The sequence below is a fragment of the Psychrobacter sp. MF31 genome (assembly GCF_012847335.1).
Taxonomy (GTDB): domain Bacteria; phylum Pseudomonadota; class Gammaproteobacteria; order Pseudomonadales; family Moraxellaceae; genus Psychrobacter.
On the sequence record NZ_JABBDX010000001.1, the window covers coordinates 230686 to 346028 of the forward strand.

Annotated in this window: 107 protein-coding genes, 1 other RNA gene and 2 pseudogenes (2 of these 110 only partly in view); 59 read left to right on the forward strand and 51 right to left on the reverse strand. The window is 44.6% G+C overall.

The genetic code is table 11. From position 1 onward, the window contains the following. The 3 genes in view from trpC to HF322_RS00980 are tightly spaced (at most 44 nt apart) and all read right to left on the reverse strand, a layout consistent with a single transcriptional unit that may run on beyond the window. Nucleotides 1-32 carry the 5' portion of an indole-3-glycerol phosphate synthase TrpC gene (gene trpC / locus HF322_RS00970; protein WP_169391526.1) on the reverse strand. The gene continues 829 nt to the left of window position 1, outside the view, so the window shows 32 of its 861 coding nt (coding positions 1-32); its start codon is at nt 30-32; the stop codon falls past the left edge of the window. Nucleotides 33-67: 35 nt separating this feature from the next. Further along, a complete protein-coding gene (trpD, locus tag HF322_RS00975) occupies nt 68-1180 on the reverse strand; it encodes an anthranilate phosphoribosyltransferase (RefSeq protein WP_169391527.1) in 1113 nt (370 codons plus the stop codon). A gap of 44 nt (nt 1181-1224) precedes the next feature. After that, a complete protein-coding gene (locus HF322_RS00980; protein WP_169391528.1) occupies nt 1225-1848 on the reverse strand; it encodes an aminodeoxychorismate/anthranilate synthase component II in 624 nt (207 codons plus the stop codon). 413 nt (nt 1849-2261) lie between these two features. Here HF322_RS00980 and glnA point away from each other — a divergent pair, with 413 nt between their 5' ends. Both glnA and HF322_RS00990 read left to right on the forward strand, forming a co-directional pair. Then, on the forward strand, nt 2262-3671 hold the full coding sequence (gene glnA / locus HF322_RS00985) for a type I glutamate--ammonia ligase (protein WP_169391529.1): 1410 nt from the start codon (nt 2262-2264) through the stop codon (nt 3669-3671). A 153-nt stretch (nt 3672-3824) separates the two neighbouring features. Continuing rightward, nucleotides 3825-4634, forward strand: a complete 810-nt coding sequence (locus tag HF322_RS00990) for a DUF4124 domain-containing protein (RefSeq protein WP_169391530.1) — start codon at nt 3825-3827, stop codon at nt 4632-4634. Between the two features lie 63 nt (nt 4635-4697). On the opposite strand, the gene HF322_RS00995 is transcribed toward HF322_RS00990, so the two are convergent. Continuing rightward, nucleotides 4698-5414 carry an SIMPL domain-containing protein gene (locus HF322_RS00995; RefSeq protein ID WP_169391531.1) on the reverse strand — a complete coding sequence of 239 codons (717 nt, stop codon included), beginning with the start codon at nt 5412-5414 and terminating at the stop codon, nt 4698-4700. Between the two features lie 176 nt (nt 5415-5590). On the opposite strand from HF322_RS00995, the gene ffs reads away from it, so the two are divergent. The 8 genes from ffs to HF322_RS01035 all read left to right on the forward strand — a co-directional run bounded on the left by ffs (nt 5591) and on the right by HF322_RS01035 (nt 14518). Beyond that, an RNA gene (ffs, locus tag HF322_RS01000) (signal recognition particle sRNA small type) lies at nt 5591-5687 on the forward strand. Between the two features lie 319 nt (nt 5688-6006). After that, nucleotides 6007-6825: a hypothetical protein gene (locus HF322_RS01005; protein WP_169391532.1), complete on the forward strand. Its 819-nt coding sequence runs from the start codon at nt 6007-6009 to the stop codon at nt 6823-6825. Nucleotides 6826-6877: 52 nt separating this feature from the next. Next, nucleotides 6878-7984: a 3-phosphoserine/phosphohydroxythreonine transaminase gene (serC, locus tag HF322_RS01010; protein ID WP_169391533.1), complete on the forward strand. Its 1107-nt coding sequence runs from the start codon at nt 6878-6880 to the stop codon at nt 7982-7984. Nucleotides 7985-8027: 43 nt separating this feature from the next. After that, nucleotides 8028-9821 carry an extracellular solute-binding protein gene (locus HF322_RS01015; RefSeq protein ID WP_223193142.1) on the forward strand — a complete coding sequence of 598 codons (1794 nt, stop codon included), beginning with the start codon at nt 8028-8030 and terminating at the stop codon, nt 9819-9821. Between the two features lie 97 nt (nt 9822-9918). Then, nucleotides 9919-10698 carry a hydroxyacylglutathione hydrolase gene (gene gloB / locus HF322_RS01020; RefSeq protein ID WP_169391535.1) on the forward strand — a complete coding sequence of 260 codons (780 nt, stop codon included), beginning with the start codon at nt 9919-9921 and terminating at the stop codon, nt 10696-10698. 75 nt (nt 10699-10773) lie between these two features. Next, nucleotides 10774-11832 (forward strand): microcin C ABC transporter permease YejB, encoded by a 1059-nt coding sequence (locus HF322_RS01025; protein ID WP_169391536.1) that lies wholly within the window; start codon nt 10774-10776, stop codon nt 11830-11832. 2 nt (nt 11833-11834) lie between these two features. Next, on the forward strand, nt 11835-12893 hold the full coding sequence (locus HF322_RS01030; protein WP_169391537.1) for an ABC transporter permease: 1059 nt from the start codon (nt 11835-11837) through the stop codon (nt 12891-12893). After that, nucleotides 12890-14518 (forward strand): ABC transporter ATP-binding protein, encoded by a 1629-nt coding sequence (locus tag HF322_RS01035; protein WP_169391538.1) that lies wholly within the window; start codon nt 12890-12892, stop codon nt 14516-14518. Before HF322_RS01030 ends, HF322_RS01035 begins: the two co-directional genes overlap by 4 nt. Before the next feature lie 8 nt (nt 14519-14526). On the opposite strand, the gene HF322_RS01040 is transcribed toward HF322_RS01035, so the two are convergent. Beyond that, complete coding sequence (locus HF322_RS01040) at nt 14527-15138, reverse strand: DedA family protein (RefSeq protein ID WP_188211202.1); 612 nt, start codon at nt 15136-15138, stop codon at nt 14527-14529. A 220-nt stretch (nt 15139-15358) separates the two neighbouring features. On the opposite strand from HF322_RS01040, the gene HF322_RS01045 reads away from it, so the two are divergent. Then, complete coding sequence (locus HF322_RS01045) at nt 15359-15883, forward strand: TIGR00645 family protein (RefSeq protein WP_169391539.1); 525 nt, start codon at nt 15359-15361, stop codon at nt 15881-15883. 83 nt (nt 15884-15966) lie between these two features. Here HF322_RS01045 and HF322_RS01050 read toward each other — a convergent pair whose 3' ends face one another. Then, a complete protein-coding gene (locus tag HF322_RS01050) occupies nt 15967-16788 on the reverse strand; it encodes an MBL fold metallo-hydrolase (protein WP_219848136.1) in 822 nt (273 codons plus the stop codon). A 135-nt stretch (nt 16789-16923) separates the two neighbouring features. Further along, complete coding sequence (folE, locus tag HF322_RS01055; protein WP_169391540.1) at nt 16924-17520, reverse strand: GTP cyclohydrolase I FolE; 597 nt, start codon at nt 17518-17520, stop codon at nt 16924-16926. Between the two features lie 330 nt (nt 17521-17850). Between folE and HF322_RS01060 the strand changes: the two genes are divergently transcribed. From HF322_RS01060 to HF322_RS01075, 4 genes and pseudogenes are all read left to right on the forward strand, one after another. Beyond that, nucleotides 17851-18651: an enoyl-ACP reductase gene (locus HF322_RS01060; protein ID WP_169391541.1), complete on the forward strand. Its 801-nt coding sequence runs from the start codon at nt 17851-17853 to the stop codon at nt 18649-18651. Nucleotides 18652-18777: 126 nt separating this feature from the next. Continuing rightward, nucleotides 18778-19098: pseudogene (locus HF322_RS01065) on the forward strand (DUF1275 family protein); the annotation flags it as partial. A gap of 114 nt (nt 19099-19212) precedes the next feature. After that, nucleotides 19213-20316, forward strand: coding sequence for an RNA-guided endonuclease TnpB family protein (locus HF322_RS01070; RefSeq protein WP_169391542.1), 1104 nt, complete (start codon nt 19213-19215; stop codon nt 20314-20316). Nucleotides 20317-20351: 35 nt separating this feature from the next. Further along, a pseudogene (locus HF322_RS01075) lies at nt 20352-20720 on the forward strand (YoaK family protein); the annotation flags it as partial. 22 nt (nt 20721-20742) lie between these two features. On the opposite strand, the gene HF322_RS01080 reads toward HF322_RS01075, so the two are convergent. Continuing rightward, nucleotides 20743-20925, reverse strand: coding sequence for a hypothetical protein (locus tag HF322_RS01080; protein WP_169391543.1), 183 nt, complete (start codon nt 20923-20925; stop codon nt 20743-20745). A gap of 350 nt (nt 20926-21275) precedes the next feature. Between HF322_RS01080 and HF322_RS01085 the strand changes: the two genes are divergently transcribed. Beyond that, nucleotides 21276-22694 carry a DASS family sodium-coupled anion symporter gene (locus tag HF322_RS01085; protein WP_169391544.1) on the forward strand — a complete coding sequence of 473 codons (1419 nt, stop codon included), beginning with the start codon at nt 21276-21278 and terminating at the stop codon, nt 22692-22694. 73 nt (nt 22695-22767) lie between these two features. On the opposite strand, the gene HF322_RS01090 is transcribed toward HF322_RS01085, so the two are convergent. After that, nucleotides 22768-23946, reverse strand: coding sequence for a cupin domain-containing protein (locus tag HF322_RS01090; protein ID WP_169391545.1), 1179 nt, complete (start codon nt 23944-23946; stop codon nt 22768-22770). A gap of 171 nt (nt 23947-24117) precedes the next feature. Between HF322_RS01090 and HF322_RS01095 the strand changes: the two genes are divergently transcribed. Both HF322_RS01095 and HF322_RS01100 read left to right on the forward strand, forming a co-directional pair. Further along, nucleotides 24118-24312 carry an NF038104 family lipoprotein gene (locus tag HF322_RS01095; RefSeq protein WP_169391546.1) on the forward strand — a complete coding sequence of 65 codons (195 nt, stop codon included), beginning with the start codon at nt 24118-24120 and terminating at the stop codon, nt 24310-24312. Nucleotides 24313-24535: 223 nt separating this feature from the next. Continuing rightward, nucleotides 24536-25651 (forward strand): WavE lipopolysaccharide synthesis family protein, encoded by a 1116-nt coding sequence (locus tag HF322_RS01100; RefSeq protein WP_169391547.1) that lies wholly within the window; start codon nt 24536-24538, stop codon nt 25649-25651. Between the two features lie 94 nt (nt 25652-25745). Here HF322_RS01100 and HF322_RS01105 read toward each other — a convergent pair whose 3' ends face one another. From HF322_RS01105 to purB, 4 genes are all read right to left on the reverse strand, one after another. Beyond that, nucleotides 25746-26492, reverse strand: coding sequence for a glycosyltransferase family 2 protein (locus HF322_RS01105; protein ID WP_169391548.1), 747 nt, complete (start codon nt 26490-26492; stop codon nt 25746-25748). A 48-nt stretch (nt 26493-26540) separates the two neighbouring features. After that, nucleotides 26541-28196, reverse strand: coding sequence for a hypothetical protein (locus HF322_RS01110; protein ID WP_169391549.1), 1656 nt, complete (start codon nt 28194-28196; stop codon nt 26541-26543). Then, the gene (locus HF322_RS01115; protein ID WP_169391550.1) at nt 28193-28564 is read right to left on the reverse strand and encodes a capsular biosynthesis protein; all 372 of its coding nucleotides are present in this window, start codon (nt 28562-28564) and stop codon (nt 28193-28195) included. Before HF322_RS01115 ends, HF322_RS01110 begins: the two co-directional genes overlap by 4 nt. Before the next feature lie 289 nt (nt 28565-28853). Continuing rightward, nucleotides 28854-30245, reverse strand: coding sequence for an adenylosuccinate lyase (gene purB, locus HF322_RS01120; protein WP_169391946.1), 1392 nt, complete (start codon nt 30243-30245; stop codon nt 28854-28856). A gap of 295 nt (nt 30246-30540) precedes the next feature. On the opposite strand from purB, the gene HF322_RS01125 reads away from it, so the two are divergent. Next, nucleotides 30541-30876 (forward strand): hypothetical protein, encoded by a 336-nt coding sequence (locus HF322_RS01125; RefSeq protein WP_169391551.1) that lies wholly within the window; start codon nt 30541-30543, stop codon nt 30874-30876. 14 nt (nt 30877-30890) lie between these two features. Continuing rightward, nucleotides 30891-31655 (forward strand): hypothetical protein, encoded by a 765-nt coding sequence (locus HF322_RS01130; RefSeq protein ID WP_169391552.1) that lies wholly within the window; start codon nt 30891-30893, stop codon nt 31653-31655. Nucleotides 31656-31661: 6 nt separating this feature from the next. On the opposite strand, the gene mnmA is transcribed toward HF322_RS01130, so the two are convergent. Continuing rightward, nucleotides 31662-32774, reverse strand: a complete 1113-nt coding sequence (mnmA, locus tag HF322_RS01135) for a tRNA 2-thiouridine(34) synthase MnmA (protein ID WP_375138516.1) — start codon at nt 32772-32774, stop codon at nt 31662-31664. Nucleotides 32775-33030: 256 nt separating this feature from the next. Between mnmA and ispF the strand changes: the two genes are divergently transcribed. From ispF to HF322_RS01165, 6 genes are all read left to right on the forward strand, one after another. Further along, the gene (gene ispF, locus HF322_RS01140; protein ID WP_169391554.1) at nt 33031-33531 is read left to right on the forward strand and encodes a 2-C-methyl-D-erythritol 2,4-cyclodiphosphate synthase; all 501 of its coding nucleotides are present in this window, start codon (nt 33031-33033) and stop codon (nt 33529-33531) included. Between the two features lie 36 nt (nt 33532-33567). Further along, nucleotides 33568-33906, forward strand: a complete 339-nt coding sequence (gene grxD, locus HF322_RS01145) for a Grx4 family monothiol glutaredoxin (RefSeq protein ID WP_169391555.1) — start codon at nt 33568-33570, stop codon at nt 33904-33906. Nucleotides 33907-34058: 152 nt separating this feature from the next. Further along, on the forward strand, nt 34059-34535 hold the full coding sequence (locus tag HF322_RS01150; RefSeq protein ID WP_169391556.1) for a hypothetical protein: 477 nt from the start codon (nt 34059-34061) through the stop codon (nt 34533-34535). Between the two features lie 143 nt (nt 34536-34678). After that, a complete protein-coding gene (mnmG, locus tag HF322_RS01155) occupies nt 34679-36574 on the forward strand; it encodes a tRNA uridine-5-carboxymethylaminomethyl(34) synthesis enzyme MnmG (protein ID WP_169391557.1) in 1896 nt (631 codons plus the stop codon). A gap of 122 nt (nt 36575-36696) precedes the next feature. Beyond that, nucleotides 36697-36894, forward strand: a complete 198-nt coding sequence (locus HF322_RS01160; RefSeq protein ID WP_169391558.1) for a ChaB family protein — start codon at nt 36697-36699, stop codon at nt 36892-36894. Between the two features lie 102 nt (nt 36895-36996). Then, nucleotides 36997-37956: an AEC family transporter gene (locus HF322_RS01165; protein WP_169391559.1), complete on the forward strand. Its 960-nt coding sequence runs from the start codon at nt 36997-36999 to the stop codon at nt 37954-37956. Between the two features lie 58 nt (nt 37957-38014). Here the strand turns inward: HF322_RS01165 and HF322_RS01170 are convergent, their stop codons facing one another. Both HF322_RS01170 and HF322_RS01175 read right to left on the reverse strand, forming a co-directional pair. Continuing rightward, entirely contained in the window at nt 38015-39235 is a 1221-nt protein-coding gene (locus tag HF322_RS01170; protein ID WP_169391560.1) for an HmuY family protein, read from the reverse strand. A gap of 130 nt (nt 39236-39365) precedes the next feature. After that, nucleotides 39366-41474 (reverse strand): TonB-dependent siderophore receptor, encoded by a 2109-nt coding sequence (locus tag HF322_RS01175; RefSeq protein ID WP_169391561.1) that lies wholly within the window; start codon nt 41472-41474, stop codon nt 39366-39368. Between the two features lie 235 nt (nt 41475-41709). On the opposite strand from HF322_RS01175, the gene HF322_RS01180 reads away from it, so the two are divergent. From HF322_RS01180 to HF322_RS01200, 5 genes are all read left to right on the forward strand, one after another. Beyond that, nucleotides 41710-42828 (forward strand): ChuX/HutX family heme-like substrate-binding protein, encoded by a 1119-nt coding sequence (locus HF322_RS01180; RefSeq protein ID WP_169391562.1) that lies wholly within the window; start codon nt 41710-41712, stop codon nt 42826-42828. Nucleotides 42829-42935: 107 nt separating this feature from the next. Next, nucleotides 42936-43751: a hemin ABC transporter substrate-binding protein gene (locus tag HF322_RS01185; RefSeq protein ID WP_223193116.1), complete on the forward strand. Its 816-nt coding sequence runs from the start codon at nt 42936-42938 to the stop codon at nt 43749-43751. Between the two features lie 51 nt (nt 43752-43802). Further along, nucleotides 43803-44798, forward strand: a complete 996-nt coding sequence (locus HF322_RS01190; RefSeq protein WP_223193117.1) for an iron ABC transporter permease — start codon at nt 43803-43805, stop codon at nt 44796-44798. Between the two features lie 25 nt (nt 44799-44823). Further along, on the forward strand, nt 44824-45606 hold the full coding sequence (locus HF322_RS01195) for an ABC transporter ATP-binding protein (RefSeq protein WP_169391563.1): 783 nt from the start codon (nt 44824-44826) through the stop codon (nt 45604-45606). 96 nt (nt 45607-45702) lie between these two features. Further along, nucleotides 45703-46713 (forward strand): ornithine cyclodeaminase family protein, encoded by a 1011-nt coding sequence (locus tag HF322_RS01200; RefSeq protein ID WP_169391564.1) that lies wholly within the window; start codon nt 45703-45705, stop codon nt 46711-46713. 144 nt (nt 46714-46857) lie between these two features. Here the strand turns inward: HF322_RS01200 and HF322_RS01205 are convergent, their stop codons facing one another. The 3 genes from HF322_RS01205 to HF322_RS01215 form a co-directional block, all read right to left on the reverse strand. Beyond that, a complete protein-coding gene (locus tag HF322_RS01205; protein WP_169391565.1) occupies nt 46858-47025 on the reverse strand; it encodes a hypothetical protein in 168 nt (55 codons plus the stop codon). A gap of 60 nt (nt 47026-47085) precedes the next feature. Continuing rightward, entirely contained in the window at nt 47086-48099 is a 1014-nt protein-coding gene (locus HF322_RS01210) for an LLM class flavin-dependent oxidoreductase (RefSeq protein ID WP_169391566.1), read from the reverse strand. Between the two features lie 177 nt (nt 48100-48276). Then, nucleotides 48277-49209, reverse strand: a complete 933-nt coding sequence (locus HF322_RS01215; protein ID WP_169391567.1) for a LysR substrate-binding domain-containing protein — start codon at nt 49207-49209, stop codon at nt 48277-48279. A gap of 739 nt (nt 49210-49948) precedes the next feature. On the opposite strand from HF322_RS01215, the gene HF322_RS01220 reads away from it, so the two are divergent. The 5 genes from HF322_RS01220 to HF322_RS01240 all read left to right on the forward strand — a co-directional run bounded on the left by HF322_RS01220 (nt 49949) and on the right by HF322_RS01240 (nt 55978). Then, entirely contained in the window at nt 49949-51571 is a 1623-nt protein-coding gene (locus HF322_RS01220) for an MFS transporter (protein WP_169391568.1), read from the forward strand. An 18-nt stretch (nt 51572-51589) separates the two neighbouring features. After that, a complete protein-coding gene (gene prmC, locus HF322_RS01225; protein WP_169391569.1) occupies nt 51590-52480 on the forward strand; it encodes a peptide chain release factor N(5)-glutamine methyltransferase in 891 nt (296 codons plus the stop codon). A 12-nt stretch (nt 52481-52492) separates the two neighbouring features. After that, entirely contained in the window at nt 52493-53272 is a 780-nt protein-coding gene (locus tag HF322_RS01230; RefSeq protein ID WP_169391570.1) for a HesA/MoeB/ThiF family protein, read from the forward strand. Nucleotides 53273-53329: 57 nt separating this feature from the next. Beyond that, nucleotides 53330-54670 (forward strand): AarF/ABC1/UbiB kinase family protein, encoded by a 1341-nt coding sequence (locus tag HF322_RS01235; protein ID WP_169391571.1) that lies wholly within the window; start codon nt 53330-53332, stop codon nt 54668-54670. 75 nt (nt 54671-54745) lie between these two features. Beyond that, the gene (locus tag HF322_RS01240; RefSeq protein ID WP_169391572.1) at nt 54746-55978 is read left to right on the forward strand and encodes a YbfB/YjiJ family MFS transporter; all 1233 of its coding nucleotides are present in this window, start codon (nt 54746-54748) and stop codon (nt 55976-55978) included. On the opposite strand, the gene HF322_RS01245 is transcribed toward HF322_RS01240, so the two are convergent. Then, a complete protein-coding gene (locus HF322_RS01245; RefSeq protein WP_169391573.1) occupies nt 55975-56463 on the reverse strand; it encodes an Lrp/AsnC family transcriptional regulator in 489 nt (162 codons plus the stop codon). The two genes, HF322_RS01240 and HF322_RS01245, sit on opposite strands and share 4 nt — an antisense overlap. Before the next feature lie 176 nt (nt 56464-56639). Here HF322_RS01245 and leuA point away from each other — a divergent pair, with 176 nt between their 5' ends. Then, the gene (gene leuA / locus HF322_RS01250; protein ID WP_169391574.1) at nt 56640-58409 is read left to right on the forward strand and encodes a 2-isopropylmalate synthase; all 1770 of its coding nucleotides are present in this window, start codon (nt 56640-56642) and stop codon (nt 58407-58409) included. 209 nt (nt 58410-58618) lie between these two features. Continuing rightward, a complete protein-coding gene (locus HF322_RS01255) occupies nt 58619-59167 on the forward strand; it encodes a hypothetical protein (protein WP_169391575.1) in 549 nt (182 codons plus the stop codon). Between the two features lie 65 nt (nt 59168-59232). Here the strand turns inward: HF322_RS01255 and accC are convergent, their stop codons facing one another. The 4 genes from accC to HF322_RS01275 form a co-directional block, all read right to left on the reverse strand. Continuing rightward, nucleotides 59233-60600 (reverse strand): acetyl-CoA carboxylase biotin carboxylase subunit, encoded by a 1368-nt coding sequence (gene accC / locus HF322_RS01260; RefSeq protein ID WP_169391576.1) that lies wholly within the window; start codon nt 60598-60600, stop codon nt 59233-59235. Between the two features lie 84 nt (nt 60601-60684). Then, complete coding sequence (gene accB, locus HF322_RS01265; protein ID WP_169391577.1) at nt 60685-61119, reverse strand: acetyl-CoA carboxylase biotin carboxyl carrier protein; 435 nt, start codon at nt 61117-61119, stop codon at nt 60685-60687. 305 nt (nt 61120-61424) lie between these two features. Beyond that, a complete protein-coding gene (locus tag HF322_RS01270) occupies nt 61425-62789 on the reverse strand; it encodes an MATE family efflux transporter (protein ID WP_169391578.1) in 1365 nt (454 codons plus the stop codon). 197 nt (nt 62790-62986) lie between these two features. Continuing rightward, nucleotides 62987-63472: an EVE domain-containing protein gene (locus tag HF322_RS01275; RefSeq protein WP_169391579.1), complete on the reverse strand. Its 486-nt coding sequence runs from the start codon at nt 63470-63472 to the stop codon at nt 62987-62989. A 154-nt stretch (nt 63473-63626) separates the two neighbouring features. On the opposite strand from HF322_RS01275, the gene hemW reads away from it, so the two are divergent. Beyond that, nucleotides 63627-64871 carry a radical SAM family heme chaperone HemW gene (hemW, locus tag HF322_RS01280; protein ID WP_169391580.1) on the forward strand — a complete coding sequence of 415 codons (1245 nt, stop codon included), beginning with the start codon at nt 63627-63629 and terminating at the stop codon, nt 64869-64871. Nucleotides 64872-64945: 74 nt separating this feature from the next. Here the strand turns inward: hemW and HF322_RS01285 are convergent, their stop codons facing one another. Further along, nucleotides 64946-65086: an entericidin A/B family lipoprotein gene (locus HF322_RS01285; protein ID WP_169391581.1), complete on the reverse strand. Its 141-nt coding sequence runs from the start codon at nt 65084-65086 to the stop codon at nt 64946-64948. Nucleotides 65087-65362: 276 nt separating this feature from the next. Between HF322_RS01285 and HF322_RS01290 the strand changes: the two genes are divergently transcribed. Continuing rightward, nucleotides 65363-65902: a tRNA (cytidine(34)-2'-O)-methyltransferase gene (locus HF322_RS01290; RefSeq protein WP_169391582.1), complete on the forward strand. Its 540-nt coding sequence runs from the start codon at nt 65363-65365 to the stop codon at nt 65900-65902. A 7-nt stretch (nt 65903-65909) separates the two neighbouring features. Here HF322_RS01290 and HF322_RS01295 read toward each other — a convergent pair whose 3' ends face one another. The 4 genes from HF322_RS01295 to HF322_RS01310 all read right to left on the reverse strand — a co-directional run bounded on the left by HF322_RS01295 (nt 65910) and on the right by HF322_RS01310 (nt 67420). Beyond that, nucleotides 65910-66242, reverse strand: a complete 333-nt coding sequence (locus HF322_RS01295; RefSeq protein WP_169391583.1) for a TusE/DsrC/DsvC family sulfur relay protein — start codon at nt 66240-66242, stop codon at nt 65910-65912. Next, nucleotides 66239-66565 (reverse strand): hypothetical protein, encoded by a 327-nt coding sequence (locus HF322_RS01300; protein ID WP_169391584.1) that lies wholly within the window; start codon nt 66563-66565, stop codon nt 66239-66241. Before HF322_RS01300 ends, HF322_RS01295 begins: the two co-directional genes overlap by 4 nt. Before the next feature lie 64 nt (nt 66566-66629). After that, nucleotides 66630-66953, reverse strand: coding sequence for a hypothetical protein (locus HF322_RS01305; protein ID WP_169391585.1), 324 nt, complete (start codon nt 66951-66953; stop codon nt 66630-66632). A gap of 38 nt (nt 66954-66991) precedes the next feature. Further along, nucleotides 66992-67420, reverse strand: a complete 429-nt coding sequence (locus HF322_RS01310) for a DsrE family protein (RefSeq protein WP_188211203.1) — start codon at nt 67418-67420, stop codon at nt 66992-66994. Nucleotides 67421-67537: 117 nt separating this feature from the next. Between HF322_RS01310 and glnE the strand changes: the two genes are divergently transcribed. The 3 genes from glnE (at nt 67538) to HF322_RS01325 (ending at nt 72409) form a co-directional block, all read left to right on the forward strand. Continuing rightward, nucleotides 67538-70402, forward strand: a complete 2865-nt coding sequence (gene glnE / locus HF322_RS01315) for a bifunctional [glutamate--ammonia ligase]-adenylyl-L-tyrosine phosphorylase/[glutamate--ammonia-ligase] adenylyltransferase (RefSeq protein ID WP_169391586.1) — start codon at nt 67538-67540, stop codon at nt 70400-70402. Nucleotides 70403-70562: 160 nt separating this feature from the next. Continuing rightward, complete coding sequence (locus HF322_RS01320) at nt 70563-71492, forward strand: branched-chain amino acid transaminase (RefSeq protein ID WP_169391587.1); 930 nt, start codon at nt 70563-70565, stop codon at nt 71490-71492. 425 nt (nt 71493-71917) lie between these two features. Next, complete coding sequence (locus tag HF322_RS01325; RefSeq protein WP_169391588.1) at nt 71918-72409, forward strand: hypothetical protein; 492 nt, start codon at nt 71918-71920, stop codon at nt 72407-72409. Nucleotides 72410-72476: 67 nt separating this feature from the next. Here HF322_RS01325 and HF322_RS01330 read toward each other — a convergent pair whose 3' ends face one another. From HF322_RS01330 to aspS, 10 genes are all read right to left on the reverse strand, one after another. Beyond that, the gene (locus HF322_RS01330) at nt 72477-73463 is read right to left on the reverse strand and encodes a ChbG/HpnK family deacetylase (protein WP_169391589.1); all 987 of its coding nucleotides are present in this window, start codon (nt 73461-73463) and stop codon (nt 72477-72479) included. Beyond that, on the reverse strand, nt 73456-73995 hold the full coding sequence (locus tag HF322_RS01335) for a GtrA family protein (protein WP_169391590.1): 540 nt from the start codon (nt 73993-73995) through the stop codon (nt 73456-73458). Before HF322_RS01335 ends, HF322_RS01330 begins: the two co-directional genes overlap by 8 nt. A gap of 13 nt (nt 73996-74008) precedes the next feature. Then, nucleotides 74009-75067, reverse strand: coding sequence for a glycosyltransferase family 2 protein (locus HF322_RS01340; RefSeq protein ID WP_169391591.1), 1059 nt, complete (start codon nt 75065-75067; stop codon nt 74009-74011). A gap of 71 nt (nt 75068-75138) precedes the next feature. After that, on the reverse strand, nt 75139-76695 hold the full coding sequence (locus HF322_RS01345) for a glycosyltransferase family 39 protein (protein WP_169391592.1): 1557 nt from the start codon (nt 76693-76695) through the stop codon (nt 75139-75141). 77 nt (nt 76696-76772) lie between these two features. Next, nucleotides 76773-78377 (reverse strand): phosphoethanolamine transferase, encoded by a 1605-nt coding sequence (locus HF322_RS01350; protein WP_169391593.1) that lies wholly within the window; start codon nt 78375-78377, stop codon nt 76773-76775. Nucleotides 78378-78426: 49 nt separating this feature from the next. Beyond that, nucleotides 78427-79278, reverse strand: coding sequence for a glycosyltransferase family 25 protein (locus tag HF322_RS01355; protein WP_169391594.1), 852 nt, complete (start codon nt 79276-79278; stop codon nt 78427-78429). Next, the gene (locus HF322_RS01360) at nt 79278-80027 is read right to left on the reverse strand and encodes a hypothetical protein (RefSeq protein WP_169391595.1); all 750 of its coding nucleotides are present in this window, start codon (nt 80025-80027) and stop codon (nt 79278-79280) included. Before HF322_RS01360 ends, HF322_RS01355 begins: the two co-directional genes overlap by 1 nt. A gap of 294 nt (nt 80028-80321) precedes the next feature. Next, complete coding sequence (locus HF322_RS01365; protein ID WP_169391596.1) at nt 80322-81098, reverse strand: glycosyltransferase; 777 nt, start codon at nt 81096-81098, stop codon at nt 80322-80324. A gap of 110 nt (nt 81099-81208) precedes the next feature. Beyond that, complete coding sequence (locus HF322_RS01370) at nt 81209-82117, reverse strand: lysophospholipid acyltransferase family protein (RefSeq protein ID WP_169391597.1); 909 nt, start codon at nt 82115-82117, stop codon at nt 81209-81211. A gap of 72 nt (nt 82118-82189) precedes the next feature. Next, entirely contained in the window at nt 82190-84028 is a 1839-nt protein-coding gene (gene aspS, locus HF322_RS01375; protein ID WP_169391950.1) for an aspartate--tRNA ligase, read from the reverse strand. Nucleotides 84029-84360: 332 nt separating this feature from the next. On the opposite strand from aspS, the gene sohB reads away from it, so the two are divergent. The 4 genes from sohB to HF322_RS01395 all read left to right on the forward strand — a co-directional run bounded on the left by sohB (nt 84361) and on the right by HF322_RS01395 (nt 88316). Beyond that, nucleotides 84361-85371, forward strand: coding sequence for a protease SohB (sohB, locus tag HF322_RS01380; RefSeq protein ID WP_375138517.1), 1011 nt, complete (start codon nt 84361-84363; stop codon nt 85369-85371). 194 nt (nt 85372-85565) lie between these two features. Next, the gene (locus HF322_RS01385; RefSeq protein ID WP_169391599.1) at nt 85566-86672 is read left to right on the forward strand and encodes an RNA-guided endonuclease TnpB family protein; all 1107 of its coding nucleotides are present in this window, start codon (nt 85566-85568) and stop codon (nt 86670-86672) included. 98 nt (nt 86673-86770) lie between these two features. Continuing rightward, nucleotides 86771-87382, forward strand: coding sequence for a DUF1543 domain-containing protein (locus HF322_RS01390; RefSeq protein WP_169391600.1), 612 nt, complete (start codon nt 86771-86773; stop codon nt 87380-87382). 136 nt (nt 87383-87518) lie between these two features. Beyond that, a complete protein-coding gene (locus HF322_RS01395) occupies nt 87519-88316 on the forward strand; it encodes an SDR family oxidoreductase (RefSeq protein ID WP_223193143.1) in 798 nt (265 codons plus the stop codon). 83 nt (nt 88317-88399) lie between these two features. Here the strand turns inward: HF322_RS01395 and HF322_RS01400 are convergent, their stop codons facing one another. Then, nucleotides 88400-90076, reverse strand: a complete 1677-nt coding sequence (locus HF322_RS01400) for an AMP-binding protein (RefSeq protein ID WP_169391602.1) — start codon at nt 90074-90076, stop codon at nt 88400-88402. Between the two features lie 384 nt (nt 90077-90460). Continuing rightward, nucleotides 90461-90982, reverse strand: coding sequence for a thioesterase family protein (locus tag HF322_RS01405; RefSeq protein WP_169391603.1), 522 nt, complete (start codon nt 90980-90982; stop codon nt 90461-90463). A 126-nt stretch (nt 90983-91108) separates the two neighbouring features. Here HF322_RS01405 and xthA point away from each other — a divergent pair, with 126 nt between their 5' ends. From xthA to HF322_RS01420, 3 genes are all read left to right on the forward strand, one after another. After that, nucleotides 91109-91930 carry an exodeoxyribonuclease III gene (gene xthA, locus HF322_RS01410; protein WP_169391604.1) on the forward strand — a complete coding sequence of 274 codons (822 nt, stop codon included), beginning with the start codon at nt 91109-91111 and terminating at the stop codon, nt 91928-91930. Nucleotides 91931-91984: 54 nt separating this feature from the next. Next, entirely contained in the window at nt 91985-93214 is a 1230-nt protein-coding gene (argJ, locus tag HF322_RS01415) for a bifunctional glutamate N-acetyltransferase/amino-acid acetyltransferase ArgJ (RefSeq protein ID WP_169391605.1), read from the forward strand. Nucleotides 93215-93474: 260 nt separating this feature from the next. Beyond that, nucleotides 93475-93873: a DUF4377 domain-containing protein gene (locus tag HF322_RS01420; RefSeq protein WP_169391606.1), complete on the forward strand. Its 399-nt coding sequence runs from the start codon at nt 93475-93477 to the stop codon at nt 93871-93873. 106 nt (nt 93874-93979) lie between these two features. Here the strand turns inward: HF322_RS01420 and HF322_RS01425 are convergent, their stop codons facing one another. Then, nucleotides 93980-95413 carry an L-serine ammonia-lyase gene (locus tag HF322_RS01425; protein ID WP_169391607.1) on the reverse strand — a complete coding sequence of 478 codons (1434 nt, stop codon included), beginning with the start codon at nt 95411-95413 and terminating at the stop codon, nt 93980-93982. A gap of 368 nt (nt 95414-95781) precedes the next feature. On the opposite strand from HF322_RS01425, the gene HF322_RS01430 reads away from it, so the two are divergent. Both HF322_RS01430 and HF322_RS01435 read left to right on the forward strand, forming a co-directional pair. Beyond that, the gene (locus HF322_RS01430) at nt 95782-97170 is read left to right on the forward strand and encodes a solute carrier family 23 protein (RefSeq protein ID WP_223193118.1); all 1389 of its coding nucleotides are present in this window, start codon (nt 95782-95784) and stop codon (nt 97168-97170) included. Between the two features lie 217 nt (nt 97171-97387). After that, on the forward strand, nt 97388-98329 hold the full coding sequence (locus HF322_RS01435; protein ID WP_223193119.1) for a WG repeat-containing protein: 942 nt from the start codon (nt 97388-97390) through the stop codon (nt 98327-98329). 68 nt (nt 98330-98397) lie between these two features. On the opposite strand, the gene HF322_RS01440 is transcribed toward HF322_RS01435, so the two are convergent. Next, nucleotides 98398-99414 carry an alpha/beta fold hydrolase gene (locus HF322_RS01440; RefSeq protein ID WP_169391608.1) on the reverse strand — a complete coding sequence of 339 codons (1017 nt, stop codon included), beginning with the start codon at nt 99412-99414 and terminating at the stop codon, nt 98398-98400. 13 nt (nt 99415-99427) lie between these two features. After that, nucleotides 99428-99592, reverse strand: a complete 165-nt coding sequence (locus HF322_RS01445; protein ID WP_169391609.1) for a rubredoxin — start codon at nt 99590-99592, stop codon at nt 99428-99430. 356 nt (nt 99593-99948) lie between these two features. Between HF322_RS01445 and HF322_RS01450 the strand changes: the two genes are divergently transcribed. Continuing rightward, the gene (locus HF322_RS01450) at nt 99949-100515 is read left to right on the forward strand and encodes an adenine phosphoribosyltransferase (RefSeq protein ID WP_169391610.1); all 567 of its coding nucleotides are present in this window, start codon (nt 99949-99951) and stop codon (nt 100513-100515) included. A gap of 94 nt (nt 100516-100609) precedes the next feature. On the opposite strand, the gene HF322_RS01455 is transcribed toward HF322_RS01450, so the two are convergent. Then, entirely contained in the window at nt 100610-101551 is a 942-nt protein-coding gene (locus tag HF322_RS01455) for a transaldolase (RefSeq protein WP_169391611.1), read from the reverse strand. Nucleotides 101552-101860: 309 nt separating this feature from the next. Here HF322_RS01455 and pheA point away from each other — a divergent pair, with 309 nt between their 5' ends. The 6 genes from pheA (at nt 101861) to HF322_RS01485 (ending at nt 108836) form a co-directional block, all read left to right on the forward strand. Next, complete coding sequence (pheA, locus tag HF322_RS01460; protein ID WP_169391612.1) at nt 101861-103054, forward strand: prephenate dehydratase; 1194 nt, start codon at nt 101861-101863, stop codon at nt 103052-103054. 88 nt (nt 103055-103142) lie between these two features. After that, the gene (hisC, locus tag HF322_RS01465; RefSeq protein ID WP_169391613.1) at nt 103143-104255 is read left to right on the forward strand and encodes a histidinol-phosphate transaminase; all 1113 of its coding nucleotides are present in this window, start codon (nt 103143-103145) and stop codon (nt 104253-104255) included. A gap of 68 nt (nt 104256-104323) precedes the next feature. Then, nucleotides 104324-106666 carry a bifunctional prephenate dehydrogenase/3-phosphoshikimate 1-carboxyvinyltransferase gene (locus HF322_RS01470; protein WP_169391614.1) on the forward strand — a complete coding sequence of 781 codons (2343 nt, stop codon included), beginning with the start codon at nt 104324-104326 and terminating at the stop codon, nt 106664-106666. Between the two features lie 229 nt (nt 106667-106895). Next, entirely contained in the window at nt 106896-107846 is a 951-nt protein-coding gene (gene rarD, locus HF322_RS01475; protein WP_169391615.1) for an EamA family transporter RarD, read from the forward strand. A gap of 32 nt (nt 107847-107878) precedes the next feature. Continuing rightward, on the forward strand, nt 107879-108346 hold the full coding sequence (folB, locus tag HF322_RS01480) for a dihydroneopterin aldolase (RefSeq protein WP_169391616.1): 468 nt from the start codon (nt 107879-107881) through the stop codon (nt 108344-108346). Next, complete coding sequence (locus HF322_RS01485; RefSeq protein WP_169391617.1) at nt 108330-108836, forward strand: 2-amino-4-hydroxy-6-hydroxymethyldihydropteridine diphosphokinase; 507 nt, start codon at nt 108330-108332, stop codon at nt 108834-108836. Before folB ends, HF322_RS01485 begins: the two co-directional genes overlap by 17 nt. A 21-nt stretch (nt 108837-108857) precedes the next feature. On the opposite strand, the gene HF322_RS01490 is transcribed toward HF322_RS01485, so the two are convergent. The 6 genes from HF322_RS01490 to dnaE all read right to left on the reverse strand — a co-directional run. Further along, complete coding sequence (locus tag HF322_RS01490) at nt 108858-109307, reverse strand: PACE efflux transporter (RefSeq protein WP_169391618.1); 450 nt, start codon at nt 109305-109307, stop codon at nt 108858-108860. A gap of 169 nt (nt 109308-109476) precedes the next feature. Further along, nucleotides 109477-110385 carry a serine O-acetyltransferase gene (cysE, locus tag HF322_RS01495; RefSeq protein WP_169391619.1) on the reverse strand — a complete coding sequence of 303 codons (909 nt, stop codon included), beginning with the start codon at nt 110383-110385 and terminating at the stop codon, nt 109477-109479. Between the two features lie 212 nt (nt 110386-110597). Continuing rightward, the gene (locus HF322_RS01500) at nt 110598-111041 is read right to left on the reverse strand and encodes a YtoQ family protein (RefSeq protein WP_169391620.1); all 444 of its coding nucleotides are present in this window, start codon (nt 111039-111041) and stop codon (nt 110598-110600) included. A 96-nt stretch (nt 111042-111137) separates the two neighbouring features. After that, nucleotides 111138-111944 carry an RNA methyltransferase gene (locus HF322_RS01505; RefSeq protein WP_169391621.1) on the reverse strand — a complete coding sequence of 269 codons (807 nt, stop codon included), beginning with the start codon at nt 111942-111944 and terminating at the stop codon, nt 111138-111140. Nucleotides 111945-111946: 2 nt separating this feature from the next. Continuing rightward, a complete protein-coding gene (locus HF322_RS01510) occupies nt 111947-112330 on the reverse strand; it encodes an Hpt domain-containing protein (protein WP_169391622.1) in 384 nt (127 codons plus the stop codon). Nucleotides 112331-112396: 66 nt separating this feature from the next. Beyond that, nucleotides 112397-115343, reverse strand: partial view of a DNA polymerase III subunit alpha gene (dnaE, locus tag HF322_RS01515; protein WP_169391623.1) — the 3' portion only. It continues 734 nt past the right edge of the window; 2947 of the gene's 3681 nt are visible here — the last part of the coding sequence; its start codon lies off the right edge, out of view — the gene reads right to left on this strand; the stop codon is at nt 112397-112399.

Below are 115343 nucleotides of genomic sequence, written 5' to 3' on the forward strand. Positions count from 1 at the left end.
ATTTCCGGATTTGTTGATGCGGTGATGGTCATAATCTTTCCAAAAAATACATTTAAACAAGCAAAATTTAGGCAGAAGCGGCAAGCTTTTGAGAATAGTCGGCAAGCACTTGCATCTTGGCGAGCGCTGAGCCGTCATTGATAACGCTTTGGGCTTTTTTAACGCCATCGGCATAGCTTGATGCAATTCCTGCGGTATAAATTGCCGCGCCGGCATTAAGCGCAATCATATCACGAGCTTTTAAGATACTTTTATCATCTGTTGAATTGCCGGACAGCGCCGATGAAATGAGCTTTAAGCTGTCCTCAGGGGATGCAACATCAAGACCCACTAAAGCTTGCGAGTCGATTCCAGCGTGCTCGGGCAGCAAATCGTAAACGCTAATTTCGCCGTCTTTTAATTCGGCAACGGTGGTGGCGGTGGCAAGGCTGATTTCATCCAAGCCGTCTTTAGCACCAACGACCATCACATGACGCGCCCCTAAGTTTTGCATGACTTTGGCTAAAGGCTCGCAAAGCTGAGCGGTAAATACCCCAATAACTAAGTTTGGAACGCCAGCAGGGTTGGTTAAAGGTCCTAAAATGTTAAAAATCGTTCGCGCTTTAAGCTCGCGCCGAACGGGATTGGCGTAACGCATGGCGCTGTGGTGATTGGGTGCAAATAAAAAGCCAATGCCTTGATTTTCAATGCAATCAAGCGTTTGCTTTGGGGTTAAGGCTAAGCTGATTCCCGCTTTTTCAAGCAAGTCTGAACTTCCAGATTTGGTCGAAACGCCGCGATTGCCATGTTTGGCAACTTGAGCGCCGGCGGCTGCCGCAACGAGCGCTGATGCGGTGGACACGTTAAATAAGTTGGCGCCATCGCCGCCTGTACCGACAATATCGACCAAATTCGCGCAATCTTTTGGAGCGATATTGTCCGCCAAATCGCGCATGGCGGTAGCCGCAGCGGTAATCTCCTCAATCGATTCGCCTTTCATGCGAAGTCCGGTCAAAATCGCACCCATCATGGCTTCGCTGCATCTGCCATGCATGATAATTAGCATGACTTCATGCATCTCATTAAAGGTCAAATCAATATGCTGAAAAATGCGTTCAAGGGCGGTGGTCAAAATTTTATGAACGTCATCATCGCTCAAAGCTGCGATATCAGTCGCTTTTTTTGTTGGAATATTAGTCATAAGGGTTCACTTAGTTTTTATTTTTAAATTTAAAACGTAATGGCTCAGCCCACTTGCGGCAAGTTGTCAGAGCTTAACACTGCCAAATCGTGCGCCGCCAAAAAATTGTTTAATAGCTGATAGCCTGCTTCACTTAAAATCGATTCAGGATGAAACTGAACGCTTTCAATATCGAGTGTTTTGTGGCGAAATCCCATGATTTCCTCGATGCTGCCATCCGTGTTTTGCGTCCAAGCAGTGACCTCAAAGCAGTCGGGCAAGGTGTTTTTATCGACGACCAATGAGTGATAACGCGTGACCTCAACGGGGTTTGGCAGATCAGTAAAGACGCCTTGATGGTTATGATAAACCTTGGACAATCGACCGTGCATCACAAGCCCGGCTTTAATCACATCACCGCCAAAAGCTTGACCGATGGCTTGATGACCCAGACAAATCCCCAAAATGGGAATGATGCCTTGAAGCTGATTGATGACTTCAAGCGAAATCCCCGCGCGATCGGGGTCGCAAGGTCCAGGACCGATGACAATCACGTCAGGAGCAAGCGCTTTAATGTCCGCAATCGTTGCCTGATCGTTACGCCAAACGGTGATGTCCTGCTTTAATTCACCAAAATACTGTACAATATTGTACGTAAAGCTGTCGTAATTATCGATCATCAAAATCATAAGCTTGTCAACCTGATTGAAACATTGAAAGCGGCAAAAGCCGGTTGGTGGTGGGCTAAAATTAATAGTTAAGGTTTTTTTGAGTTCAAAGGATTCATTTAATAGTTTGAGTCAGTAGCTAGGATATCTTACCATTATTTTGGCAAGCTGCCATGGTAAGCTTGATTATAGCCAAAACTAGGGCGCAAAATCCAACCGCAATTGCAAAGTTTGCCCAAAGATTAACCGCTTATTTATTGCAAACCATCATCGCAATCATAAATTTTTGAAAAGTTCGCTTAACCACTCAAGCAATCTTAATCAGAAATTGTTAAAATAGCCAAAGCTTTTAAGGTTGCAATGATTTAATCGCTTGTATTGTGCTGACAACCATCTGCCACCGGCTACCACGACCATCACGAGGAATCTTTTTTATGTCGAATAAATTATTAGAGCTTATTGAATCGTCAAACGCCAAATGGGTGGATTTTCGCTTTACCGACACCCGCGGCAAAGAGCATCACATCAGCTTTCCGGCAGCAAGCATTGATGATGAGGTGATCGAAGACGGCAAAATGTTCGATGGCTCATCAATCGCTGGCTGGAAAGGCGTTGAGGCGTCCGACATGATTTTGCGACCTGATCCTGAAACGGCGTTTATTGACCCGTTTTTTGATGCCGTGACGGTGGTGGTCACTTGTGACATCATTGAGCCATCAACCTTGCAAGGCTATGAGCGCGATCCACGCTCGATTGCGCGCCGAGCTGAAGAGTATTTAAAATCAACGGGCATTGGCGATACCGCATTTTTTGGTCCTGAACCTGAGTTTTTTGTGTTCGACGAGGTCAAATGGTCGATCGCCATGTCAGGGGTCAGCCATGCGATTATCGCTGAAGAAGCGGCTTGGTCGAGCAATAACAGCTACGAGTGGGGCAATATGGGTCACCGTCCGCGCGTTAAAGGCGGCTATATGCCTGTGCCACCAATTGACAGCAGCCAAGATATGCGCTCGGTCATGTGTGAGCGCTTAGAAGAAATTGTCGGCGAGGGCAGCATCGAAGTTCATCACCATGAAGTAGCTCCTTGTCAGCTTGAAATTGGTGTCGCGTTTAACACCTTGGTTAAAAAAGCCGATGAAGTTCAACAGCTTAAATACGTCGTTCACAACGTTGCTCATCAGTTTGGCAAAACGGCAACCTTTATGCCAAAGCCAGTCGTTGGCGATAACGGCTCTGGCATGCACGTTCATATGTCGATTTCAAAAGACGGTCAAAACATCTTTTCAGGCGATGAATATGCTGGTCTTTCGGAAACGGCGCTATATTTTATCGGCGGGATCATCAAGCATGCCCGCGCGCTCAACGCCATCACCAACCCATCGACCAACAGCTATAAGCGCCTTGTGCCGCATTATGAAGCGCCGATTAAGCTTGCGTATTCAGCGTCGAACCGCTCAGCGTCAATTCGTATTCCTCACGTGTCAAGCCCCAAAGCCGTCCGCGTTGAAGCCCGATTCCCTGATCCTGCGGCAAACCCATACTTGACTTTTGCCGCGCTATTAATGGCAGGGCTTGACGGGATTCAAAACAAAATCCACCCCGGGGAAGCTGCCGACAAAAACCTTTACGATTTGCCTCCTGAAGAAGGCGCGCAAATCCCAACGGTTGCTGAAAATCTTGAAGTTGCCTTGCAAGCGCTTAAAGACGACCATGAGTTTTTATTAAAAGGTGATGTGTTTACCAAAGACATGCTTGAAGCCTTTATCGCGCTTAAAGAAGAAGAAGTGCTGCGCTTGAACATCACCGTTCATCCGGTCGAGTTTGATATGTATTACAGCTGCTAATCTTTATTTTTTTAAAGTTTAAAAACCAGTTAGGGGTTGCCTTAGCTGGTTTTTTATTGAGCGCTGATTTTAAAATAGCCTGTTTTTTAGAAAAATATACCGCATAATAAGCTTGATAACGTTAAACAAATTTTTAAAATTTGGAAAAGTATAATGAAAAAATTTGCAAAATGGCGCGCTTATAAAAGCGTTGGGGCAGTGGTAGTGCTGGCAAGTTTTAGCATGATCGCAATGGCAACGCCCATTTATAAAGTCGTTGATGACAGCGGTCGCATCACTTTTACCGACAACCCGCAGCATTATGAAAATCAAGCCGGAAAAACGATTACCCCTGTTGCCGTTTCTGAAAGTACGGCGCTATTAAATAATCGCACCGCAAACAATCAAGCTGTAAGCCAACCTGCGCCGCCTCAGCAAACAAATCATCAAAACAGTTCGCAAAGTACGGCAGCAAACAATGCTCAAACCAGTAACGAAAACAGCAGCAAAACCAAACCGCAACTGCCAAGCCCCAGTTATCAGCTAACCATGACCGAGCCTTCAGCTGAACGCGCTTATCGTCGCCCTGCACAAAATATCGTGGTCAATTTGCAAGTCAAGCCTGCGCTTAAATCAAGCGATAGTGTCACCATTTATATCGATGGCGCAGCGATTGCTCAAGGCTTAAGTGCAAACGTTCCTACCGTCGATTTAATGCCAGGGCAGCATACCATCAGCGCAGCGATTACCAACAAATCAGGTCAAACAATCTCCCAAGTCTCGCAGACGGTTTATGTCATCCAAAACACGACCGTTTTGCAAAATAATAAAAAAATTGCGGCGCAGCTGCAAGCTTATGAGCGGCTATCGTTGCCACAAAAAATACTGCTTAAACTCCGTCAGGACAACATCAACCAAGCCGAAGCCGCTAAAAAACGTCAAACCGCGCCTAATGATCCCTTTGGCGCGTTGATTGGAAAGTAAATGGGCAATAAAAAAGGCAACCTAAATTTAGATTGCCTTTGGTTTAACATCTGTTCTAAATACTTATTTGGTCAGCTCAATCGTACCATTTGCGGTAACCGAAATGGTGCTATTTCCCGACTCAAAGTTTTGGCTTGGAACCGAAGCATCCGCCGATTCTGCTTTCATGCTCATGGTTCTAAATACTGGAACCGGATATTGATTTCCCGTATTTAAATTGACATTGACCACGCGGTAGCCACGAGCATCCCAAGCGCGGGTTAAGTTTTTCGCTTGGTTTTGAAAGGCGCGCGAGGCTTCGGTCATTAAGCGCTGCTCGATTGTTGCTTTTTTAGCGTTAGAGACGCCAAAGTTTAGACTATCCATCACCATGATTGATTGCAAATCAGCAATCAGCTGGCTGGTCGCAGTAAAATCGGTGCTCTTAATATCGATATTGGCTTGACCGGTCCAGCCAATGATTTTATCATTTTTATCATAGCGTGGGTAAGTGCTTTGCTGACCGGTGCTGACGGTCACGCTTGGATAGCGCTTGGCAATATTAAGAGCACTGTTAACCGCCGTATTTAACTGGGTGGCAAGCGATTTGGCATCGGGAGCTTGCGCCTTTTTATAAAGGCTTGCGCGAACTTCGTCGTTGGCAACTTCTTCTTTAACTTCACTTTGAAAAGTGACTTGGTCGTAACCTGTAGGGGCTGCTTGAGCATTCATAGCTGCAGCGGTAAGTAGTCCTGCTGAACTCATAGCAATAATACTCCTAGCAGTAAGAAACTTTCTCATCATAGTATCCTCAATAATAAAAATTGCAATAGTCTGAAGGCTAAAATAGCAAATTTTGATAAATATTCTATGATGATTTTGTCAATAATAGGGCATAATTAACCAAATTTTGGCAATAAAAGCGCAATAAGGCTTGAATTTGTGCTTAGTTCTTGTATAATCATCCTCGGTGGCTCCATTGGTAGCCTCGCAACATTGTTCTATGAACCCCGCCAGGACCGGAAGGTAGCAACGGTAATAGTTTTAATGTGTGCCGAGGATGTGCTGATGGAGTCGCTTTTTTTTGCCTAAAATTTGACCACGCTAAACTTTTAATTGCTACTCGCTATTTGGCGAGTTTTTTATTTGCCAAATCAATTTAGCGGCTACTGCAATGACTTTTCTTAATTTGTTGATCCTCGTTTTTCCAAAAATCTACCAAAATCGCTTATAATAGCTATTCAAACTGGTTTGGTATTTTGGACAAATTAATGCTCAATCAAGTCATGACTTAAGATGATTTTGATTACCTAGCACGTCGCTAGATAAAAAAGCTTAAGCAGTTTGAGTAATTAAAATTTGAAATTTAGGGGATTAATTTTGGGCGGCAACAATGAGTGACACAAAAGATATTGCCAAAGCCCAAGCTAATTTGGTAGAGGGTAACCAAGATCGGCAATTATTGCAGCGCTTAAGACAACAGCAGCAGCGACAAATTTTGGCGATGATGGGAATTAGCGCTTGGGTTCGACCGACCACAGCAACAGTAACTATCAGTAGTATTGTGGCAGATGATGGCAATAATGATGCGATCTTAGCCTTACCAACGTCCCAAAGCCCAGTCGTCAGTAGCCATCAAATTCCTCAGTCTACTGATATAGCGATTACTGAACCACCAATTTCTTATTCAAATGATGAGATCGTTAATTCAGATTTGACCATCAATGCGCCTGCGGATGATGAGTTAAGTCACGATTTTTTTGATGAAAAAATTTTTGAAAACGAAGCTTTTGATGGCGAATTAGAGAAAGGTCAATCATCGATCATTACTGAGCCGAAGGAGCTGACCCTTGCGCCGTTTGCGCTAGAGGGAGCAAGGTTTCAAGATTGGGTGTTGATTGTGGATGTCAGTAAATTGTCAAAAGAGGGTGAGCAGCTTTGGCGCAATATTACTACCGCCTTGACCTTATCATGTACGCCTTTTTCTTTTCCCATTTGTTCAGGAATGACGACGCAAACGCTTGCCAATGCCAGTTTTGCAGGTTACATTTTTAACCTTGGTCGCGAGGACATTCACATTGGGGCGCTGACTGAATTGCCTGAGGGCGTTTTGCACCCAAATATTCGCCCGCTACCCACATTAGATGCTATGCTAGAAGATGCAAGCTTAAAACGTGACTTTTGGCAACAAATTTCAACCCGTTCATTATGATTTTGACTGACCCATTGACCCATAAAGATGCCATCGATAAAGGATAATGCTCATGAGTAATAATAACCCAAAGCGCCTTGCCAATTTTTGTGCAGGTCCTGCCACCATGCCGACCGACGTTCTTGCTCGCGCTCAAGCGGAATTACTTGATTGGGAAGGTCGCGGGCTGTCGGTGATGGAAGTGAGCCACCGCAGCGCGGATTATATTGCCATGACCCAAAATGCCGAAGCCAAATTGCGCCGATTGATGGGTATTCCTGAAAATTATAAAGTGCTGTTTTTACAAGGTGGTGCGAGTTTGCAATTTTCTGCCATTCCGCTGAACTTATTGAATGGCAAGACGGCAGATTATTTAACGACCGGAACGTGGTCAAAAAAAGCCGTGAAAGAAGCTGAGCGCTATGCCAAATTGGGACTTGGTACAGTGAATCAAGTAGCAAGCGGCGAGAGCACGAAATTTACCGACGTTCCTGATCAAAGTGAGTGGAAACTGAGCGACAATGCGGCTTATTTTCATTACTGCGCGAATGAAACCATTCATGGCTTACAAATCTTTGAGCCGCCCAAGGTTGATGCGCCTATCATTGCCGATATGTCGTCTTGCATTTTGTCGCAGCCGATTGACGTCACCAAATTTGCTATGATTTACGCGGGCGCGCAAAAAAATATCGGTCCTGCTGGCTTGACCATTGTTATCATCCGCGAGGACTTGTTTGGTAATGTTAGCGAGTGGTGCCCGATGCTGCTCAACTACGAGCACCAAGCCGAAAAAGAATCGATGTCAAATACCCCTGCCACCTATTCTTGGTATTTAGCAGGACTGGTGTTTGATTGGTTAGAAGCACAAGGCGGCGTTGAAGCCATCGGCAAAATTAATGAACAAAAAGCCAAATTGCTTTATGACACCATTGATAACAGCAGTTTTTATCACAATGCGGTTGCCAAAGCGCACCGCTCAATCATGAACGTGCCGTTTACCTTAAAAGACAGCAGCCTTGATAAGCTGTTTTTAGAAGAGTCAGAAAAAGCCGGACTCTTAAATCTCAAAGGTCACCGCGAAGTTGGCGGAATGCGCGCCAGCATCTATAACGCTGTACCGCTTGAGTGGGTTGAGCAATTGGTCGACTTTATGCATAAGTTTGAACAAAAGCATGGCTAGCCTGCGTTTGGCATTAACAAAGCGTTTGCTGCCTTTAGTATTGATGGCGGCAAGCGCTTTGCCATTATTTGCGATTGCCGCGCCCATCACCACCACGGCGCTTGGTCATAACAGCACGGCAAAATATACGCAAGTTTCCCATTTGCCGTATGCCAACCCAAATGCACCGATTGGCGGCACGTTATCGCTTGAGGCGCGCGGCAGCTTTAATGCTGCAAACAAATGGATGACCACAGGCGTGCCGATGATTGGCACCGATTACCTTTATGATACCTTGATGACCGGCTCGCTTGACGAAGCCTTCACCATGTATCCGCAGCTTGCGACCAGTGCCACCTTTGACCCTGACGATACGAGCTGGATTGTTTATCATCTCGATCCAAAAGCGCGGTTTTGGGATGGCACGCCCGTCACCAGTGCGGATGTTAAAGCCACTTATGAGGCGCTATTAACCAAAGGTCCCATGTTCGTTCGCAGTTATTTGGGTGATATTAAAAGTATTGAATCTCTTGATAAGCACCGCGTCAAATTCAACTTTGCCAACAGTGACAATAAAGAAATTTTATTAACCGTTGGTCAGTTTCCTATTTTTGCCAAATCCTCCATTGATAAAGATTTTGAAAAGATCAGCTTAAAGCCTTTAATGGGAAGTGGACCTTATAAATTAGGTCGCGTTGAGGCTGGGCGCTCGGTCAGCTACGTCCGTGATCCCAACTATTGGGGCTGGCAAGTGATGGCAAACCGCGGCAGATTTAATTTTAAAAATATTAAATTTATTTATTATCAAAGTGATGAGATTGCCTTTGAGGGGTTTAAAGCGGGACAATACCGCTTTCGATCTGAAAGCAAAGCGGCGAATTGGGCAACCGGCTATAATTTTCCGGCAGTCAAAGCAGGGCTCATTGAAAGAGAAGCCATCCCAAGCGCCAATCCTGTAGCGATGCAGGGTCTGGTTATGAATCAGCGCCGCAAGATTTTTCAAGACATTCGCGTGCGCGAAGCATTAACGCTCGCTTATGACTTTGAATGGATGAATAAAACCCTTTTTCATCATCAATATGAGCGCTTGCAAAGTTATTTTCACGGCTCAGAGCTTGCGGCTGTGGGCGCGCCATCAACCGCGGAGCTTGCTGTATTGTTGCCACTTTTGGACAAGCTTGAGCCGATTCAGCGTCAAGCGGTGCTTGCGCCTTGGCAGTCACCGAAATCTGACGGCAGCGGCTTTAACCGTGACAATTTGCTAAAAGCGCGAAAATTGCTGCTATCTGCCGGATTTTTTTATAAAAATATGCAGTTATATCAGCCTGATGGTAAACGCGCGGCACTTGAGATTTTAATAGAGGATGAAAAGCTTTCTCGCGTGATTTTACCTTATGCCCGAAACCTTGAGCGCTTGGGCTTTAAGGTTCAGCTTCGGCAGGTCGATAACGCGCAATATTATGAACGAATGCGCCGCTTTGATTTTGATATGACAATGGATAATTTTGCGCAGAGTTTATCCCCTGGCACCGAGCAAGCGGCGTATTGGGGCAGCGCGGCGGCAGATGAAGCAGGTAATAACAATACCATGGGAATAAAAAACGCGGCGATAGATAGCGTGATTGCTAAGCTTGGGAATGCCAAAAACCGCAACGAAATCATTCTTTATACCAAAGTTTTAGACAGATTGTTGCGAGCAGGACATTATTTAGTGCCGCTTTATGGCAAAACGACAACAACGGTCGCCTATTGGGATGAGTACCGCCACGTGGATAAATTGCCAAGCAACGCCATTGGCATAGATTATTGGTGGTCGGATAAACAAGCGGCGGCGCGTGTAGACGACTATTTAAAATAAGCGCCGATTTAAAATAAAAATCACTAATTTTATATTGCTAAAATAAAACTTTACTAAATTAAAAATTAGTTTAAAAAAACCATGATTAGGAGACGATATGAGCCTACAAATCTATCCCATCAAAGCCTTTACCGACAATTATATTTGGACGCTCATCAACCAAAGCAACCACCAAGCCATCGTGATTGATCCCGGTCAAGCGGCGCCTGTGATTGAGTATTTAAGCGCTAATGGCTTGGAGTTGACCGCAATTTGGGTGACCCACAATCATCATGACCATACTGGTGGCGTGGCAGAATTGCAAGAGCATTTCCCAATGACCCATATCGTCGCCCACAATGAGCATGGCGTGGCGCAAGACCAAGCGGTTAAAGAAGGTAGTACAGTCAATGCGTGGTGTCATGCCGCGCAAGTTTGGGAAGTCGCAGGACATACGGCAAATCATTTGGCATATGTTCTTGATATTGAAGGTAAAAAGCATATCTTTTGCGGCGATACGCTGTTTAGCGGTGGCTGTGGTCGGGTGTTTACCGGAACGATTGAGCAGCTATTTGACAGCTTAACGCGATTGGCAAGCTTACCTGAGGACAGCTTGTTTTATCCGGCTCATGAATATACCCAAAGTAATTTGCGCTTTGGGCTGACGATTGAGCCTGACAATATCGACATTCAAGAGGCACTTATTGATGCCCAAGCCAAAACCGCGAAAGGTATCCCAACGCTTCCAGTAACTTTAGCTCATGAGCGCGCGGTTAACGTGTTTTTGCGAACCTCTGAGTCAAGTGTGATTGCAGGAGCAAGTGGTCAAACGCCATTGCCCGATGATAAGCCATTGACGGTATTTGCGGCGCTTCGTGAACTTAAAAACAATTTTTAGACTTTGAAGATTTATTTTAAGTTATTGATTAAGCTGTGATTTTTTTTAACCTTAACTCAACGATAGGACGGCGCTATGGGACGATATATCATCAAACGTTTGCTGCTGATCATCCCAACGCTATTTCTCATTTTGCTGGCAAATTTTGTGATTGTACAAGCTGCCCCCGGAGGTCCTGTTGAGCAGCAAATCGCGCAAATTGAGCAAGCGGCAAAAATGGGCGCGGTTGAGGGCAATATCGGCAGCGGTAACAACAGCACCTATCAAGGCACTCGCGGCTTGTCTGAGGACATGGTCGCGGCGATCAATAAGCAATATGGCTTTGACAAATCCGCCCCCGAGCGCTTTTGGTTGATGCTAAAAAATTACGCCAAGCTTGATTTTGGGGAGTCGTTTTTTAAAGGTCAATCGGTCACCGAATTAATTCTTGAAAAAATGCCCGTGTCCATATCGCTTGGGCTTTGGAGCACTTTGCTGATTTATCTGATTGCCATTCCGCTTGGCATTTATAAAGCCATTCACCACAATTCCATGATGGATAAAACTACGGCAATGCTGCTTGCGGTCGGTCACGCGGTTCCGGTGTTTGTATTTACGGTAATTTTATTGGTATTTTTTGCAGGGGGCAGCTATTGGCATATCTTTCCGCTGCAAGGGCTGACCTCCGAAAACTTTGCGGACTTAAGCTTGTTTGGCAAAGTTAAAGATTACTTTTGGCATTTGGCGCTGCCGCTATTGGCAAGTACGATTGGCGGCTTTGCAGGGCTTACGTATTTGACCAAGTTTAGCTTTTTGGAGGAGCTTGGCAAGCAGTACGTGTTGACCGCCCGCGCCAAAGGTTTGGGGTCGCGGCAAGTGCTTTACGGTCACGTATTTCGAAATGCCATGCTGATTATTATCGCGGGGATTCCGTCCGCCATCGTTGGGATATTTTTTACCGGCAACTTTTTGATTGAGATTATTTTTAAGCTTGATGGCTTGGGACTTTTAGGGTTTGAGGCCATTGTTCAGCGGGATTATCCGGTGATTTTTGGAACGCTATTTATTTTTACCTTGGTTGGGCTGCTGCTGCAACTTATTAGCGATGTCAGCTATCAGCTGATTGACCCGCGAATTGATTTTGAGGGTCGCTAATGATGGCTAAAATCGCTCAAAAATCTGTATCAGAAAAAAACCGTTTAAATCCGATTTGGCAAGCTCGGCTGAATCGCTTTCAGCAAAATCGTTTGGGCGTTATCTCGCTCATTGCATTTTTAGTTATTTTTGTAATTTGTATGGCAGCAAACGTGATTGCCAATGACAAGCCGCTACTGGTTAAATTTGATGATCGCTACTTTGTTCCAGTCGCCAAAGCCTATCCGGAAACGGCGTTTGGCGGGATATTTGAAACCGAAGCCAATTATAAAGACCCTGCCGTTCAAGAGCTGATTAAAGCAAAAGGCTTTATGGTCATGCCACCGATTGCCTTTGCTGACCAAACGCCCAATGTTGAGCTTGGGTTACCGTATCCTGCGCCGCCCAACGCGCAAAACTGGCTTGGAACGGACGACCAAGGTCGCGATGTTCTCGCGCGGATTCTTTATGGCATGCGCGTATCCTTATTGTTTGGGATTGCGCTAACGCTTGCTGGCGCGGTAATTGGTATTGTTATTGGTGCGGTTCAAGGCTATTACGGCGGCTGGGTAGATTTAGCCGGTCAGCGTTTTATGGAAGTTTGGGGCGGGATGCCGCAGCTGTTTATGATTATTATTTTGGTCAGCTTATTTAGCCCAAGCATTGCATTGCTTTTTGCCATGATGCTGCTTTTTGGTTGGATGGGGCTTGTGGGATTGGTTCGAGCAGAGTTTTTGCGGGCGCGCAATTTTGATTATGTCCGCGCGGCTCGCAATTTAGGCGTAAGTGACCCGCAAATCATGTTTCGCCATATCTTGCCCAACGCGCTTGCCTCAAGCTTATCGCAGTTGCCATTTATGCTCACTGCTAATATCGTGGCGTTAACCGCGCTTGATTTTTTAGGTTATGGCTTGCCACCTGGTTCGCCATCGCTTGGCGAGTTGATGGTTCAAGGTAAAAACAACTTAGATGCGCCTTGGCTTGCTTTATCCGGATTTTTTAGCTTGACCATTGTGTTGTCCTTGCTGATTTTTATTGGTGAAGCGCTTCGCGATGCGTTTGACCCGAGGCGCTCATCATGAAGCCAATTGATTCAACAATAAACAATGCCAATGTTTCGGTATTAAGCGTTCAAAATTTGCAGATTGTAATGCCAAATCAAGCCGTTTTGGTGGAGGATTTAAGCTTTGAATTACAAAAAGGCAAAACCCTTGCCATCGTTGGTGAGTCCGGTTCAGGAAAATCGATTAGTAGCTTAGCATTGCTTGGGCTACTACCAACGAGTCTCAATATTTCAGGTCAAGTTCAATTAACTGAAGTCGGCGCGTTGCCTATTAATGATGCTGACAACAACGATAAACTGTTTAAAAGCATTCGCGGTCGCCGGATTGGCATGATTTTTCAAGAGCCGATGACTGCGCTCAATCCGCTGCATACGGTGGGCAAGCAAATCACCGAGTCATTAAAACTTGCTGGAATTCCAAAAGCCAACTGGCATAAGCAAACGCTGAACTTATTAAACGACGTTCAAATCAATAATCCAAACGATAAGCTGTCACGATTTCCCCATGAATTGTCCGGTGGTCAACGTCAGCGCGTGATGATTGCGATGGCATTGGCGCAAAATCCAGACATTTTGATTGCCGATGAACCGACCACCGCCCTTGATGTGACCTTGCAGCATGAGGTTTTAGCATTATTAAACCGCTTAAAAGCTGAGCGCGACATGGCAATGGTGTTAATCAGCCATGATTTGAACCTCGTTCGCCGCTATAGTGATGATGTGATTGTCATGCGTCAAGGCGTTATTGTGGAGTCGGGCGCAACCCAAGACATTTTTGCCAATCCCAAAGCGGACTATACGCGCGCTTTGATAAATCAAAATTTTGGCAATGCGCTAACCATCACTGATGACTCAAATTCCGTATTAACGGTCGAAAATTTGACCATCCGCTATCCGATAGAAAAGCGCTTTTTTGGTGGGGTGAAACTTTGGTTTGAGGCGGTAAAAGACTTAACCTTTCATTTACCGCAAGGTCAAGCCCTTGGTATCGTTGGCGAATCAGGATCGGGCAAAACCACCACCGCGCTTGCGCTTTGCCGATTATTGAGCAATCAAGCAAAAATTGACGGTCAAATTTGCATTCATAATCAAGATATTATGGCGCTTAGCAAGTCCGAGCTTCGTAAATTTCGCTCGCAAATTCAAATGGTGTTTCAAGACCCTTTTGCCAGTATCAACCCTAGAATGACGGTATTGCAAATCATTGAAGAGGGGTTAATTGCTCAAGGTATTGATAAAGCTGCGCGGCAATTAAAAGTTATTGATAGCTTGCAAACCGTTCAGCTTCCTGCCGATTTTATCCACCGCTATCCGCATGAGTTGTCGGGCGGTCAGCGTCAGCGCGTTGCCCTTGCCCGAGCGCTTATCATGAAGCCCAAACTTATCATTCTTGATGAGCCAACCTCCGCGCTTGACAGCTCAACTCAAGTGACGGTTGTCAAACTGCTTCGGGATATTCAACAACACTTTGGCATCAGCTTTGTGATGATTAGCCACGATTTAAACGTCGTTCGCGCACTTTGTCAGTCAATACTGGTGCTTAAAGATGGCGTTTGTGTTGAGGTGGGCAGGGCGGAAACTGTTTTTAATCATCCCAAACATGAGTATACCCAAGCGTTGTTGCAGCAAATTAATGGCGCTTAAAGTGAACTTTACCGCCGACGAAGCCTTTGTTTAACGAGCCAGCCAATAACCAAAATCGCGCTGATTGCCAAAAATATTTTGGAATAAGGCGCAATCGCTGCTTCAATGAGTGTGTAGTTTTTCCCCAAATAATAACCTAACAAGGTTAGCGCGGTTGTCCAAAGGCTTGACCCTAACAAGGTAAATAATAAAAAACGCCCAAGCGGCATTTTATTGATGCCAGCAGGGATCGAAATCAGCGAGCGAACTCCTGGAACCATTCGACCAAAAAACACCGCTTTACTGCCGTGACGCTCAAACCAGCGGCTGGCAGCGGTCACATCATCCACTTTAACAAAGATCACTTTTTCATACTTTTTAACCCAAAGGCTCAAGCGGTCTTCGTTAAATACGTAGCCCAAATAATAAAAGGGCAGCGCGCCTAAGGTAGCACCTATCGTCCCTGCAATAATCACCAATACCAGCTGAAGCTCGCCTTTTGCCACCGCAAAGCCTGCTGCTGGCATGATAAGCTCTGAGGGAATGGGCGGGAAAATATTTTCTAAAAACATAGCAAAGGCAATGCCAAGATAGCCAAACTTTGCCATGATGGCAAGAACACCGTCAATAATTTGACTCATGATGAGCCCCTTAAAAAAGTCCAGCAAGGATCGCCAGATAGACGTTACGGTAATTTAAGATGGTTTTACGCCGAAGCCTACGTTCAAAAGCTGAGAATGGCGTGGTTTTATAACGATATAGACACAAGAAAAGACAGGTAAAATTTGCGATTCAGCAATAATTTTGCAATCACAAGCTTAGAATAATACTTTATAATTTCTCTTTTTTTTCGAGATTTTTATGTTAAAAAAAGTCGAATTTTTGCTAGAAAAAGCCATCTTTAACAGTCGTTGGCTGATTGCGCCATTTTATGTGGGCTTAGTGATTGCTATTGTATTGTTGTTCGTTAAGTTTTTACAAGAGCTTTGGCACATGACCACGCATGTTTTTGTTGCGGCAGAAGCGGACGTTATCGTGGGGATTTTGGCGCTGGTGGATATGTCACTGGTTGCCAACCTACTTATTATTATCATTTTTAGTGGTTATGAGATTTTCGTTTCCAAAATTGACACTGAAAATCACGAAGACCGCCCCGAATGGATGGGCAAAATTGACTTTTCGGGGCTAAAGCTCAAGGTCATCGGCGCGATTGTGGCGATTTCTGCGATTGATTTGCTCAAATCGTTTATGGATATTCCAAAAGATTTGACCGATGCCGATGCCAATAGCTTGATGTGGAAAGTCATTATTCACATGACCTTTGTGATTTCAGGGGTATTATTTGCGGTGATGGATAAAGTGGCAGGTGATACCAAAAAGCATTAAGCCCACTTAAAATATAGAAAAATAAAACTTGCCTGCGGGTTTAATGTAAGCAATGGCAAGTTTTTTTAATGACACCTTAAACGTTAATGCTGATAACTGTTCAATAGCTCAACATATCGCGTTACGCTACGGTTGATTACCCATTTGGCGTCAGATTTGACCGTTTTGCCATCAAACGCCCCATAAATCCGGTCAAATTCCCAAGGCTGCAAGGTATCACCAATGCGCTGAACGGTATCAGCCGAAAGCGGTAGCATGTTGGGATAACTCCACATAAAAGACACGCGGCGGACATCTTCAGCCACTTGAACGATATCGCCGCTCATAAGCACGCCTTTGCCGTCCGCGCCTTGCGACCAATGTAGCACGGTTCCGCCTGGAAAATGACCACCTAAGCGAATTAAGGTTAAGCCATCGCCTAGCTCAAAAGTATCGCCTTGCCAAAAGGTCAAATGATCATCCTCACGCATCACCCAGTCATGATCCCACTCATGTAAATAAACGGGAACGGCAAACGCCTGCGCCCAATCTTGCATGGTGGTGTAATAGTGCGGATGAGAGATAGCAATGGCTTTTAAACCGCCTAAGGCGCGAATAAGCTGTTCGGTTGCCGGGTCAAGTAAGGAGAGACAATCCCAAAGAATGTTGCCGCTTGGGGTTTGAATTAAAAACGCGCGCTGAGCAATGGCAAAGTCCGGATAAGTTTTGATTTCAAATAAATTTGGCTCGTGAAGCTTCCAGCGATTGCAATGCGAGTCGATAAGCTGATCAAGCGTCGTCCACTCTTGCCCCGATGGCGGTACAAATTGCCGCTCATCATCACAAATCGGGCAATGTTTTGGCGGTAACTCGCTTTTTGGGTAAGAAGTGCCACAAGTGCTACAAAGAAAATGCTGCATGGTCATTATTGATTGTCCTTTTATAAGCAAATTTATTTCTTATGATTATTTTTAAAGCGCTTTTATCTTGACAACATTTAGGCGAAAAAAAAGGATACTTTTGTATCCTTTTATTGGCTTAGACCAAATTCACAATGGGGTTTATAGCGCCGGTTTTCGCTTAGGAACAGCATCTAAAAACTCATTGCGGGCTTGATTGTCATGAACAAACTCACCAAGCATTGAAGTGGTTCTTGTGGTTGACATTTGTTTGTTGACACCACGCATCATCATACACATGTGAGCGGCATCCATAACCACCGCAACGCCGCGGCAGCCGGTCACATCCATAATCGTTTGCGCAACTTGCTCACTTAAATTTTCTTGAATTTGCAAGCGGCGGGCAAACATATCCACAATTCGGGCAAATTTGGACAGCCCAAGCACCTGACCATTGGGCAGGTAGCCAATATGAGCGACCCCATAAAACGGCAACAAATGATGCTCACAAAGCGAGTAAAACTCGATATTTTGAACCAAAACCAACTCGCGGTTGGTCGATGGAAACACCGCATCATTGACCACGACACTTAAATCTTGATGATAGCCTTGGGTGAGATAATCAAAGGCTTTTGCCGCCCGCTTTGGCGTATCTTCAAGTCCGGGACGCTCTAAATCCTCGCCAGTTGAGCTGATAAGTTGGCGATAAGATTCGATGCTTTCTTGGTAGTCGGAGGTTAAAGTTAGGGTGTTACTCATAAGGTTGTCAACCGTCCAATAGGTAAAAATCACTTCATACCAAATTTGTTATAACCATTTGGCATAAGCTTGCAATCTTAATGTGGCGCTGATTATACGTGAAATTGGCTCAACTTCCTACCACTGGCGTGAATTTGTTGTGAGTTGCTGGTCAATATTGCCGCTAAAAATTTTGATCATAGTAAAATTTAGCAAGATAGAAATCAAAAGGTTAAAAAAAAATCCGAGCCAATCATTTGAAAAGCTATGGGTTTACGACTGTTTACTTAATTTTGAATCGTGTATAATCAAGAGCAACGCTCATTTCTTTTACTTTTATAAGGGTTTATTATGCTACTTCAAGGACAGCGCTTTGTCGTGACTGGTATTGCCAGCAAACTATCGATTGCTTGGGCGATTGCCGAGGCTTTGCACCGTGAAGGGGCGTCGCTGATTTTGACTTATCCCAATGATAAGATTAAAAAGCGTGTCGATATGGCGGCAGAGGCGTTTGGCGCAGATTTGGTGATTGAATGTGATGTGGCGTCGGATGAGTCCATCAAAGCTTGTTTTGATAAAGTTGCTGAGCATTGGGGCGATGGCATTAATGGTATTGTTCACGCCATCGGCTTTGCGCCTATGGATCAGTTGGATGGTGACTTTACTGACGCGACCACCCGTGAAGGCAGTCAAATTGCTCATGATATTTCAAGCTATAGCTTTGTAGCTCTTGCCAAAGCCGGTCGCGAGCTGTTAGCCAAACGCCGCGGCTCGATGCTCACCTTGACTTATGAAGGCAGCATTTCAGTATTGCCAAACTATAACGTTATGGGAATGGCAAAAGCTAGCCTTGAGGCAAGTGTTCGCTACTTGGCAACGTCACTTGGCGGCGAGGGCATCCGCGTTAATGCCATCTCAGCAGGACCTATCCGAACGTTGGCAGCAAGTGGCATCAAATCATTCCGTAAAATGCTGGATATCAGCGAAAAAATTGCCCCGCTTCAGCGTAACGTGAGCCAAGAAGAAGTCGGCAATGCGGCATTATTTTTATTATCCCCTTGGGCATCTGGCATTACTGGCGAGATTTTATTTGTTGATGCTGGATTTAACACCGTAGCAATCAGCCCGCAATTGATGCTCGATGATGAATAATGATAATTAAAATGTCATTTTAAGGCGTTTTTAAGTGATTTGACCGTCAGTTTATAAAAGAAGGCAGCCAAAAGGCTGTCTTTTTTGGTTATACTAAGTCAGATTTAGCAGTATCAAGGGCAAATGATGATTACCAAGCTTCCAAGATGGGTATTTTGGGGCGGCGCGGTGCTTGCGTTTAGCGCAGGCTGCGTGAATACTGCCGCGCTGATGGGATTTACTCGGCTTTCAGTGTCGCATGTGACCGGCAATGTGAGCTTTTTTTCAGCTGCCATCGCCCATCTTGATATCAAAAGCTCACTGTTTATTGGCGCGTCCTTAATATCGTTTTTAACGGGCGCGATTTTAAGTGGTTTTGTCGTTGGTCAGACGTCCTTAAAGCTTGGCAAAAGCTACGGTCGGGCGCTTTATATCGAAGCTTTTTTATTACTGGCAAGCTATTTTTTATCCAAAGTCGCCGTAAAACCATGCCCCTCTAAGCATGGATATCAGGCGACAGCCATTGACGTTTAAAGCAGCGATAAGCTTGCTAAAATTCACCAAACCCAGCAAACTAAAACGATGAAAACACTCAAACTTCGACTTAAAGACAAACATAGCAAGCCGCTTAATAGCATAAGCCATGCGGTTAACTTCGTTTGGAATTACGTCAATGAGTTAAGTTTTAAGCACTTGCAACGAACCGGTCTATTCTTTAGCGCCTATGACATTACCGCTTATACCAAAGGTGCAGGCGGTGAGCTTGGTTTACACTCACAGACCATTCAAGCGATTGGTGAGATCCACGCCAAAGCCCGTAAACAATTTAAAAAAGCTAAATTAAAATGGCGAACCAATAATCCTAAATCATGCCGCAAAAGCTTGGGCTGGATACCGTTTAAAAAGTCTGCTATTAAATATATTGGCACTCGCCAAAGCGGTAAAAAGGCGTTGAAATCCACCCTTCAATTAAGCTTAGCCAACCATCAAAAGCTAATTATTGAAATGTTTGACAGCTACAATCTTAGCCGATATCAAATTAATACCCTTGAATTGGTTCAAGACTCAAGAGGCAGATGGTACGCCTGTATTACTGTTAAAAAATATCCTAAAACTACTTGCGGTGGCGGTCAAGTCGGCATTGATTTAGGATTAAAAGAAGCCGCGACTACCTCAAACGGTGAGACGCTTACCATCAAACAAACACAAAAATGGGCGGCAAAACTGGCAGTTGCCCAAAGAGCCAAAAATAAACAGCGTGCTCGTGCCATTCACGCCAAGATTAAAAATACAAGACAAGACTTAATTCATAAATTCACCACCCAATTGGCCAAAGACAATGCTTTGATTGTGGTCGGTGATGTTAAATCACGTTCATTCACTTCTTCGAGCACCAAACTCGCCAAATCAACCTATGATGCAGGTTGGTTTGAAATCAAACGACAGTTGGAATACAAGTGCAAGCATGCAGACGGTCAGTTTGAGATTGTGAATGAAAACTACACCACCCAAACTTGCTCGCGATGCGGCTCACGCCAAAACAGTCCGAAAGGTAGGGCGATGCTTGGAATAAGAGAATGGAGGTGTGCTAGGTGTGGCACATGGCATGATAGAGATATTAATGCCGCTAAGAACATTCTTGCGGCAGGGCTTTGCCGTCTCGCTGGAGTAACCCCCTCACTTTAGGGCGGGGAGGAAGTCAAATCAAGAGCATGACTGACTATTTAGGTCAGCTTGCCGCTGCGATGGCTTGCGGACTGCAAAATGCTATGGTCGCAACCTATAGCGGTGCGGTGATCCGAACGACGCATCTGACGGGGCTGACTTCGGACATGGGCGCGGCAATTGGCAATTGGCTTGCTGGTCGCTCTATCAACAAAGCCACGCTTGGCTTTCAAGCCATCATTTGGTACTGCTTTTGCGGCGGCGGTACGGTAGGCGCGTTTTTATTTGCTAAAGTGGGCTACCATGCGTTATTTGTTCCCATTACCATCGTTTTATCGGCTGCCTTTTTTTATAATTACGCCTCTGAAAAACTTCCCGAAAAACGCCAACCAAGGCGGCATAGACAAAAAAAGCGCTTATCATAAGCGCTTTTTTATTTAAAGGCATTTATTTGCTGTCATTATCGCTGGTAGTTTCAGCCGAGTCATCATGGTCTTCATGCTCATGAAGCCCTTGCATCATATCAAGCGCGGAATCGTCCGTTCGCTGTTGGTCTTTTTTAGCCAAGCCATCTTGATTGATATCCTTTGGCGCCATTTTGGTGGTAGCGTCCGTTTTATTGCGTGGCATTTCGTTCTCCTTCGTTATTGTTATTTTTAAAACAATTTATGATAAACATTTAATCATAAATTGTTTGTCACTTAGCTATTATGAAATAGTTTTATTGGGCTGAAAAGGGAGCTCAAGGTAACTTTAGTGACATCTTGTAATATGGATCATTATTAAAATGATAAAATTTAAATCCTTTTATAAGATAAAATTTAAAAATTTTTCTTAAATGTTATATATTGGTAACGAGTATTTCTAAAATCCCTTAAATATTTTTCTAAAAATGATTTGAGTGTTACCTTTTTAATCATTGCGTGATTCAACGTTTTAAAGTTTATAACTGCAATGTAATAAGCAATCAAGGAAAGTTTATGCAAGAAAAATTGGACAGCCACATCCCCGATGATGGCAACGAATATTTATTTACCGATACTTTTCCAAAGGGTACAGGAAGAGGGCTGATCGTGGTGGCAATTGCCGCGATCATCAGCGTGATTATTTATAATGTTTTACCGTTTGATGTCAATGCCAATAAAGGCTTGGCAATGCTATTCTTCATCGGTGCGCTTTGGCTGACCGAAGCGCTTCATGTGACCATTACGGCGATTTTGGTGGTGGTGGTTGGGGTGCTGATTGGCATTCCTGAGTTTGATGCTGAGATTGGCTTATCGAGTTTTGCCAATCCGACCATTTATCTATTTTTTGGCGGCTTTGCGCTTGCCGCCGCGCTTCACGTTCAGCAGCTTGATCGCAAAATTGCGCTAAAAATCTTATCGCTATCAGGTGGCAATTTGCGAACGGCAGTATTTTTGATTTTTGCGGTGACGGCGTTTTTGTCCATGTGGATATCAAACACGGCAACGGCGGCGATGATGTTGCCGCTTGCGCTTGGTGTATTGACGCAAGTTGATCGCCACAAAGATCGCGGTACGTTTGTATTTGTGCTGCTTGGGATTGCGTATTCAGCAAGTCTTGGTGGTCTTGGAACGATCGTAGGATCGCCACCCAACGCGATTGCGGCAAAGGCGCTTAATATTGCTTTTGTGGATTGGATGAAATTTGGTATTCCAATGATGCTCGTCTTGCTTCCAGCGCTATTAGGGGCAATGTATTGGTATTTAAAACCCAATTTAAACCGAAACGTAGAGCTAAGTAATGAAGCGGTCATTGAGTGGAATAAGCCGCGGATATTAACCATTATCGTATTTATCTTGACAGCGCTTAGCTGGATATTTTCAAAACAAGTCGGCGCGTTTCTTAATATTACCGATACTGATGCGGTGATTGCCTTGACTGCGGCAGCAGCCGTGGTGAGCTTGGGATTGGTGTCATGGAAGCAGGTTTCGGACAATACTGACTGGGGCGTGTTGATGCTCTTTGGTGGCGGGATTGCACTATCTAATATTTTAAAAATCTCTGGCGCGTCGCTCATTTTAGGGCAAACGGTTGCCAATGCGCTGTCGGTTGCGCCGCTTTTGGTCGTGATGATTGCCGTTTCCGCGTTTATCATTTTCTTAACTGAATTTGCGTCAAATACGGCGTCGGCGGCGCTATTGGTTCCCGTTTTTGCCGCGATCGCGGAGCAAATGGGATTGCCGCAAGAAGTACTCGTTCTTATTATTGGCATTGGTGCGTCTTGCGCGTTTATGCTTCCGGTTGCCACGCCACCAAACGCCATCGTCTTTGGAACAGGGCTTATCAAACAGTCCGAGATGGTACGAACGGGACTGATTTTAAACGTGATCGCCACAATGATCGTCGGGCTTTGGGCGTATTTTTTCTTAATATAACCACTTGACCACATAAAAAACCGATGGCAAGCGCGCATCGGTTTTTTTAATGCTATTAATAGCTCATCACTTTTTATTGCAAATCACTATCATCGACCCAAACCCAACCGTTTTCGATCCAGTCCATCACCTCATCGCTATCCACTTCCGCCAAATCATCAAGACCAAGTGACGCGCCATCGGCAAGCTGAACCAGTAGCTGAGCTGCACCAGCAGAAATGTCATCTAAGCGCTGACCATTGGCAAAAATGACTGTTTCGTTATCCATGGTCGTATAAATTAAGCGGCTGCTAAAGTCGGCTTTAAGCGTCGCGCCCTCAGTAATCGCGGCAACCAACTCATCCGTACTTGGCAGCTCTTCAGGAACCAAAGCATCATATTGCCGCTTGCTAACTACCTCACAAACGGCTTGCTGAATAAGGTTTGATCCTTGATCGGAAGTCAATAGCTCAACCAACTGCGAGCGGATGGCTTCAATGCTTGAAGATTCAAGCGCTCCTGACGGCTGGCTTGATTGTGGTAGCAGCATCGGCACAAAAAGGGCAGGGTCATTGGTTGCCACATCGGCAAGACTGTCAATGATTTGCATCAAATTTGGGCGGCGACAGCCAAATGAAAAGGTCAAGCAGTCATCTTGAGCTACCCCAAAATGCGACCATTTTGGCGGCACGTAAAGCACGTCGCCTGCTGCAAGCACCTCATCAAAGACAATCTCGCCCATGTCATCAAAAATGCGGATCGGCTCACCGGCGACAAATTCGCTCGACTCATCACAAACTTTGCCAAGTTGCCAACGTCTGTGACCAAAGCCTTGCGCCAAAAACACATCATAATCGTCATAATGCTTGCCTACCGAACCGCCTTTTGGGGCAAACGACACCATAATGTCATCGCGCTGCCACTGTGGAATAAAGTCAAATGCTTGCCAAAGCGCACCAAGCTCTGGCGACCACTGCTCAAGATTTTGCACAAGAACCGTCCAAAGATTTGGCACGCTTTCAAAATCGCTTTCAGTAAGTGGGCTTTTTTTGACTTGCCACTGCGGTGCGCCATTAATTTTTTTATCCGCTTGCGTGATAAGTCGTGCGGAGGCATCCTCCTCAAGCGCCAATCCCAAAATATCCTCAGGCTCAAACATTCCGACCAAAGCAGGCAAGCCATTTTTAATCAGCAGCGGCTTTTTTTGCCAATATTTGGATAAAAACTGCGCTTTAGACATGTATTTGGGCAAACAAAGGGGATGAACGCTCATGAATTTTTCCAACGAATAAGGAATAACGGAAGTCAGCATCAGGATTAACAAAATAATCTGCTGAATTTATTGTAAGCAGGTATTACAAGCTTAAAAAATCGTTTATGATGGCGGTTGAAATCCAACCTGCCATCATCACTGCAATGATCGCAATATCATACCTAGGACGCTATGAAAAAACTATCCTTAATTGCCATTCTCGCCAGCTTTTTGTTCGTCCAAGGCTGCGTTCATAAAGTCGTCACGGTTCCGGTTAAAATAGCCTACAAAACCACCAAAGGCGTGGTCAAAGGCACGGCAGCCGTCGCTCGCGCCGTCATTCCAGATGGCGATGATGACGAGGAAAAGGATAAATCGCGAAAATAACCATCAGGTGTTCGCGCAAACCTCCCCTCAATTTTGATGATGATTGGTCAAAGATTATCGCTTGGTATTGCTTACAGATTAAGAACAGCAATATTCGTGGAAAGCCCATAGAATCAAGCATTAAGATCGCTCAAAAGCGGATGAAATATACTTTAGCCGCTGAGCAATCAAGCTTGCAATACATAAAATAACTGGCTTAACACTGTTGCTATTAAGGACAATCATGATTAAAAGTAAAAAAATAACGGTCGTGTTTCAAGGTCACATTGACCCCAATCAACTTGGAACGGGCGCCACGGATGGCAGTGACTTTTTGTATAACTTGGCGCAAACTAAAAAAGCCCTACCTAAAGCTCGAATCATTTTATCGACTTGGAACAGCTTTGAATTTCCAAGTGACTACAATACCGCTGCCAAACTTGGCGTTGACCATTTAGTATTAAATCCCGATCCAGGTGGACTACCAAACATCAAGTTTGGCTACGACACCCCAAATAACGTCAACCGCCAAATTGCTTCAACGGCGGCGGGAATGGCACTGGTCGCTACCAAATACGCGTTAAAACTGCGCGCTGACAGCTTTTTAACGTCAGATCATTTGCTAAGCATTTATGACGATTACGTCAAAGCCATTAAAAAAGCGCCGCAATCAGACAGCCAGACGCTCAGCGCTCAATCACCAACATCACCGCAAAAAGCCTCAAAAAAATCAAAATCTAGCAGTGTAAAACGCAAGAAAAATAATAAAAAATACTCACCAATTGCCGTAGCCAGCTTTTTTACCATCGACCCCAATGTTTATGAGCATATGGCGTATCATGTGAGTGACTGGGTTCAGTTTGGTAAGCGCAAAGCTTTGCAAGAATATTGGTCAGTCAAACCGATGAGCGAGAAAAACGCCACTTATTTTGAAAGTCATAGTCATGATGATGACGCGGCGTTTTTTGACAATCAGTTTCGCACCAAGCTTGCTGTTGAGCAGCATATCGCGGTCAAATACGCCAAATCACGCGGCTATAAAGTGCCAAGCCACTACAACCAAATTGATGATGAGATTTTAACGGGTTACAATCGCTTTTTAGCGGAACATTTTATCGTTCTTGATCTTGACCAATTTGGCTTAAGCTTTCCTAAATACGGCTGGGTTCAAGGTGATGACTTTATGGCGCTTAACTGCGTCAATCATGAGGACTGGTATCGCTTATTAAGCGAGCATTGGCAACTTAATAACCCTAACCAAGCGCTTCTTGATGCCGCTGACTCACGCTTGGCACTTAAGCGTGATAACCTTGCTAGAATTGCTGCTGAGCAGGTGACTATGAGTTTGATTTATCCTTAAATTATTTATGCTTAAATCTGTAATTTCCCATAAAAAAGCGGCTTAAAGTTGCCGCTTTTTTATTGTTAAGTTTTACTCTGATAAAAAGCTTTTATTAACCTGCTTTTTTTAATGGCGCACGTTTTAAGCCATTGGTTAATAAAGCACGATATTCATCCGGCGTTCCGCAAAAGTCAATCTCATCATCAGTAATACAGTGATAACGAACGCTTTTACCTTGCTCAATCAACAAGTTGTAAATCGGCGCGATATAAAGCTCATTATTGACCAATAAGTTTTTTGCTTTTGCCTCATTTAACACATTAATATAAAGCTGTTTGCTGGCAAAATAATATAGCCCATCGCTACAAAGGTTTGAAATGCGCTCTTTTTCGGTAGTTCGAATCACATTATCATCGTCATCAATCTCAATAAACGACCAATGATCGCCATCGCCTTCAAACACTTCTAAATATCCTGAGCAGTCAGGTAAAAAGTCAGGCTTAATAAAATCATAGCGAAAGGTATCAATATTAAAAATAAACAACGGCTCGTCATCATCAATATTTGGGTTGTCAATACCAAGCAGCACCGTTTCCGCTTGACCTTGGGTTTCAAAATCAAGCTCTGTTATCAGATAATGTTGAACACCAAGCGCTGTCAGTCTTGATTCAACAAAACTTTTGGCATCAAAAACATTGCGGACGACAATCACAAAAAGCTCGCTTGCAAAATAGCGCTCGAATGATTTGAGCGCCAAATCAAACACAAACTCATCATGAATAGTCAACTGATACTTTGGAACCTCAAATCCTGCTTTAAAAAAGCGACTGCTAAGCCCCGCCATTGGAATGACAATCATAAAAATCCTTAATTTTAATAGTATTAGGTTTCAATCCTAGTATTCCCTTTAGCCTTCCAACACATCCTTGTTATAAGTTTGGTCATGGTAAGTTTGATCATGATAAGCAGCGGTTTTTGGGCTTTGGCCTTGATAAACATAAGTTTTATACAAGCGATAAGCATTGAGCAGCATGGCTTTTTGACGATCAGGACGGTCAGCATGTAAAGGCAACATCGATAAAAACAACAGCACGACAGCAGGCATAATAGCCTTCATTTCAAACTGTTGATGAAATTTGGTTTGTAAAAAACAATCTTGAATTTGTGCCAAACGATCGTCGATATCAAAGCAAATGCTTTGGCTTTGACCCCGATCGTGCTGATGAGTGACGATCTCAAAGCGCCCCGCAATAATAAAGTCATACATGCCAACCACGGAATGGGCAAGTTTTGCCAAGTCATAACTTAAATCACCGAAAATGCTAAAATTGTTATGACAATCAAGACCGCGCGGGTCGATAAGTTTGAGCCTGCGACCACGAACGTCAAACAGCATATTACTAAAGCATAAATCGCCATGCATAATGATCGGCTGGCTTGGCAGTTGTAGGGCGCGCTCAATACAGTCGTTGGCAATATCAAAAATAGAACCAATTGAGACGCCTTCGTAATCAACGGGCGCATGCAAGTCAACTTGGCTGGATTGCTGATAAGTTTTTAACCTGCCAAAGGTTTTTTTACGGTACAAGTCCTCCAAACAGTCATCAATTTGAGTCAACTCTAACGGCTGCATCTTGTCACTGGTGGTGGCTTGAGCGAAAAACTCTTTAACCAAATCAAAAATCTGCTGCCAAAACCAAATGGGGTTGCGACCATGAACATAAAGCTCATTAAGCGGAAGGATCGGTAAAAACTCTAATTGATAATATGTCGTGATGTCATCTTGCAAGCGACCATTGCCAATAAACTGCGGCGTAAAGCGCTTAAGCGAGGCAGGTAAATTGGTAAACCAGTGGACTTCGGCTTGAATCTTGACATCATCATCACTGGTTTTGGTAACAACGCCGGCGTCAATGGTCAGCGCATTAAATGAGCGCTGGGTGGTGATGCTGGATCGAGCATCAAAGTAGCTATTAAAATGACTGCAATTGTACCAATCCGTCGGTTGAACCTCTTTAAGTGAGATGCTATCATTATAATGATGAATGGCATCAATAAAGCTTGAGGCTGATAACGCAAGCGCTTTGGTCAAATTGGGTTTTGAGGAAAAGGCAAAATAACCAAGCCAGCGTGACTCATTATCTTGGCGCTGATAGCGATCATACCAGTCACTTTGCCGGCAAGCACCTGCTACGGCAATACAATCATTAGCAAGTGGGATATCATTTAAAAGCCGATCGCCTTGCAAAATCCGAATGGTATCGTCACAATTTTCCGACTCAATATTGAGCAGATATAAGATCGCCTCAGCAAAGCTTAATTGATCGCAAATGCGTTGAACGCTTATTTCAAGCTCTTTGATAACTGCTTGCTCGTTAATGGTTAATTTATAGTGTTTTGGTAGCGTCACAACAATTTTTTCATGAGGAAACTTGGCTTTAAAATTTGCCACTTGCAGCTCAAGCATTTTTTTGTTGCCAATCGGAAGCATACATGGCGGAATAAGCCCAATTTCAGCTTCAAATTCTGCATTTACAAATCGGGATGAGTGAATAATAATCATGGCGTCATCCTTAATAGCTTGCAAACCTCAGCGTAAGATAAGTTTAAAAACTCATCAGGTCTGATCGCTTTATCATCAACATAAAATCCTTCAAATCCGCACCATGGTTTGCCCACATAAATCTCGTCATAAGGCACCTCATGACGGTCAAGCCAATCGATAATAATCGGTAAGGTATTTTTATTAATTTCGCCCACATTCCCTGAAAATGTTCGCATATTGCGACTGGTGTGCAGCACAATAGTAAAGCCCTGACGATGATAATCACGAAGCTTGTCAATCATGTCAAAAGCTGGCACCGCATTTTTATAATCACCATCTTTGGTATGGCACAACGTGTCATCCAAATCAAAAATAAGTCGTTTCATAAGTCCTTTTCTTAATTATTTTATAAAGTTTTGGCAAAGTTGTTTTATAGCCGCGAAGCGGTTGTTATAGCGCCAATTATTATTATAAATGGTAGGACTATCATAGCCTTGATGATGGCGTATTGTCGTATCAAAGTTGTTTAATTAGGCAAGTTAAATTCACATAAAATTACGATAGATAAAATGACTTTTGCTAAAGAGTTATGAAGATATAAAAAAAGCGCAACCAATTTTGGTCACGCCTTTTTTAGTTAAAATTTGAAAGTGGTTAAAACAAAAAAGCTTTTATTTATAACTTGTCAATCAAAACTTTAATATTTCGGGCTTGCTCAGCGGCATTTCCGGTGTAGCTGGCTGGCGTCAGCTCACGAAGTCGCGCTTTATCGCTATCACTTACAGCGGCTAATTCATCGCTGTCAACGAAGCTGAGCATGGCATCGCGGGTCATCGCATTACCGCGAGTCAAAGCTTTGAGCTTTTCATACGGATTTTCAACGCGGTAGCGGCGCATGACCGTTTGGATAGGCTCGGCAAGGACTTCTTGAGCGGCGTCCAAATCAGCAAGCAAGCGCTCGGGGCTGACTTCAAGTTTGCTAATGCCTTTTAAGCAGGCATTATAAGCAATCATACTTTGGGCAAGTCCCACGCCGATGTTACGAAGCACGGTTGAGTCGGACAAATCGCGCTGCATTCTTGAGATTGGCAGTTTTTCACCCAAATGCGCAAGCATGGCATTGGCAACGCCTAAGTTACCTTCTGAGTTTTCAAAATCAATCGGGTTAACTTTATGCGGCATGGTCGATGAGCCAACTTCACCTTCTTTTAGGCGCTGCTTGAAGTAGCCAAGGCTAATGTATTGCCAAACGTCACGGTTAAAGTCGACTAAGATCGTATTAAAGCGTTTGACAGCATCAAACAGTTCAGCGATGTAATCGTGAGGCTCAATTTGGGTGGTATACGGGTTAAAAATCAGCCCTAAGTGCTCAGTGATGAAGCTTTCGGCATGCGCTTGCCAATCAATGTCAGGGTAGGCAGATAAGTGGGCATTGTAGTTACCCACCGCGCCGTTCATTTTACCAAGCAGCTCAACTTGGGCGATTTGTTTGGTTTGGCGGGCTAATCGATAAGCCACGTTTGCCATTTCTTTGCCAAGCGTCGTTGGGCTTGCCGTTTGACCATGAGTCCGCGACAGCATAGGTTGATCGGCAAAGGTGATGGCAAGATCAGCAATACTATCAATGAGTTGTTGCATTTTATCTAAGACGATGTTGCGGCTGTCTTTGAGCATGATCGCATAAGATAAATTGTTGATGTCTTCACTGGTACACGCAAAGTGGATGAACTCAAGTGAGGATTCAAGGGCGCTTTGACCGCGAAACTTATCTTTAATAAAGTATTCTACGGCTTTTACATCGTGGTTGGTGGTCGCTTCGATGTCTTTGATGGCTTGCGCGTCGGCTTCGCTAAAGTTGTCAACGATGGCGTTTAAAAACTCGTTGGTTGCCGCGTCAAAAGCAGAAAGCTCTTGAATATCATGATGCTCTGCTAAGGATTGTAGCCAGCGCACCTCAACGGTCACCCGCGCTTTAATCAAGCCAAATTCGGACAAATAAGGTCGCAAGCTATCGGCTTTGCTGGCGTAGCGACCATCGATGGGAGATAGGGCGGTAAGCGGGGTCATGCTCATTTGGGTCATGAAAAATCCTTAACGTTAAGGTTGGATGAGAGGTAAAAAGGTTGGGTGATTATAGCAAGAGTTTGGCGAAAAAAGTGCCAATTAAAAGAAGATTGCTCATAAAGATGGGATGATTAGAGTGGTTGAGCTAAAACTGTAGATCATTGCGATATATGAATTTTTAGCCTATTAGAAAAAAGTGTACTCAAAAGTTGAGTTTAAGGCTATTAATTTTATAAAATCACGATTATAATAGCGCCCGAAATCATGATAAGAGTTACTATTATATTAAGGTAGGACAATGAATAAACGGGCAACAGTTGTAATTTTAATGAGCGCGTTCTTGTTAAGTGCTTGTGGTGGTGATTCTGACAGTAGTGGCAGAGTCGTTTCAGGCGGTACAGGTTCTAACGGCTCAAGTTCTGGAAGCGATAATACAAACCCTTCAGTTGCTCAATGTAAAGTTCAGGGAAAAAGGGTTTCAATTCCTCATGAAGGCATTTGTAGTATCACACTTCCAGAAGTAAATGGTGGTAAAGAAAGCTTATTAAAATGCTCTACAGGTCGGATAACGTTAAATGGGGTAGCGATTGACGGTATGGAATTATACGGTCATATCTTTCAATGCGCTAAATAGTAAATGTTTTGCGAATGAAAGATAACGCGTTATTTATCGCAGCCGTTTTAATCGCCTTTATATTTGGATTTTTAACGGCATATTTATGGCAAAGTAAGCAGCAGTTAGATCAGGTGATGAATCCTAGCGTAACCTCGGTAGCGGCGGTCGTTGATTCGCAGCATCTTGACAATCCTAAAAATAACTTACCAAATTTAGCCGTCGAAAATAATGTAAAAGCGCAAACTGCGCCGTTAGCTATGTTATCTAATGCCACGTCACTCAATGATTTCTCCTCTGAGCAAGCGCTCAATATTGTCAACGATATGCCCGATTATATGCTTGGTCAATATATTGATAAATTTATGGCAAAAGGGGCAAGCGATGCCATCAATGACAAGCGGCAATTTGCGCAGCGCGCCGTCGAGGAGCTGTATAGCAAAAACGACAATCAGCCGTTAGTTGGCAATATCAAATTGTCATTAAGCTCTGAGGTGCCCGCATCGTCAGTTAGTACAGCGATGCTAAATAAAAATGCCAAACTATTTGCGCATTTGGACACGTCAGGAAAAGTGCCAGCCAGCCCGTTTGTGTTTGTTAAATGGGTGAATAACCAAACGGGTCAAGTTTTACTTTTTGAAAAAAAGGACATTGTAGCAAATCGTAACCAAAACTGGGTCAGTTTTCGACCTTATGATGGCTGGAGCGCCGGAAGCTACGATATCCGCTTTTATCAATTTACCTCTGAGCTTCAGCCGATTGCTCAGCTAACTTATGATGTTTATGAGGTAATTGATTAACGCTTTTTACAACCCACATGGCGCATCAATCTTTGAGATGACCCCACCGCCTAAGCAAACCTCGCCTAGATAAAACACCGCCGATTGCCCTGGGGTGACGGCGCGCTGAGGCTCATCAAAGACGACGCGGACTTGGCTGCCGTCCTCATTATCTGCAAAAACGCTGCACGATTGGTCAGGCTGACGGTAGCGCGATTTGGCAGTACATCTTAAGCCTTGGTTTGAAAAAACTGCTTTTGGCGCTCGATTTTCAACCCAATCCATTTTATAAGCGGTTAAGGTGTTGCTTAAAAGCATGGGATGATCATGACCTTGACCGACGATTAAACGGTTATTTTGTAAGTCTTTTGCGAGGACGAACCAAGGTTCTTCAGGTCGGTTTTTCACGCCGCCAACGCCGATACCGCCGCGCTGACCTAAGGTGTAGTACATAAGACCATCATGCTGACCGATAACTTGACCGTCATCGGTGACGATATCACCTTGTTTGGCGGGTAAGTACTGCTGCAAAAAGTCTTTAAATCGGCGCTCACCGATAAAGCAAATTCCGGTTGAGTCCTTTTTCTTGGCGGTGATCAAATCATGAGCTTCCGCAATTTGACGAACGATGGGCTTTTCAAGCTCGCCAACCGGAAATAGCGTTTTGGCAATTTTATCGCCGCCAACGGCATGCAAAAAGTAACTTTGGTCTTTGTTATTGTCCAAGCCGCGAAGCAGTTGTGCGACGATTTCGCCATCGTCATTTTGATAGTTGACACTTCGGCGCGTATAGTGACCGGTGGCAATAAAATCGGCGCCAAGCGTTAACGCAAAGTCCAAAAACGCTTTAAACTTAATTTCTTTATTGCATAAAATATCCGGATTTGGCGTTCGACCGGCTTGGTATTCGGCTAAAAAATGCTCAAAAACACGATCCCAATATTCCATGGCAAAGTTTGCGGTGTGCAGCTTGATACCAATCTTATCGCAAACGGCTTGAGCGTCCGCCAAATCTTCCATCGCGGTGCAATATTCCGTGCCGTCATCTTCTTCCCAGTTTTTCATAAACAAGCCTTCGACCAAAAATCCAGCTTGTTTAAGCAGTACCGCCGATACCGATGAGTCAACGCCGCCTGACATTCCGACAATCACGCGCGTGCTTGAAGGATTTGGGATATCCGCAAGCGTTAATGCAGGGTGGGCAGCAGAGTTTTGGTTTGGCGCATGATATTCGGTCGCTTGAGAAGATGAGGAGATAACAGACATAATTTGCTCAACAACTTATGGTAATATAAGCGCGATATTATAACAGCTAATCGGGTAGGCAGGTAAATGGGAAGCGGTAATTTGCGAGCTGCCCTGAGGTTTTATAGGTAAGTTTTTATAGGAAAACATAATGATAAAAATCGGTCAAGGTATTGACGTTCATGCGTTTCATAACAGCGGCGCTCAGCAGCAATACGTAGTGCTGGCGGGTGTTCATATTGAGCATAGCCACAGCTTACTTGCGCATTCTGACGGCGACGTTGTTTTGCATGCCTTAGCGGATGCGCTGCTTGGTGCGCTTGCGATGGGTGATATCGGTCAGCATTTCCCCGATACCGATGCGGCAAACGCAGGGCTTGATTCGCGCATTTTGCTGCGCTATGTTTATGGCAAAGTCTTGGCAGAAGGCTATCAGCTTGGTAATGCCGACATTACCGTGCTTTGTGAGCGTCCCAAGCTTGCGCCATACAATGAGTTGATGCGCGCCAACATCGCAAGCGACTTGCAAACCGACATCAAAAACATCAGTATTAAAGCCAGTACTACCGAAAAATTGGGCTTTACCGGCAGACAAGAGGGCATCATGGCGCAAGCCGTGGTATTATTAACCCCAAACGCCGTTAAAGCCTAATAGCGTCATCCCCTTTTTATTTATCTTGGAGTAGTTATGACTGACCAAACCAACACCGACATCGAACAGTTAATCCGCGATCAAATCCGCGACAACAAAGTGATTTTGTACATGAAAGGGACACCGCAGTTTCCGCAGTGTGGCTTTTCAGCACGCTCCGTTGACGTATTGACCCAAATCGGTCGCCCGTTTGCCTTTGTCAACATCTTAGAAAACCCTGAAATCCGCGCGACCTTGCCAAAAGTAGGCAACTGGCCAACGTTCCCGCAGCTTTGGGTGAATGGCGAATTGATGGGCGGCTCGGATATCATTTTACAAATGTACCAATCGGGCGAATTAAAGCCACTCATTGAAGCCAATAGCCCAGAAGCTTAATAAAAGCTTTAATCCATAGTTTTATAAAAAAATCAGCTCAAGCTTAACGTTTGGGCTGATTTTTTTTGATTTTTTAAAGTTGACAGTCATGTTGTTTTTAGAAAAATTTTCCCCATATAAGACATTTAAAATGACAACAATAAAGGACTGCTATGACTGACCAAAGTACAGACACTCACCGTGAAGCGCTCAAACAAGTCTCAGCGCAAATCATTGATTTAGCAAACAATGAGCCAAATTCGGCGCTCAAATGCATTCACCAATTAAGCGTGGCAGGCGGCGCAACCGAAGCGACCTATCAAGCCATTGAGCAGCGAATCCGCGTTGACCAAGACAGCACTGGCGCTTATCATTTGGCATTACTTGCGCAAAATACGCCCGATTTACCCATTGATGTTTGCGCGCTGATTGATGTGGTTATTCATCATGGTGACAACCGCCAACGCCTAGCTTTGCTTAAAAACTTACCCTTACCGCCCGTCGATAGGATTAAATCGGCAATTGCGGCGACCAAAATTGATGCTGATATTAGCGAAATGAACCGTTATTTGGCAGACAATCCGGAAGGTTTGGGAAGTCAGCATATTATCAACAGTTCGCAAAATGACCAAATCGTGCCGTTGTCTTAATTGTTTTTAATATTAAGCGTAATAGTAAAAGCGAATAAAACCTAAAATCTCAATATAATTATTGCTATAATCATCGGCTGATTTTATTTTTTCTGATTTTAATTTAAAAGTTAACCCCAAGCGTTTTTAGCAAGCGAGGCGACATGCAATTTCCAAAATCCTACGATGTGGTGGTTATCGGCGGCGGTCATGCCGGAACTGAAGCGGCGCTTGCAGCAGCAAGGATGGGCGCAAAGACGCTTTTATTGACTCACAATATCGAAACGCTGGGTCAGATGAGCTGCAACCCTGCCATTGGCGGGATTGGCAAGTCGCATTTGGTTCGCGAAATTGACGCGCTTGGCGGAGCAATGGCGCTGGCAACTGACAAATCTGGGATTCAATTTCGGGTTCTAAATAGCCGAAAAGGTGCGGCAGTTCGGGCAACGCGAGCGCAAGCCGACCGCATTTTATATAAAGCCGCCATTCGCGAAACGCTTGAGAATCAACCAAATTTAGACATTTTTCAGCAAGCCGCTGACGATATTTTGGTAGAAAATGGTCGCGCAACAGCGGTCGTGACCTCAAGCGGCATTATTTTTAACACGCAAACGGTCGTTTTGACTTCCGGAACGTTTTTGGGCGGCGTTATTCATATTGGTCTTGAAAATTCCAAAGGTGGTCGCGCAGGTGACCCGCCCGCCATTAAGCTTGCGGATCGTTTACGTGAATTAAACCTTCCTGTGGGTCGCCTCAAAACCGGAACGCCCGCGCGAATTGATGCCCGAAGCGTTGATTTTAGCGTGATGACGGTTCAGCCAGGAGACACGCCGCTGCCGACCATGAGCTATATGGGAAGCACCGCCATGCACCCGCGCCAAGTCAATTGCTATATCACCCATACCAATGCCAAAACGCACGACATTATCCGCCAAAATCTCGACCGCTCGCCGATGTTTTCGGGAAAAATTGAAGGTGTAGGACCAAGATATTGCCCCTCAATTGAGGATAAAATTCACCGTTTTGCGGACAAAGACAGCCATCAAATCTTTATTGAGCCTGAAGGATTGACGACGCATGAACTTTATCCCAATGGCATTTCAACAAGTTTGCCGTTTGACGTTCAGCTTGAATTTATCCATAGCATGAAAGGCTTGGAAAACGCGCATATCACGCGTCCCGGTTATGCCATTGAGTATGATTATTTTGATCCCCAAAACTTAAAGCCAACGCTTGAAACCAAGTCTATTGATGGGCTGTATTTTGCCGGTCAAATCAACGGCACAACGGGCTATGAAGAAGCAGGCGTTCAAGGTTTACTTGCGGGGATTAATGCCGCGCTGGTGACTCAAGACAATCCTGATTTTGAGGTTTGGACGCCGCGCCGTGACCAAGCGTATTTGGGCGTGTTGATTGACGATTTAATCACCCATGGTACCAATGAACCGTACCGAATGTTCACCAGTCGCGCCGAATACCGCTTGCTGCTGCGTGAGGATAATGCTGATCAGCGGTTAACGGCGATCGGTCGTAAGCTTGGGCTGATTGATGATGCGCGTTGGACGGCTTTTGAGCAAAAAATGGATGCCATTGCAAGCGAACAATCGCGCCTAAAAGACTTGTGGGCAACGCCAATGAACGTGCTTGGCAAAGCGTTTAGCGAGCAAACCGGCGAGGCGCTGACCAAAGAAGTTAACGCGCTTGACTTGTTAAAACGACCGCAAGTTCATTTTAATGATATTGCCAAGCTGACGGACTCTCAAGTCAATGAGCAAGTCGGTGATCAGATTGAAATTTCGGTCAAATACGCCGGCTACATCGACCGCCAGCAAGAAGACATCGATCAGATGAAGCGCCTAGAAAATACGCCGATTCCGGACAATTTTGACTTTAGCGCCGTCTCAGGGCTGTCCAACGAAGTGGTTCAAAAATTGGCTAAAGTTCGCCCTGTTACCCTTGCTCAAGCCAGCCGAATCAGTGGTATCACTCCGGCGGCGATTCAGCTTCTTGCGATGACCATTAAAAAGCAAAAAAAAGCAAAGGCGCTGCTTGATGGTTAATGTGGTTTACCAAGGCGATACTTAGTGTAACGATCAATCGGAGTGATATTTGTCAAGATAAAGGCTTAATAAAAATCAACTTTTAAAATTAATTTTTTAAAAAAGATAAAAGGAAACTGATTATGCCTTATGACAAATTATCGGACTTACCGGACAATGTAAAAGACCATCTACCAGAGCATGCTCAAGAAATTTTTCGCGCCGCCTTTAATAGTGCGGCAAAAGAATACGATGACGAGGCAAGGTGGTTTGCTACCGCTTGGGCAGCGGTTGAAAAGGTCTATCATAAAAACGCCGACGGTAAATGGGTAAAAAAATAGTCAATTTGGCAGGCGCTATGATATTCTAATGCTTCCCAATATTTTTTATCTGTTTTTCACTTTGTCAGCTATTGATAAAGTGACTTTTCCGTTGACCTAATTATGATTGATGCTATTGTTTTTGCTATTGCGATTATCCTGCCCAACCTTATTTTAATGGGGTTGGGTTTTTTTATGCAAAGGCGCGGCGCGGCAAGCCCAGCGTTTGTTGATCAGGCGTCAAACTTTGTGTTCAATTATTGCCTGCCGTGCTTACTATTTTTTAGTGTGGTGGACAGCCAAGTCGATTATGGCAAGCAAGTTCAGCTCATTTTAGCAGGCGTGGTGGTGACGTTTATTTTATTTTTTGGGTCGGAAATTTATGCGCGCCGCTTTATTAAAAGTGCGGCTGATCAAGGGGTCTTTGTTCAAGGCGTATTTCGCAGCAATATGGCAATCATTGGACTGGCAACCGTTGCTAACGCTTATGGCGATGAAGGCTTGAGCATTGGCGCTGTTTACATGGGGCTTGTGACCATTTTATTTAATGTTTTGGCGGTGATCACTTTAAGCCGCGTGTTTAAAAGCGTCGAGGACACTTGGCTGACCAAATCAAAATTGATCATTAACAAGCTGATTACCAATCCGCTGATGATTGCCCTCGTTGGCGCGTTTGTTTATAAAGCGCTTAATCTGCCAGCAATTCCGAGCGTGATTCATAAAACTGGCGATTTATTGGCGTCGGTCACGTTGCCGCTTGCGCTGATTTGCGCAGGAGCAAGCATTGAGCTGAGATCAATGCTGAGTCTGTCGGGCGTTTCGATGCAAGCAAGCGTTGGGCGAATTGTCATTGCACCGCTCATTGCAATTGCCGTTGGGCTGGCTTTTGGGCTTCAAGGCATGCATTTAGGCGTGCTATTTTTGATGGTGGCAGCGCCAACGGCGGCGGCAAGCTATGTTATGGCAAAAGCAATGGGCGGTAATGACATTTTGGCGGCAAATATTTTGGCATTTACCACCATTGTTGGCATGTTTGGGATGGCAATTGGCGCGGCGGTACTTCGCGGTATGGGGCTAATTTAGCAAATCATCTACTAAAAAACCGCCAATGAATGAGCGGTTTTTTAGGTTAACAAGTTAATTATTGAGCGGCAGTTGCAGGTTGAATGTCAAATTTAAATTCCCAAAAACTCGCCGCTGTTGTGGTGGCATCAGGATAATTAATTTGCGTTAAATGCATTCTAGCAAAGCTGTTGCCCGCTGCTGAGCGGATCAGCGCGCCTTTATTTGGATTGGCAGTCATTCGATGATTGCCACCGTTATAAGTGAACCAACCATAATCCAAGTTTGGATAGTTTCCTGTTGCTGCTGGATTTAAGCTTGAGCCTTTGGCATCTTTGATCCAACCTGCAGCGCTGGCAGGTTTTTGATAAGCACTGACATTTTGTAAGCTTGTCAAACTTTCAGCTTGGTTGTCCGCCATAAATTTGGCTTTGATCGGCTCGCCTTTGTCATCAAAGTAAGCTTTTGAAGCGTCAGCAAGATAAGCGCCAACTTTGCCATCTCCTGAGTTGCCACCATTTAAAATAATGCTGTCACGTTTAAAGGCAATGTGCCAAGGCGCTGATTTATCAACGACTTTTCCCGATTGCAAATTAAAATATGTCCAGTCGGTTTGACTTGAGGCATCAATTTGCTGAGTTTTTACCGCATTTGGCACCGCCGTATCGATCCAGCGCAAGGTTGGGAATCCTGACGTTGTGCCTTTATAATAGTTAATAATTTGAACGGCAAAAATGGGCAATTGCACCGAGCTTACAGTTTCTGAATTGGTATTGTCTGTGGTGATCAAATAAACGCGGTTATTGGGATACAGCTTATGATCGTTGTTTAAATCATAAGCATACCACGGGCTTTGATTAAAAATGCCGCCGTTTTTGTCCTCATTATAAAGAAAGCTGATATCGCTACCTGTTGCAGGGTCGCGGGTGGCGTGGTTATATTTTAGCAGCTCGCTCCAATCCATCAGCCCAAACACGCCGCCTTTTCCGGTTCCTGATGCGCCACTATTTGACCAAAGCTTGACGCCGCGATCTTGATTTTCAAATTTGACATCCCAAGTGTTTCCCGAGCAGTCGCTTTCAACTTGAGTGTCAAAATCAAAGCAGGACACCGCGCCTTTTACGGTATTGCTGATCGTCCAAGTGGCGCTTTGGGTGAAGCTTGACGTTGTTGGCGGCGCGTTTGGCGTTACCGCTGTGCCGCCGCCGCTATCACTGCCGCAGCCCGATAAGCTTGCCATAACCGCTGATCCTAAAATTAGGGTTAAAGCTTTAGATAAGGTTTTGGTTTTTCTTGCCATGATTATTATTTCCTTAAAATTAAACATTAAAAAGCTAAAAACGATAAAACGGCACAACGGTAAAACAAACAAGCTTGGGCAGTGACCACGTTTTTAAACATAGGTGAAGCGATTGCCAAGTTTCGAAAAACTACCAACGATAGCTTGCGCCAATCAGCCACTCGCGGTTGTCAATGGGTCGAAAGTCGCTTGGGTCTTTGATGTCGCGCTGAACATCAAAAACATTGTTAATGGCGCCATAAATACTTAAGTTGTCATTGGCTTGATAATTTAATTTGCTGTCCAAATTCCAAAAGGCAGGCGAGTAAGATTGATCTTCGGTGCTAATCAGCTGCTTTGATTCATACGTCAATCGCGGAATAAACTGCAATTTGTCATTGATTTGATAATCAACGCCTAGCATGATTTTATGGTTGGGGCGATAGGTCAGCTCACTGTCCGCAGTTTTATTGTGCGTTTTTAAATACGCATAGCTGGCTTGCAATGTCGCATTGTCTAGCGCCTGCCAATCGATGCCAACATCACCGCCATAGGTGTAGGCGCTATCAACGTTGGTATATTGATAAATGGAAATGCCGTTTTCAATTAAAGCATTGCTGTCATCAGTTTGGATTAAGTCTTTAATATCGTTATAAAAGCCGTTGGCATTGACACTTAACTTATCGCTCAGCTTACTTTGATAACCCACTTGAAAACTGGTTGAAGTTTCCGGCTGCAAGTTTGGATTTCCCAGTACCTTATAGCCCAAATTGCTGTGGTCAAAAACATAATAGCGCTCTTTTAAGTTTGGCACGCGGTAGCCTGAACCAATACTGGCGCGAAAAATATGGTCGCGACCTTGAGCATCCATCGCGTTATATTTCAAAGCGACTTTTGGGGCAATATGATCGCCAAAGTCCTCATCGTTTTGGTAGCGAATGCCGGTTAATACTTCAAAGTTGTTGCCGATCAGCCAGTCATCTTGCGCGTAAATTTCGCCAACGGTTCGGCTCACTTCATCGCGGCTAAGTTCGCTGACTTGATTTTTGGTTTGGGTTAAGGTGTCTTTTTGACCTTGAACGCCAAATTGAATTAAATGTGTATGTTTATCCGACAAAGTAATGGTAGGTAAATCAAGCTGAGCTTGAGCAAGGGCAGTGGTGATGTCGGTATCACGAGCTGAATCGCGCTCCTGCTCAGAAAACGTGTCCGATTGGCTTTTATAGTCTTCAAATAAGCCTTGAACCAAAAGCTGATAGGGCGCTTGGTTTGATCCCAGATGGATATCAGAGCGACCACCAACGCTGATCCGGTTTTTGGTAATGGCTTCGTTACGCTGCTGCGGTAAGTTGAGGGGTGGCACGTAAAGGCTAAAGCGGCTGGTATCCTCTTCTTTATAATGGGTCGCTTCCGCCCAATAGTTGGCGTTAGTTAGCAGCGTGCCTTGGGTGTTTGATATTGCGTTTTTGCCATTTGGGGTAAAGTCCAATCGCGCGGTGATTTGTGATTGTTTGCTGGCGTCTTTAAGCCGCGACCACGTATCGGAATCAAGACTCAAGCCTTGATCGTCCAAATACGATGCAGAAAGCCTACCGCGAAGTCGGTCACCTTTATCTAACGCACCCTCAATCCCTGCCTCTATAAATCGTTTATTGGCATCAAAGCTTTTCCCTGACGGGTTTTGCTTGCCGTTGGTAGCAAGCTCGGCGGTAACGTGAGCGCGGGTATTACCAATCGGTTTGGTGATGATATTAATCACTCCACCCATCGCCGCGCTACCAAACTGCGCGGACGCTGCCCCTTGGACAATCTCAATTTGCTCAATATCCACATTCATATACTGATCAAGATTGACCGTCGATCCGGTGCTTGCAGTGATCGGCAAACCATCTATCAGCACCAACACTTGATCGCCGCTAAAACCTTGCATGACCACTTCATAACCGGTTTTGCCATGAATTTGACGTAAATAAACGTTTGGAAGCAGCTTAAGCGCGTCCTTTAACGTGTGTGCCTGATTGTCATCAAGGGTTTTTTTATCCAAAACCTGAACAGCAACGGGGGCGTCATTAAGCGTTTTGCTTGATTTGGTGGCAGTGACAACGACCGTGTCAAGCTTGGTGCTAGGAGCGCGGTTATCAAAAAGCGAGTCAGCCGCCGCTTGCGCAGGAATGGCAGCAACAGCAAATGCCGTCATAATGGCAACACTCAAGGCTTGCCGCGGTAAATTAGGCGTGGTAATGAAAAATAAAGGGGTCATTAAAAAAGCCATCAATCAAAATCACGCGCCAAACTTTTGGTTAAGCATCAAAAATAGCGAGAGATAAAAGTTCGGTTGCGTTACGAGTAGCCATGAATCAGAAACAAAGTAACGATATGCTAATATAAATGATAATAGTTATCAACTGTTAAATTATAATTATTATCATTTACAAATAAAACAAAGTTCGGCATAATCACTCTAATTTGATTTTTCACCCAATAAGGAGCCCGCCATGACCAAATCTGTTGCTATCTCTCAAAAAGACACTGCGCTTTGGCAATCGTATCAAGATAAAAAAGCGTCAAATCCCATGCTATTTCCAACTGAAGGCGCAACAGCGCTTGGTATCAGTGAGTTTGAATTGCTCCTTGCGGCGCCTTACAGCCAATATATCGGTAGCGACTGCAAAGCCGTATTAAAGCAATTTAAGGATTTTGGTGAGGTTGAAAGCATCGTTCGTAACGATTTGGCAGTTCACGAAAAAACGGCGGCATATCATAACCTTAAGCTTGGCGACAAAATGGGCATCGCGCTAAACGTTGGCGGTTTAGATTTGCGTTTTTTTATGGGGCGCTGGAAGCATATGCTTGCGGTTACCGATTTAAGCCGCGATAAGCCGTCTTATAGCATTCAGTTTTTTAATGAGTCGGGCGCGGCGATTGATAAGGTTTATCTTCGCGATCTAAGTGAGGAGGCGATTTCGCGCTGGCAAGCCATGATTGCCGAGCAAGCAAAAACAGTAAGCGTCGACAGCATTGAGCTTGAAATTACGGACGCGCCAAAGAACTGGCAACTTAAAACCCTTGATGACGCGGCGCAGTCGGAGCTTGAAAAAAGCTGGCTTGGAATGAAAGACGTTCATGAATTTCATGGGCTATTGCAAAAACTAAAAGTTGACCGCGCCAGCAGCTACGCTCAAGCGCCTGAAGGCATGACGGCTCAGCTTGAAACGGTAGCGGTTGAAGCCATGTTTGAAAAAGCGCGTGAGACCAAGTGCCCAATTATGATTTTTGTGGGCAATAGTGGCTTAGTTCAAATCCAAACGGGAACGGTCAAAACGCTCAAACGCATGGGCGATTGGTTCAATATTTTAGATAAAGACCACAACAATTTTACTTTGCATTTAAAAGACCAAGCGCTAGCGCAAGTTTGGTGTGTAAAACGCCCAACGGTTGATGGCATCGTGACTTGTATTGAAGGCTTTGATGATAACGGCGTGAGCATTTTTAGCGTCTTTGGTCAACGAATGGAAGGCAACGCTGAGCTTGAAACTTGGCAAAAAATTACCGCTGAGATGATTGAAAAATTTGGGATCATCCAAGCAGAAGAACGCCAAGCAGTAAATGCTTAACCAATTTATGTTTGATAAGCGTGCCGTCAACAAGTTAAAGCAAGTGACTGCTTCTCAATGATTTATGGTTAACTTTAATAATGAAAATAGACAATCAAGGAGCGATGATGTCGCCTCAAGCGGTTACTGTGATGAGTCAATCAAAATTTTCGGCGGCGCTGATCTTTGGGCTGCTGTCTGCAACGAGCCTTTCAGCGCAAGCTTATGATCGCATTGTGGCGATGAGCCCTGATGTGGTGGATGTGATGGTCGCGCTTGGGGCGACCCATAAACTGGTCGGCAAAGATGCTACCAACAGCAATCCTGCGCTAAAACATGTGCGACCGGTGGGAATGCACCGCAATATCACTGCCGAGTCTGTGCTTGCGGTCAAGCCTGATTTGGCGCTTGGCAGTTACATGGTTCAGCCGGCAAGCATTTATCAGCGCTTAAACGGCTTAAAAGTAAAAGCGGTCAACGTCGCTCCTAAAGAAGATGCTGCCACGTTTGCAAGTAGTATCAAAATGATTGGCAACTATGTCGGCAAAAAGTCGCAAGGCAATCAATTGGCAACTACGTGGCTTAAGCAAATGCAGCCGATGAAAGCCACCAAAAAGCGCTATGTGCTCAGCTATGACGGTCGTATTGTTGCAGGAAAAGGGACGGTTGGTGATGAGCTGATTCGCCGAGCAGGCGGTATCAATGCCGCGAACGTGTCAGGACTTAAGCCCATGTCGCGTGAAGGTTGGCTTGCAGCTAAGCCGGACGTCATCATCATCGCCGATCATAATCAAGCTATGGTTGGCGGTTTGGCAGGATTTAGCAAGCGACCTGAAATTGCCGCAAGTAAAGCTAGCGTTCAATTTTGGCCAGCGGACAGCTTTTTACGCTACGGGTTAAATTCCCCGCAAGTGCTTAAAAAGCTGAATGCTGCTGGAAGCTAATCCCATAATTTTAAAGATGTTTAATTTTATTTTTTATAAGTCATGTTTATTATGGCAAATTTAGCAAATATGCTTGCCGCACCACTTCCTATCAGCCGCAAAAAATATAGAAACGGCATTTATTATGTGATGGCGGTGCTTGGCTCATTGATTTTAATTTGGCTTGGGCTTGGTATCGGGTTTGGGGAGTGGTCAAATCCACTGCACTTAGATGAGACCATTTGGCAGCTTCGTTATCCGCGCGTGGCGACGGCGCTATTGGTTGGCATGGCGCTGTCAGTCAGCGGGGCAGCGCTACAAGCTTTGTTTGAAAATCCGCTTGCCGATCCAAGCTTGATTGGTACGTCAGGCGGCGCAGCGCTTGGCGTGGTTTTGGTGTTGGCTTTTGGGATAGGCGGTATTGGCGTGCCATTCGCGGCTTTTTTAGGAAGTGTTTTGGTGTGCTTGTTTATTTTGGCATGCCATCGATTTTTGGGTGGCGGTCAGATGGGGCTGCTGATTTTGGGTTTCGTCATTAGCGCATTTTGTGCGGCGGTGGTCAGCCTGATTTTGTTCATGTCCGATGATTTGGTGCTGCGCTCAGCAACCAATTGGCTGTCAGGAAGTATGGCAGAGGCAGGGTTTGTGCCGCTGCGATATTCCATCATTTCCATGCTGCTTGGGTTAGCTATTTTATTGCCGCTTGGTCGAAAGCTTGATGGCTTAATGCTTGGCGAAACGGCTGCCAAATCGCTTGGCATTCAAGTGGGGGCAACGCGCTGCTTGGTGGTGATTGCCTCGGCATTGTTGACGGGCGCGGCGGTATCGCTTGCCGGCGTGATTGGGTTTATTGGCATGATGGTGCCAAACCTGCTAGCGATTTTATTTGGCGGCGGTCGGATGCGCCTTATGATCTGGTCGGGCTGGCTTGGCGCGATGCTGCTTTTGGTGATTGATGGTATGGCGCGGCATGTGGCTTATCCGGTGGATGTTCCGGTTGGCATTGTCTTGGCGCTTTTGGGTGGTCCTTTTTTTGTTTGGCTATTTGTCAAAAGCTCGCGCCGCTAATTTGACATGAAACAAGGATTTGGGAATGACTACGATAGCAACTGACGCGCTGTTAACGCTAAGCAATATCCGGATTCAATCAGGTCAAAAGCGGCTGCTTGATGTTGAAAAGCTTTGCCTGCCCAAGCAAAAACTGGTGGCGTTTATTGGTCCAAATGGCGCAGGAAAAAGCACGCTGCTTCACAGTATTTTAGGTCAGCATTCAAGCCTTGGGCTAAACACCTCGGGCGACATTTTAGCTCAAGGTCAGCCAATAAGTGAGGTACTGCAAGCCGGAAAAATTGCTTGGGTGGGTCAGCACGAGCGCTTTGAGTTGCCACTCACCGTCCTTGATTATGCGCTGCTTGGCGTGTCGCCCAATTTGGCTTGGTATCAGCGCCCAAATAAAGACCACGTCAAGCGCGCCAAGCACTTGCTGCAAGAGTTTGAATTATCAAGCCTGCTTGACTCGCGCGTTCAAAGCTTATCGGGCGGTGAAAAACAGCGCCTTGCCATCGTCCGCGCGCTCATGCAAGATACTGAGATTTTAATGTTTGATGAACCAACCAATCATTTAGACATTCGCCATCAGCGTTTTTTACTGAGCTATCTTCACGATTTGGTTCGGCATCGCCAAAAAAGCATTTTGGTCGTATTGCATGACTTGACGCATGCTCACCGATATACCGATGAGGTTGTGCTTCTTAGCCAAGGTCGCGTGGTCGCTCAAGGTGCTCCCGATACAGTGATGACTTGTCAGGTGTTAAGCGACGTTTATCAAGTTGATATCAACGCTCATTTAACGACGGATGGCATGGTATTTGTCTAAAGGAGTTTGCCGCGATTGACTTGTTTTTTAGCATAATTTACGACATGATGAGGTATTAGGAATAATATTATTCTATTTTGTGGTAAGGAGTGCCGAATGCAATTGCTAGATCAAACCGAAGTTCGTCAGCATTTAACCATCAATGCCGCAATCGATGCCATTGAGCAGCTACTGACGTTACAGCACCATCACCCAACTTGGGTCAACTCTCCAGAACGGCTTGTTATCCCAACGTTTAGCGAATCAAGCAATCATAGTCAAGGCTCGCATTTGTCCATGCCTGCCACTATTTTTGATGATAAAGAAGAATTTGCGATTGTAAAGCTGGTGACCATTTGCCCTGACAATCCTAAACGTCATCTGCCAACCACCACCGCGACCATCACCGTATCGGACAATGCCACAGGAAAAATGCTTGCCATCATGGACGGCAGTTACATCACTGAGGTGAGAACCGCCGCGCTATCAGGAATTGCAACCAAGCTTATGGCAAAAACGGACTGTCAATCAGCAGCGGTTATTGGCTGCGGTGGCATGGCGTTTGAGCAGCTCAATGCCGTCTTAACCGTTCGCCCAAGCATCGACCGCGTTTATCTATGGAACAGAAGTCAGGACGGGGCAGCAGCATTTAAAGCCAAATTTGCAAAAGAGTATAATTTTGACAATATTGAGCTTATCGTTTGTCATGATATCAATGACGCTTTAAAAAACGCGGACATTATTAATGTTGCAACGCGGTCAAATCAAGGCTTGTTTCATATAGATCAAATTAAAACAGACGCGCATATCAATGCTGTAGGCGCTTATTTGCCCTCAATGAAAGAGATCAGCAGCGAAGTTGTCGCCAAAAGCCAAGTCATTGTCGATGATATGGCAGGAAGCCAAGCTGAAGCAGGGGATTTGATTCAAGCTCAGCATGCCGGACAATGGGATTGGAATGATTTGATTGGGGATTTAAAAGCGCTTCTTATTTCGCCTAATAAAATCGATACCCAGAAGTTAACTTTATTTAAATCCGTTGGCGCTGCAAGCTTTGATGCCGCAGTCGGGCTTTATATGGCAAAAAAAGCCACCAAAGCGTCGCTTGGATTGCAAACGGCTTGGTGACTTTTTTTAAGCTTTTTAGATAACTTTAAAATTATTATTGTTAACGTCAATGACGCTGTTATTGTTTTTTTGCTGTTATAGTTTTTAATCTATTTAAAAGCCGCCGTCAATGATTCACATTGGCAGCGGTTATAAAATCTAATATCAAACGCGGCTGTCGGTATCGCGGTCATGAATATTGCGTTTTTCTTCCAAGCGTTTTTTGCGGCTAGGGCTGATGCGATAAGTGAGGTAAGCAAAAACAGCCAGAACCAAAACAAACGCTGCGATATACATAAAAATCGATGAGCCAATAGTGGCAGAAGGTTCCATAGCAAGCACTCCAATAAAGTTTATCAATAAAAAGCTTACTAGAAATTATGCAATCGCGCTTTAGCTTTGTAAAGTAAACAAATTTAACTTTGGTATGAGTTTCAGTGACTGCAATCTTGCCTCTTGGTCAAACACATTGGCAGTGATGATCAGCTCATCGGGCTGATGCTGATTGAGAAATGCCGCAAGTTTTGGGCGAACACTGTCAGGCGCGCCAACAAAGGATACGGACAACGCGTTATCCACCATCATTTTCTCACTTTGACTCCAAATGGCGCTCATATCTTGAACCGGCTTTGGCATCTGACCGCGCTCACCTCGGCGCAAACGCACAAAGCTTTGTTGAGCTGAGGTGAAATGATAATGTGCCGTAGTATCATCATTGGCAAGCAGCATGTTGGCAGCAAGCATCACATAAGGCGCTTGTAGATGGGCAGATGGCTTAAAATTTTCACGATAAGCTTGAATCGCTTGGCTCATCATCTGCGGCGCAAAATGGGAGGCAAACGCATAAGGTAGCCCTAAGTGTGCGGCAAGTGTTGCTCCAAATAATGACGATCCCAAAATCCAAATCGGCACGTTAGCTCCTGCCCCCGGAATCGCTTGCACCGGACTTGCTTGCGTGTCATTACTCAAAAAGAATTGTAATTCTTGGACATCTTGTGGGAAGCGCTCCGCGTCGTTCATCTGTCTGCGAAGGGCGCGAAAAGTGGCGCCATCAGTGCCAGGCGCGCGACCAAGTCCTAAATCGATGCGGTCGCCATATAAAGCTTGCAGCGTTCCGAATTGCTCAGCAATGGTTAGCGGCGCGTGGTTAGGAAGCATCACCCCGCCTGAGCCGATGCGAATGCGTTGAGTTTGGCTACCGATATGGGATAACAGTACCGCCGTTGCTGCACTGGCAATGCCTGGCATGTTGTGGTGCTCTGCCATCCAATAGCGATTCAAGCCAACCTCTTCTGCGCATTTGGCAATGCTAACGGTTTGGAAAATGCCGTCAGCGACCGTTTTACCTTGCGGCACAGGCGCTAAATCTAAAAAAGAAATAGGAAGGTTACGATGGTCTTGGGACATAGGTCACCTCATTCGTTGTTATTTATCTGCTAAAAAAACAGTATTAACTATAATGCGGTGACCGAAATGAAAATAAAGGCGATTGTTAATATCGATAACAAAAAACGGCGACTGCTCCGTCATTTATCCAAATTGAGATAAAGCTGTGCTTTAAAAAGGCAATTATTAAACAGGCAATTATTTTTTATCAAATTGCTGCTGACAAAGCTCCATAAACGCGCGACCATATTGGCGAATTTCAGCATCATCACGAACCGCCATCCAACTGGTAAAGCGACCAAAGTGGCTGACCGGAATGGCAGTTAAGTTTTGATAGTGGCTTGGTTCAAATGCCATTTCAGCAATGATACCAATACCAAGCCCAAGTCCCACATAGGTGCTAATCACGTCCGCATCAAGCGCTGCCAAAACGATATCTGGCTCAAGTCCTGCATCACTAAAGGTTTTGTCAATAGCGCCGCGACCGGTAAAGCCGCCGTGATAAGTGATGATGGGGTAGCTGGCAAGCGTTGGCAAATCGATATCTTCTTGACCAACCAACTCATGATCGCTTGGCACAATCACCCGATGCGTCCAGTCATAATAGCGATAGCAGCGCAAATAGCTGTTATGAAGCAGCGCTTCGGTCGCAATACCAATATCCGCCTGACCACGAATCACCATTTGCGCGATGGTTTCAGGATCTGCTTGCTGCAAAATTAAATTGACTTTGGGAAAGCGCTCTTTAAACGTTTTCACCACTTGCGGCAACACATATCGCGCTTGCGTGTGCGTCGTAGCGATGGTCAGCGTTCCAGTATTGGGATTGTTAAAATCAAGGCTTAAATTTTCAATCGTTCGGATTTCAGCAAAAATCGACTCGATATGGGGCATGAGCGCCATTCCCATTTCCGTAAGTCCCGTCAAGCGCTTACCTTGGCGAACAAAAACTTCGGTTTTAAGCTGATTTTCAAGGGCAGCGATGTGCTTTGACAAGCTTGATTGGCTAGTATGCAGCACGAGCGCCGCTTGGCTTAAATTATAGCCATTGACCACTGTGTGCCAAACCGTTTCAAGCTGCTTGAGCTGAATCTGTAGATGCCGCTGATTGACCACCATATCAATTGCCATAAATTATCCTAATTATAAAATAAAACGCCACAAGTCACTCAATGCCATACAAAAATAAGCCAGCTTTTAGCGCTTGGCTCGTTATTTTCGCAAAGGGCTAGTGTAAAGCAAAGCTATTATTCTTGTATATAATAAATAGTTATCAAATTATTTTATTTTGGAATATAAAATTAAAATATCAGTTAAAAAATCAAGACAAAGGATTCGGAAAATAATGGGTCAAAACTTTGATAATCAAATCATTCATAGTAATGTCGTCATTATTGCAGTCTAAATAAGGCATCATTGTTGAGCGATCTTAAAGCGACCACGCTAAACTCAGGAAAGTCAGGAAAAATGCCGTGAATGAAAGAGCTTGTCTTGTTGCCGAATGGCAATAGGATAAAGCATAACGGTCACCTTAAGCGATAGTAATTAGCAGACATAAACTTGAATTAATTAGATCAAGCAAGATAGTTAATTTACTAAAATTATTAAAATTAAGTTGATTAAGAATTAATCTGATTTTACCTTTAATAAAATCGATAGCTTTGATTACTCACTATTACAATTAGTAATGCCAGCTTAACTTGTTGAATAAGAACAACGGCAAGTCGCAAAAAAATCATGAAGATCGCTAGTCAATCCAAGCAATCTCAAGTACCATAATTCCATTTTGCGGTCGGCTCAAGACGGATGGCATCAGCACAGTTGCCAAAAGCAGGGAGCGGCTTTAGTTTTGATGGTTTGGTGATGTGATATGACGGCTGTAAATCCTGTTCCGCCGGCGGCTTCTGAGAAAAAATCTTGGGGCAATGCCGCAAAAGCTTATCTTGATCGGCGCGCTATTATTATGCTTCTGCTTGGGTTTGCCGCTGGCATCCCGATTTTGCTGATTTTTTCAAGTTTGTCACTTTGGCTTCGTGAGGCAGGGGTAGATCGCAGCGTGGTGACGATGTTTAGTTGGGCGGCGCTTGGCTACTCGTTTAAGTTTATTTGGGCGCCCTTAGTTGATGCTGTGCCGTTTCCTATTTTAAATAAGCTGTTAGGTCGCAGGCGCAGTTGGATTTTGGTGTCGCAAGTGCTGATTATCCTAGCGATCTGTATGATGGCAAGCGTTAACCCGATCAGTAGCGACAATTTAACATTGATGGCAATTGGTGCGGTGCTGCTTGGGTTTTCGTCCGCAACGCAAGATATTGTAGTGGATGCTTACCGAATTGAGCTTGCGCCACCAAGCTTGCAGTCGGTGCTGTCGGCAATGTACACGGCAGGGTATCGCCTTGGGATGATTGTGGCAGGAGCAGGAGCGCTGTATTTGGCGGACTTTTTTGGCTCAACGGAAGCGGCCTACAACTATGAAGCTTGGCGAAATACCTACTTTATCATGGCAGCGGTGATGGGCGTTGGCGTCGTCACCACCTTGATGATTCGTGAACCGGTTTCTAATCAAGTTCGCGAAGGCGTTTATATGCAAAAATCCGATTATGGTCGCTTGGTTGCGGTTTTTGCGTTGTCCGTCATTGGTTTTGTGATGGTGTTTGCCAATTTTGGCGCGCTGCTTCCTGAAACCGAAAGCGTTTTATTAGGCTTTTTATTTGAAACGATCCATTTGTCAGTCAGTTTAATAGCGGCGCTAATTATTGGTGTGGCTTTGGTTAAAGTTGGCTTGGTACAAAAAAAGGTGGCTTATGCCACGTGGATTGAGCCGATTGCCGATTTTTTCCGCCGCTATGGTAAAAAAGCACTCTTGCTACTTGCGCTTATCGGCTTGTACCGTGTCTCCGACATTGTGGCAGGCGTGATTTCCAACGTTTTTTATCAAGATATGGGCTTTAGCAAAACCGATATTGCTAATGCTGTAAAATTAGTTGGCGTGGTGATGGTGATTGCTGGCGGCTTTTTGGGCGGCATTTTGGCGCAAAAAATGCGCATGATGCAAGCCATGATGGTTGGGGCGATTTTAGCTTGTGCGACCAACTTACTGTTTATCCTTTTAACTTATCATCCGGGCAGCTTAAGCTATCTTTATTTGGCGGTGATTGCCGATAATTTGGCGGCAGGGCTTGCAAGCGCAGTATTTATTGCCTTTTTGTCTGCGTTAACTTCGATCCGTTTTACTGCAGTTCAATACGCGATTTTTTCATCGCTGATGACGCTATTCCCGAAGGTTCTTGGCGGCTACTCAGGAACGATCGTTGATAATATGGGCTATCCGTTCTTTTTTGCCTTTACGTTTGCGATCGGCATTCCTATTTTGGTACTAGTATATTTAGCGGATAAATATATTGTCATTGTTGATAATGATAAAAACGAGGACGACTTGACACAAGCCAATCCGTTACTTACCGATACCAACGAGCCGCCGCGAGCGGCTGAATAAAGGAAAATCCGTAACGTTATGACCACGATTCGGCAGATTAAAAAAGAGGTTCAAGCTATCATTGATGGCGCAGTCAATCAAAACTTGCCCGCATTTTGGATTACCGATTGGCTGTTATTTGTCATTGATAAATCGTCAACGGCGCTGATTACGGAAAATGATTATGAGTTAACCCTTGATGAGCTTTCGCAGTTTTATTCCGGAATCAAACAAATGCAAAATGGTACGCCGCTTGCTTATTTAACAGGAAAGCAAGCGTTTTGGCGGCATGAGTTTTTGGTCAACGAGCATACGCTAATCCCAAGACCCGATACCGAAATTTTAGTTGAAGCCGTGCTCAACTGGATTGAAAAAAACTGGGCTAAGCAAAATAATGAGCCAAGCGATTCACCAAAGCTGCTTGATTTAGGAACAGGATCGGGCTGTATTGCCATTAGCCTTGCCACCGAAAAAGCGCTTCAAGGCTGGCAAGTCACGGCGGTGGATATTTCAAAAGACGCGTTGCTTGTTGCGGAAAAAAACGCCAAGCTAAACAACGCTCGCGTTAACTTTGTCCAAAGTTCTTGGTTTGCGGCGTTTGATAACGATGAAAGTTCGCTATTTGATGTGATTGTATCAAATCCGCCTTATATCGATGAAACGGACAGCCATTTAACAGGGTTAACCGCCGAGCCAATAACAGCGCTGACGGCAAAAAATCAGGGCTTAGCCGACATTGATATTATCGTCCAAAACGCGCCGGATTTTTTGCAAAATAATGGCTTATTAGCCATCGAACATGGCTTTGATCAAGGGATTAATGTCCGAAAACTATTTGAAAATCGCGGCTTTAGCACCATAACCACGCTGAAAGATTTTGGGCAAAACGATCGGGTTACGCTTGGGGTTTGGGTCGGTAATAAGCAATAAATAGGTGTGATGATGACTGAAAGCTTATATGAGCTAAGTGACGATGAGCTGCTACGCTACTCGCGGCAAGTGCTGTTGTTGGGTTGGGATATCGATGCTCAAGTCAAGCTAAAATCGGCGCGAGTGGTGCTAATTGGTGCAGGCGGTTTGGGCTGTCCGGCATCCGAAACCTTGGTTCGGGCAGGCGTGGGCTTGGTTCATCTTATCGATGATGACAAGATTGAAATGAGTAATTTGCAGCGGCAAACGCTGTTTTTGCCAAAGGACATTGGTCAGTCAAAAGCGCTTACCGCGGCTAAAATGCTCAACGACATTAACCCGTTAATTAACGCTTTTGGTAGTACTGAGCGCTTAACGGATGATAATGCCTTTGAAGTTTTGACCCGATTTAGCGGCAAAATGCCTGATTTGCTGCTTGATTGTAGTGACAATTTTGCCACTCGTGATATGAGCAACCGCTTAAGCATCCGTTATCAATTACCATTGCTAAGCGCCTCTGCCATTGGCTTTCAAGGTCAGCTTGCGCTGTTTGAACCCGACCAAAATAATGGCTGCTACCAGTGTATTTTTGGTGATAGTATCAGTGATGACAACCGAACTTGCGCCAATTCTGGTGTCCTTGCCAGCACCACGGCGATCATGGGAAATTTGCAAGCCAACTTAGCGCTGCAATATTTGGGGCTTGGCAACAATCCGCTTGCCAATAAACTGCTATTATGGGATGGCAAGCGCATGCAGCAGCGAGTGATGGGCTATAAAAAAGATTTGAATTGCTCAGCTTGTCAGCGCTAATGGCGGCTAAAAGTCCTTTTTGAAAACCGTTTTAAAATAACCTAGAGCATAACAATTATGAAACTGCATCGACCGCATTTATTCAAGCATACGCTCAATGTTGCCAATCGCGTCCGCCAAACCGCAAGTGTGACCGGATTGTCGCTGCTTCGGGTTGCTCAAGGCGAAAAGCCGGATGCCATGCTGCTTAAAGAAACTTTTGAGAAGCTTGGAACGACTTATATTAAAATCGGTCAGTTTATCGCCAGTACGCCGTCGTTGTTTCCGCGCCAATATGTCATGGCATTTCAAGATTGCTTAGACCAAACCACGCCGCTGCCGTTCAGCTATATCAAAAAAGTGCTTCAAGAAGAATTGGAAACCGACGGCAAATCGCTTAATGAGCTGTTTTTATCTATTGATGAAACACCGCTTGCCTCAGCGTCCATCGCCCAAGTTCACGCCGCAACGCTGCCAAATGGTGATGAGGTGGTGCTCAAAGTTCAAAAACCCGATGTGAAGACCATCATGCAAACCGATTTAGGCGTGCTGCATTTAACCACCAAAGTACTTGAAAAGCTCATGCCCTCAATGCGCTTTGCAAGCCTTGCACCGATCATTGATGAAATTCGTTTGCGAATGCTTGCCGAAACTGACTTTATTGCTGAGGCGCAAAATATCCGCGATTTTCAGCAGTTTTTAGCCGTATCGAACAACACGCGCGTGGTTGCGCCAAAAGTGGTTGAGCGCCTGACCACCGAGCGCGTGTTGACCATGAGCCGACTGCATGGCGTCTCGATGATTGATGAAGCGGCGATGCGCCAGTATTGCAGCGACCCTGCGCAAGTGATGGCGGACACGCTTAACACGTGGTTTGCAAGCTTGATGCTTTGCAACAGCTTTCATGCCGACTTGCACGCGGGCAATTTAATGCTGCTCAGTGACGGTCGGATTGGCTTTTTGGATTTTGGCATTGTCGGCAAACTCAAAGCGGAAAGCTGGCGCGCTTGCCTTGCCATGATGCAAGCGCTACAAGACAGCGACTATCGCGCGATGGCGCAGGCCATGATTGACATGGAAATGACCCACGATAAAGACAATGTCGATGTTGAGGCGTTGGCAAATGACGTCGCTAAAATGATGCAAGCCGTTGCCGCTGATGACAAAGCGTTTACCAGTGGCAAACCATTTAATACTAAAGAGCAAGCGGATGAATTAAATAAAATGATGCTTGAGATCGTCGAGGTCGGCAAGCGTCATGGTATCCATTTCCCGCGTGATTTTGCGCTGCTTGCCAAGCAAATGCTGTATTTTGATCGCTTTTTGCAAGTGCTTGCCCCTGATATGGATATGTTTAGCGACAACCGAATCCAAATCTTAGGTCAAGATGAGGCAGATTTGCCAAAACTGGTGTCATAACGCATTTTTTAATTCACTTTTATCACAAGGATTGTGAGCGCAGCGGTTTATAGGCTGCGATTACTTAGCACGGTTATGATCATCCCAAACTTTATGCGCGTCAAAATCACCAATGAAGCTGCCATTGCCTTTATTGGGCTGTATTGTATGGCGGTGGTCATGGGATTTGGGCGATTTTTATTTACGGCAACGTTGCCTGATATTATCAGTCAGCTTAATTTGACCACCCAAACGGCAGGGGCACTTGCCTCGGTCAACTATATTGGCTATTTTTTTGGGGCGCTGATTGCCATGTTTGTGCCGCAGCGCTTAACGTGGCAGTCGCTCATGTTTTGGGCGCTGACGAGCATTATCACCACCAGTTTATTAGCCATTCCCAATTTATCGTTGTGGGCTTGGTATCTTATTCGTGGTATTGCAGGCGTTGCAAGTGGCGTTGCCATGATTTTAAGCTCAAGCTTGGTGCTTGGCTATTTAAGCGCGCCTCGCCGATCGGTGCTTTCAAGCGTTCATTACGCAGGGATTGGCACGGGGATTAGCGCTTCAGCAATATTGACCTGGTCATTATTATCGCTTGATTATTATTTTGATAAAATCTGGCTGACAGCTGCCCTGATCAGCTTGCCAGTCATGCTGCTGCTGATCGCCATCCGGCCTCAACTTTCAATACAACCCACCACCAAATTATCCATTTATAATACCTACGTAAATTTTAAACGCGCCTTATATGACGCCATTTCCGGTCATGGCAGGAGCGTGGCGCTACTTTGTGCAAGCTACGCGCTAGCAGGGTTTGGTTATATCACCTCAGCGACGTTTTTACCGGTCATGGCAACCCAAAGGCTTACTGAAAATACATCGGCGGGGCTGCTGATTTGGTTGACCGTTGGGATTTTTGCGATGCTTTCCAACCCGCTTTGGGGGGCGCTTGCAAAACGGATTGGCGAGAGTCAAACGCTGATTGGCTTAACCATTTTGCAAGCGTTAGGAATGCTACTTCCTATCATTTTTCCGGCAGCCTTTGGGCTTTATGGCAATGCGGTGATTTTAGGATTGACCTTTGCGGGAATCGTCTCGATGACGCTGGTGCTCATCAAAAATATCAATCCTGAATACTCCAACTTACTGATGGGCGTGGCAACCCTTGCTTATAGCGTCGGTCAATTTTTAGGACCTTTAGTGACCGTTTGGCTGGCTGGACAAAGCGATAATTTTAATTTGGGGCTGATCGTTGCGGCTGCCGGACTTGTTATTAGCTTACTGCTGCTAATTTGGTTCTATCGACAATTGAAACCAAGAAGCGCCTAAACTACGCTGCGGCTAAACACTTCACGAAGCTCAAAGCTTGTATGAACTTGCGCCACGCCCTCGATGCGGTTTAGCCGGTGCAATAAAAACTCCTCATAATGCGCCATATCGCGGACGCGAACTTTGATTAAATAATCTTCCGTGCGCCCCGTCACAATGCTGCAACTGACCACCTCATCAAAGCTTTGGATTTTTTGCTCAAATTGTGAAAAGCGTTCGGCAGTGTGCTTATCCATACTGATAGCAATAAATACTGCAAGCGGATAGCCCAATTTTTCAGCGTCCGTTTGGGTATGGTAACCGGTGATGATGCCGCTATCCTCCAAGCGCTTTAGCCGCCGCGTGCAGGGCGTTGCTGACAAATTGACCCGTTCGGCAAGCTCCGTGATGCTCATTCGAGCGTCATTTTGCAAAAGTTTTAATAAACGCTTGTCAGTTGCGTCAATTTCAATAACTGAATTAGGCTTGTTAATAGTATTTGGCATAAAAATATAACTTAGTAGTGAAATAATTTATAGATAGCTATAATTATAGTGAAATTTGTCAAAATAGCCATAAAAATGGCGTTAAAAAGCTGATTTTCACCACATCTTATTTGCTATTATAATGATATTGAATCTTTTAACCCAACTTCGATTACCACCTTAATTAAGGATTAATTATGTCGCAAGCTCAACCTGCCGCGCAAAAAGTCACCCCAAAACATGCTGCCTTTGATTATCGCAAATACCGTCCCTTTGCTTTTGCCCCAAGTCTTACTGATCGCACGTGGCCAAGCAAAGTGATTGAAAAAGCGCCAATTTGGGCAAGTGTTGATCTTCGTGATGGCAACCAAGCGCTGATCGATCCGATGACCATTGAGCAAAAAATGCGCTTTTTTAAAACGTTGGTTGAGGTCGGTTTTAAAGAAATCGAAATTGGTTTTCCTTCAGCCGCTCAAGTTGAGTTTGACTTTACCCGCAAATTGATTGAAGAAAATCACGTTCCTGAAGATGTGACTTTGCAAGTGTTGGTTCAAGCGCGTGAGCATTTAATTGCCCGAACTTTTGAGTCCTTAAAAGGGGCGCGCCGAGCGATTGTCCACGTTTATAACTCAACGAGCAAAATCCAGCGCGAAAAAGTTTACGGCAAAAACCATGAGGAAATCAAAGACATCGCCATTACCGGTGCGAACTTGCTTAAAGAGTATGCGGCAAAATATCCTGAAACGGAATGGGTATTTCAATATTCACCTGAAAGCTTTAGCCAAACTGAAACGGATTATGCCGTTGAAGTTTGTGATGCAGTTTGTGACATTTGGCAGCCAAAAAATGGTCAAGAAGTCATCATCAATTTGCCTGCAACGGTTGAGGCAGCAATGCCAAACGTCTTTGCCGACCAAGTTGAGTATTTTTGTCGTCACTTAAAAAACCGCAATCACGTAATTATCAGCCTTCATACGCATAACGATCGCGGCTGTGCCATTGCTGCCGCTGAGCTTGGTGTTTTGGCAGGCGCGGATCGCATTGAGGGCACGCTTTTGGGTAATGGCGAGCGCACCGGAAACATGGATGTGATGGTCATGGCGATGAACTTATTTAGCCAAGGCATCGATCCTGAGCTTGATTTTAGTAACATGAGCGAGATGGTTCAAGTGGTCAGCGAGTGCAACAACTTGCCTTTGCATCCGCGCCATCCTTATGTCGGCGATTTGGTCTTTACTGCCTTTAGCGGCTCGCACCAAGACGCCATTAAAAAGTCACTTGATTTCAATGAAAAAAATAAGGAAGCGACCGAAAATCTTTGGGATGTGGCGTATTTGCCGATTGATCCTGCACACATTGGTCGCAGCTATCAAGACGTGGTTCGCATCAATAGCCAATCGGGTAAAGGCGGCGTGGCTTATATCTTGCAGCGCAACTACGGCTTTAATTTGCCGCGTTGGATGCAAATTGACTTTAGCCAAGTCGTTCAGCAGCAAGCAGAAACTGCCGCTCGCGAGCTTCAAAATGATGAAATCTTAAAAACTTTTGAAGACACTTATTTGCAGCAAGGTCAGTTTGAATTGCTTGATTACAGCGTGACCAACAAAGGCGGCGAGGTCAACTTTGATGGTCAAGTGAAAATGTTTGATGACACCATGACCATTAGCGGTACTGGAAATGGACCCTTATCCTCATTTATTGACGGTCTTGCCAAGCAAACCGGCAAAGCCATCCAAGTGGTTAACTATTCAGAACACGCCATCAACCCGCAGCACAACAGCGGCAATGGCATCGATGACGACAACAACCGCGACAATAAAACCAACGCCAATGCAGCAGCTTATATTCAGCTAAATATTGATGGCGATATTTATTCAGGGATCGGCACTTGCAGCAGCACGGTTTCTGCCATGCTAAAAGGCGCGTTATCTGCCTTAGCGCAAGCACCGCAAGGGGCTGTTGCTTAATTTGATGGCGAGTTGATCCTTGTTCTAACCAAAACGCTGTGATAATTCATCATGGCGTTTTTTAATGTTATTTAAAAAATAAAATAAACTAAAGTTTATAAAAAATCTAGATAGCATAATATTACTTGAGTTTTAATGCCCAACCTCTTACGCTAATAGCATTAGCTCGATAAAACAAAAAACAGATTATTTTTAATAAAAGGCTGATTATGGAATCGCTCTCTTTGGCATCATTTACCTTAGCTTCAATTTTATCCTCCCTACCGGCTGCTAATATGGAAACCAGCCAAGCTAAAATCACCACGCATATCAGCCCCGCGATTGCAGGACAGTGGGAAGTGGACTTGCAAGATGCCCAAAACAGAGCGCAAGAAAAAGATAATGAGCTATCAAAATCTAAAAACAACGCTAAAAACAGTTCTAAAAACAACCCGCCCTTAACTCAGTCGCCTAAAGTAAAAACGAACACCCAATGCCGTGAGCTTTATAACTTTGCAGCAGATAATGAAGTTTGGACAGTCAGCGGTAAAGAGCGGACGTATGGTCGCTATTTGGTGACCCATCGCGATGAAGGCTTGCCAATCATTGCTTTACAAACGATTTATGATAATAATGAGCCGGACTGCTCAGGAAATCAAATCGATCAATCCGGCGAGGCGTTTGTGGCTTTTGTTCAGCATGACGGCAATAAAATGCAGTGGTGCGCGGATGATAAAGGCGCGGAGTGCTTTATGAGTTTTCATCGCGTTTTGCCTTGATGATCTTTACCGAATAAAAAAACCACCTAGCCTAAGGTGGTTTTTTATTGGTAAATAACGAAGCGCTAAACCGCTTCGGCTTTTTGCGCAGGTTTTTTCTTGAGCAGTTCATTTTCCAGATAATGAATGTTTTGTGCTTCATTCACAAAGTTGTCATCGGCTAAAATGATATCGCGGTGCAAAGGAATGTTGGTGTTAATCCCAGCGATAATCAACTCATCAAGCGCATGCAACGTTTTGGCAATCGCTTGGCGGCGGGTTTGACCGTGGCAAATGAGCTTACCAATCAGGGAGTCATAATAAGCTGGGATCTCATAACCTGGATACAGGTGTGAATCAAAGCGAACGCCTGCGCCACTTGGGCTATAAAGCTGAGTGACTTTGCCAGGAGAAGGCATAAAAGTCGTCGCATCTTCAGCGTTGATCCGGCATTCGATGGCGTGACCTTGGATTTCAATTTCACTTTGGTGATAGGACAAACCATATCCTGCGGCAATTTTAAGCTGCTCAACCACGATATCAATGCCGGTGATCATCTCAGTGACTGGATGCTCAACCTGAACGCGGGTGTTCATTTCAATAAAGAAAAATTCATTATTTTCAAATAAAAACTCAAAAGTTCCTGCGCCGCGATATTTAACCAGCTGACAGGCTTTAACACAAGCTTGCAAAATTGGCTCACGAACATCGTCAGGGATATCTGGGGCAGGGGCTTCTTCAAAGACTTTTTGATGGCGGCGCTGAAGCGAGCAGTCGCGATCATACAAATGGATGGCATTACCATTGCCGTCGCCTAAGACTTGAACTTCAACGTGGCGCGGGTTTTGTAGGTAGCGCTCCATATAAACGGTATCATCGCCAAACCAAAGCTCAGCTTCTTGTTTTGCGGCTTGAACCTGACCGATCAGCTCATCAAAGCGCTCAACCACGCGCATTCCACGACCACCGCCGCCCGCTGCCGCTTTAATCAATAGCGGAAAGCCAATATTTTTAGCTTGTTCTTCAGCGTTGTGCAAATTCACCGTGCCAACAGATCCTGGAACGGTCGGAACGCCTGCTTTTTTCATCGCGTTAATGGCGGAGACTTTATTTCCCATCAAGCGGATATGGTCGGCATTGGGTCCTACAAAGGTCAATCCGGCAGCTTCAATTTGCTCTGCAAACTCAGCATTTTCTGCCAAAAATCCATATCCTGGGTGAATGGCATCGGCGCCAGTGATTTCAGCAGCGGTCAAGATGGCATTGATGTTAAGATAGCTTTGATTTGCGTTTGGGTTGCCGATACAAATGGCTTCATCCACAAATCGCAAATGCATAAGGTTTTCGTCAGCGGTGGAATAAACGCCCACAGTTTCAATGCCAAGCGCCTTACAAGCGCGGACGATTCGAAGGGCAATCTCGCCGCGGTTGGCGATGAGCAGTTTTTTTATCATGGGATCATCCTTGTAAACGCTGATGAGGGGCGTAACGTTACACGCCATCATGCCGCATCAGCATATAAAGTAAATCAAAAAATATTAAGCTTTATAACGAATGACCGGCTGACCAAACTGAACAACTTCGCCGTTACTGACTAAAATCTCATCAATCACGCCGCTTTGAGTGGCTTCTAAATGGTTCATGATTTTCATGGCTTCAATGATTGCCAAGGTATCGCCTGCTTGAACTTTTTGACCGACTTTAACAAACGGAGGATCATTGGGGCTAGGAGCGGCATAAAATACGCCAACCATAGGTGACGTCTCAACGCTGCCTGCTTTTGCGCTTGATTTGGCGGCAGGCGCAATAGGTGCGGCACCAACAGCGGCAGTAGGCGCCGCCATAATGGCAGGAGCTGGCGCATCATAGTGACGGGTCAGGCTGATATGCTCATCTTCAGAGCTGACTTCTAGGTTGACCAGCTCGTTTTCTTCCATAAGAGCAATGAGGGTGCGTATTTTTTCGATATCCATGATGATGATGAGCCTTATTCTAAGTGTAAATAACAGTGTAACAAAATATTGTTAATGTGATTGCTAATCATACCTATATTAGTCGCAATGAGCAATCGATGTACAGTTGTTAACTGGAATTTTTACATATTTTTTAATGAAAGGTGAGAAACTGGTAATTTTTTAGGCAGTAATCAGCCATTAATAGTCAATCATGCTGAAAATAAAGTCATTATAGGAAATTGGGCAAATTTTTGATATAAAAAAGCGGCTCATTGTTGCCGCTTTTGTGAGTAATGAGTAAAGTTCGTCGTTATTTTTAGGCATTAAGACCATTTTTGAACCAAGCGCTTTTGCTGATAGCGAAGCCGTAACGTCAGCAAGATAGCGGCTAAAAACAGTCCAGTGACGAGCGCCATCCAAAACCCTTGCGCGCCAATATCGGTAAAGCGCACCAAGTAAATACCAAGCGGCAACGCCACTAACCAATAGCAAAATAGCGTCAAGTACATGGGAACGGTCGTGTCTTGCATTCCACGTAAAATACCAGCAATGTTGACCTGCCAGCCATCAAACAGCTGATAGCCAAGCGCAAAAATGAGCAAATACATGGCTTGGGCTTGAACTTCTGGATTGTCGGTAAAGGCGGCGGCAAGTTGCGGTCTGAATTGCCAAACCCCAACCATACAAATTATGGCAATGATAATCGTCCAAATCAGCCCTGTTTTTTGAACGTGGCGCAGCGCGATAAGATTTTGCTCGCCAAAGCGATTGGACACCATAATGGTCAGCGCCATCGCCACCGACATAGGAACCATAAACAGCTGCGAGGTGACGGCAAGAGCCACTTGATGCGAGGCAACTGCAAGCTCACCAAGCGGGCTGATGACCAGTGAAGCTAAACTAAAAAGGCTGGCTTCAAAAAAGATAGAAACGCCAATCGGCACGCCAAGCTTGAGCAGTTTACTAATTTGGGCGCGATTTGGGCGGGCAAAGGCGTAAAAAAAGCGCGTACTGGCAAACTGTTGGCGCTTGGAAAACGCCGTATAAGTTGCAAGCAGCAACACATTAATCCAAAGGGTAATCGCCGTTGCCACCCCGCAGCCTGCGCCGCCAAGCTCAGGCATGCCGTAAAGCCCGTTGATAAAAATGTAATTGAGCGGAATGTTGGCAAGTAAACCAATAATACTAATGATGGTCACAGGCTCTGGTCGACCAAGCGCCTCGCAATAGCTTCGCAGCACCGCATAAACCGCAATCGCCGGAAAACCAAAAGACACCCCGTGAAGATATTGCGCCGCTTTTGGCTGAATGTTTTCAGGAACGCCCATCAGCCCCAAAACGTTGGGCATGATATTAACAATCAAAAACCCTAAGATACCAATAACCGCTGCCGTCCAAAGCGACTGCTGAGTGATATGTGGCACATGATCATGATTATTTTGCCCAACCGCTTCGCCAATTAAGGGCGTGGTCGCAATCAATGTTCCCGTTGCCAATAAAAATAGCGGTAACCAAATCCCAGAACCAATCGATACCGCCGCCAAATCAAGCGCAGATACGCGCCCCGCCATAATCGCATCAACCACCCCAAGCGCTGCTTGGCAAAATTGAGTGATTAAAATCGGCAATACCAAGACGCCTAAGCGCAAGCTATAGCCTTTAAAATTTGTAAACGTAAACCCAGACATAAGTATAAACAGCTTAAATAATAAGGGGTAAATCGCTTGAGTAGGGCGCAAAATCAGCCTGCCACAAAATCCCAAGCGCCAAAAACAAAATAACCCGTCCATTCACAATGAAGCGGACAGGTTATTGACCCTGTGATGGTAATCAAGTCGCTAAGTGATGTCAATATTTTAACTGGCTAAGTCATTGCTCAGCATTACTAGGAATGCGCTTTTAAAACGCCCAAATCTTCAGCAAGGTTTATAATGGCATTCCAGTGCATGGCAGTTAGCGGCAAAACGGTAAGCTGCTCACAGCCTTTTCGCAGCAGCAAGGAGTCTTCAAGCTCCGGCAGGGTTTTTAACTCTTCAAGTGGAACGACATCACAAAAGGCTTTTTCAAACGCAACATCAATCATAAACCAACGCGGCTTATCCTCAGTCGCTTTTGGATCAAAATGGCGATGCTCAGGATGAAACTGTGTTGGATCAGGGTAGCCCTCGCGGCTGACCGTCATGATTCCGGCAACGCCTGAGGGCTTGGCACTTGAGTGATAAAACATGATCTTATCACCGACTTTCATCTCATCGCGCATAAAATTGCGAGCGCGATAATTGCGAACGCCATCCCACATATCCGTGCCAAGCTGTTGTAAGTCATGAATACTAAAGCATTTTGGATTGGATTTTATCAGCCAATAATTCACTTGCGCTCCTGATTTTAGTTGATTGTTTTGATTTAACTGATTTTAATTCATTGTGCAGTCATCATGCTTTTATGAGCGCGCGACTTTTAATTTAAAGGCAAAGTCGGTATTCTAGCGCTAATTTTTACGATTAAATAAAGCTGTTCCTCTAACTATGACTGATTTTGACCTAAGCGCGGCGCAAACTTTTTTGTCCAATAATTCTTTGTTCAATAATGAAGAAAATTTATCAAATCTTGAGATCACAAGCATTCCGCTTGCGCTTTATATTCATATTCCGTGGTGCGTCAAAAAGTGCCCGTATTGCGATTTTAACTCGCATGAAATGCCTGATAATATGAGTGAGCGTATGTTTGATGATTATGTCGATGCGCTGCTTTTGGATGCCAAATCACAGCAGCCATTAACGCAAAACCGGCAAATCAGCTCCATTTTTATTGGCGGTGGTACGCCGTCATTACTTCCTATCGCGCAATATCGGCGCTTATTTTCAGGATTAAAAGATTATTTTGAATTTAGCCCTGATATCGAAATCACGATGGAAGCCAACCCTGGAACACTTGAGTACGCGCCGTTTAGTGAGTATTTGGACGTTGGTATCAACCGCTTATCCATCGGCGTTCAAAGCTTTAATGATAAAAAATTAAGCGATTTAGGGCGGATTCATCAAGCTGATCATGCCATATCAGCCATCAAATCGGCTCGAAATGCCGGATTTCGTCGCGTTAATGTGGATTTGATGCACGGCTTGCCCAACCAAAGTGCCGCTCAAGCGCTTTTTGACATCCAAATGGCGCATGACGCTGGCGCGACTCATTTGTCATGGTACCAGCTGACCGTCGAGCCAAACACCGTCTTTTATCGCAATCAGCCCAATTTGCCCGATGAGGACGAGCTGGCAGATATTGAAGACTTGGGACGGGCAAAGCTGCAAGCGCTTGGCTACCGCAATTATGAAGTTTCGGCGTGGTCAGGAAAAGATGATAAGCCTTGCCGTCACAATGTTAACTATTGGCAATTTGGCGATTATTTAGCCATTGGGGCTGGCGCTCACGGCAAAATTAGCACGTCAAGCGGCATTTATCGTTTTAGCAAATCAAGGCTTCCTAAAGATTACGTGGGTTTTAAAGCTTTAAATATTTTAGCGCCAAAAATGGTTGGCTTTGAAGCAATTGATCAAGATGAGCTGGCAAGCGAGTTTATGCTCAATGTCCTGCGTCTCAATGACGGCACGCCATGGTCGATGTTCAGCGCGCGGACGGGATTGAGCTGTGATAGTATTGCCGGTCAGGTGAAGCGATTGGTTGATAAAGGGTTGATTGTCTCTGACCCTAAAATGCTAAAAACAACGGCGCTTGGAGCAAGATATTTAAACCAAATTTTGCAAGAATTTTTATAACGTCTTTATCAAGCTATAAAAAAAGGCTTCCCAAACTGGAAAGCCTTTTATCAAATTAAGCAATAAAGCCAAATTTAGATTTTGTTTTGAACTTCCTGAGCGGTACCAGTTACCGCTTGACCTGCGCTTGACACGTCTTTGCCAAGACCTTTAAAAGTGTTACAGCCTGTCAATACAAACATAGCAGCTAAAGATGCAATGATAACTTTTTTCATAGTAAAATCCTCAAAAAAGGAGAGTCAATAAGAGCAACGCTCTTGGAAATGATGATGAAACGGCAGTTTAAGACGATAAAAATCCAAAGAGGGCGCCAAAATTTCGCTTGATTTTAAGTCGTCCATTTATCTTTATAAACCGTTAGAGATATCATAGTGAAAGTTAAAAAAGCTTCCCAGTATCAAAATGTAATTATTGCTCAAAAACTGTAACTTTTAATTACTTCAAGCAAAAAAGCGGTTAACTTAACCGTAAATTTTTAGGAAAACTCCGTTATGAGCATCCATATTATTCTTGTGGCGCCAAAAATGCCCAGTAACTCAGGAAATATCATCAGGCTTTGCGCCAATACCGGCGCGGTGCTGCATTTGGTGAAACCGCTTGGCTTTGATTTGGACGATAAAAAACTGCGCCGAGCGGGGCTTGATTATCATGAGTTTGCCGATTTGCAAATTCATGAGGCGTGGTCAGCAGCAAAACAGGCGTTGCTAGCGGCAGGTTGCCAAACCATTGTCGCGCTTACGACCAAACAAAGCTTGCCATTTTATGAGTTTGATTTTAACGCGCAAAATGAAAGTGGTGCAAATATCGCTTTGGTGTTTGGTTCGGAAACGGCGGGGCTTTCTGACGACATTCGCGCAGATATTGGCGCGCAAAACTGGCTAAGATTGCCCATGCTTCCGGATTCAAGAAGTTTGAATTTGTCCAATAGCGTCGCGATTTGTTTATATGAAGTTTGGCGTCAGCAAGGCTTTGTTGGGGATGAAGGTCGCAGCACCGGCTACGAGACGCTTACGCCTTATGACCCAAAGTAAAAGCGATTTATAAGCAGTTTGGCGGTTTTGGCAGCCCTGCCAATCGGTTGACATGACGGGCGACAAGACCGGTGTTAAACAGCTGCTGCAACTTTTGATTGCTGATATTGGCATCCGGCATGGTCTGCACAAGCCATTTTATCAATGGTCGCGTTGCAGGCGGGTGGTGAAATTTGACAAAAAACGACCGCACTTGCTGCAAAATTGCCAAATGCTCATCCGTTAAAGTGACCTCTAAACTGTCCGCAAGGCTTTGGGCAACCGATGGCGACCAAAGCGTGTGGTCACGTAAATGACCGTCGCTGTCAAGTTGGATATCAGGCTCGATATTTGAACTCATAAAGAAATGGTCACCACTTTATCAATGCGGGTTGAACTGCAAAGCGCGACCCAATCGCTGTCAGTGAGCATGTCGGTGAATCTTGCCAAATCAATTTGGCTTTTAATGGATTCAGGAAGCGCGTCGATGTCGTCTTTAAGCGCATAAATGGCGCTCACGCCGCGGATATCAACGTCCGATAAATACTCGCCAAACCAATCGATAAACATCGCGGTGTCGCCAAGCAATAAGATACTATCGTCAGCTTGCCAAGTCGTTTTCATCTCAATCACGTGGCGTCTGAGCGTGTCCATCGGGCTATAAATTTGGTATAAGGTTGCCATAAGGCTCCTAGAGTCTGACTTATTGCGTTGGTTAAATAGTTAATTTATAAATTGGTCGCGCGACTTAAAACGTTAAAATTTGCGAAAAGTCATTACCATTGATGACTTCTGGCTCAAGCGTCAATTGCGCCGCCAAATCTTGCGGCAGCATTCCTAAAACCCAGCCACTAAACACGTCCGCAGGTAGCCAAGCTTTGGGCATATCATACAAATCAAGCGATTGCATCATGCCAAATAGCCGTGATTTTGGATTCATTAAAATGTTAAAAACGGCAGCGTCAAGATACAGCTGAACGGGCTGACCAAACGTGGCAAGCGTCATCGCAAGCGCGCAGCCTTCATAGCTTGCAAGCTCGGTTGGGGTTCGCAGTTTGATTAAAATGCTCATCGTCATCCTTATTAAAAGATTCTTATTAAATCGGCAAATTAAAACTGAAGCAATCGGCGATCGTTCATCATGGCGGCAAGCTCACCAAGTCCGACCAAGCTAAAACCTTCTGCCAAATTGTCACCGAGTAACTCATGGCGGCGGCTGTTATCGGTATCGCTGATCCCGCGGCTAAGCGCGGTGCTCACGCAAACAGGAAGCGCAAGCTGATAGTGATCAAAAAGGTTTTGCCAAAGTTTGGTGATATCCGTCACGTCCGCCGATTGCCACCGCAAGCGATTTGCCGTTTGTGCGCCATCGCCATAAAAAAAGACGGCAAGCTTGGCATTCGTTTGGTCATCGTTTTCTTGGTCGTCAGTTTTTTGACTGGCAGCGCCTTCAAGATAAGCTTTGGCAAAGCGAAACGCCAATTGCGCCATTGGATGGCTTGGGTCATGGGTGATCAGCAGCAGCGGGGCAGTGGTCATAATCAAACCTGAGTCAATAAGATGCGCTTATCATAGCATCAATGGGGGTTACCGAAAAGCGTGCCCCGCATGATATAGTAGTTTGCATCAAACAAACCAAACGTTTGGAAATCATAAATGGAAAATAATAAAATCGCAAATACCCAAACTCAAACGCTAGGCGCTCAACCAAGTGAGACCGAAATCAATGTCCTTTATACCGCAAGCGAGTTTGCGCAAAGGATTTGGGAATCAAAAACCGTATCTTGCCAGACATTTTTGCGCAGTTATCCACTCAATCAAACGTTAACCCGTCAGCAAATTGATGATTTAATTCAAGATTATACGTTAGATGACAATTATCAGCAGCTTGATGAGGCAGGAGTTATGAAAGGGCTTCGGCATTTGCGTAAGCTGTTGATGATGCGCTGGATTTGGCAAGATGCGCTTGGCAATATTAGCCTTGAGCAACTGACCGATGAGCTTTCCGAATTTGCCGATGGCTGCATCGTTTTTGCAAAAAACTATACCTATCAAACGCTTATCAATCAGTACGGCAAGCCTTATTTTATTGATAATAAAGGCAAGCGCGTCCTTGATGATTTGGCAGTGATTGCGATGGGAAAACTTGGCGCTCATGAGCTCAATTTATCGAGCGATATTGATTTGATTTTGGTTCATCAAGGTCGCGGTGAGACGGACGGCAACAAAGCACTTGGAACGCGAAGCATTGATAACAAGCGCTTTATGACGCGCTGGGGGCAGGGGATCATTAAGCTGCTTGACAGCTGCACTGCGGATGGCTTTGTCTTTCGGGTGGATATGCGCCTCAGACCTTGGGGCGAGGGCAGTGACTTGGCGATTCATTTGTCAGCGCTGCAAAAATACTTTTGCAATCATGGTCGCGCTTGGGAGCGATTTGCTTGGCTTAAAGCGCGCGTGGTTGGTCAAATCAATCCCAAATTTTATGATGAGCTGCAAGCGCTGATTAAGCCGTTCGTGTTTCGCTATTATGTCGATTATAGCGCCTTTTCTGCTCTTCGTGAGATGAAATCGTTAATTCAAAACCAAGTGCTTCAGCGTGAAGATTTGGACAATATCAAGCTTGGCGCCGGTGGTATTCGCGATATTGAGTTTATCGTTCAGGCATTTCAGCTGATTTATGGCGGTCGGCATCCGCAGCTGCAAATCAAAGCTTGCCTTGAGGCGATGGCGGTGCTTAATGATCTTGATTATTTAGACAGTCAAACATTTGAGCAGCTTGCTTGCGCTTATCGATTTTTACGTCGACTTGAGCACGCCATTCAAGCCATCAACGACCAACAATCACAGCGCTTGCCGCAAGATAAGAAGTGGCAGCACAATTTGGCAGTGACGCTTGGTTTTGACAATTGGCAAGCGCTACTCTCGCGGCTCAATGAGCATCGGCAAAACGTCAGTATTCCATTTAATAAAATGGTCACTGAGCGCAAAATTCCGGATGATGACACTACCGTTAATGTCAGTAACCAAACTGAGCAAGCTGAAAAGCTCGATAACCTTTTAAATGAAGAAAATCGCGAACGCTTATCTCAGTTTTTACAATCAAAAATGGTCAAAAGCTTGAGCCCTGAGGCAAAGTCGCGCTTTGATGCCGCGTATCCGGTCATCGTTCATGCGCTGTTATCGCAGCCTGAGCCAAAGCTGATAAATACTGCTTTGCCAAGGCTCATTGATCTGTTAGAAGCCATTTGCCGCCGCTCGATTTATTTGGTGATGATTGCTGAAAATCCCAACGCCACCAAAGCGCTGATTCCGATGCTCTCAGCCAGCCCTTGGATTGCCAATGAGCTGGCGCGCTATCCGGTGCTTTTGGATACCTTTTTGCAGCAGCGCTATCGGCATCTGCCAGACAAGACTGAGCTTCGCAGCATTTTGCGTCAGCAATTGCTTCGGGTTGAACCGGATGACGAAGAAGAGCTATTAAGCGTCTTGCGGTTGTTTAAAAAAAATCAGGTGCTTGCCGTTGCCGCAAGCGATGTTTTAGCAGAGCGCCCGATCATGAAAGTGTCGGACTCGCTGACTTATATTGCCGAAGTGGTTCTTGAAGCAACCCTTGAGCGCGCCTTTAGTGAGCTGATCAAGCGCTACGGCTATCCGATTGGTAAAGATGGCGATCCGGTCACCGAAGCTGATTGCGGCTTTGCCATCATTGGCTATGGTAAGCTTGGCGGTCTTGAAATGTCGTATTCGTCCGATTTGGATTTGGTATTTTTGCACAAAATCAAAGAGCAGGGCATGACCACAGGAGAAACATCAGTTAGCGGCATGAAATTTGCTGCCCGCCTTGCCCAAAAATTAATGACGTATCTTAACACCCAAACTCGCGACGGTCGCGCTTATGAGGTGGATATGCGCCTGCGACCCTCAGGAAACGCGGGGATGATGGTCGTGTCCTGCCATGCGTTTGAGACTTATCAGCTTGATAAAGCATGGTCTTGGGAGCATCAAGCATTGGTTCGCGCCCGAGCCATTTGCGGTGATAAGCGAGTAACGGCGCGCTTTTGTGACATTCGCCGCCGCGTTCTTGCGCTTCCCCGAACGCTTGATGACGTCCGCAGCAATGTCACCCACATGCGCCTTAAAATGCAAACGCATTTAGGAACGCCGAGCGCCTCAAAAGTTGCTGGCAAGTTTCATTTAAAACAAGATGCGGGCGGCATCGTCGATATTGAGTTTTTGGCGCAATTTGCCGTATTAGCCTACAGCCACGAGCATTTAAGCTTGACCAAATGGAGCGATAATGTTCGCATTTTTGAAGAAGTGGCACAGCTTGGTATTTGGTCAGCTCAAGTTTGTCAGGAGTTGACCGACGCTTATTTGCGACTTCGCGCCGCCATTCATCAATTGGCACTTGCCGAGCAGTCTTTATTGGTTGATGAGGCGCATTGGCATGACACGCGTGAATTGGTTCAAGATCAGTGGCAGCTTTTGATGGGCGTTGCTAACATGAATAATTCTTAAAAACATAAAATCGCCAATTTCATAAATAAAAGCCTTATGCCATCAAACTAAAAGAATGCAATTTTTTTTAAAGGTCGGTGCTATAATCCTTATCACGCATTAAAATAATGCTCTACTTTTTATCTACGACGGCGATTTGCTTTAATAAAAGGATCAAACAATGAACATGGCAACTCAACAAGGCAAGCTTTGGATGAATGGCGACATCATCGACCAGCCCGATGCCAAAATCCACGTTTTAACCCACAGCTTGCACTATGGCATGGCCGTGTTTGAAGGTGTTCGTGCGTATCAGACTGATGACAACCGAACCGCCATTTTTCGCCTAAAAGAGCATACCGAGCGCCTTTTGGGTTCTGCCAAAATCTTTCAAATGGACGTACCATTTAATGCTAAAGAGCTTGAAGACGCGCAAAAAGAGATCGTCAAGCAAAACGGTCTTGCTGAAGCTTATATCCGTCCGCTCATTTGGGTGGGTGCTGAAAAGCTTGGTTTGTCCTCACGTGGTAATAGCATCAACGCCATGGTTGCCGCTTGGCATTGGGGCGCGTATCTTGGCGAAGAGGGCATCAAAAACGGCATCCGTGTAAAAACATCTTCATACACGCACCACTTGCCCAACGTCACCATGTGTAAAGCTAAAGCATCGAGTAACTATCCAGTGTCCATCATGGCAAACCAAGAAGTCACCCGCCACGGTTATGACGAAGCCATCCTAATGGATCCGCAAGGCTATGTTTGCCAAGGCTCCGGTGAAAACTTATTTTTAGTAAAAAATGGCGAGCTGCATACTCCAGATCTAGCAGGCGGCGCGCTTGATGGCATCACCCGCCGAACCATCATCCAGTTTGCTGATGATTTGGGAATCAAAGTCGTTGAGCGCCGAATCACTCGCGACGAGTTTTACTTAGCTGACGAAATCTTTATGACCGGAACGGCTGCTGAAGTCACCCCAATCCGCGAATATGATGACCGCGTCATTGGCAACGGCGGTCGCGGCGAGCTGACCGAACAGCTTCAAAGCCTGTATTTTGACGTGGTTCATGGTCGCAACGACAACTACATGGATTGGCTTAGCTTCATCGACTAATGATTTAGAGCTATCATAAGAAAGCCAAGTATAATCTTGGCTTTTTTTTATGGATTAAATAATGCGTTTATTATTAATAAGTTAAAAGTAGGTAGCCTGATCCTTAAACCAACATAGCTCACGTCGTCTTATGTTCCTTGACTTACAATTATCAATTTTTAGCTTAGGATGAGAATCATTGGTAATTCGTTTTGAAAAAACTTTTTTATTAACAACACGCTATACTAAATAAACTAAGATCAGTAAACATACCGAATGAATCATAATCGCTTTTTTAATTTTTCAATATTATAGTTTTAACCTAACGTTGGTCAAAGCTCATTAAACGCTTACTCATTGAAACTGATGCTATACAGACACCAACGTGATTAGCTCTTATGCTAATTAAGCACTCAATTAAAACAACAACCATAAGAGGAATGATTATGAGTCAAGCTAACAACACCCAAAACAATAATTCTAACGATAAATCTGAAGACAAAAAAAATAGCACAACAAATTCTGAAGCCAATCTTCAAAATACAAAAGACAAAAATGATGCCAGCAAAGATAAAGATGTGAATAAAAAAGACGCATCAAACCAATCTGACGCTAAATCTTCTGACAACTCAGACAGCAAGGCAAGCAGCGATAAAAAAGATAAAAGCGCTGATGATGCTAAAAAAGATGACAAGTCTGATGCTAAGGACAAAAAATCAGACGATAAAGATAATTCAGAGACTAAAGACTCTGAAAAAGATAGCGATAGCAAAGACAGCAGCGATAACGGTTCTTTAACTGAAGATGTCACTGATAAAGCTAAAAAAGTTATGGGATCAGTTGCCGATAAAGCTGCAGATTTAATGGAAGCGGCTTCTAAAAAAATTAAAGAAGCTCGTGATGATGCTAAAGATTCAAGCGCTGATAAAAAATCTTAATTCATTTTCCTAATAAAAAAGCCTTGCGTAAAGCAGGGCTTTTTTTTAACGTTTGATTTTAAAAAATTTAAGCGGCAATTTCTGACCATTTTACCAAACGAACTTGATAATCTTCTAATAAGTGCTCGAAATCTGTACTCATCAGCCAAGCAAATTCACGCTCACGCGCTGTTTTGATCTCATCATTCCAACTGCTATCAGGAACGGCTGGGTGGCACATGATGAGCGTCGTTACCATATTTTTTGGTAGCCCAAGCGGCACGGAATGGATGGCAGGGGTGGTACTGCCATATTGCGCATAAGTGCCAAGCGGCTCAAGATCAGGCTGACACATATGTAGCCCCGCCGCTAAATAGTTGGTGGTGGGCGCAGCGCTCAGCCACTGCTGCCAAAGCGCCTTTAGCTCATGGCGTTCAGCTTTAAAGTCATAAACGCCGGCAAAATAATCATTGGTTGCCACCTGATGCCCCTCACAAAGCTGCTGCCAAGCTTTGCCGCCTAAGCGATAAATGATCTGCGATTTGGCATCTTTAATTAAGGGCGTAGTTACCCTTGCTCGCGGCAGGACAGCTTTGATCGTTGGATGTTTTGCTGCGGCGGCTTGACCGTATCGCGCCACCAATTCATTCATAAGGCACTGACGGATGATTGGCAATTGATGAATATGCTGATGACCATCAATAAAAACAGGGGCTCGCTGAAAGATAGCTTCAAATGCATCAAATTGTTGACGGATGACTTCAGTAATAAGTTTGGTATTTAATTGCCGCAAATAGCTGGCACGAATTAAAGCTGGCAAATCACGCTTTAAATGCGTCGGAAAAATTTCGGTAAAATCAACATGAAGTCCCACATCGACTTTAAAGTTATCAAGGGCTTGAACCTCATCGGTTGATAGGACGCCGCCTGCCATAAAGCTGGTTGCTCCAACAAGACCGCGACCTGCCAAGCGCAGCACAGCTGAATTCACAGCAGTCGACAATCCTAAGTCATCAACGTTGATAATGATGGCGCGACCGGCTTTATTAGGTTGTGAAGTTATCGTTTTAGTCATGATTAAAAGCCCAAAGTTTCCCAAGTGCAAACGTCATTACGGTAATGACTGCCGTGACTGTCAGCCAAATGAGGGGATAATACGGTTGACCAAACCAGTTCAGTCCAATTAAAAACAGCGTCTGATTGGCTAAAAAACCAAGCAGCGAGCTTGCAAACCACTTCATTAGCGCTTTAACCAGCGCAGGATGGGAGGGTTTAGAAGTTATGAGCGTTGCGGTATTGCGTGAGTTTGCATCATCGTTATGATGATTGGGATTATTAATTTTAGTTATTGGTTGGCAAGAGTGGTGATGCTTTTGATAAATGCTATTGTTGCGATTATTTACGCCGCTGTCAATAGCTGGCTTTGGTTTAAAAGTAAAATGAAAATGCCCTAAAAAACTAACGATAAAAGCGATAAAAAAAGCAAAAACGTTTGCCCAAGCGGGGGTTAAAAATGTAAAAGTGACCAGCGTTATCAATGCTAAAAAATGAACTCCTGCGGCTGCCGCACCAACCATCAAAAACCAAAAGGCTTGATTGGATAGCAAATTTTTTATAGCCTTAATCATGACGATGGTCGAGCTTTTGAGACTTAGGCGTAATCGTGGTGGTGTTTAGCGTTTGATTTGGATGAGCATCTGTACTGGTTATCGTTTCTGAAATCAAATATAGCGGTCGCTGCTTGACCTCTTCATAAAGTCTGCCAACATATTCACCAATGACGCCAAGGCAAACCAGCTGAATACCCATGGAGAACATAATACCAGCGGCAACCGTTGCCCAGCCTGGAACGTCACTACCAAACAGTAGCGTATCTATAACGATAATCAGACCGTATAAAAAAGCCAGTAGCGATACCAAAAAGCCAATCCGCGAAATCAATCGCAGCGGTTTTTGAGAAAATGAGGTAATGCCAACAAGTGCCAACTCAAATAAGCTGCCATAGTTAAATTTGCTTTCTCCTGCATCACGGTTGTCGGCGGTAAACGGCAGATAAACCGTATTAAATCCTACCCAAGCATAAAGCCCTTTCATAAACCGCTGACGCTCAGGAAGCTTTCGTAAAGCGGTCACCACTTTATGATTCATGACTCGAAAATCCCCCGCATTGGGACGGATTTCGTAGCGCTGACCATCTTGAATAAAATGATAAAAGCTGCTTTTAAAGGCGCGCGCGATCTTACTTTCGCTTGGGCGATTGGCTTGAATGCCCGCGACCATATCGATATCGGTCTGCTCAATCATAGTCAGCATTTGCCCAAGTACGGGGAGCGGATGCTGACCATCGGCATCGATCATTGCAATGATGTCACCTTGAGCGGCATCAATTCCTGCGCTTAAGGCAGGCTCTTTGCCAAAATTTCGTGACAGTCTGAGTAAGGTAAGCGTGGTATTAGCCGGAAGTTTTTGCATTAACTGATCAATTACCCCGACCAAATCATCGCGGCTACCATCATCAACGACAATAATTTCACACGATTGAGCGCTCAATTTTTGGTAAGATTCAGGCAGGGTGATATTGTCAGTAAAGTCAAAAACTTGTGGCAAAAATTGCTGCAGCGCCTGAGCGTCATTATAAGCGGGCATCACAATCGACAAATAAGGGCGCGACTTACTCATGGAAATACTCGTTAAATCCTATCTTTCGATAACATCAGTGAAAACTATAAAAATATGCAGGTCAAAATAACTTATTTTAAGCAGCGACTTGGCACAAAAGCTACCCAATCGATCACTAACGGCGCTTTTGCGTTTGCATCACGCCAAGCAATTTGCCATTGACCTTGCTTTTTAATGAGCTGATTAGATGGATTGTTAGGCAAATTGTTACCAAAACGGTTATCAAAATCGACATCGTCAATGACTGATAATTCTTGCAGTAAGGGCAACTCAACCTCATCGCCGTTTTGCCAAAGCACAAGCGTACCATGATTTTGCAGGCGTTGGGAAGTCATCCATGGCGAATGACTGGCAGGTCCTGAAATCATTTGCGATGGAAACCCTGAGTTCATTGCCACAAGCGATCCAAGCCAGCGATCACCCGACACGCTGTCCATTGGACAATTGCTGATCGATTGCCAAGTTGCTTGCGCTTGATCAGCGATGGCTTGCTCGGGCCACTGCATCCGTGAGGGTTTATGACGCAGCTTATCGCCAGCGCCCACATAAACCAGCATCAATACGGTAACCAATGCTAACCAAACAAACAGCGCTCGCGGTAGCTTTTTTAACGCCGCTGCCTGCGCGCTTGGGGCGATAAACGATACCGCAAGTAGCCCTGACAGCGACCACATCGGACTTCCCCACATATCACGAAGCCCCAAGCCAAAAACGAGACTTAATACAATTAATACCCCAAGCGGCGCTGCCCAAAGATACCAAATGAGCGCCAGCTCTTTTGACCACTGTTTTTTATAATCTTTAAGTTTCAAAAGCGACTTGTAAGTCAACAGCAGCATAATAATAAGCGGAATATGTACCGTGATTTGCGCGCCAATAAAACGAAGCCAGCTTAAATGACCGCCGAAGATTCCTGACATTTCGTCCGCTTCTTCTGAGCGCGCACTGGCGTAAGTAAGCGGCAACCAGTCATGGTTAATCAGCCAATATAAATGCGGCGCAAATACCGCCAGCATTATGACAGCTGCAAGCCAAGGATAGGGCTTTTTAAGTAGTGACCATTGTTTTGGTAATACCAAATAAACCGCCATGGGAATAAGTAAAAAAATCACCGTGTACTTGGTGAGCATCCCCAAACCACCGATAACCCCGAATAATAACCAATCTGAAAGCTTACCGCGCGTCACCGAGTTATAAAAGGTTAAGTACAGCCCCGCCCAAATCGGAAATTGCGCCACATTATGGTTAAACTCTAAACTTGGATAACTGTAATACAGCACCGCTAGCGTCAAAATGCTGCCTAAAAATGCCAAATCTTGCGATAACACTTTGCGACCAAGCTGATAGACCAAAACCAGTGTCAAAATGACATAAAGCTGGCTGAGCAGATAAGGTCCAACATGACCAAAAAGCTGATAAAAGCTAAACAGCACCCAAGAGGAGAAGGGCGGGTGTTTATAATAGCCTAGTTGCCATTCACTGCCCCAGTTGATGCCCTCACCAACATCAATAGGAACACTGCTGGCAAGAAATGCTGGGGCGATTGACCAGATGAGGAAATAAGCGCTTAAAAATAAGAAAAATTTTATATATGATGAGGTGTAATCCTCTTTTTTTAAAATAGGCATTAAACACCCCTCGCCCAATAATCTGCTGAAAAAACTTCATTTAATGTAGGATTGTGTATTGTGAATGGTTTCAAAAATTATTTACGTTTAGATGGCTGCGGCAAGTCCTCATAGTCATAAACTTTATAATCAGAATGTAAAACCTTGTCTTCTTTTCTATACTTCGAAAGATAATCTTCTTGAATTTCTAATCCTAGGGTTTCTAAAATCAAAAAAGCTGCCATATCATTTGAATAATTGCCATTTGTTTTTTGATAGCGATTGATATTCAATGGGCAAGAGCTGTTTTCTAATATAAAAAATGGAACTTTATATTGCTGATAACCTCCAAAAGTAAGTCCATGTTCAAGACCGCCGCCTTCATCAACAAGTATTTCACCATGATCAGAGGTATAAACAATAATATAGTCATCAAGGTTTTGCTTTACTAAGTCTGTAATCTCGTTTAAAAATCTGTCGGTATGATGGATTGAAAGGTCATAGGGATCAGCGTTCGGCAACGCAGATTTATCTATATCATCGCTTCTAGCGGTATAAGGCGCATGACTACCAATTGTGTGAACAATAAATAAATTGTTAGAATTGTCACCATTTCTACCATGCTCTTGTAAGTGTGAAGCTAAAAGTGGTAATAAGTCTAAGTCATCTTTAGGATTAAAAGTTTCTCTTGATGAAGAGGTATAATCGCGAGAAAAAACTTTGTTTGCGCATTTTGCAATAGAAGCGTAGCTTGACGTGAATAGACTATCAATCGCTTGGTTTCCAATCCAAAAAGTATTGAAATTTTGCTCATTGGCAATATCGATAATATTCTTATAAGTATAAGCTTGACCAAAATTGTCAACTTTAGGAAAGGCAATAAGAAAAGGTAGGGCAGTTCTTGTCATATTTGATAGAGAATGAACATTATTGATTATCATATATTTTGATATTTTTGAGAGTTTAGGAGTAGTATTAAACTCTTGATAACCGCAAATGCCAAACCTATCGGGGTTAGCGGATTCACCTATTACTAAAATAATATTTTTTGCTTTCGGTTTACCTGACTTTATAATAAAGTCAGGAGTTCGTTTATCAATATTAATATCAATTTGATAGTCATTTCGATAGTTTAACAAGTAAAAACAGTTACCAAAAAATAAAGGGTATTTTACTCTAATGCTAGAAATTACATTTTTGTCGAGCCTATCCATAGAGTTGATAAGGTTAAAATCCTTACTATGTTCAGCATAACTTTTTAGCCTCTTATCAATCTTAAATACCCTAAGTTGTGCCGCGATAAAAGTAGCTAATAAAGGCAGGATAAATATAGAGCTATAGAGTGCGTTTTGTGGCGTGAGATAAAATAAAAGATAACTTATAAAGCAGAGTGCTATTATTGCAATAGCTATTGGTAGGCTGTTTTCTTTTAAGATATCAAGAGCTTCATCTTTGTTTGTATTTAAAATAGCTTCTAAAATAGCTTCATTGAAGTCTTTGAATTTATAAGTGATATAGGCTTCTATAATTAGTATGGCTGCTACTAAAATAAATAAAGGAGCCGCAATAATCTTATAGAAGCTAAGCAGTGCATATAGAAGCGCTGAAACAATGAATATATTTATTACTCTATACTTAATGCTCTTAAACTTTTGAAAAAAACTTAAAGTAATTATAAATAAAAATATAGCAATAAAAGTCATAACCTTACCAAAAGTATATTAAATATTTGCTTCTTAAATATTTTTACTACTAATTTTTTAAAAAACAACTGAAATAAGAGAAATCTTCTTTACTTATCTCAATAAAACCATATGAGCCACTTTTAATATATTTAATTCTCTTCGCTGCTCTGTCTAATTGAGCATTCATACGCTTTAATTTATAATTAATATTTATCGCCAAGCCTTTATCTTTTGGTTTTGGGTTTTTTGAAGTAGAGATGTTGCTCAAGGCGCTATCTTTTACAACTAAGTCTTGCATACCAAAATGACTTGCCATGTCCATTTGAAATGCCAAGGCAGGAACAGCTTGTAAGCTTTTTAATGCTTGGGTATGGCACAAAATAGCATCTGCCAGTCCCGCACCGCGGCGGTCAACTTCATTTAATAAAGTTTGCGCCCCTTTAGGCGTTAAGATATAAGCGGCCGCTCCTGATTTGTCCAAATAAAGTGGCTGCAAGGTGAGTTGCTCAGTTAAATAAATAGCTTGGTTGCCAATAAGCTTTTTGCGACCGCGAGTTTCAAGACTAATATGATCAAAATCGTCTGTTGCTAGGTGTTGAATGGCGTTAAGCGCTGCTGGCAAGTGATTTGACAACATGGCATCGTCTTCTAAAACCAAATAGGGCTTATTTGATTGGGCAATGGTCTGCCAAACCGAATAATGACTTAAAAAACAAGCCACTTCAGTTCGCCGAAGCTTTCTTTGCCAGTCGCTAGACCATTTATCATAATCTGCATCGGTTACGTCAGCCGTTGAAATTGCCGCAAAGCGCTCAAAAGCGATATTTAAGTGGCTCAATTGCGCCTCTTGAAAGCGCAGGCGCCCAACAGAGTTGGCTAAATTGATAACAATAGCGCTAATATTTGGCTGATTTGGCATTAGTTTGTCCACCAACTGGTTTTTTCACGGTTGTGAGCTTGTCGAAATCGCGAATAAACGGTATCAGAATCTGGTAGCTGAAGGCGATTGAATACGGTAATTACAATAATTCCTAAAGAATGACTTTGACAAAGTTTATCCAGCCGCCAGCGCATATTTCTGAGCGTGTCGTCCGTACCAACCGCAAATCCTGAAACACCATCAAACAAGCTTAATCGCGATTGTTGTAAATACTGCAATCGCTCCTCATTAGGCTGATTGTCAGAGCTTTTTGTTAAAAACCGCTCGCTTTCTTGTAGCTTAATGGTGTTAATTAAAATCACAGCATTCATCAAGAGCGCTTTTAAATGCTCATCTTGGCTGTGGTCAATAAAAGTATCACAAGCAGAGATCAGCCAGCGCGTGTTTAATGAGGTGGTCAAAAATTGATATTCTTGGTTCCAAAGCCGTTCAAATTGCTTAAAATTGTCCTGAGCATTCACCCCGCGCCGGATCAATACAATCAATAACGCATGATGATAGTTCAGCTCAGGCGCGCCAACGAACTCGTTTTTTAAATTATCCAAATGACTTTGCAAATTTTTATCGGCACCATGGGTATAAGCGAGCGTATCCCCATGAATCGTTTGGTTTTTCATGGCTTGCCAATCATGATCGCAGGTCGAGTACTCAATAGCAGAACCACCAAAACGCTTTCTATGATAATTTAAAGACAGTAAATTTTGTATTCTTGAGCGAGGCTTTTTCATGCGACAGTATTCCTGATTGCTGACTTATTTACCAAAAGTCAATCTAGAAGCTAAAACTATAATATAATCAGAATTCAGTTAGGATAGTTTGAAAATAAAAAGGGTAAGATTATCACATTTAAACAATAATCCGCAATGAGGCTTGATTTCAACGAATAACAATTAGCATATCAATGAAATCAGGCTCTATACTCTTTATTTTAAAAGCCTTAGAAGGTCGCGGCGCTGAGCGCATGGCAACGATTCTTGCGCGCGTGTTTATGAATTTGGGCTATAACGTATAAAAGTAATCAGTTATTTCCAATGCTCCTCTAGCCACGGACTCGGTAAAACCCGCCGATACCATTTACCGCCACCACCTGTAATGGCATCGGGTGGATTGATTTCGCCATGAAAAATTACGATTTTTGCGTCACGAGGTAAGGTGGGCGCTTTTACGAAGTTAAGGAGTGGCGGTGCCATGCATTGGTATTTAAAGCTGACACACCATGAGCTGTCCCAATATTCTAAGTGATGATGCTCGCGCAGGTAATTGGACAAATACGCCTGCTCATGGCGAACCTCTTGACGAATGGTCTCAAAGTTGCGCTCAAAATTGGCAAGTAGATCAGGATACGTATTCATCCCAACTTTGAAGCGATACACTGAGCTGTTACCAATCATCCGCCACGGCTTTTTCCAATCGCGGATAATGACCACGCTGTCATCATGGTCAGCTTGATAGGTAAAAAAGCCGTCAATGTTATCAACAATCACGATATCAATATCTAAAAATAGCGCGACACCTTTTAAACCGTACAATTCAGGCTTGAACGTCGTCAGTTTTTTCCAGCCGCGCTCAGGGAGGTTTGCAGGCAGATTCAGTTCAGGGATAGGAAAGCACTTAATATCGGGGTGAATATCAGTATCGTCATCAGTGAGGCAAACCATTTGAAAATCGAGCGTTAAGTGCCGATTGACCATATTATATAAGCGATTGACAAATTCCGCGCCGTATTTGCTGCCCCATTTCATACAGATGATATAGCGCTGCTCAATTTCGGAATTATGAAAATCGGAATGGTCTGTCATGGTGCTCTCAAAATCGCTAAAAATACGATTAGTTTAGCATGATTTGCCTACGAATAAAGACGATTAAACATTAGAAATATCGTTACCGTAAAAAGCTTATTTAAATAACGCTAAGCTTTTGATTTAATAAAATCGTTTAAGGCGGAGGGAGTGGCGATATAAGGATTGCCAAGGTTAGGGATATGCTTAAACCTGCGATAGCCCCACATATAATGGCTAAAATGAGCGTTAATCATAGTCTCCATGGCGGTATTAAGAGCAGCGCTTGAAACTTCAGCTTTTCTATCATAAAGCTTAGGGTCATCAAGCTTGTAGCAATAAATGTCAAAGCCTTTGTTGTCATTTCGGCGAATGCAAGATAGACCGACCAAAGCGCAGCGTGTTTTGCTGGCAAGCTTTGAAGCTAGGGTGCTGGTGAGTGTCTCAATATCAAAAAAGGGCACAATAACGCCGCCTGATGGTTCAGGGACATGGTCAGGTAAGATAATGCTAAAGCCGCCTTGTTTAAGTGTTTTAAAAATGGCTTTGACGCCGCTTGCGTCCGTTGGAACAAGTGTGGCATTGAGACGCTCGCGACCTTGGAGCACAAAGTCATTGGTCACTTTGCCTTTGACGGGCTTATACATGATGGTTGGCGCACCAAACTGGTTGAGCCAAGCGTTCATAATCTCCCAAGTACCAAGGTGCGGAACGATGGCAAGCATGCCGTTTGGGTTTGCAAGCCCTTGTTGCAAAATGTCAATGTTATGAACATCTTTGATTTGCTCAATGCTCCAATCAGGCGGCATTGCCCAGCTTTTTACTGACTCAACCGTGCTTAAGCATTGGTTTTGGATGATTTCTGTAATGAGTTGCTGTTTTTTAGCATGGTCAAGGGTTGGAGCGATTAATGCTAAATTAGTCGTAATGGTGCGTGTAATGCTCAGGTTCGGCAGTAACATCATCAGCCAAGCAATCATTCGTGCCAGCATCTGAAGTACGGATAGTGGCACGAACCTAAAGATCTGATAGGGGTTCATGAAGAGTCACAAACCCTAGTTGCTAAAGCGAAAAACAACATAATACTAATTTAGTTAACCTTTTATTTGATCTTATTCTGACTGAGCTTTTTCACGAACGCGGATGCCAAGTTCGCGAAGCTGTTTGCTGTCCACTTCCGCTGGCGCTTGAGTTAATGGACAATCTGCGGTTTTGGTTTTTGGGAAGGCAATCACATCACGGATTGAGCTTGCGCCAACCATAAGCATGATCAAGCGATCCAAACCAAACGCCAAGCCGCCATGCGGAGGCGCACCAAATTTTAAGGCATCAAGTAAGAAGCTGAACTTATCTTTGGCTTCTTGCTCGTCAATGCCAAGCGCTTCAAAGACCGCTTGCTGCATCTCAAGGGTATTGATACGCAGGCTACCACCGCCAACTTCAGTACCGTTTAGCACCATATCATAAGCAATGGATAGCGCCGTTTCTGGGCTTTCTTTAAGCTCGCTTACAGAGCCTTTTGGCTTGGTAAATGGATGGTGCATAGACGTCCATTTACCGTCGTCCGTTTCTTCAAACATAGGGAAGTCAGTCACCCAAAGCGGTGCCCAAGTGCAGGTTTCAAGCTCTAAATCTAAACCGATTTTTTGGCGCAGTGCGCCCATCGCGTCATTGACCACCCGAGCCTTATCCGCGCCAAAGAAAATGATGTCACCATTTTCAGCCCCTGTGCGCTCAACAAGGCTTGCTAATACGTCATCGGTCATATTTTTAATGATCGGCGACTGAAGTCCTGAGTCTTGATCAACACCGTTATTGATTTTGCTGACATCGTTAACTTTAATATAAGCCAAACCGCGAGCGCCATAAATACCAACAAACTTGGTATATTCATCGATTTGTTTGCGGCTAAGCGTACCACCATTGGGAACGTGAAGGGCAGCAACGCGACCTTTTGGATCGTTGGCAGGACCTGAGAAGACTTTAAAATCAACGTCTTTCATCAAGTCAGCCACATCAACCAGTTTTAAGGGAATTCGTAAATCTGGCTTGTCTGAGGCGTAATCGCGCATGGCTTCCGCGTAAGTCAATCGCGGAAATTCAGGCAGATCAACATCAAGCATGGTTTTGAATAAATGCTTAATCAAACCTTCATTGATGCTCATGATTTCCTCTTCAGTTAAAAAAGAGGTTTCAATATCAACTTGGGTAAATTCAGGCTGGCGATCCGCACGTAAATCTTCATCACGGAAGCATTTGGCGATTTGGTAATAGCGATCAAACCCTGACACCATCAACAGCTGTTTGAAAAGCTGTGGTGATTGCGGCAAGGCAAAAAAGTTACCTGGACGGGTTCGTGACGGTACTAAATAATCGCGAGCGCCTTCAGGGGTAGCTCGGGTTAAAATCGGCGTTTCCACATCCAAAAAGCCATGATCGTCTAAGTAGCGGCGGATGGCAGAGGTGGCGCGAGCGCGAAATACCATGCGCTCTTGCATTTGTGGTCGGCGCATATCAAGGTAGCGATATTTTAAGCGCAAATCTTCAGAAGCGGTGGTGTTGTCATCATTGAGCGGAAACGGCGGCGTTTCAGATTTAGCAAGCACTTCAATTTGTTTGCCAAGTAACTCAACTTGACCACTGATCATATTTGGATTTTCAGTGCCCTCATAACGGCGACGGACGCGACCGGTGATTTTGAGCACGTATTCAGGTCGCGCGGCATCGGCAGTGGCAAATGCCTCAGGGGTATCCGGGTCAACCACAACCTGCAAGATGCCTGCACGGTCACGCATATCAAGGAAGATTACGCCACCATGGTCGCGACGACGATGAACCCAGCCCACAATCGTGATGGTTTGTTCAAGCAAACGCTCATCGACCGCGCCGCAGTACGCATCACGGTTATCACTTTTGGTTATCAAATCGTTTGGGGAGGTGCTTTGCGTCATATCACGTTGCGTCATCGTTTGGTTTTCCAGTTAAAGCCCAATTCAAGAGTCGCCATCCTCGCAGCTTTTTGGTCAAAATTTACCAAAAAACACTGACATTTCAGCGAAGCTTAGATGGCGATAAAAATAATTCTAAACGCGTATTATGCCTAATGTGCCCTTGTTATACAACACTCAAGCGCAATCGGACTTTGATTAGCTCACAATTAAGCCTAAGCAAACGGCGCTAAATACTACCGGCTAAACTATAGAAAGTGACCTGCCACAATTGCTCACCAAATCACGCTTGCAATCTATCGCTTTGGCACGCATATTATTTGACAATTATTTTTATATTTTCTTTTTATTATTCATTTAAGGCTAAATTTATGTTGTCACCCTCACCAAAAAATCCTGTTGAGCTTAAAATTACCCATTTAAATAAAGTTCAAAATCAGCGCCAAGAGCATTTGGTTGAAGCAACCCAAGGCAAGGCTGCGCTTAAGAGCTTTAAAAAACAGTTGACCAAAAAAACCAAGCAAAGCTTAAAACAAAAGCTTAAAAGTAACGCCAAAAAAGGCAATAAAACGTCACAAGTTTTCGTATTAGATTTTGATGGCGATATGAAAGCCACGGCGGTTAAGCACTTGCGCGATGAAATCAGCACGTTAATCAGCACCGCAAATAAAGGTGATGAAGTCGTTCTGCGCCTTGAGTCCTCAGGCGGCTTGGTTTACAGCTACGGCTTGGCAGCAGCGCAATTGGCAAGGCTTAAAGATGCCGGTCTGAAATTGACCGTTTGCGTGGACAAAGTGGCAGCAAGCGGCGGCTATATGATGGCTTGCGTTGCGGATAGAATTTTAGCGGCGCCTTTTGCTGTTATCGGCTCAATTGGGGTGGTCTCGCAATTGCCTAACTTTCATAAATGGCTTAAAAATCATGACGTTGATTATGAGCTATTTACCGCGGGCGACTACAAACGCACCGTGACCATGTTTGGTGAAAATGACGATAGCGACCGCGCCAAATACCAAGAAGAGCTTGAGCAAACCCATTTATTATTTAAAGATTTTGTCAATCGCTACCGCGGAATGCTCGACTTGGACAAAGTGGCGACCGGTGAGCATTGGTATGGTGAGGATGCGCTGCATTTAAACTTGATTGATGCAATTCAAACATCTGACAGCTATCTTTTAGAATTGATGGCAGATCATGACGTTTATGCGTTGCAATCTCGGCAAAAGCCAACATTGGCAGAAAAGCTTGGGCTTTCGCAAGCGGCTGAAACCGGAATTGAGCTTGCCATCAATAAGCTTCCAGAATTGATGCGCAAAGTTGAGATCACTCAACGTTTATTCAAATAGTTAGTTTTGCGATATCAATGATAGACAGCCGTTTGGTTTTTCAGTATCCTAAAGCGTTACCAATACGGTGACGCTTTTTTATCAAAGTCGCTGTAAAACCACACCGTTCAGGGCGTGGATATAAGCCGACAGCGGTTGTCACTCAACCTATGTATTCACTTGCAACTTAGCTGTAAAACGATCACAATCAAAGCATGAAAACACTTAAGCTCAGAGTCAAAGACAAACATAGCAAGCCGCTTAATACCATAAGCCATGCGGTTAACTTCGTTTGGAATTACGTCAATGAGTTAAGTTTTAAGCACTTGCAACGAACCGGTCTATTCTTTAGCGCCTATGACATTGCCGCTTATACCAAAGGTGCAGGCGGTGAGCTCGGTTTACACTCACAGACCATTCAAGCGATTGGTGAGAGTCACGCCAAAGCCCGTAAACAATTTAAAAAAGCTAAATTAAAATGGCGAACCAATAATCCTAAATCATGCCGCAAAAGCCTAGGCTGGATACCGTTTAAAAAGTCTGCTATTAAGTATATTGGCACTCGCCAAAGCGGTAAAAAGGCGTTGAAATCAAGCATCCAATTAAGCTTAGCCAACCATCAAAAGCTAATTATTGAAATGTTTGACAGCTACAACCTTAGCCTATATCAAATTAATACCCTTGAATTGGTTCAAGACGCAAGAGGCAGATGGTACGCCTGTATTACCGTTAAAAACCATCCTAAAAAACATACTGAGCATAATACAGGTCAAGTCGGTATTGATTTAGAATTAAAAGAAGCCGCGACTACCTCAAGTGGCGACAAGCTTACCGTCAAACAAACACAAAAATGGGCGGCAAAACTGGCAGTTGCCCAAAGAGCTAAAAATAGACAGCGTGCCCAAGCCATTCACGCCAAGATTAAAAACACAAGACAAGATTTAATTCATAAATTTACCACCCAATTGGTCAAAGACAACGCGCTGATTGTGGTCGGTGATGTTAAATCACGTTCATTCACTCCTTCGAGCACCAAACTCGCCAAAACAACCTATGATGCAGGCTGGTTTGAAATCAAACGACAGTTGGAATACAAGTGCAAGCATGCAGACAGTCAGTTTGAGATTGTGAATGAAAATTACACCACCCAAACTTGCTCGCGATGCGGCTCACGCCAAAACAGTCCGAAAGGTAGGGCAATGCTTGGAATAAGAGAATGGAAGTGTGAGTGCGGTGTTACTCATGACCGCGATATTAACGCGGCAAAAAACATTCTCGCGGCAGGGCTTTGCCGTCTCGCTGGAGAAATCCCCTCACTTTAGGGAGGAGAGGAAGTCAATTGCCGACTTAATCTGCAACAATATCATTATTTACAAGTATTCTTATTTATCCTAGTCTAGCTTTAAAGTTAGGAGAAATCATGCCATCGCTATTTATGATCAAAATTGGCGCGCGTCCTAAAGGTCGCCTGATTGAGCAACATGATATATTTTTTGGCATTGGTGAAGAAATTGGCGACTTTGTTGAGGCAATCAATCAGCATTGGTCAGAAGTCAAAAACGCATGGCATTTGGATGCTTATCGCAAAGTAACGGTGGTGGATGGTCATCAAATTGCTTGGCAGCCTACTGAAAATAATAGTGAGCCTTTAAAAAATAATGAACCTTTAAAAACTGAGCTAAAGCTATTTTTTATCAATTTGGGCGGTTATTTGGCAGGTGAATTTGAAGAGTATCATCATAAGCTTTTGATCGTAGCGCCTTCGCAAGCTGAGGCGATAAAACAAGCCAAGCAGTGCCAGTTTTATAAAAAATTTAGTTTTAAAGATATAACTACCCCTTTTAACGCTGCCACTCATATCGATGATAAGCATCAAGTGGATGTTGATGAGATTTATAACGTTAATGAGTTATTAACCAAAGGTCGACTCGTCATTACTCCTTGTGATAACGCATTGCCGGACGATCAGGCTTATATTGGCTATTTGAGTCTCAAAAAATTACGCCAGTTGCCCCAAAATAATAAAAGTTAGCTGTTTTCGTTTAACTAATATTTAGCAAAAGATCATTGACCCCTCACAATAAAAAAGGATTGCTATGCCACAAAAACTGATAAAAAAACTGACCCAAACCGCCAATCATGGTCGCAAGCAAGCTTTTGGGGCGGTCATGCCTGCACGCTACTTAGAAGGTCTTGAAAAAGAGCAGGTCGGTCTTGGGAAAACCGTACTAATTACAGGGGCAAGCTCTGGAATTGGTGAGGGCATGGCACGAATTTTTGCGAAACTTGGTTACAATTTAGCCATTTGCGCGCGCCGAACGGATCGACTTGAGCAGCTCAAAGCTGAGCTGATGAGCCGCTATCCTAATATTCGCGTTGAGTTTCAAGCGCTGGATGTCAGCGATTATAGCGCCATATTTCAAGTATTTAACGCATTTGTCAAAGATTTTGGAAAATTAGAAAAAGTCATCGTTAACGCCGGCATCGGTGACAGTCGCCAAATTGGCAAAGGTCGCTTTGAAACCAACCGCAAAACCGCCGAAATCAATTTTATTGCTGCGCTTGCTCAGTGCGAAGCGGCAATGCAAATTTTTCGATCGCAAAATTCGGGTCAATTGGTGGTTATCTCGAGCATGTCAGCCATGCGCGGGCTGCCAAAACACATGACCACTTATGGCGCCAGTAAAGCGGCGCTTGCTTACCTTGCTGAAGGTATCCGCGCTGACATGCTATTGAGCAATTTACCGATCAAAGTTTCAACCATTTACCCCGGCTACATCCGAACCGAAATCAATACCAATGCCAAACCGCTACCGTTTGAAGTTGATGCTGAAACTGGAACCAACGCGATTGTTGCTGCTATTGAAGCCGAGGTTGACGAAGCTTGCGTTCCAAGTTTGCCATGGTCAATTGTTGGTCAAGCGATGAAGCGACTTCCACTCAATATAGTTAATAAAATTAGCTAATTATAATTAATACCAAATTTTAAACTATAAAAAAAGCCTGATAGGTTGTTGTCAGGCTTTTTTATAAAGCTAGTTTTATAAAGTCAAAAGCTAGGGTAATCTGCCAAATGCTTATTGCGAAGTTGTTGCCGGAGTACTTTGCCGACGTTGGTTTTTGGCAATTCCTCTACAAATTCAATAAATCGCGGGCATTTATAGCCGGTTAAATTATCAAGGGCAAACGCTTTAATCATTTCAGTAGTAACATTGCTATCAGCGCGAACAACGTAGATTTTAACGGCTTCACCTTGCGCCTCGTCAGGGATACCAATGACCGCGCAGTCTTTTACGCCATCACAGCTGAGCATGACCGATTCAATCTCGTTAGGAAATACGTTAAATCCCGACACCAAAATCATATCTTTTTTGCGATCAAGTAAGGTGAAGTAGCCTTTTTCATCCATGCTGACGATATCGCCTGTTTTAAAATAGCCATCAGGGGTAAAATAGTCGCGGCTGTCTTGATTAAAATAGCCTAAGGTCACATTTGGACCTTTGATGCACATCTCGCCTGCCATACCAACGCCTAAGCGATCGTTATTTTCATTAATAACGATAACGTCCAAACTTGGCGCTGGGATTCCAATCGTGCCGTTAAAGTTGCGATCGGTGACCACGTTTGCAGTTCCTGCAGCGACCGCCTCGGTCATTCCCCAACCCTCAATCATCGGGCAGCCGGTCACCTTAAGCCAGCGCTCAGCCGTTTGCGGCGTTGCTGCCATGCCGCCAGCTTGCGTAATTTTAAGCGAGCTAAAATCTAGGTCTTTAAATTTGGGCTGGTCAAGAAGCCCTTTAAATAACGTATTCACTGCTGGGAAAATATGAAACGGTTGTCGCGATAACGTTTTGACAAAATCGGGCAAATCGCGCGGATTGGGAACCAAAATAAAGGTATATCCTGAGCGCATTCCAAGAAGGCTGAGCATAAAAGCAAAAATATGATACAACGGCAGCGCCATGACCATATTGATATAAACTTCATTGATCTCTGAGGTGACCGGTCGATACCAAGCTTCAGATTGCATCGCCGCGGCAACTAAATTACGCTGAGTTAAAATCGCGCCTTTTGACAATCCGGTTGTGCCACCGGTATATTGTAAAATTGCCTTTTTATCAAGGGTAATTTTTGGCGCAGCAAACGGTAGCGATTTGCCTTTTTTAAGCACCTCAGGGAATTTGGTGACCTCATGCTTTGAGCTATTGAGCTTATATTTGGGAACCAAGCGCTTGACTTGCCGGATCATGGTGTTAATGAGCATGCCTTTAACGCCCATCATATCGCCCATTTTTGACAACACAATGCGCTCAATTGCCGTCTCATCGACCACTTGCTCAAGCGCTTGGGCAAAATTGTCTACCAAAAAGATCACCTTTGCCCCTGAATCGTTCAATTGATGACGCAATTCGCGACCGGTATATAAAGGATTGATGGGCGTACAAACATAGCCTGCTCGCAAAATTCCAATCATAATTGGCAAATATTGTGGCACGTTTGGCATCATGAGCGCCACAATACTGCCTTTTGGCAACCCTTGAGCCTGAAGCCACGCCGCTACCGCAAGTGAAGCGTTATTCACATCACCATACGTGTGCGTTACGCCCATACAAATGCTGATAGGGTGCTTGGCAAAACGCTCAAAGCATTCCTCATAAAGCGCCACGAGGCTATCATAACTGTCGGGGTCAATGGTCTTAGGAACGCTTGCTATTGTAACAGCCAAGGTTTTTCCATCATTGCTTTTGTCCTTAAACGATCGGGCTAAAATTGATAATAAAATCAAAATTAGCGACTTCCTTGTTAGCGATTAAACTTTTTAAAAGATCAACTTGGTTTATAGAAGATAGATATTGATAATATTAACTTTAGAGTAACATGGTAGGTATTGAAAGTTACAATGCTTAAAAAAGACGTAAGAGTTAAAAAAAGGGCTAGACAAGGAGCTGATGTTGCCATTATTAAAATCAAATCAGCAGTTTTATAGATAGGACACAATGAATAAATGGTTAAAAGAATTGCCTATAAAAAAATCCCAAACTTAACACCTAATCAATGGGTCAAAGTTTGGAATAAAAAAAGTGCCTACATTAAAGCAACAGTTAAGTTTTTAGCGTGATGAGGCGAAACTTTGCTGATTAAGCGCGTTTTGGATGATATCATGAAGCAGTTTTGGCACGCGGATGGGGCGGATGCTGCCGCTGGATTTTGAGTCGTCATTTGCTTGATTTTGGACGCAAGCGATAACAATTTTGGCGCGGCTTAATACCACTTGGCGAGCGTCATTGGCGTTGGTGCTGTTGTCATCATTGATTTGCCGGCGGATGCTTTGGTGAAAAATAAGGCTGGCAGGCTTAAGCTCAATATGATCGATTTGAACGGCAATGCGTTCATCAAGTAAAATGGCGTGATGGTATTTGATGTCGGCTTGGCTCACCACAAAATGCTGAATGTCGCCGTTATCATTTTGCAAAAAATACGTGTTTAGCCCCAGGTGAGTAAACCAGTCACGGCGGCAATTTTCAAAAAATACCAAATGATTGGCGTGATAAACGATGCCGCCTGCGTCCGTGTGGTTGATATAAACGTGATAATGAGTAGTAAATAATGGCGCAGAAGTTAAGTCAGTCATAAGCGTTCTCTAAAAGTAAGGTCAATAGTGCCCATTAACTTAGCATAAAAATGCCCACATTAATGCGCTGAATTCATCGCGCAAACGTTAAGCAATTACAAAAAGTAAGAAAACATAGGATATCTCATGACCCAATTTGTCAGCTTTAATATTAACGGTATTCGCGCGCGCCAGCATCAGCTTGAGGCGGTTCGCGATATCATTGACCCCGATGTGATGGGGCTTCAAGAAACCAAGGTTCATGATGAGCAGTTTCCGCTAAGCGCCGTTGAAAGTCTTGGCTATCATGTGGAATATTTTGGTCAAAAAGCGCATTATGGGGTGGCGCTATTGTCAAAAACGGCGCCAATTTTTGTTCAAAAAGGCTTTCCTTGGGAAGAAGAAGATGCCCAAAAGCGCTTTATTCACGCCCGCTACGAGCTTCAAGGTCAAGAAATTGACGTCTTAAACGGCTATTTTCCGCAAGGCGAGAGCTTAGAGCATCCGATTAAATTTCCGATGAAGCGCGCTTATTATGCTGATTTGATGCGTTATATTGACGAGCTTAAAGCCGAGGGGCGCTCACTTGTGGTGATGGGCGATATGAATGTGGCTCCTGAAGATATTGATGTTGGCATTGGCGAGGACAACGCCAAGCGCTGGCTTAAAAATAACAAGTGCTCGTTTTTGCCCGAAGAGCGCGATTGGTATGCAAATTTGATGTCAAGACAGCTTGAGGACACGTATCGGTTGCATTACCCAAGCAGTCAGGAGTATTTTAGTTGGTTTGATTATCGCAGTCGGGGTTTTAATGATGAGCCAAAACGCGGCTTGCGAATTGACCATATTTTATGCAGCCAAGATTTGAGCGATAAATGTGTGGGGGCGGGCATCAGCTACCCACTTCGCGCTATGGAAAAGCCCTCTGATCATGCGCCTATTTGGTCAGCTTTTGATTTTAGTAAGTAGCGGTTGAATCACTAATTTTGGTTTTTATTATTTTATTACCTTTAAGGAAAAATTATGGCAGTCGGCGACATCTCAACCCCCAAAACCATTTTTGCCATTGATGGCGTTCAATTAAGCACCACCGCGGCAGGCGTTCGCTATCAAAATCGCGATGACTTGGTTGTCATCGAAATTGCCGAGGGCAGCTCAACTGCGGCAGTGACGACCAAAAATGCATTTTGCGCCGCCCCCGTTCGTATTTTGCGCGAGCACATCAAGCAAGCTGCGCCGCGCTATTTGGTCATTAATACGGGCAATGCCAATGCCGGAACGGGCGCCGATGGTCGCGCTCGCGCCGAAGCGGTTTGTCAAAGCTTAGCCCAAAAAGCAGGGGTGGAAAGCACTGCCGTTTTGCCGTTTTCAACAGGGGTGATTGGTGAGCCGCTCAATAGCGAGGCGATTGTCAACAGTTTAGATCAAGCGCTCACCAATTTAACCGCAGATGGCTGGCTTGCCGCCGCAAATGGCATCCGAACTACCGATACTGTCCCTAAAGTTGCCAGTCAAAAGCTTAGTATTGACGGTACTAGCTATCATATCTCGGGCATTTCTAAAGGTTCAGGAATGATTCGCCCCAATATGGCAACGATGCTTGGCTTTGTGGCGACCGATGCGGATATTGCTCCTGAAATTTTGCAATCTATGCTGGCTAAAATCAACGAGAAAACGTTTAACCGAATCACCGTTGATGGCGATACCTCGACCAATGATTGCTGCGTTTTGATCGCCACCAAAGCGGCAAAGACCGATTTAGGAACGATTGACAGCGAAAACCATCCTCATTATGAGGCGCTTTTTGCTGCGTTACAATCGGTATTTTTACGCTTAGCGCAATTGATTGTCCGTGATGGCGAAGGCGCAACCAAATTTATTACGGTCAAAGTCACCGGCGGCAACACCTCAAAAGAATGCTGCGATGTGGCGTATTCAGTTGCCCAATCTCCACTGGTTAAAACGGCATTTTTTGCAAGTGATGCCAATTGGGGTCGTATTTTAGCGGCAGTTGGCTACGCGGGGATTGAGGATTTAGACACTGAGAACGTCAATGTCAGCTTAGATGAAGTGATGATTTGCCAAAATGGGGGCTTAGCGCCGGATTATTCTGAGAGCCAAGGCAACACGGTAATGAGCCGCCCTGAGATCACCATTCATATTGATTTAGGTCGCGGGGAAGCTAGCGATACGGTTTATTCTTGTGATCTGTCTTACGATTACATCAAAATCAACGCCGATTATCGAAGCTAAAGCTCACTGTTTTTAGACTTTAAAAAACGATTGGGACTTTTGTTGCAATTGCTGACGTTACTTTACAAAGCAGTTATAGAGCCAATCGTTTTTTCCGACTTATACTAATTATCGCAAAGTAATAAAACGCTGCGGCAAAAAATTTATCACTATCCATAAAATTTATCTTTAATAAAAATACGATAACGATAAATCAAGGCTTAAGTTTTAAAAAAGCTGATCATTAAAACAAGTAATTATAATAATCTGAGGACAACACAATGAAAAAATTAGCAATTGCTGCCTTATTAACTACCTTTACCTTAGCAGGTTGCTCGACCATGAATCTTAATGATGAACGCGCGATGGTGGTTGATGGCAAACCAGTCAGCGTTAAAGTGGTCAATATCCCAAGCTTTAAAGTTGAGATTGCCCCTCGCAAAGCCGTTTGTGAGTTTACCGATAAAAATGGCAGTACCATTGAATCTCAATGCTTACAATACCGCCAAACTTATCAGAAAAACTACAACACGTTAAATGGGGACATTCAAGGCTTTACTTATGAGCCAAATTATCGTTATGTTCTAGATGTTCGTCAAGAAGCCGTTGCCGATCCAGTGTCAGGCGTAGTAAAACCAGTTTGGTTATTAAATAAAGTGCTTTCAAAAACTGCTGAATAAACAATAGATTTTAAATAAAAAAAGACCTTTAATTTTGAAGGTCTTTTTTTATATCAGGATATACCGCTAATTGGAAAAATAAAATTATTGAAATAATAAAAAACGATTAGCATTGACTATAATTGACCGAAACGCCTTGGGTTGCGGTTAAAATACGATTGTCCGCAAAAACAGCCAAGCCGCCGCGCGAGGTTTCTTTATATTTATCATGCATGTCCTCGCCCGTTTTTTTCATCGTTTCAATCACTTTATCGAGTGAAACAAAGTGCTGACCGTTGCCACGGCAGGCAAGCCTTGCGGCATTGATGGCTTTGACTGCGCCCATCGCGTTGCGCTCAATACAAGGGACTTGAACCAAGCCGCCAACAGGATCACAGGTCAATCCTAAATTGTGCTCGATGCCAATTTCAGCGGCGTTTAAGCATTTTGCCGCGTCACCATTCATAACTTCCGCCAGTGCCGAGGCCGCCATCGCGCAAGCTGAGCCAACTTCACCTTGACAGCCAACCTCAGCACCAGAAATAGACGCATTTTGTTTAATCAAGCTGCCAATTGCGGTGGCATTTAACAAAAACTTGCGAGTGCCCTCAATATTATAGGCGGGCAAAAAATCGCGATAATAGTGCATGACTGCCGGAATGATTCCCGCGGCGCCATTGGTTGGGGCGGTGACCACATTGCCGCCGTTGGCGTTTTCTTCATTGACCGCAAGGGCGTATAAATCGACCCAATCCATTGCTGCAAGCTTATCGTTTTGGTTTAAGTTTTGTTCTTTTTCGGCGCAAAGCTGCAAATAAAGCGCTTGAGCGCGGCGTTTGACTTCAAGACCACCGGGCAAAATGCCATTGTTTTCACAGCCGCGACTCACGCAATCTTGCATGGCTTGCCAAATTGCGTCCAAATACTCAAGAACGTCTTGTTCCTCTCGGTAATGGCACTCGTTTGCCAGTACCAATTCACTGATAGTGAGCTGATGCTTTTGGCATTGCTCAAGCAGTTCTGCGCCGGTATTAAAAGGGTAGGGAATTGAAGCAAACGTCGGCGCAGCATGGTCTTCATCAGGGGTGGTTGCATCTTGTTCATTGATCACAAAGCCGCCGCCCACAGAATAATAGGTTTGCTGATCGCTTGAGCCATCACTAAAAATCGCATGTAACGTCATCGCGTTTGGGTGATAAGGCATCACGGTATCGCCATACCAATGGATATCACCTTCAACATCAAAATCAATGGGATGCTTGCCTGCCAAGTTAAGCTGATTTTCTGAAAAAATCGGCGCCAAATACGGCTCGGTCAGCTGCGTATCAATGGTGGCAGGCTTATGACCTAACAGCCCAAGCAAGATGGCGGTGTCGGTCGCGTGACCTTTTCCAGTTGCTGCCAATGAGCCAAAAAGCTCAATCTCGATGCGTTTCACGTCTTGCAATTTGCCATCATCCTCAAGCGCGCTCAAAAATAAATTTGCGGCAACCATAGGTCCTACGGTATGCGAACTTGAAGGTCCAATACCAATTTTAAATAAATCAAAAACGCTAATCATTTTTTATTCCAAAATAGTGAAAAATCAATGTCATAGCGCTATTATAGCGCTGAAGTGAGCGAGTATAAATGCTTAGTTATAAAGGTGGTAATAAAGCACAAGTTTATCAAAGGTAAACTTTTAGTAATCATAAATCAGTATAAACGATGCGGCAAAATAAACCTATGCTGAAAATGCGCTACAGCAAAAAATTCAAGTTTAAGCTTAAATTTGAATTTAATGGTCAATCTTGCGGAGTAATAATTGCTTTAGTTTGGCTTTAATTTCCGTTATGATGCACTGCGTTGGCGACTGTGTAACATCCTGTAAAAATGCGCGATATGAGATGTGATCAAACGCTGATGACTTCACTTTCATAGGATCTCATTATGACTGCCTCTCACTCCTCATCACCTCTTGAGCCCACTTCCACCGAACATGCTGTCCCTCAAGCTTTGACAAGCAGCACTCCTGATTTTGACAATGGCCGCTGGTTTCCGACTTGGCGGTCTTTTTCTGGCGATTTGGATAAAAATCCGGTCGGGATCAATGAGTATTTGCCGCCCAGTAAAAGCGTTCTGCTTGGCTTTCAGCATACTTTTGCCATGTTTGGCTCAACGGTTCTTGCGCCACTGTTGATGGGATTTGACCCTAATCTTGCGATTTTGATGTCAGGGTTTTGCACGGTGATGTTTTTTATGATTACCGGCGGTCGGATGCCAAGCTATTTGGGATCAAGCTTTGCCTTTATTGGTCCTGTGATTGGGGCAACGGCTTATGCGGGCTCGGGATTTAATGCCAATTTAAACGTCGCGCTTGGCGGAATCATGGTTTGCGGGATGATTTACGCGGCTATTGGGCTGCTGGTCATGAAAACGGGAACGGGCTGGATTGAGCGCTTAATGCCGCCGATTGTGACCGGTGCGATCGTGATGATTATCGGGTTAAATCTTGCTCCTGTGACCATTCAAGGGGTGTCGGCAAATCAATTTGATGCTTGGATGGCGGTGCTGACCGTCCTACTTATTAGTAGCGTGGCGGTATTTACGCGTGGGATGCTGCGCCGACTGCTGCTGCTTGTGGGCTTGATTCTATCCTATATCGTTTATTTTGTGATGACCAACGTGCTTGGACTTGGCGCGCCGATTGATTTTAGTGGCGTAAGTAATGCCGCTTGGTTTGGGCTGCCAACCTTTCATAGCCCAAGCTTTAACATGAGTGCCATTGTGCTGATTGCTCCAGTAGCGTTTATTTTGATTGCCGAAAACTTAGGTCATTTTAAAGCGGTTGAGGGCATGACAAAAACTAAAGTGACGCCGTATATGGGTCGCGCCTTTTTTGCTGATGGTTTGGCAACCACATTTTCAGCAGGACTTGGCGGAACAGGGGTGACTACTTACGCGGAAAATATCGGCGTGATGGCAGTAACCAAAGTCTATAGCACGACGATTTTTGTTGTGGCAGGACTGGTGGCGATTTTACTTGGTTTATCGCCCAAATTTGGCGCGATTATCCAAACTATTCCGCCAGCGCTTTTGGGCGGCGCGTCGATTGTGGTATTTGGTCTGATTGCTATTGCTGGCGCGAAAATCTGGATCGATAGCCATATCGATTTTAGCAAAAATAGCAATTTAATCATTGCTGCGGTCACCGTCATTATGGGAACGGGCAATTTTAGCTTGCATTTAGGCGGCTTTGATTTGGGTGGTATTGGCACAGCCACCCTAACGGCAATTGTGCTCAATGCGCTGTTTAATCGCCAAAAAAGCGTGGAATAAGCCAGTTTCTAACCAGTTTATAATAAAGCAGCAGCAACAAAATTGATTTTAAAAGACAGCTTTGCGTCACAATAAAAGCTTGAATTAAGTTGGCAATAAAAGGTGAATTTGCTAAGCTAACGCCTTGATTGCTAACCTAATTTTGGAGGCGACAGCCATTACTCGTTCAACCTTTTTATCGCGCTTTATAATAATGGCAGTGCTTGGGATGCCTTTAATGGTGCCCCAAATCTCGCAAGCCGCCAGTTGTAAGCTTCCTAAAAGCTACTTTAAGCATGTCAGCTGTACTGCAAACGCCGGCTATTTTTTAGCCACCAAAGATTATGGCGCGCCAGTGGCGCTCATCGACAATCGCGGCAAAATCGCGGTTGATTTAAATGGTTATCAGCGCGCGGATGGCAAGCGTCTTTCTGAAGGACTTTTGCCTATTTTGCGTGGCAATCGGGTGGGCTATGTCAATTTGCAAGGTCGCGAGGTCATCCCGCCGATGTATGATCCAATAAATGAAAGCGGCAGCTTTGCGCGAGCGGCATCGGACGGCAAGATCGTGGTCAAAAGAGGCGGTCAATTTGGCGTCATTAATGCTAGTAATCAAACGGTTTTGCCATTTTCAGCTGCGATCAGCAACATTGATAATTTTAACAATGGTCATGCTAGAGTTGTTAAAGGCAAATCGATCAGCTGGATCAATAGTAAAGGTAACCCAACGGCGGATCCAACCAAACCGCGCGAAACAGCATCGCAAGATGTCGCGGCAATCGCTAAGCCTGCATCAGATAAACCAGCGCTGAGTCAAAAACCTGCCGCGCCAACCAAGCCGCCATTTACCACCTTGCAAGCGCATCAGCAAGATGGTCGTTGGGGCTTTGTCGATGATGAGGGTGTGATTATGATCACTTATTCATTTGATGAGGTGCGACCCTTTTCTGAAGGTATTGCTGGGGTTCGTATTGATAACGAGTGGGGATTTTTAAACTTAGGCGGTGATTTGGTTGTGCCATTTTCGTTTAAAAATACAGAAGCCGTTGCCAATTTATCGGACAGTTATTTTGGCGCGCCCTCATTTGTTTTTAACCAAGGTAAAGCTTGGGTGGCAACGGTGAATGGTCAAAAGCAGTGCATTGATAAAAAGTTTGCCACGGTTGCTTGTGATTTTTAAAAACTGCTAAACGTTTATCAATAAAAAGCCATGATATTGAGTCATGGCTTTTTTATTGATTGAATTGATTAGTCCAATAAATGATGGCGAATTAAATCGGTCAAATAGGGCTGATAATACGCCGGAATGTCATGCGCCATGCCGTCAATCAGATGAAATTTGGCATTGGGAATGGTTTTGGCAACCACGCGACCTTGCGATGCCGGAATCAAGCCATCTTTGCTACCATGGATCACAATCGTTGGCGCTTTAACTTGTTTGCTAAAGCGGCTGATTGACCCTGATGACAAAATGGCGTTTAACTGCTGAACGGCGCCAAGCGGATGAAAGCTGCGCTGATACCGCAGTTTGGCAATCTCGCGGACGGTTCGGACGTTTACGTGACCGGGCGTTCCAACCACTTTCATAAACCAGACGCTATGGCGAATGATGTCGCGCTCTGAATGACTTTCAGGGCGGTTGATAAGCGTATAGAGCTGGCGCGCTTTGGGTGGTCTTAAAAACGCGCGGTTGGTGGTGGTAAACAGCAGCGCCATTTTATTCACCAAGCTTGGGTAACGCGCCGCGACGATCTGCGCGATCATTCCGCCCATGGACGCACCAAGCAGATGCGTTTGACCAAGATGAAGCGCTTTGATCAGCCGAACCGTATCCTCTGCCATGTCGGTCAGATTGTAAGCCACTTGCTTTGATTTGTTAGACAATCCTGTTTGAACACGAAGCATCATTTTAAATTGACTAACTTGCGGTAAGCCTTCAATTTGAACCTTTGAGGACAGCCCAACGTCGCGATTGTCAAAGCGAATCACAAAGAAGCCTGCGTCAATCAGCCGCTTGATAAAATCATCCGGCCAAAAAACCATCTGTGACCCAAGCCCCATGACAAGTAGCAGCGGCGGATGATCAGGGTTGCCGCCCGCCTCAACGCAAAGCTCAATGCCATCGCCGATATCAATCATCGTTTGAAACAGATGCTCGCTTAAATCTGAAGCGCGCCAATCATGCGCCCCAAATTTTTGCCACTCAGGCGCCGGAAAGTGATCTTCTTGCGGCAAGCTTTTGTCGTCATGGGCAATCGTGGTCATAAAGATCTCCTAATCAGATCTCAACCATCTCAAAATCAAGCTTGCCAACGCCGCATTCAGGGCAGGTCCAGTCATCTGGGATATCTTCCCAGCGCGTTCCTGGCGCAATGCCTTCTTCAGGGCAACCAAGCGCCTCATCATAAATCCAGCCGCAAACAATACATTCAAATCGTTTCATACTTAAATCCTATTTTACACCATCACGGATATCTAAAAGCGCTCGTAGTTTAGCATAGAACCTAGCTTTTGCGAGTTAAGTTTACACTTGTAAATTGAGATGAACCGTCATTAATCAAGATGAAAGCTTATTTTTTTATAAAAATAAGACTTTTTGTCTCAAAGTAAATAGAAAAAGGACGTACTTTTAACATACTTATTTTAAAATGACGCCTCAATTCATGGTAAGCGCCATCAATATGCTAAAATGTTAAGTGATTATTAAACTTTATCAAGCCGCTTTGATAAACGTTTTTCGCTAAATATAGGTGATGATAGTTATGAATTATAAGTCAACACTAACAACCAAGGGCAATTATGAGCGCAACAGACGTTACTGATATTACTGACGATTTCACCGCGACCACGCGGGCAAATTCTGAGCATCCTTTTTGGCAGGTTATCCGAACCGTTCCCAATTTTCCAAAGTCTGGGATTGATTTTTACGACATCACGCCGCTGCTTCGAAGCCATATTGAGGCGGTAATTGATGCGTTATTAGCGGCTTTGCCAAAAGGCGTAATGGATGAGGTGGATTGCTTAGGCGCCGTTGAAGCTCGCGGCTTTGTTTTTGCAAGCTTACTTGCAGGGCGGTTAGGTAAAGGCATGATTTTACTTAGAAAACCGGGAAAGCTGCCGCCGCCCGTTGCCAATAAAGCTTATGCGCTCGAGTACGGCAAAGATACGCTTGAGATGCAAAATAATCTGCCGCCTGAGCGCGTGCTTTTGGTGGATGATATTTTGGCAACCGGTGGCACGCTAATGACCGCTTATGAGCTTTGTAAGTCGGCAGGTCACGATGTGGTCGGCGCCTTAGTACTGCTTGATTTAATTGACCTTCACGGTAAATTTCCCGTGCCAGTTTATACGGTATTACAACGATAAGTGGTTAAAAAGTTAATCAAAAAAAGCGCTTTGAAACCTGTTGATAGGATTTCAAAGCGCTTTTTTATGGTTATAAAAGTTGCGCTTAATAATATCAATTACGAATCGCAGCAAGCGTTTGTGCAAGTTCTTCACGAGCACTAATAAAGCCATCGATCCCTTTTGGTAATAGCGCTTGGGTGACTTTATCTTCTTGATAAGCTTGATTAAAGGCAGCTTCCGATAAGCTTAATCGCTGACCAATGGCGTTGGTGCTGACCATATCTGCTGATAATTGGCGGGTGACTTTGGTGTCAAGGCGGGCAAGCTCATCGATTAGCTCGGGAGAAATGGTTAACAAATCACAGCCGGCAAGCGCTAAAATTTGCTCAACGGAGCGAAAGCTTGCGCCCATGACCTGAGTTTTGTAGCCATGCTGCTTGTAATATTGGTAAATAAGCTTGACCGATTGCACACCCATATCATCAATGACAGGAACGTCTTGGCGGTTTTGCTCGCGCTTTTGCCAATCTAAAATCCGACCGACAAAAGGAGAAATCAGCGTGACGCCGGCATCCGCGCAAGCAATGGCTTGATGCTGACCAAAAAGCAGCGTTAAATTGCAATGAATCCCTTGCGATTCAAGATAGCGCGCCGCCTCAATCCCTTGCCACGTTGCGGCGATTTTGATCAAAATACGCTCAGGATCGACGCCCGCACGTTGATAAGCTTCCATAAACTTAAGCGCTTTATCAATCGTTGCTTGGGTATCGTAAGACAATCTGGCATCGACTTCGGTGGACACGCGACCGTCAATCAGCGCCAAAATATCGCAGCCAATCTGAACGGTGAGCGCATCAATCACCGCATCAACATCACCTTGATGGCGATTCATGGTGTCAGCCAGCATGGCTTGATTGTCCGGATGGATCAGCGCTTTGGTGATGAGGCTTGGGTTAGTGGTCGCATCAATAGGTTTGAGACGGGCAATGGCGCTCAAATCACCGGTATCGGCGACAATGGTGGTCATGGTACTTAGCTGCTGAAGGGCGCTCATTAATATTCCTTATTGTTATTAATTGCTAAAAAATTAACTGCTAAAAATTAAGTCCAAAGCTCATTAAAAAAGATCATTTAAACAGTGAGCTTAGTAAATATCTCATCACTGTCACTTTAGCACAGATGGTACAGCTTGGGTCAAGGGTTAGGGCTTGGTTTAATGGCACTTTGAAATAATTGCTTGTAATGGTATGGGCACAATGTTTAGATTTTGCTATAGTAGGGTGATAATCGGTTTTGAACCAAACAATAGCATTGAAAAAACCACCGAAAATAAAGTCAATAACGCCAATAAGGATCATCGGAAATGAGCGAGCAGCCAGCAGCGCCACAACAAGAACCATTGCACCAAGACCAACTTGCTGCCAGCCCAACCTCAACGGATCAAGAGTTTTTAACCCGATTGCGCCAAAAAATTGATGCGGTTGATTGCGAAATTCAAGCGCTGATCAATAATCGTGCCAAATTGGCGCAGCAAGTCGCCATTGTCAAAAAAGATGACGTTGCTCGTGACCCAAAAGCTAATAAAGATAACAAAAGCAAAGACCCCATTTTTTACCGTCCTGAGCGTGAAGCGCAAGTGTTAAAAGCGGTCATGGCAAGAAATACCGGTCCCATTGCTGATGAAAAAATGGCGCGATTGTTTCGTGAAATCATGTCGGTTTGCCTTGATTTAGAAGCGCCGCAGCGCATTGCTTTTTTAGGTCCTATTGGTACATTTACCCATGCTGCCGCCTTAAAGCATTTTGGTAAAGCTGCTGACACCATTCCTTTAACCACCATTACTGATGTTTTTCGTGAAGTGGAAGCAGGAACGGCAATGTATGGTGTTGTTCCCGTTGAAAACTCCTCTGAAGGCGTGGTCAATCATACGCTTGATGGCTTTTTATCCTCAAATCTTAAGATTATTGGTGAAGTTGAATTGCCCATTCACCAAAACTTTTTGGTCGCTGAACATACCAAAATTGATGGCTTAAGCCGGATTTATTCGCATCAGCAGTCGCTTGCTCAGTGTCGCCATTGGCTGGATGTTAATTTTCCTAATATTGAGCGTGTTGCCGTCTCTAGTAACGGTGAAGCTGCTCGCCGTCTTAAAAATGAGTGGCATTCGGCAGCGATTGCAGGCGATGTTGCAGCAGCTGAATATGGTCTTCATAAGCTTTATAGCAACATTGAGGACAACCCAAGCAACACCACGCGCTTTTTGATTGTTGGTCATGAAGCCGTTGCGCCATCAGGTCAAGATAAAACTTCGATTGTGGTTGCCGCTCATGATAAAGCCGGCGCGCTTATTGAGATTTTAAAGCCGCTATCGCATCATGGCGTGTCAATGACCAGTATTGAGACGCGCCCTGAGCGCCCAAATAAGTGGGCTTACGTGTTTTTCATCGATATGGAAGGTCATATTGATGATCCTAATGTCAGCGCCGCCATTGCAGATATTAGACCACTGGTCAAAGAAGTTCGCGTTTTAGGCTCTTACCCAAAAGCAGTGCTTTAGGTTTTATTCCTAGCTTTTGACTGACCATTAGCTTTAACCAACCGTTGCCTTTTTTTTGTCCCAATTGCCCATTTAATAAGGAGCCGTCATGCCAAAAAAAGATGCCAATTTACAGGCGGCTTATCCAAGCATTGCGACGATCGCGCCTTATCAATCGGGAAAGCCGGTATTAGAGCTGACTCGTGAGTTGGGGCTTACGGACGTCATTAAGCTTGATAGCAATGAAAATCCGTACGGCAGCTCGCCTTTGGTGACCCTTGCCATCACTCAAGAGCTGGACAAGCTTTCGCGTTACCCTGATGGTAATGGCTTAACGTTAAAGCAAAAGCTGGCGGATTTTTATGAGCTAAATCCCGATCAAATCACTTTGGGAAATGGCGCAACGGATGTGCTAGGATTGATTGCAAAAAGCTTTGTCAGTCATAATGATGCCATTGTGTTTAGCCAATTTGCCTTTTTGATTTATCCCATGCTTGCTGATATCCAAGGCGCGCAAAAAATTGAAGTTCCGGCTCAGCATTTTGGTCATGATTTAGCGGCTATGAAGCAAGCTGTTTTAGAAAATCCAAAAACCAAAATGGTGCTTATCGCCAATCCGAATAACCCAACGGGAACGCTGTTATCAAAAGAAGCGATCCGCGATTTTGTTGCCAGTATTCCAGCTTCTGTTTTAGTGGTGATTGATGAAGCCTATTTGGAATATTGCCCCGAAAGTGACAATCAAGCGCTACTTCATGACTTTGAAAATGTGATCATCGTGCGCACTTTTTCAAAAGCTTATGGTCTTGCAGGGCTTCGAGTTGGCTTTGCGATCAGTCACTCAAAAATTGCGGCTATTTTAAACCGCGTCCGCCAACCCTTTAATGTTAGCCGAATTGGGCTTGCAGCGGCAACAGCAGCATTGAGCGATCAAGCTTTTATTAGTGAATCGCGAAAAAATAACTTAGAGCAGCAGCGCGCGCTTGAGTCGCAATTTGATGCGCTTGGGCTGGGCTTTGTTAAATCTGCCGCCAACTTTATGATGGTTGAGGTGGCTGATGGCGCTAACGTTTACCAAGCGCTGCTTGAGCAAGGCGTGATTGTTCGTCACCTTTGCCACTATGGTTTTAATAATTGGCTTCGCGTGACCATTGGCACGCCTGAGGACAATTTGCGCTTGATTGATACGCTAAGCTCAATTTTAAATAATGATTCAGTTTAAAAAAGAATTAGTTAATCAAAGTGATTTAACCCAATTTAATAAATAAAACCAGATTACAGATTTTACCGATGATCGAAACCGCTGTTACTTCCCAAACCAAGTCACCAAAGCCTTTATTTCAAAAGGTTTGCATTATTGGACTTGGCTTAATTGGTGCAAGCCTTGCCCAAGCGATTAAAGATCGCGGTTTAAGCCAAGCAATCGTGGCGGTGGATAAGCACCAGCAAAGTCTTGATGATGCCATCGCTCATGGACTTTTACAGGCGGGTAGTGAGGATTTAATGAGTGTCGCTGCCGATTGCGATTTAATCGTGATTGCAACGCCAGTTCAGACCGTCGGTGCCGTTTTTGCCGATATTAAACAAGCGATAGATCAAGGTGTTTTAAGCCAAAACTGTATTATCAGCGATGTTTGCAGCACCAAAGTCAATGTGGTTGAGGCAGCAAAAGCCGTATTTGGGACACTGCCATCCGGATTGGTTCCGGCGCATCCAATTGCTGGCGCGGAAAATTCAGGCTACCATGCCAGATGCGCGACATTATTTGTAAATCATAGCGTGATAGTTTGCGATTTACCAACCTCTCGCCCAACGCTTATTCAAAAGCTTGCTGGGCTTTGGGAAGCCGTTGGGGCAACGGTAATGATGATGGATGCGTCCCATCACGATACGATTTTGGCGCATACCAGTCACTTGCCGCACTTACTTGCGTTCAATTTGGTTGAACAATTGGCAAGCCACAACGACAACTTAGATATGTTTCGTTATGCGGCAGGCGGGTTTCGCGACTTTTCTCGAATTGCTGCCAGTGACCCTAAAATGTGGCATGATATCTTTTTTGCCAACAAACAGGCGCTGGTCAGTGCCCTTGACGAATATAGCGACTATTTAGCCACGCTGCGACAACTGATTATTAATGACGATTCAACCGCCCTAATGGGACTTTTGGGCCGCGCGCAAGCCGCTCGGAGACATTTTGGTCATATGTTGACCAGCACGCCTTATACGGATACCTCTTTCATGTCAGCATCTTATCATATCACACCCGCCAATAGCGTTTCTGGAACCATCAGTATTCCTGGGGACAAATCTATCTCACATCGCAGCATTATGCTCGGGAGCCTTGCCAATGGGACGACGCGGGTTAGCGGCTTTTTAGAAGGTGAAGATGCGCTTGCCACCTTACAAGCCTTTCGCGATATGGGTGTGAGTATTGAAGGTCCTAATGAGGGCAACGTGGTGATTCATGGTGTGGGAATGAATGGCTTAAAGCCGAGTAAAACGCCACTTTATATGGGAAACTCTGGCACCAGTATGCGCCTGCTTTCAGGGATTTTAGCGGCGCAAGCGTTTGATAGTGTTTTAACAGGTGATGTTAGCTTAAATAAACGCCCCATGGAGCGGGTTGCCGCGCCACTTCGTGATATGGGCGCGTTAATTCAAAGCACTGGTCAAAACGGCACTGCGCCTTTGAGCATTACGGGTCGCAAAAAAGCTGGAAAACCGCTCAATGGCATTGATTATAAATTGCCAGTAGCCTCAGCTCAGGTCAAATCAGGGCTGCTTCTTGCTGCGCTTTGGGCTGAAGGCACAACGACCATCACTGAGCCTGAAGTCAGCCGCGACCACACCGAGCGTATGCTTGCCGCGTTTGGCTACGATGTCGCCACCAATGGCAATCAAATCAGCGTCACCGGCGGTGGTCAGCTTCAAGGCTGTGACATTGAAGTTCCGGCGGATATTTCGTCAGCGGCATTTTTTATTGTTGCCGCTGCTATTAGCCAAAATAGCGAACTGACACTCACCCAAGTTGGCATTAACCCAACCCGAACCGGAATTATTGACATCTTAAAGCTGATGCAAGCCGATATCAAACTCAGCAATAAAACTTATGTCGGCGAAGAGCCAGTCGCGGATATTACCGTTCGCTCATCGAACTTAGTTGGTATTAAGATCCCTGAGTCACTCGTTCCGCTAGCCATTGATGAGTTCCCCATTTTGTTTATCGCCGCTGCTTGCGCGGAAGGTCAAACCATTTTGACGGGCGCCAAAGAGCTTCGCGTGAAAGAGTCTGACCGAATTGCCGTGATGGCAGATGGTCTAAAAACGCTTGGCGTTGATTGCACCGTGACCGAAGATGGCTTAATTATTGAAGGTCAAGGCAGTCACGGTCAAACCAGCAAGCTTTTAGGTGGCAGTGTGGACAATACAGCGCCCGTTTTTGGTGGTGGTCATATCAAATCGCACCATGACCACCGCATTGCCATGAGCTTTGCGGTTGCAAGCCTTCGCGCTTCAAAGCCAATTACCATTGAAGGCGTTGAAACGGTCAATACCAGCTTCCCAGGGTTTGCTGATTTGGCAAACAAAGTGGGTATGAACATTCAAGTAGAATCAACAAGCAACGATTAACATCGTATTAATGATTGTTTGAAAGTAATCTTGCATGAAATAGCGAACTGCGCTTATCGTGGTTAAGGATAAATAAGCAATGGGTTGGTAAAGATTTGCCAGCGCATTGCTTTTGCCTTTTTTAGTTAAAAGGCAGCTAAAAAAGTTATAAAATGAGTAAAGTTGTGATTGCAGGCGGCAATATTAATGGCGCTTGCGATTGGTTATTTGTGTGAATAAGTTGTACGTTATGACCTCCCAAAACGATGTCAACATCTCTGTTGTCCCAAAACCTGCTATTCAAACCTCCCAGCGCGGCATTTTAATTGCCCTTGGTGCCTTTTTTATTTGGGGCGGCTTCCCCCTATATTTTAAGCAGCTTGCCGATTATGATGCCATCGAAATCATTGGTCATCGCATCATTTGGACGTTTGTTTGTCTGCTTGTCGTGATGATTGCTGCAAAGCGTTGGCAGTGGCTTGATGTGCTAAAACGCCACCCAAGATGGATTGCGCTGACCTTTATATCAGGGCTGATTATCGCAACCAACTGGCTGACCTACGTTTGGGCAGTCAATCATGACCATATTTTAGAGGCAAGCCTTGGCTACTTTATTGGACCTTTGGTGGGCGTTGCGCTGTCCATGCTGCTGTTTAAAGAGCGATTGCGACCTTTGCAGTGGGTTGCTATTGGCTTTGCTGTGGTATCGGTGATTATTCAAGTGGTGATGCTGGGCAGTTTGCCTTGGATTTCACTGATTTTGGCGATAAGTTTTAGCACCTATGGTACCATTCAGCGCCAAACCCCATTAACTGCTATTGATGCGATGTTTGTGGAAACCGCCATGCTCGTTCCGATTTGTATTTGGTGGTTTTGGCAGGCAGGGGTAGCAAGCAGTCAGTTAAGCTTTTGGTTTACCTCAAACATCTGGCTGCTCATGCTGGCAGGACCCATTACCTTAGTGCCGCTTTTGCTCTTTAACTCATCAACCAAGCTTGTGGCTTATAGTATTTTAAGCTTTATGAATTATTTGACCCCAACGTTTATTTTCTTTTTGGCGGTCTTTTATTATCATGAGCCGTTTGACAGCCACCGCTTGATCGTTTTTGGCTTGATTTGGTTTGGACTGCTGTTATTTAGCATCGATTTGTGGCAACATCGTCCTAAAAAGCGCGCAAAACTTCTTGAGGCGACCTCGTAATCTCATAAAACCATAATTTTAAGGTCAATAACATGTTGCAAACCGAGTCGGATGTGGTCTTTGTCAAAGGGTTAAAAGTGATGGCGGTCATCGGCGTTTATGACTGGGAGCGCGCCATCACTCAGCCGCTGCTCATTGATATTGCCCTTGAAACGGACATCTCGGCGGCAGCCCATTCGGATGATGTTGCCGATGCGCTCAACTATAAAGCCGTTTGCGATGACGTAACGGCGTGGTGTCAAGAGATTCAAGCAAAACTTTTGGAGCATTTAGCAGCAATGGTTGCGGATAAACTGCTTGAAAATTATCCTTGTAAAAAAGTGATATTAAGCATTGCCAAGCCAACGGCGATTAGCCAAGCGGACGCCGTTGGTGTTCAAATTACCCGTTACCCACCAACCAAATCGGTGATAGATGACGTAAAAACTAATTCTGATCACAATACTTTTGATAACGCTACTTTTGATAACGATACTGAAGATCATGTCAGCCAACTTTGATATGATGTCAACGCTCGATATTGAAAATTGGTCTAGTTTGCCGCAGTGCTCAGCGCAAGCGGTAGCTCATCAAAAGGTTTCGGCGGTGATATTGGCGCTTGGCAGCAATCATGATGCCAAGCATTATTTTGATCTTGCCCATCAAAAATTAACTAAGCTTGGCACTGTTTATTCCTCAAATTTACTGTTAAATCCAGACTTTACCTCAACTAAAACTCATCCTAAACCCGACTATACCAATCAATGCGTTTATTTGGCGTTGGCTACCGCTTTGCCATTTTTTGAGCTTCAAGAAAAGCTGAAAAAAATTGAGAAAAACTGCAACCGTAAGCGCTCTGATAACTGCGCGGTCGCTTTGGTAACGATGGATATTGATCTCTTGTTAATCAAAAAACAGGCTCAGCAATCTTGGTGCATGTTAGCCAATCGCTATCCTTTTAAAGCCCATGAGCTTATTGGATTGGCAGAATTGAGCACCATTAACGTCTAAAAATCATGGCGTAAAGCAAGGTCAAGACGAACAAGATTGCAATTGCTCGTAATGATAAGGTAAGGTAAAAATCTTATCAAAAATCAAAGTAAATACAAAGGTATAAACCAAAAAGAATAAGAGCAGCGCCGCTTCCATCACAAACGCTTGCCAAAGTCCGACTTTATACCAAAGCATATAAATTGGAATACAAATCAGCAGCAGCCCGCTTTCAAAAACGATGGCATGCAAGCTGCGAATCATAACCGTGCGCTTGGTGATGTTTAGCCGCCGCTCAAGCGCTTCAAACCCCGTATTATAAATAAAGTTCCAAATGACCGCGGTGACCGACACCATTACGGCAACCGGAAGCGACTGCTTGGCATCGCCGCCGCTCAGCCACATCAAAATCAGGGTGGACAATAAAATCGCTAAAATCTCAAAAATCGTCACATAAGTGATCCGGCGTTTGAGCGGACTTAAGGTAATCAAAAGATTCTCCTAGCGGTCACTGGGAAAGACCAAAAGCTAAGCTAAAAAATAAGGCAGGCTTGAGCCTACCTTTTAATACGAGTTAGTATAGCAAAATCTAAAAGCTTATCAAAGTGTTACCAACTCTTGGCAAGGCAACCTTAATTGATGCTGTTTTGGATCAGTAGCGTTAATCATTTGGCGCAATGACATCTAAATCATCAAGGCTTAACTTATCATACTCTTTTTTGCAAAAGCTTGGGTCAATTTTGCACATCGCGGCTTGCAATTGGTCAAGGCGCGTTTCTGATTGGCGGATATGCTCAAGCATTTTGGTAAAGGCTTCAGCGACCGGATCTTGTGATTCTGGATCAATACCGTAAGCTTGAAACGCGGTTTCGCGGGCAGATTTGTTGGTAGCTTTGGCTTTGCTGCCAGTCGCTTTGGTGTTTTCTGAAGTTTTGATATTTAAGTCCGTTGCCGCTGCTTTTTCTTGTTGTTTGGCGTCATTGACTTTTTGGGCGATTGGATTGCCTTTTTCATCATGATGGTCAGAGATCATTCGCGCGGCACTACCAACCATGGTGGCGTTTGCCGGAACGGGCTTAACCACGACGGCATTTGAGCCAATCTTGGCATTTTTGCCGACGGTGAAAGGTCCTAAAACTTTGGCACCAGCGCCAACGATCACGCCGTCTTCTAGCGTAGGGTGGCGCTTACCGTTGTTCCAAGACACGCCGCCTAAAGTCACGCCATGATATAAAGTGACGTCATTACCAATCTCAGCGGTTTCGCCAATCACCACGCCCATACCGTGGTCAATAAAAAAGCGCTTGCCAATTTTGGCGGCAGGGTGAATCTCAATGCCGGTCATCATCCGCGAGCCGTAAGAGATGGCGCGAGCGGCAAATTTATGATCGTGATGCCAAAGGCTGTGAGCACTCCTATGCAAGATGAGCGCATGAATGCCGGGGTAAGTGAGCAGCACCTCAAGGCTGTTTCTTGCGGCAGGGTCGCGGTTAAAGACCGCATCGATATCGTCTTTTAAATCTTTTTTAATCGACAGCAGCGATTTGAAAATGGCAGTTGGCAGTGACATAAAGCGTCCTATCATATTTTGATGGCAAATTTTTAATTATAAGCTTTGTGTCATCAAGTATAGCGAGGAGTGAGGAAGAATAAAAGACCGAAAGCCTCTGCTCGGGCAAGTCGATATGAGGTATTTTGGAATATTCATCATACCAACTTGCCTTAATTTTTTTAACAGCAGTTATTTTTGTAAGCGTTGCTAAAATTGGGCTGCTTTGATAATCAGCTGTCGCTTACCGTGTATTTAAGCAGTTCGACCACTTGTTCTGGCGTTTGTGCCCAAGCCATGGCGGCAGCGTCCACTTCTTTTAGCGGGTGAATGATGTCTTCAGCGTGCAAGGTAATGTAAGGCTTACCAAGTGCGGCGCAATATCCGGCGTCAAAAGCAGCGTTCCACTGCTTGTATTTATCACCAAAGCGAATGATGGCAATGTCACATTTTTGAATAAGATTTTTGGTGCGGATGGCGTTCACTTTTGAGGATTTGTGATCGCGCCAAAATGAATTGTCATCTTTGCCCAACACGTCACCTGCCGCATCACTTGAATCATGATCGGTGACGGCTGACGTAAAAGTAATCGGTAAATTGTGCTCTTTTGCGCCTTGAATGATGCGCTCGCGCCAATCGGTGTGAATTTCGCCAGATAAATAAACGTTCCAAGTCATGATGAGCTCCTTGTTAATGATGATCGCTATCGATGGATAGCTTTTGATGAACTGAAAATAAGATTGATTGTAAACTATGAGATGGCGCTTAACTGCTTAAGGTGATTCTTTAAGTAGTTTTGCAATTAAGGCGCTGAGCAGCTGATACTCTTTTTGATCAAGCTGAAGCCGTGAGCTTAGTCTTGATAGCCGTGAGGGCAGGGCGCGTAAGTGATCAGGATCGGCAAGCTTGCGGGTGACCATAAGCTTGGTTATATTTTGGGTCAGTTGTTGCAATTGTGACTGAGAAATTGCCGGTTCATCCCAATGCTGGCGCTGCAAGGTTTGAATCGTAGGTGATGACTCATGTTGCGGGTTATCAGCCTTATTAGTAACATGGCTTTGCAAATAAGTAAAGACAAAGCTTGCGATGACTTGAATGGCAGAGGCGACGTTGAGCACCGGATAATCAGGATTGGCATCGATTTGAATATGATAATCGGCAGTAGCAAGCTCGTCATTGGTCAAGCCGCGATCCTCACGACCAAATAAAATGGCAATATTTGGTACGGTTTTACTCGGTTGAGTGTCTATAAAATTGGCAATTAAAGCTGCCGCTTGGCTTGGATTAACAACAGGTCGCGGCAAATGGCGGCTTCGGCTACTTGCCGCAAATACCAGTTGGCAATCTTGAATGGCGTCATCAAGCGTGGGGCAAATTTTAGCTTGCGTTAAAATATCAATCCCGCCTGCGGCATACGCTTCGCTGGTGTCATCGATCGGCAGTTTTGGGTCAACGACGATGAGCTTGGATAATCCCATCGTGTGCATGGCGCGCGCCGCTGAGCCGATATTGGCGGGCAAAGTAGTGTTGACCATGACGATTTGAATGGCAGCTAAATACTCATTTAAAGATAGTGCCATGATTATAATGATCCCAAGCGCTGATTGACGGCAGTTTCTGTTTGAATGAGAGCCTCTGAAAGCTTAGTGAGTAGCGCCGATTGATCACTGATGGTTTGATTGCGGCAAGCTTCTTGCAAATCAGAGGACAATCTCATTAACAGCTCGGCACCAAGATTGGCGCTGGCGCCTTTCATCGCGTGAGCGGTCTCAAACCCCAACGCATTATCATTGTCTTGCTGAGCTTGATTTAGCACTGACAAGCGCTGATGGCAGTCGGTCAAAAAGGTTTTAACCAAATCTGCAAAGTCGTCTTCTAATAAGTCGCGCATATCCTCAAACTGCTCATCATTGATGACAATGTTTGGGTCAAAATCCTGATGATTTAAGCGGTTTTCTAGGGTCATGAGGGAGGTTCCAAAATAATAGCGCCGCCTAATATCAGCGCCAATGTCCAGTAATTTACAGTAAGTCTAGTGATAATGAAATTGTAAATGCTCATCACAAATGAGGGTTTTGAGCGCCGTTAGATTATCATCATTAGGATAGACGCGCCAGTGCTCCGACAAGCTCACCACCGCTTTGGCATAATCTTCAATAATGCAAAGCTCAAGCAGCGTGCAATTGTCATTGATGATTTTAGGTTTGGTAGCAGTAGTATTGACGGTTGCAGGATGCTCAATCACATCGCCTGCATTTGCCATATCGTGTGGCATCGCGCTGCTGTCATAATTATTATAATAGTCATAAGCGTCATCGTTGCCGTAATCTTCGTTATCGCTATCAAGCGTTTGGCTTGGCGGCGGAATCAGATGCGGCTGAGCCGCTTTAAGCAAAGGCTTTAGTTGCAATAAGCGCTCAAGATCACTGCCTTTTAACGAAAAGCTGATTTTTTTGAGCCAACGAATTCGCGCCTCAGTCATGCTCAAAGCCTTGTCGAGTCGCGCAAAGAGCCTGCCGTCGCGCTCGCGGATACTGCCTTTGATAATGACGACTTCTTCGACTTTGAGCTGATCTTTGACGCGGTTAAAGCGCTCGGCGTAGCAGCTGACCTCGAGGCGTGACGTGCCATCATCAAGCATAATCACGTAGCGGTTGCCAAAGTTGGCAATGTCCATGATAAGCCCTGCAAAATAGCAGCCGCCATTATAACCGGTATCGGTGAGCGTCGCCAAGGTTGCGCCGCCAGTAAAATGCTTAAGCTCCGCGCGGTATTCGTCAATCGGATGCCCCGTTAAGTACAAGCCTAAGGTGCTTTTTTCAGCTTTTAGGCGAGTTTTGTCATTCCAAATCAGCTCAGGATCGGTTGGCAGCGGCGGCGCGGCAACGACACTGTCCATTTCGCCAAATAAATCCATGATGCCAAGCTCGTTGTTATTGCGGTCTTGCTCGGCTGCCTGAACCGCACTTGGCAATTGGCTCATAAGCGCGCCGCGAATACTAAAGGCAGCCTCATCGGATAATTCTGGGCGTAAAGTTTTGGCAAAATCATCAAAGCAGCCGGCGCGAACCAAGGCTTCTAGCGTGCGCTTATTGACCTTTTTCATATCAACGCGGCGGCAAAAATCAAACAAATCGTTAAAGGCGCCGCCGGATTTTCGCGCCTCAACGATGGATTCAACCGCGCCTTCGCCAACGCCTTTAATTGCGCCTAAGCCATAAATGATATTGTCTTTAGAATCGGCAACAAAATGCCACTGGCTGCGATTCACCGACGGATTAGCAACGGTCAAATTAAAGTTTTCACGGCAATCATTGATAAAAAATACCACGTTATCGGTATTGTTCATGTCAGACGTTAAGACCGCCGCCATAAATTCTGCCGGATAATAACGCTTTAAATACGCCGTTTGATAGGCTAACACGCCATAAGCTGCCGAATGCGATTTGTTAAAGCCGTAGCCGGCAAACTTTTCCATCAAATCAAACACGCCGCCGGACGTGACTTCATCGATACCTTGGTTAAGCGCGCCGCTCACAAAGATATCACGCTGTTTTGCCATTTCCTCCGGCTTTTTTTTACCCATCGCACGCCGAAGCATATCCGCGCCGCCCAAGCTATATCCCGCCATGACCTGCGAGATTTGCATCACCTGTTCTTGATAAACGATAACGCCGTTGGTGTTTTCTAAAATTGGCTCAAGGTTTGGGTGGTCGTAAATGACTTCCTCACGACCATGTTTTCGGTCGATGTACATCTCAACCATGCCAGCGTCCAGTGGTCCTGGGCGATACAGCGCACACATGGCGATGACGTCCTCGATATTGCTTGGCTGCAATTTGGCGAGGTACTTTTTCATCCCCATACTTTCTAACTGAAAGACGGCGGTGGTTTTGGCATCTTGCAAGAGCTTATAAGCGTTTTTATCATCAAGCGGCAAGTCCTCTAACACCAGCTCAGGCTTGTTTTCACTTTTTCGGCGCTCGTTGATGTTTTTGACCGCCGCATTAATGACGGTCAAATTTCGAAGTCCCAAAAAGTCAAATTTAACCAAGCCGACCGCTTCTACGTCGTCTTTGTCAAATTGGCTGACGCGGTGACCGTCTTCATCGCAATAAATGGCGCTAAAATCGGTGATTTTATTCGGCGCAATCAGCACGCCGCCGGCATGTTTGCCCACGTTTCGGCAAACGCCCTCAAGCTTAATTGCCATCTCCCAAATCTCAAGGGCGTCCTCATAATCCATGTTGCCCGGATTTTTAATTAAGTCTTTGAGCTGCGGCTCTTGCTCCAAGGCGTCATTAAGCGTAATCCCCGGTGTTTTGGGAATGAGCTTAGACATTTTATTGGCAAGACCGTAGGATTTGCCCTGAACGCGCGCCACATCGCGGACGACCGCTTTTGCCGCCATCGTTCCAAAGGTGATGATTTGTGATACCGCCTCGCGACCATACGTATTTGCTACGTAATCAATCACGCGGTCGCGACCATCAATACAAAAGTCAATATCAAAGTCGGGCATTGACACCCGCTCAGGGTTCAAAAAGCGCTCAAATAATAAGTCGTAATGCAAAGGGTCGAGGTCAGTGATATTGAGCGCATACGCCACCAGCGACCCAGCACCCGAGCCGCGACCGGGACCTACGGGGACGCCATTGGCTTTTGCCCAGCGGATAAAATCCATCACAATTAAAAAATAACCGGGGAATCCCATGGATAAAATAACATCAAGCTCATACTCAAGCCGCTCATCATAAGGCGCTCGAACGGCTTCCCAAGTCTCATCACGCGACTCCACGGGATACAGCTTTTGCAAGCGCTCATCTAAACCGCGCTTGGACTCACTGCGAAAAAACGACTCAATGGTTTCGCCCTCAGGAACGGGAAACTCCGGCAGCACATTAATCCCAAGCGTTAACACCACATTGCAGCGCGAGGCGAGGCGAACGGTATTGTCAATCACCTGTGGAATATCGGCA

Coding starts and splice junctions, on each gene's coding strand:
- HF322_RS01455 (WP_169391611.1), bottom strand. CDS start 101,551: ATGAGCGCCCTTCAGCAGCTAAGTACCATGACCACCATTGTCGCCGAT.
- HF322_RS01295 (WP_169391583.1), bottom strand. CDS start 66,242: ATGAGTTCAAATATCGAGCCTGATATCCAACTTGACAGCGACGGTCAT.
- HF322_RS01035 (WP_169391538.1), top strand. CDS start 12,890: ATGAAGCCAATTGATTCAACAATAAACAATGCCAATGTTTCGGTATTA.
- xthA (WP_169391604.1), top strand. CDS start 91,109: ATGACCCAATTTGTCAGCTTTAATATTAACGGTATTCGCGCGCGCCAG.
- argJ (WP_169391605.1), top strand. CDS start 91,985: ATGGCAGTCGGCGACATCTCAACCCCCAAAACCATTTTTGCCATTGAT.
- HF322_RS01175 (WP_169391561.1), bottom strand. CDS start 41,474: ATGACCCCTTTATTTTTCATTACCACGCCTAATTTACCGCGGCAAGCC.
- grxD (WP_169391555.1), top strand. CDS start 33,568: ATGACTGACCAAACCAACACCGACATCGAACAGTTAATCCGCGATCAA.
- HF322_RS01045 (WP_169391539.1), top strand. CDS start 15,359: ATGTTAAAAAAAGTCGAATTTTTGCTAGAAAAAGCCATCTTTAACAGT.
- HF322_RS01330 (WP_169391589.1), bottom strand. CDS start 73,463: ATGACTAAAACGATAACTTCACAACCTAATAAAGCCGGTCGCGCCATC.
- HF322_RS01320 (WP_169391587.1), top strand. CDS start 70,563: ATGAACATGGCAACTCAACAAGGCAAGCTTTGGATGAATGGCGACATC.
- HF322_RS01435 (WP_223193119.1), top strand. CDS start 97,388: ATGGTGCCCCAAATCTCGCAAGCCGCCAGTTGTAAGCTTCCTAAAAGC.
- hemW (WP_169391580.1), top strand. CDS start 63,627: ATGACTGATTTTGACCTAAGCGCGGCGCAAACTTTTTTGTCCAATAAT.
- cysE (WP_169391619.1), bottom strand. CDS start 110,385: ATGTCACTGCCAACTGCCATTTTCAAATCGCTGCTGTCGATTAAAAAA.
- HF322_RS01040 (WP_188211202.1), bottom strand. CDS start 15,138: ATGAGTCAAATTATTGACGGTGTTCTTGCCATCATGGCAAAGTTTGGC.
- HF322_RS01060 (WP_169391541.1), top strand. CDS start 17,851: ATGCTACTTCAAGGACAGCGCTTTGTCGTGACTGGTATTGCCAGCAAA.
- HF322_RS01110 (WP_169391549.1), bottom strand. CDS start 28,196: ATGATTATTATTCACTCATCCCGATTTGTAAATGCAGAATTTGAAGCT.
- HF322_RS01350 (WP_169391593.1), bottom strand. CDS start 78,377: ATGACTTTTATTGCTATATTTTTATTTATAATTACTTTAAGTTTTTTT.
- hisC (WP_169391613.1), top strand. CDS start 103,143: ATGCCAAAAAAAGATGCCAATTTACAGGCGGCTTATCCAAGCATTGCG.
- HF322_RS01195 (WP_169391563.1), top strand. CDS start 44,824: ATGACTACGATAGCAACTGACGCGCTGTTAACGCTAAGCAATATCCGG.
- HF322_RS01345 (WP_169391592.1), bottom strand. CDS start 76,695: ATGCCTATTTTAAAAAAAGAGGATTACACCTCATCATATATAAAATTT.
- HF322_RS01360 (WP_169391595.1), bottom strand. CDS start 80,027: ATGAAAAAGCCTCGCTCAAGAATACAAAATTTACTGTCTTTAAATTAT.
- HF322_RS01080 (WP_169391543.1), bottom strand. CDS start 20,925: ATGCCACGCAATAAAACGGACGCTACCACCAAAATGGCGCCAAAGGAT.
- mnmA (WP_375138516.1), bottom strand. CDS start 32,774: ATGTCAGGCGGCGTTGACTCATCGGTATCGGCGGTACTGCTTAAACAA.
- leuA (WP_169391574.1), top strand. CDS start 56,640: ATGTCGCAAGCTCAACCTGCCGCGCAAAAAGTCACCCCAAAACATGCT.
- HF322_RS01230 (WP_169391570.1), top strand. CDS start 52,493: ATGACTGAAAGCTTATATGAGCTAAGTGACGATGAGCTGCTACGCTAC.
- HF322_RS01115 (WP_169391550.1), bottom strand. CDS start 28,564: ATGAAACGACTTATTTTTGATTTGGATGACACGTTGTGCCATACCAAA.
- HF322_RS01095 (WP_169391546.1), top strand. CDS start 24,118: ATGAAAAAACTATCCTTAATTGCCATTCTCGCCAGCTTTTTGTTCGTC.
- HF322_RS01325 (WP_169391588.1), top strand. CDS start 71,918: ATGAGTCAAGCTAACAACACCCAAAACAATAATTCTAACGATAAATCT.
- glnE (WP_169391586.1), top strand. CDS start 67,538: ATGGAAAATAATAAAATCGCAAATACCCAAACTCAAACGCTAGGCGCT.
- HF322_RS01220 (WP_169391568.1), top strand. CDS start 49,949: ATGACGGCTGTAAATCCTGTTCCGCCGGCGGCTTCTGAGAAAAAATCT.
- purB (WP_169391946.1), bottom strand. CDS start 30,245: ATGACCCCGCTTACCGCCCTATCTCCCATCGATGGTCGCTACGCCAGC.
- HF322_RS01210 (WP_169391566.1), bottom strand. CDS start 48,099: ATGTCCCAAGACCATCGTAACCTTCCTATTTCTTTTTTAGATTTAGCG.
- HF322_RS01105 (WP_169391548.1), bottom strand. CDS start 26,492: ATGATTGTCATTCCAATGGCGGGGCTTAGCAGTCGCTTTTTTAAAGCA.
- HF322_RS01015 (WP_223193142.1), top strand. CDS start 8,028: ATGGCGGCAAGCGCTTTGCCATTATTTGCGATTGCCGCGCCCATCACC.
- HF322_RS01440 (WP_169391608.1), bottom strand. CDS start 99,414: ATGACCACGATTGCCCATGACGACAAAAGCTTGCCGCAAGAAGATCAC.
- HF322_RS01340 (WP_169391591.1), bottom strand. CDS start 75,067: ATGAGTAAGTCGCGCCCTTATTTGTCGATTGTGATGCCCGCTTATAAT.
- HF322_RS01290 (WP_169391582.1), top strand. CDS start 65,363: ATGAGCATCCATATTATTCTTGTGGCGCCAAAAATGCCCAGTAACTCA.
- HF322_RS01150 (WP_169391556.1), top strand. CDS start 34,059: ATGACTGACCAAAGTACAGACACTCACCGTGAAGCGCTCAAACAAGTC.
- HF322_RS01310 (WP_188211203.1), bottom strand. CDS start 67,420: ATGACCACTGCCCCGCTGCTGCTGATCACCCATGACCCAAGCCATCCA.
- HF322_RS01125 (WP_169391551.1), top strand. CDS start 30,541: ATGAATAAACGGGCAACAGTTGTAATTTTAATGAGCGCGTTCTTGTTA.
- folE (WP_169391540.1), bottom strand. CDS start 17,520: ATGAGTAACACCCTAACTTTAACCTCCGACTACCAAGAAAGCATCGAA.
- HF322_RS00990 (WP_169391530.1), top strand. CDS start 3,825: ATGAAAAAATTTGCAAAATGGCGCGCTTATAAAAGCGTTGGGGCAGTG.
- HF322_RS01100 (WP_169391547.1), top strand. CDS start 24,536: ATGATTAAAAGTAAAAAAATAACGGTCGTGTTTCAAGGTCACATTGAC.
- HF322_RS01165 (WP_169391559.1), top strand. CDS start 36,997: ATGATTGATGCTATTGTTTTTGCTATTGCGATTATCCTGCCCAACCTT.
- HF322_RS01450 (WP_169391610.1), top strand. CDS start 99,949: ATGAGCGCAACAGACGTTACTGATATTACTGACGATTTCACCGCGACC.
- prmC (WP_169391569.1), top strand. CDS start 51,590: ATGACCACGATTCGGCAGATTAAAAAAGAGGTTCAAGCTATCATTGAT.
- HF322_RS01305 (WP_169391585.1), bottom strand. CDS start 66,953: ATGAGCATTTTAATCAAACTGCGAACCCCAACCGAGCTTGCAAGCTAT.
- HF322_RS01445 (WP_169391609.1), bottom strand. CDS start 99,592: ATGAAACGATTTGAATGTATTGTTTGCGGCTGGATTTATGATGAGGCG.
- HF322_RS01430 (WP_223193118.1), top strand. CDS start 95,782: ATGACTGCCTCTCACTCCTCATCACCTCTTGAGCCCACTTCCACCGAA.
- HF322_RS00995 (WP_169391531.1), bottom strand. CDS start 5,414: ATGAGAAAGTTTCTTACTGCTAGGAGTATTATTGCTATGAGTTCAGCA.
- HF322_RS01385 (WP_169391599.1), top strand. CDS start 85,566: ATGAAAACACTTAAGCTCAGAGTCAAAGACAAACATAGCAAGCCGCTT.
- ispF (WP_169391554.1), top strand. CDS start 33,031: ATGATAAAAATCGGTCAAGGTATTGACGTTCATGCGTTTCATAACAGC.
- HF322_RS01505 (WP_169391621.1), bottom strand. CDS start 111,944: ATGGCACTATCTTTAAATGAGTATTTAGCTGCCATTCAAATCGTCATG.
- trpD (WP_169391527.1), bottom strand. CDS start 1,180: ATGACTAATATTCCAACAAAAAAAGCGACTGATATCGCAGCTTTGAGC.
- rarD (WP_169391615.1), top strand. CDS start 106,896: ATGACCTCCCAAAACGATGTCAACATCTCTGTTGTCCCAAAACCTGCT.
- HF322_RS01050 (WP_219848136.1), bottom strand. CDS start 16,788: ATGACCATGCAGCATTTTCTTTGTAGCACTTGTGGCACTTCTTACCCA.
- HF322_RS01500 (WP_169391620.1), bottom strand. CDS start 111,041: ATGACTTGGAACGTTTATTTATCTGGCGAAATTCACACCGATTGGCGC.
- HF322_RS01160 (WP_169391558.1), top strand. CDS start 36,697: ATGCCTTATGACAAATTATCGGACTTACCGGACAATGTAAAAGACCAT.
- HF322_RS01005 (WP_169391532.1), top strand. CDS start 6,007: ATGAGTGACACAAAAGATATTGCCAAAGCCCAAGCTAATTTGGTAGAG.
- pheA (WP_169391612.1), top strand. CDS start 101,861: ATGAGCGAGCAGCCAGCAGCGCCACAACAAGAACCATTGCACCAAGAC.
- HF322_RS01215 (WP_169391567.1), bottom strand. CDS start 49,209: ATGGCAATTGATATGGTGGTCAATCAGCGGCATCTACAGATTCAGCTC.
- HF322_RS01395 (WP_223193143.1), top strand. CDS start 87,519: ATGCCTGCACGCTACTTAGAAGGTCTTGAAAAAGAGCAGGTCGGTCTT.
- HF322_RS01370 (WP_169391597.1), bottom strand. CDS start 82,117: ATGAACCCCTATCAGATCTTTAGGTTCGTGCCACTATCCGTACTTCAG.
- accC (WP_169391576.1), bottom strand. CDS start 60,600: ATGATAAAAAAACTGCTCATCGCCAACCGCGGCGAGATTGCCCTTCGA.
- HF322_RS01425 (WP_169391607.1), bottom strand. CDS start 95,413: ATGATTAGCGTTTTTGATTTATTTAAAATTGGTATTGGACCTTCAAGT.
- serC (WP_169391533.1), top strand. CDS start 6,878: ATGAGTAATAATAACCCAAAGCGCCTTGCCAATTTTTGTGCAGGTCCT.
- HF322_RS01365 (WP_169391596.1), bottom strand. CDS start 81,098: ATGACAGACCATTCCGATTTTCATAATTCCGAAATTGAGCAGCGCTAT.
- HF322_RS01200 (WP_169391564.1), top strand. CDS start 45,703: ATGCAATTGCTAGATCAAACCGAAGTTCGTCAGCATTTAACCATCAAT.
- HF322_RS01510 (WP_169391622.1), bottom strand. CDS start 112,330: ATGACCCTAGAAAACCGCTTAAATCATCAGGATTTTGACCCAAACATT.
- mnmG (WP_169391557.1), top strand. CDS start 34,679: ATGCAATTTCCAAAATCCTACGATGTGGTGGTTATCGGCGGCGGTCAT.
- HF322_RS01130 (WP_169391552.1), top strand. CDS start 30,891: ATGAAAGATAACGCGTTATTTATCGCAGCCGTTTTAATCGCCTTTATA.
- HF322_RS01185 (WP_223193116.1), top strand. CDS start 42,936: ATGTCGCCTCAAGCGGTTACTGTGATGAGTCAATCAAAATTTTCGGCG.
- folB (WP_169391616.1), top strand. CDS start 107,879: ATGTTGCAAACCGAGTCGGATGTGGTCTTTGTCAAAGGGTTAAAAGTG.
- HF322_RS01405 (WP_169391603.1), bottom strand. CDS start 90,982: ATGACTGACTTAACTTCTGCGCCATTATTTACTACTCATTATCACGTT.
- HF322_RS01420 (WP_169391606.1), top strand. CDS start 93,475: ATGAAAAAATTAGCAATTGCTGCCTTATTAACTACCTTTACCTTAGCA.
- HF322_RS01085 (WP_169391544.1), top strand. CDS start 21,276: ATGCAAGAAAAATTGGACAGCCACATCCCCGATGATGGCAACGAATAT.
- HF322_RS01170 (WP_169391560.1), bottom strand. CDS start 39,235: ATGGCAAGAAAAACCAAAACCTTATCTAAAGCTTTAACCCTAATTTTA.
- glnA (WP_169391529.1), top strand. CDS start 2,262: ATGTCGAATAAATTATTAGAGCTTATTGAATCGTCAAACGCCAAATGG.
- HF322_RS01030 (WP_169391537.1), top strand. CDS start 11,835: ATGGCTAAAATCGCTCAAAAATCTGTATCAGAAAAAAACCGTTTAAAT.
- aspS (WP_169391950.1), bottom strand. CDS start 84,028: ATGACGCAAAGCACCTCCCCAAACGATTTGATAACCAAAAGTGATAAC.
- HF322_RS01240 (WP_169391572.1), top strand. CDS start 54,746: ATGATCATCCCAAACTTTATGCGCGTCAAAATCACCAATGAAGCTGCC.
- gloB (WP_169391535.1), top strand. CDS start 9,919: ATGAGCCTACAAATCTATCCCATCAAAGCCTTTACCGACAATTATATT.
- HF322_RS01285 (WP_169391581.1), bottom strand. CDS start 65,086: ATGAAAAAAGTTATCATTGCATCTTTAGCTGCTATGTTTGTATTGACA.
- HF322_RS01245 (WP_169391573.1), bottom strand. CDS start 56,463: ATGCCAAATACTATTAACAAGCCTAATTCAGTTATTGAAATTGACGCA.
- HF322_RS01205 (WP_169391565.1), bottom strand. CDS start 47,025: ATGGAACCTTCTGCCACTATTGGCTCATCGATTTTTATGTATATCGCA.
- accB (WP_169391577.1), bottom strand. CDS start 61,119: ATGGATATCGAAAAAATACGCACCCTCATTGCTCTTATGGAAGAAAAC.
- HF322_RS00980 (WP_169391528.1), bottom strand. CDS start 1,848: ATGATTTTGATGATCGATAATTACGACAGCTTTACGTACAATATTGTA.
- HF322_RS01190 (WP_223193117.1), top strand. CDS start 43,803: ATGGCAAATTTAGCAAATATGCTTGCCGCACCACTTCCTATCAGCCGC.
- HF322_RS01090 (WP_169391545.1), bottom strand. CDS start 23,946: ATGAGCGTTCATCCCCTTTGTTTGCCCAAATACATGTCTAAAGCGCAG.
- HF322_RS01180 (WP_169391562.1), top strand. CDS start 41,710: ATGACCAAATCTGTTGCTATCTCTCAAAAAGACACTGCGCTTTGGCAA.
- HF322_RS01390 (WP_169391600.1), top strand. CDS start 86,771: ATGCCATCGCTATTTATGATCAAAATTGGCGCGCGTCCTAAAGGTCGC.
- HF322_RS01485 (WP_169391617.1), top strand. CDS start 108,330: ATGTCAGCCAACTTTGATATGATGTCAACGCTCGATATTGAAAATTGG.
- HF322_RS01070 (WP_169391542.1), top strand. CDS start 19,213: ATGAAAACACTCAAACTTCGACTTAAAGACAAACATAGCAAGCCGCTT.
- HF322_RS01255 (WP_169391575.1), top strand. CDS start 58,619: ATGGAATCGCTCTCTTTGGCATCATTTACCTTAGCTTCAATTTTATCC.
- HF322_RS01470 (WP_169391614.1), top strand. CDS start 104,324: ATGATCGAAACCGCTGTTACTTCCCAAACCAAGTCACCAAAGCCTTTA.
- HF322_RS01270 (WP_169391578.1), bottom strand. CDS start 62,789: ATGTCTGGGTTTACGTTTACAAATTTTAAAGGCTATAGCTTGCGCTTA.
- HF322_RS01025 (WP_169391536.1), top strand. CDS start 10,774: ATGGGACGATATATCATCAAACGTTTGCTGCTGATCATCCCAACGCTA.
- HF322_RS01235 (WP_169391571.1), top strand. CDS start 53,330: ATGAAACTGCATCGACCGCATTTATTCAAGCATACGCTCAATGTTGCC.
- HF322_RS01355 (WP_169391594.1), bottom strand. CDS start 79,278: ATGCCAAATCAGCCAAATATTAGCGCTATTGTTATCAATTTAGCCAAC.
- HF322_RS01300 (WP_169391584.1), bottom strand. CDS start 66,565: ATGGCAACCTTATACCAAATTTATAGCCCGATGGACACGCTCAGACGC.